At 30.3% G+C, this 81,130-nt stretch carries 59 protein-coding genes and 5 pseudogenes; 19 read left to right on the top strand and 45 right to left on the bottom strand.

The annotated features are described in order from the left end of the window. Positions 1-688, top strand: a pseudogene (locus tag RH98_RS15370) (IS1595 family transposase); the annotation flags it as partial. Between the two features lie 343 nt (positions 689-1,031). On the opposite strand, the gene RH98_RS01185 reads toward RH98_RS15370, so the two are convergent. Continuing rightward, positions 1,032-2,135, bottom strand: a complete 1,104-nt coding sequence (locus RH98_RS01185) for a hypothetical protein (RefSeq protein ID WP_010249592.1) — start codon at positions 2,133-2,135, stop codon at positions 1,032-1,034. A gap of 286 nt (positions 2,136-2,421) precedes the next feature. Here RH98_RS01185 and RH98_RS15965 point away from each other — a divergent pair, with 286 nt between their 5' ends. The 7 genes and pseudogenes from RH98_RS15965 to RH98_RS01155 all read left to right on the top strand — a co-directional run. Next, positions 2,422-3,000 (top strand): LuxR C-terminal-related transcriptional regulator, encoded by a 579-nt coding sequence (locus RH98_RS15965; protein ID WP_237717492.1) that lies wholly within the window; start codon positions 2,422-2,424, stop codon positions 2,998-3,000. A 48-nt stretch (positions 3,001-3,048) separates the two neighbouring features. Next, positions 3,049-3,975, top strand: coding sequence for a Mu transposase domain-containing protein (locus RH98_RS15960; RefSeq protein ID WP_237717491.1), 927 nt, complete (start codon positions 3,049-3,051; stop codon positions 3,973-3,975). A gap of 18 nt (positions 3,976-3,993) precedes the next feature. After that, the gene (locus RH98_RS01175; protein WP_010249591.1) at positions 3,994-4,305 is read left to right on the top strand and encodes an ATP-binding protein; all 312 of its coding nucleotides are present in this window, start codon (positions 3,994-3,996) and stop codon (positions 4,303-4,305) included. A 25-nt stretch (positions 4,306-4,330) separates the two neighbouring features. After that, positions 4,331-4,615: an IS66 family insertion sequence element accessory protein TnpA gene (gene tnpA / locus RH98_RS01170; RefSeq protein ID WP_026038660.1), complete on the top strand. Its 285-nt coding sequence runs from the start codon at positions 4,331-4,333 to the stop codon at positions 4,613-4,615. Continuing rightward, on the top strand, positions 4,615-4,878 hold the full coding sequence (gene tnpB, locus RH98_RS01165; RefSeq protein WP_081498605.1) for an IS66 family insertion sequence element accessory protein TnpB: 264 nt from the start codon (positions 4,615-4,617) through the stop codon (positions 4,876-4,878). Before tnpA ends, tnpB begins: the two co-directional genes overlap by 1 nt. Positions 4,879-5,002: 124 nt before the next feature. After that, positions 5,003-6,578: pseudogene (tnpC, locus tag RH98_RS01160) on the top strand (IS66 family transposase). A 39-nt stretch (positions 6,579-6,617) separates the two neighbouring features. Further along, a pseudogene (locus RH98_RS01155) lies at positions 6,618-7,088 on the top strand (ATP-binding protein); the annotation flags it as partial. A gap of 363 nt (positions 7,089-7,451) precedes the next feature. Here RH98_RS01155 and nagB read toward each other — a convergent pair. The 18 genes and pseudogenes from nagB to RH98_RS01065 all read right to left on the bottom strand — a co-directional run bounded on the left by nagB (position 7,452) and on the right by RH98_RS01065 (position 25,770). Beyond that, positions 7,452-8,252, bottom strand: coding sequence for a glucosamine-6-phosphate deaminase (gene nagB / locus RH98_RS01150; RefSeq protein ID WP_010249585.1), 801 nt, complete (start codon positions 8,250-8,252; stop codon positions 7,452-7,454). 364 nt (positions 8,253-8,616) lie between these two features. Continuing rightward, positions 8,617-9,756, bottom strand: a complete 1,140-nt coding sequence (locus tag RH98_RS01145; RefSeq protein ID WP_010249583.1) for a DegT/DnrJ/EryC1/StrS family aminotransferase — start codon at positions 9,754-9,756, stop codon at positions 8,617-8,619. A 144-nt stretch (positions 9,757-9,900) separates the two neighbouring features. Then, a pseudogene (locus RH98_RS16230) lies at positions 9,901-10,504 on the bottom strand (acetyltransferase). A gap of 17 nt (positions 10,505-10,521) precedes the next feature. Then, a complete protein-coding gene (locus RH98_RS01135; protein ID WP_010249577.1) occupies positions 10,522-11,166 on the bottom strand; it encodes an acetyltransferase in 645 nt (214 codons plus the stop codon). 21 nt (positions 11,167-11,187) lie between these two features. Beyond that, positions 11,188-11,794: pseudogene (locus RH98_RS01130) on the bottom strand (sugar transferase). Continuing rightward, the gene (locus RH98_RS01125; protein ID WP_010249573.1) at positions 11,794-12,978 is read right to left on the bottom strand and encodes a glycosyltransferase family 4 protein; all 1,185 of its coding nucleotides are present in this window, start codon (positions 12,976-12,978) and stop codon (positions 11,794-11,796) included. Before RH98_RS01125 ends, RH98_RS01130 begins: the two are co-directional and overlap by 1 nt. 12 nt (positions 12,979-12,990) lie before the next feature. After that, positions 12,991-13,827 carry a hypothetical protein gene (locus tag RH98_RS01120; RefSeq protein ID WP_010249571.1) on the bottom strand — a complete coding sequence of 279 codons (837 nt, stop codon included), beginning with the start codon at positions 13,825-13,827 and terminating at the stop codon, positions 12,991-12,993. After that, entirely contained in the window at positions 13,814-15,262 is a 1,449-nt protein-coding gene (locus RH98_RS01115) for an oligosaccharide flippase family protein (protein WP_010249570.1), read from the bottom strand. Before RH98_RS01115 ends, RH98_RS01120 begins: the two co-directional genes overlap by 14 nt. Beyond that, complete coding sequence (locus tag RH98_RS01110) at positions 15,246-16,274, bottom strand: glycosyltransferase family 4 protein (RefSeq protein ID WP_010249569.1); 1,029 nt, start codon at positions 16,272-16,274, stop codon at positions 15,246-15,248. The genes RH98_RS01115 and RH98_RS01110 overlap by 17 nt, the downstream gene beginning before the upstream one ends. Positions 16,275-16,278: 4 nt before the next feature. Continuing rightward, entirely contained in the window at positions 16,279-17,427 is a 1,149-nt protein-coding gene (locus RH98_RS01105) for an O-antigen ligase family protein (protein WP_010249568.1), read from the bottom strand. Continuing rightward, positions 17,408-18,316 carry a glycosyltransferase family 2 protein gene (locus tag RH98_RS15160; protein WP_010249567.1) on the bottom strand — a complete coding sequence of 303 codons (909 nt, stop codon included), beginning with the start codon at positions 18,314-18,316 and terminating at the stop codon, positions 17,408-17,410. The genes RH98_RS01105 and RH98_RS15160 overlap by 20 nt, the downstream gene beginning before the upstream one ends. After that, the gene (locus RH98_RS01095) at positions 18,316-19,122 is read right to left on the bottom strand and encodes a hypothetical protein (RefSeq protein ID WP_010249566.1); all 807 of its coding nucleotides are present in this window, start codon (positions 19,120-19,122) and stop codon (positions 18,316-18,318) included. The genes RH98_RS15160 and RH98_RS01095 overlap by 1 nt, the downstream gene beginning before the upstream one ends. 4 nt (positions 19,123-19,126) lie before the next feature. Then, complete coding sequence (locus RH98_RS01090) at positions 19,127-20,167, bottom strand: ATP-grasp domain-containing protein (RefSeq protein ID WP_010249564.1); 1,041 nt, start codon at positions 20,165-20,167, stop codon at positions 19,127-19,129. Positions 20,168-20,169: 2 nt separating this feature from the next. Then, positions 20,170-21,465, bottom strand: a complete 1,296-nt coding sequence (locus RH98_RS01085) for a nucleotide sugar dehydrogenase (RefSeq protein ID WP_010249562.1) — start codon at positions 21,463-21,465, stop codon at positions 20,170-20,172. A 32-nt stretch (positions 21,466-21,497) separates the two neighbouring features. Then, a complete protein-coding gene (locus tag RH98_RS01080; protein WP_010249560.1) occupies positions 21,498-22,466 on the bottom strand; it encodes an SDR family oxidoreductase in 969 nt (322 codons plus the stop codon). 15 nt (positions 22,467-22,481) lie between these two features. Next, entirely contained in the window at positions 22,482-23,882 is a 1,401-nt protein-coding gene (locus tag RH98_RS01075) for a UDP-glucose 6-dehydrogenase (RefSeq protein WP_010249558.1), read from the bottom strand. A gap of 516 nt (positions 23,883-24,398) precedes the next feature. After that, on the bottom strand, positions 24,399-25,193 hold the full coding sequence (locus RH98_RS15720; RefSeq protein ID WP_158427100.1) for a response regulator transcription factor: 795 nt from the start codon (positions 25,191-25,193) through the stop codon (positions 24,399-24,401). Positions 25,194-25,518: 325 nt separating this feature from the next. Beyond that, the gene (locus RH98_RS01065; RefSeq protein ID WP_010249555.1) at positions 25,519-25,770 is read right to left on the bottom strand and encodes a hypothetical protein; all 252 of its coding nucleotides are present in this window, start codon (positions 25,768-25,770) and stop codon (positions 25,519-25,521) included. 1,133 nt (positions 25,771-26,903) lie between these two features. On the opposite strand from RH98_RS01065, the gene mobC reads away from it, so the two are divergent. Next, positions 26,904-28,907, top strand: coding sequence for a conjugal transfer protein MobC (gene mobC, locus RH98_RS01060; protein WP_010249554.1), 2,004 nt, complete (start codon positions 26,904-26,906; stop codon positions 28,905-28,907). Positions 28,908-29,006: 99 nt separating this feature from the next. Further along, complete coding sequence (locus tag RH98_RS01055; protein WP_010249553.1) at positions 29,007-29,258, top strand: hypothetical protein; 252 nt, start codon at positions 29,007-29,009, stop codon at positions 29,256-29,258. A 112-nt stretch (positions 29,259-29,370) separates the two neighbouring features. On the opposite strand, the gene RH98_RS01050 is transcribed toward RH98_RS01055, so the two are convergent. The 6 genes from RH98_RS01050 to RH98_RS01025 form a co-directional block, all read right to left on the bottom strand. Beyond that, positions 29,371-31,296, bottom strand: coding sequence for a DNA topoisomerase (locus RH98_RS01050; RefSeq protein WP_010249552.1), 1,926 nt, complete (start codon positions 31,294-31,296; stop codon positions 29,371-29,373). Positions 31,297-31,304: 8 nt separating this feature from the next. Continuing rightward, positions 31,305-32,582, bottom strand: coding sequence for a DUF3945 domain-containing protein (locus RH98_RS01045; protein WP_010249551.1), 1,278 nt, complete (start codon positions 32,580-32,582; stop codon positions 31,305-31,307). A gap of 101 nt (positions 32,583-32,683) precedes the next feature. Continuing rightward, positions 32,684-32,974 carry a helix-turn-helix domain-containing protein gene (locus RH98_RS01040; RefSeq protein WP_010249550.1) on the bottom strand — a complete coding sequence of 97 codons (291 nt, stop codon included), beginning with the start codon at positions 32,972-32,974 and terminating at the stop codon, positions 32,684-32,686. A gap of 252 nt (positions 32,975-33,226) precedes the next feature. Beyond that, positions 33,227-33,457 carry a hypothetical protein gene (locus RH98_RS01035; protein WP_010249548.1) on the bottom strand — a complete coding sequence of 77 codons (231 nt, stop codon included), beginning with the start codon at positions 33,455-33,457 and terminating at the stop codon, positions 33,227-33,229. Between the two features lie 29 nt (positions 33,458-33,486). Then, entirely contained in the window at positions 33,487-34,752 is a 1,266-nt protein-coding gene (locus tag RH98_RS01030; protein ID WP_010249546.1) for a relaxase/mobilization nuclease domain-containing protein, read from the bottom strand. 12 nt (positions 34,753-34,764) lie between these two features. After that, entirely contained in the window at positions 34,765-35,148 is a 384-nt protein-coding gene (locus RH98_RS01025; RefSeq protein WP_010249545.1) for a plasmid mobilization protein, read from the bottom strand. 450 nt (positions 35,149-35,598) lie between these two features. Here RH98_RS01025 and RH98_RS01020 point away from each other — a divergent pair, with 450 nt between their 5' ends. Then, complete coding sequence (locus tag RH98_RS01020; RefSeq protein WP_010249544.1) at positions 35,599-35,922, top strand: winged helix-turn-helix transcriptional regulator; 324 nt, start codon at positions 35,599-35,601, stop codon at positions 35,920-35,922. Here RH98_RS01020 and RH98_RS01015 read toward each other — a convergent pair whose 3' ends face one another. From RH98_RS01015 to RH98_RS01005, 3 genes are all read right to left on the bottom strand, one after another. Continuing rightward, complete coding sequence (locus tag RH98_RS01015; protein WP_010249543.1) at positions 35,923-36,378, bottom strand: VOC family protein; 456 nt, start codon at positions 36,376-36,378, stop codon at positions 35,923-35,925. A 232-nt stretch (positions 36,379-36,610) separates the two neighbouring features. Next, positions 36,611-37,138 (bottom strand): hypothetical protein, encoded by a 528-nt coding sequence (locus RH98_RS01010; protein WP_010249541.1) that lies wholly within the window; start codon positions 37,136-37,138, stop codon positions 36,611-36,613. A gap of 12 nt (positions 37,139-37,150) precedes the next feature. After that, positions 37,151-37,624, bottom strand: a complete 474-nt coding sequence (locus RH98_RS01005) for a helix-turn-helix domain-containing protein (protein WP_010249539.1) — start codon at positions 37,622-37,624, stop codon at positions 37,151-37,153. A 1,799-nt stretch (positions 37,625-39,423) separates the two neighbouring features. Here RH98_RS01005 and RH98_RS01000 point away from each other — a divergent pair. The 3 genes from RH98_RS01000 (at position 39,424) to RH98_RS00990 (ending at position 46,410) form a co-directional block, all read left to right on the top strand. After that, positions 39,424-42,468: a SusC/RagA family TonB-linked outer membrane protein gene (locus tag RH98_RS01000; protein WP_010249536.1), complete on the top strand. Its 3,045-nt coding sequence runs from the start codon at positions 39,424-39,426 to the stop codon at positions 42,466-42,468. Between the two features lie 77 nt (positions 42,469-42,545). After that, positions 42,546-43,841 carry a RagB/SusD family nutrient uptake outer membrane protein gene (locus RH98_RS00995; RefSeq protein WP_010249525.1) on the top strand — a complete coding sequence of 432 codons (1,296 nt, stop codon included), beginning with the start codon at positions 42,546-42,548 and terminating at the stop codon, positions 43,839-43,841. Then, positions 43,831-46,410 (top strand): alpha/beta hydrolase family protein, encoded by a 2,580-nt coding sequence (locus RH98_RS00990; protein WP_010249523.1) that lies wholly within the window; start codon positions 43,831-43,833, stop codon positions 46,408-46,410. Before RH98_RS00995 ends, RH98_RS00990 begins: the two co-directional genes overlap by 11 nt. Positions 46,411-46,521: 111 nt before the next feature. Here RH98_RS00990 and RH98_RS00985 read toward each other — a convergent pair whose 3' ends face one another. The 8 genes from RH98_RS00985 to RH98_RS00950 form a co-directional block, all read right to left on the bottom strand. Beyond that, positions 46,522-47,847 (bottom strand): alkaline phosphatase family protein, encoded by a 1,326-nt coding sequence (locus RH98_RS00985; protein ID WP_036495345.1) that lies wholly within the window; start codon positions 47,845-47,847, stop codon positions 46,522-46,524. A 7-nt stretch (positions 47,848-47,854) separates the two neighbouring features. Further along, a complete protein-coding gene (locus tag RH98_RS00980; RefSeq protein ID WP_010249519.1) occupies positions 47,855-49,273 on the bottom strand; it encodes a hypothetical protein in 1,419 nt (472 codons plus the stop codon). An 11-nt stretch (positions 49,274-49,284) separates the two neighbouring features. After that, positions 49,285-52,437 carry a TonB-dependent receptor domain-containing protein gene (locus RH98_RS00975; RefSeq protein ID WP_010249517.1) on the bottom strand — a complete coding sequence of 1,051 codons (3,153 nt, stop codon included), beginning with the start codon at positions 52,435-52,437 and terminating at the stop codon, positions 49,285-49,287. 7 nt (positions 52,438-52,444) lie between these two features. Beyond that, positions 52,445-53,047, bottom strand: a complete 603-nt coding sequence (locus RH98_RS00970) for a sigma-70 family RNA polymerase sigma factor (RefSeq protein ID WP_010249515.1) — start codon at positions 53,045-53,047, stop codon at positions 52,445-52,447. Further along, positions 53,040-53,996 (bottom strand): FecR family protein, encoded by a 957-nt coding sequence (locus RH98_RS00965; RefSeq protein WP_026038657.1) that lies wholly within the window; start codon positions 53,994-53,996, stop codon positions 53,040-53,042. The genes RH98_RS00970 and RH98_RS00965 overlap by 8 nt, the downstream gene beginning before the upstream one ends. 275 nt (positions 53,997-54,271) lie before the next feature. After that, a complete protein-coding gene (locus RH98_RS00960; RefSeq protein ID WP_010249505.1) occupies positions 54,272-54,571 on the bottom strand; it encodes a DUF6520 family protein in 300 nt (99 codons plus the stop codon). Between the two features lie 51 nt (positions 54,572-54,622). Continuing rightward, positions 54,623-56,095: a MauE/DoxX family redox-associated membrane protein gene (locus RH98_RS00955; RefSeq protein WP_036495351.1), complete on the bottom strand. Its 1,473-nt coding sequence runs from the start codon at positions 56,093-56,095 to the stop codon at positions 54,623-54,625. A gap of 139 nt (positions 56,096-56,234) precedes the next feature. Beyond that, on the bottom strand, positions 56,235-56,882 hold the full coding sequence (locus tag RH98_RS00950) for a response regulator transcription factor (protein ID WP_010249501.1): 648 nt from the start codon (positions 56,880-56,882) through the stop codon (positions 56,235-56,237). Between the two features lie 534 nt (positions 56,883-57,416). Between RH98_RS00950 and RH98_RS00945 the strand changes: the two genes are divergently transcribed. Next, on the top strand, positions 57,417-58,259 hold the full coding sequence (locus RH98_RS00945; RefSeq protein WP_010249499.1) for an RteC domain-containing protein: 843 nt from the start codon (positions 57,417-57,419) through the stop codon (positions 58,257-58,259). 446 nt (positions 58,260-58,705) lie between these two features. On the opposite strand, the gene RH98_RS00940 is transcribed toward RH98_RS00945, so the two are convergent. The 3 genes from RH98_RS00940 to RH98_RS00930 all read right to left on the bottom strand — a co-directional run bounded on the left by RH98_RS00940 (position 58,706) and on the right by RH98_RS00930 (position 61,515). Further along, the gene (locus RH98_RS00940) at positions 58,706-59,716 is read right to left on the bottom strand and encodes an NAD-dependent epimerase/dehydratase family protein (protein WP_010249497.1); all 1,011 of its coding nucleotides are present in this window, start codon (positions 59,714-59,716) and stop codon (positions 58,706-58,708) included. Between the two features lie 64 nt (positions 59,717-59,780). Beyond that, on the bottom strand, positions 59,781-60,356 hold the full coding sequence (locus RH98_RS00935; RefSeq protein ID WP_010249495.1) for a Crp/Fnr family transcriptional regulator: 576 nt from the start codon (positions 60,354-60,356) through the stop codon (positions 59,781-59,783). 379 nt (positions 60,357-60,735) lie between these two features. Continuing rightward, a complete protein-coding gene (locus RH98_RS00930; protein ID WP_010249492.1) occupies positions 60,736-61,515 on the bottom strand; it encodes an AraC family transcriptional regulator in 780 nt (259 codons plus the stop codon). Positions 61,516-61,607: 92 nt separating this feature from the next. Between RH98_RS00930 and RH98_RS00925 the strand changes: the two genes are divergently transcribed. From RH98_RS00925 to RH98_RS00910, 4 genes are read left to right on the top strand one after another with little or no spacing between them, the layout of a single operon-like run. Continuing rightward, positions 61,608-61,826, top strand: coding sequence for a hypothetical protein (locus tag RH98_RS00925; protein WP_010249490.1), 219 nt, complete (start codon positions 61,608-61,610; stop codon positions 61,824-61,826). Between the two features lie 21 nt (positions 61,827-61,847). Continuing rightward, positions 61,848-63,182, top strand: coding sequence for a TolC family protein (locus RH98_RS00920; RefSeq protein ID WP_010249488.1), 1,335 nt, complete (start codon positions 61,848-61,850; stop codon positions 63,180-63,182). Positions 63,183-63,192: 10 nt separating this feature from the next. After that, positions 63,193-64,239 (top strand): HlyD family secretion protein, encoded by a 1,047-nt coding sequence (locus RH98_RS00915; protein ID WP_010249486.1) that lies wholly within the window; start codon positions 63,193-63,195, stop codon positions 64,237-64,239. Positions 64,240-64,241: 2 nt separating this feature from the next. Continuing rightward, positions 64,242-65,831 (top strand): MFS transporter, encoded by a 1,590-nt coding sequence (locus RH98_RS00910; protein WP_026038656.1) that lies wholly within the window; start codon positions 64,242-64,244, stop codon positions 65,829-65,831. Between the two features lie 580 nt (positions 65,832-66,411). On the opposite strand, the gene RH98_RS00905 is transcribed toward RH98_RS00910, so the two are convergent. The 6 genes from RH98_RS00905 to RH98_RS15715 all read right to left on the bottom strand — a co-directional run bounded on the left by RH98_RS00905 (position 66,412) and on the right by RH98_RS15715 (position 79,256). After that, positions 66,412-68,367, bottom strand: coding sequence for an OmpA family protein (locus RH98_RS00905; protein WP_010249482.1), 1,956 nt, complete (start codon positions 68,365-68,367; stop codon positions 66,412-66,414). Between the two features lie 18 nt (positions 68,368-68,385). Continuing rightward, positions 68,386-69,318: a PorP/SprF family type IX secretion system membrane protein gene (locus RH98_RS00900; protein WP_010249480.1), complete on the bottom strand. Its 933-nt coding sequence runs from the start codon at positions 69,316-69,318 to the stop codon at positions 68,386-68,388. Between the two features lie 15 nt (positions 69,319-69,333). After that, complete coding sequence (locus RH98_RS00895; protein ID WP_010249478.1) at positions 69,334-70,581, bottom strand: T9SS type B sorting domain-containing protein; 1,248 nt, start codon at positions 70,579-70,581, stop codon at positions 69,334-69,336. A gap of 13 nt (positions 70,582-70,594) precedes the next feature. Further along, a complete protein-coding gene (locus RH98_RS00890) occupies positions 70,595-71,215 on the bottom strand; it encodes a phage tail-like protein (RefSeq protein WP_010249477.1) in 621 nt (206 codons plus the stop codon). A gap of 88 nt (positions 71,216-71,303) precedes the next feature. Further along, positions 71,304-73,022, bottom strand: coding sequence for a phage tail-like protein (locus RH98_RS00885; RefSeq protein ID WP_010249475.1), 1,719 nt, complete (start codon positions 73,020-73,022; stop codon positions 71,304-71,306). Between the two features lie 33 nt (positions 73,023-73,055). After that, complete coding sequence (locus RH98_RS15715) at positions 73,056-79,256, bottom strand: DUF11 domain-containing protein (protein WP_010249473.1); 6,201 nt, start codon at positions 79,254-79,256, stop codon at positions 73,056-73,058. Positions 79,257-81,130 lie beyond the last annotated feature (1,874 nt).

Here is an 81,130-nt window from a genome sequence, read left to right as displayed (position 1 = left end):
TATTTCATAAAGTTAAGTTTGGTTTATATAAAGCGTTTATGATTGTGTTTGAAATGACAACTTCTACAAAAAGTATCTCTAGTATTCAAATGGGTAAACGTTATGGTATAAGCCAACCAACAGCATGGGGATTTATGCACAAAGTACGTATAGCTATGCAAAGTAGTGAACAATATCCTATGACCCAAACAGTTCATGTAGATGAGTTTGTTGTGGGAGGATATGAACAAGGTAAACCAGGGAGAAGTTATGATAGCAAAAAGACTAAAGCTGTGATAGCTGTGGAATTAAATACTCAAAGCAAAGTAAAAAGAGCCTACGTTAAGAGTATTGATGATTACTCAGCTAAGTCATTAACTACTATATTCGAACAACATATTTCACAAGATGCTAATGTAGCGACGGATAAATAGAGAGGGTACAATCCTTTGAAAAAGAAATATAATATTACTCAAAAAGAAAGTGATAAAGGAGCTAATTTTAAAGAATTACATGTAATAATTCACCAACTTAAATCCCGGATTAGGACAGTACCTTCACATATCCATAAGAAATACATCCAAGCTACTTTAATGAATTTGTATATAGGTTAAATAGATCCTTATTTAAGGAAACTATTTTTTATAACACAATTGTTAAGATGGTTAAGGCAAAAACAACTTCTTTAAATATGATTAACGGAAACTAAACAGATAACTCAATAACTTTTAAAGGATGATCAACAAATGTAAATCATCTTTTTGGCTCTTTTTTACAGAAGCGTTTTATACAATAACCAACCTAATATTAGGGAATCTAAACCTTAAAATGACTTTTTAAGGTTCGACTAGCTAACACCTCCCTTTGTAATGGTGTGTGGGGCACTTACCCCCTAGAGTATTTCCCATGCTAGTTACACAAACACAAGGGACTGTCTTAAAAAGACAGCCCCTTTTTACATAATCAACATAATTCACTTAAACTCATACTAACTTAAAGTGAATTTTAAAATAAATCTAACAATATTACAACTTTAATCTTAAATACTCTATTTAATCATCTGAGTCTTTTGGCAGGGATTCAAAAAAGTATAATATTCCATTATAATCTATATTAATACTATTTTGATCACTTTTATAATTAAATTTTAAATCACCAAGACCTTCTGCATTATCATTTCCTACCCCTAAACCATTATTGGGTACCTTAAACTCTGTGATTTGTAAATCGTAGGTACCAAAATTAGCACCAGTTTGACCATTTTTTGACTCTGCAATAAAATCAAATTTTGTCATAGCAAATACGTAAACTAACTCAACTTTTGTCTTTCTACTAGGCAGTATTCTAGATCCGTAATCTATTACCTCTGTTCCATTTGTAACTATAGAGGGATTCTCAATATAAAGAGTCAAAGACAACAAATTAAAATCATCTCCATCACGTGAAACAATATTATACACATATTGATTAGCCGCTGTACCATCTTCTAGAAAGTAAACCTGATCAACTAATCTATTATTACCGTTGTGATCTATCACATTAGCTATCTCTATATTTACAACCACAACATCAAGACCATACTGGTTATCATTGATAGTAAAAAGAGGTTTAACCTCTACTACTAATTCTTGACTATCGCTATATCCTTGTGCATTAGCAATAAAAACATAAGTTCCAAACTCCTTAATTAAATAATCAAAACCACTCAAAAGTTTATCTTCAGTCTTATCATATATCTGTGCATTTTCTACATCATTACCTTTATTATCTTTTACCACAAAGTTTACTGTATCTCCAATCTTTGGGTTTCTATTTGTAATAGACAGTACAAGGGTAGCCTCTCCTTGATCTTTAACAATTATTTCTATAGGTGGGCTATCTTTACATCCATTCTTTTTAGCTATTACCTGATAAACTCCTACTTCCTCAAACATATGAGGTGTATATATCCGTGTATCATTAATAAATAACTCTGCCTCTGGGTCTCGCTTATTATCCAACATAGTTGTAAACTTGACATACCCCCCAACTCCTACTTCATTTTTGTTAGCGATCAGGGTTAACTCTCCCTTCTTTACCTTGTTAGTTGAATTATCATCACTACTACAAGAGAGTACTAAAACAACAGTTAATAAAAACAACAATAATCTTTTCATATGTATTCATTTAAATATTTGATAAAACAACAAAAAAATAACACATAATAATTACACAATTCAAATAGTTACAATATTATTTATAAAAACAAATAAATAATTAAACAAAAAATTAACATAAATTAGATATTTCGGTTCGATTTGTGCCAGTGATTCCGTTTCGATTTGCGCCAGTTTTCGGTTTGATTTGTGCCACTTAAAATTACACTTGTAGTTATTTCGGTTCAAACCGTGCCACTTTGGAAAGTTAATTACATCTATCTTGTTCTTTTCAAAACGATAAGATATGGCTAATAAACTTGAACCAATGGACTTAAAACAAATTATTACCTTACATTTAGATGGCTGTAGCAATCGAAAAATAGCTACTACACTAAGTATTTCACGTAATACTGTCAATACCTATATGCAACTCTTTACTGCCAGTGAGTATTCACTTGAGCAGCTCTTATCGTTTGAGACACTTCAATTATCAGAGCTTTTTTCTAGTTTTACTACTGTTGATACTCAGCGTCATAATGCATTGATGTTGTACTTTGAAATAGTAAATAAAGTTCGTAATCATCCTGGTTTTACCTTTCTCTATCACTATAGTCAATATGCTGAAACTGCAGAAAATCCCTATAGTTATACTCAGTTTATGGAACACTATAATCGCAAGTATAAACAAGAAAAAGTTTCAATGAAGTTAGAGCATGAACCTGGCAAAGAAATGTACATAGACTTTGCAGGTAAAAAGCTTTCGTATGTAGATAAACATACAGGAGAAATAATACCTGTAGAAGTTTTTGTGGCTATCCTTCCCAACAGTCAATACACCTATGTTCAAGCATGTGCTAGTCAAAAGAAAGAAGATTTAATCTAGTGTTGTATCAATGCCTTACACTTTTATGGAGGTGTTCCTCTGGCTATTGTGTCTGATAATCTAAAATCAGCTGTATCTCGTTCTAGTAAATATGAAGCTCAGATCAATCGAAGCTTTAAAGACTTTGCCTCCCATTATAGTTGTGTTGTAAATCCAACAAGAGCCTATTCTCCCCAAGATAAAGCCCTTGTGGAGAACGCAGTTAACTTAGTGTATCAGAGAATCTATTATCCTATTAAAGAGATGACCTTCTTTTCCTTAGAGGAGCTAAACCAAGAAATAAAAACAAGATTAACTCATTACAATGGGCTGCTTTTTCAGCGTAAGGAAGCAAGTCGCGTAGAACTGTTCCAGTCTGTAGAAAGGCAATATTTAAAAACTCTGCCATCTTCTAACTATCAAATCAAAGATTATAAAAGAGCTAAAGTACAAAAGATAGGTTATGTATATTTCTCACCTGACAAAAGCTATTACAGTGTTCCTTACCGTTATATAGGATATCATACCACGATTCATTACACCAATACCACAGTTGAAGTTTATTACAATCATATACGCATAGCCCTGCATAAACGAAATCCTACCAATGGGTCGTATAACACAATAAAAAAACATCTATCAAGTACACATCAATACTACACTAGTTGGAGTCCAGAATTCTTAAAAAAGCAAGCGCAACTTCATGGCGAGAATGTAGTGAAATGTGTAGAGAGAATACTTGATAATGTTGAATATCCTGAAATAGGGTATAAACGAGTTATGGGAGTAATACAGCTACATAAAAGCTATGGTTCAGATAGATTAGAAAAGGCCTGTGAACTTGCTTTAAAAGAGAACATAGCAACTTATACCCACATTAAAAACATCCTTCATCACAAGATGGATCTCAATCAAGAAACAATACAACAACTCAACGCAGATACTCCTCATATCCCTTCACACACCAATATTAGAGGAGCTTCTTCTTATCAATAAATTTTAATCATTAATTATATGGATAACAATCAGACTATCGAAAAACTAAAAGCAATGCGATTAAGCGACATGGTTTCATTACACAACAGACACATGAAAGACAACACAATCACATCTTTTACCATTGATGAATACATTGCTTTACTAACAGACCATGAGTATGAAAACAGACAGAATAGAAAAATAGAAAGATTAATTAAACAAGCTAATTTTAGGCAAAATGCTAGTATTGCTGATATTAATTATACCCATAATAGAGATCTTGACAAAAATGCTTTTAATAGGTATCCACCTGAGCAACTGCATCTTTCACAAGCTAACGTAAGATAGTAAGTTTGTCTCAAATACTAAAAAGATGAACAAACAGCAAATCATGTATTCTCATGTAGAGGATTGGAAAGGAAGTGGGTTAACGCAGGCCGTTTACTGTGAAGAGCAAGGATTAAAGTTGCCAACCTTTAGTTATTGGGTTCGAAAATATCATAAAGATCACCAACAAGATAATTCGAGTAGTTTTATCGCCATTAGTAAAGATCATTTAATCAAAAAGGAATACGAGATTATTTATCCCAATGGAGTTAAGCTTCGCGTTCACACGGAAAACTTAAGTGAGTTATATTCTTTATTACAGCTTGGATAATGTTTAGTTTAAGTAGTTTCCATCAATTCTATTTGTATAAATCTGCCTGTGATATGCGCAAGAGTTTTGATAGTTTGTGTGGTATTGTTCAAAACGAACTCAATCAAGTTGCTCATAATGGGAGCGTCTATGTTTTTATCAATCGCCGCGGTAATCAAATGAAACTTCTCCATTGGGAAACGGGTGGATTTGTGTTATATCACAAACGATTAGAACAAGGAACTTTTGCTTTTCCTATCCATAATCGCACTCAAATCAGTTGAAGCGATTTGGTATTAATGATAGAGGGAATCCAAGTGATAAAAAGCAGTCAAAAAAGACGTTTTTTATTAAAGTAAATACACTAAAAACCTTGTATAATCAAGGCTTTTGACGTATATTTCCGTCATGGAAATAGACTTGGAAAACTTATCAAAACAAGAACTTTTGGCGCTTATAAAACAGCAGTCCAAAACTATTTCCAAACAAGAAAAGGCAAATATTAAAATTGAATCTGAACTCAAGAAAGAGAAGGGAAAATCAGCCGAACTTGAAGAAAAAACGATTGAACTTCAACGCTTAGTTGATCTTCTCCGTCGAATGCAATTTGGGCAAAAGCGAGAGCGTTTTGAAGATCCTAATCAAACAGCGTTACCTTTAGATGTTGAACCTGAAGTTGTGCAAGAACAAGAAGAAGTAATCAAACAAGAGATTACCTACTCTCGTGAAAAGAAAAAACACCCAGGAAGAGCGAAACTACCCAATCATTTACCTGTAGAAGAAATAGAAATCCATCCAGAGGGGGATTTATCTGATAAGGTCTGCATTGGAAAAGAAACGACAGATGTACTAGACTACGTTCCAGGTTACTTTAAAATTAAACGTTACATCCGATATAAATACGCAACCAAAGACAAAGACGATACGCAAATTAGTATTGGATTACTTCCAGAGCGAATTATCGAAAAAGGCATACCATCTAATAGGCTCTTAGCTATACTCCTTGTTTTTAAGTATATGGATCACCTGCCCTTATACCGTCAAAAACAGATTTTTTCAAGAGAAGGCATAGATATCGCTTCCTCTACTATAGAGGGGTGGGCCGCTCAAGAGATGGATGCTTTAAAACCACTATATGAAAGGTTGTTGATGGATATCAAAAACCAAGGGTACCTTCAAGTAGATGAAACCACTATCAAGGTTTTGGATGAGAAAAAGAAAGACAAATCTCATCTAGGGTATTACTGGGTCTATCACGCCCCTATATCCAAGCTAGTGATGTTTACTTACAGTCCTACGCGTAGCAGTAGTGCTGCACTCCCTGTATTAGAAAACTTTAAAGGATATCTGCAAACCGACGGTTATAGCGGATACAGAGCCTATGGACAAAAGTTAGAGGTAACACACCTTGGCTGTTGGGCACATGCTCGTCGTGAGTTTGAACGTGCTTTAGACAATGACAAAACAAAAGCACAGCATGTACTGGTACAAATACAAAAACTATATGCTGTAGAACGAAAAGCGAAAGAACAAAACTTAGCTCCAGAGCAAATTAAAGAACTTCGTCTGAAAGAGAGTTTACCCATCATCAACGAACTTGGTAAATATATGTTTGCTCAAATGAAACTTACTTTGCCTAAAAGTCAAATAGGAAAAGCCTTTACTTACTCCCAAACTAGATGGGATAACCTAAGTGCGTATTTATATGATGGAAATCTTCAAATAGACAACAACCTAGTTGAAAACGCAATCAGACCGGTAGCATTGGGCCGTAAAAACTATCTCTTTGCTGGCTGGATCTCACCATGCGGCACAAAGAGCAGCGATGATCTATACGTTTTTTGCTAACTGTAAAAAGCATGACGTTAACCCGTATCAGTGGTTAAAATATGTTCTTGAAAACATACAATCCATCAATCACAAGAATATCTCAGACTTATATCCGCATAATTGCAAGAAACTTATTGTTGATACTGTAGAATAATATTTATATCCTACAAGATGTACTTGCTTGGGGGCATACTTTAATAGGCTAACAACCTTAGATTTTATACTGAAAAAACAGAATATTATTTTAACTGGAGCCAGTGGAGTTGGTAAAAGTTATCTTGCTCAAGCCTTAGGAAATCAAGCTTGTCTTATGGAATATAAGGTACTTTATTTTAATACAGCCAATCTATTTAACCTGCTAAAATCAAGTAAAATAGATGGAACTTATCAAAGAGAAATCAAGAAAGTACTTAAATGTGACTTGCTTATTTTAGATGACTTTGGACTACAACCTTTTGATAATCTGATTAGAGAAGCGCTTTTTGATATCGTTGATCAAAGGTATAATCAAGCTTCTATTATTTTATCCTCACAAATACCTGTAGCTGCTTGGTATCCTTTAATTGGGGAAAATACTATTGCAGATGCGGTTCTTGATCGAATCGTCAACTCTTCTCATAGAATAGATCTCAATGGAGAATCAATGAGGAAGACAAACTTTTAGCGTTTGAAATAACTTTTTTTGTATTATTGTATAACTTTTTAAAGTGGCACCATTTGACCGAAATAGGTGGCACGGTCTGACCGAAATACCCATAAATAGCATTTATCATTCTTAATTATTACAAAATGAAATAAAATAACAGTTATAAACCAACAAATAAGTTTTGTAATGAAATTCAACAACTATAACTTGAAACTGATTTAAGGAAACTATAAAATAATAACAACAAAAAAGGGGCTGTATTTTTAAGACAGTCCCTTAATATATTTTCTTTCTTTTATAATCAAATAATACTTCGCAAAGCTTTTCCTATTATCAATTTCTCATTTCTTGTTTGCCTTTATTCAGCTCAAAAGGAAAAACTTACACTTTAATATTACTCAAAAGTGAAGCCGCTTCTGCATCCAATATATACTCCACGTTTTTATATTTCTGTAAAAAAGTAGCAGGAACATCAGGTGTTATATGTCCCTCTAGTGCCTTTTGTATAATCTCTGCTTTGCGTTTACTTAGCGCTAGTAAAATAATTTCTTTAGCACCAGTAATTGTTTGAATCCCCATAGTAATTGCCTGAGAAGGAACCTTCTCTTTACCACCGAAATCACCAGAGGCATCCTCCCTTGTAATATCATTTAGCGTGACCAAGCGAGTCTTCGTCACATCATCTGACCCAGGTTCATTAAAACCGATATGTCCCGTACGACCTATACCTAGTAATTGAATATCCAATCCACCATAATTCTGAATCTTTTGTTCATATAAGTCGCAGTAGGCTTGTATTGCCTCTATAGACAATGTGCCATCAGGAATATGAATCTGATGTGTAGGAACATCAATATGATTAAACAATTGTTGCTTCATAAAACTAACATAGCTTTGCTCCTCCACTGGCATCATAGGATAATACTCATCGAGATTAAACGAAATCATATTCTTAAAACTAAGTCCTTCATTTCGGTGCATACGCACTAGCTGTTGGTATACCCCTTTTGGCGTTGACCCAGTTGCTAGTCCGATTATAGCATGTTCCCCTTTTGTTTGTTTCTCTTTTATAATTGACGCTATACGATTAGCGGTATATAGCGAAGCCTCTTCTTGATTTTTATAGACCTTAACAGCCTTTTCTTTTTCTAATTTTAAATCTATTGTACTGCTTTCTTTCATCTGCAAAATTTTTAATCCAATAGGCTGTAACGTCACCTCTATAACGATCACTTCTTATTTTGCATTGCCTCATCAGGATCACCCCATTATTAATGTAACCTTTAAAAGCATTAAGTAGATTTCTATAAATAGCCCTACATTCTGCCTACTTGTCAAAAAAATGATTCCCAAAGTTACATTATTTAAATATATATTGAATAAGGAAATCCGTAAAACACTATCTATATTGAGTAAAACAAAGAAAAAAGCATTGCATAAAAAAACGCATAAATAACCATTATGCGTTTTTTATTATTTTTTATGGTTGATAACCACAATTCTTAACTATATATAAAGAATATTATATTTATCTTTTTTAAAAAAATTATTTCTCAAAAAATACTTTAATAGCTTTAGCAATACGCCCTCTATCCTCATCCGATAGATTAGATCCTGAAGGCAAACAAAGTCCAGTATTAAACAACTCCTCCGCTACAGAACCACCGTAATAAGGTGCATCAGCAAAAACAGGTTGTAAATGCATCGGCTTCCAAAGTGGACGCGTTTCAATATTATCTTCAAGCAAAGCCAAACGCAATTGCTCTCTATTTTTCCCTGCTACTTTTTCATCAATTGTAATACAACTCAGCCAATGATTAGAAAAGAAATCCTCAGATGGTTCCATAAAAACAGTCACTCCATCAATATCTTTAAATAATTCTTGATAGAACTTATTATTTGCACGGCGAGCTGCTATTCGTTCATTGATTACCTCCATCTGTCCACGTCCAATACCGGCACAAATGTTACTCATACGATAATTATATCCGATATGTGAATGCTGATAGTGAGGTGCATTGTCTCTTGCTTGTGTCGATAAGAAAACCGTATGTTCTTTTTGTTCTTTTGTATTACATACCAAAGCACCACCACCAGAAGTCGTGATAATTTTATTTCCATTAAAACTCAATGCCGCCATTGTACCAAACGTACCGCATGCACGTCCTTTAAATTTACTACCTAATCCTTCTGCTGCATCTTCTAAAACTGGTATATTATATTTATTAGCTACAGCCATAATCTCATCCATCTTAGCAGGCATTCCATATAAATGAACGGGAAGAATTGCCTTAGGCAATTTTCCTGTTGCAAGTGAACGACTCTTTATTGCCTCTTCTAAGGCTATAGGGCACATATTCCAAGTATCTTTTTCACTATCAACAAAAACAGGGTTTGCTCCTAAATAAGCAATTGGGTTCGCAGAAGCTGAAAAAGTCATCGTTTGACAAATCACTTCATCACCAGGTTCTATTCCTAAATTAATTAATCCTAAATGCAAAGCAGCTGTACCAGCACTCAAAGCTGCTACTTGTACATCTTCACCTAAAAATTGTTCTAAATCAGCTTCAAAACCGTTTACGTTAGGTCCAAGTGGAGCCACCCAGTTTTGATCAAATGCTTCATGAATGTAGTTAAGTTCTGTTCCTCCCATGTGTGGAGAGGATAACCATATTTTTGAATTCATTATATTGAAATGTTTTTGTTCTGTTATTTTGTATGTCAAATGTACGAATTATGCGATTCAATTAATACTTAATTTAGCAAAGTAGTCTATTTATTTAGTCACAAAAAAACCTACTATCAATTTGATAATAGGTTTTCTCTTTCGCTATATTTTTTCATTATATTTTATAACCTTACCAGGATTGCCTACTATAACTGCATAGTCAGGTACATCCCTAATAATAATTGCCCCTGCTCCTACAGTACACCATTTCCCTATTTTTACTCCTTGTATTACAGAGACACCAATACCAATATGAGTTCCTTCTCCAACTTCTACATTACCTGCCAAAGCGGCATTAGGAGAAATATGGACAAAATCAGCAATAATACAATCATGATCTATAGAAGCATTTGTATTAATAATACAATGCTTTCCTATCTTTACATCACTATTTATCGTTGCTCCCATCATGACTACAGAACCATCTTCAACAGTAGCACGTTTACTTACATTAGCTCTAAGAGAGAACATAGTTTTTTAAAAAAAAATTCTCAGATTGTAATACAATATTTTTTCTTATAAAATTATCACCAATACTAACAATTGCTTCACCAACTAAATTATCAATACTATTAGAAATAACTTTATAATCTAATATCTTAGTGATACTTAAGTCACAATCAATAAATCCTTTAATATAAATTTTATTTTCCTCTGCTATTTCCGCTACAACTTTTCCATGTCCACTAGCTCCTATTAAATACATTCCCTAAATTTATTCTCTTATTCATGAAATTTTATTGGTTTAGCCGGTATACCTACAGCAGTACATTTTTCTGGTAGTGTTTTAGCTACTACTGCTCCTGCACCTACTATTGTATACTCACCAATTTCTAGTAAATTAATAATTTTTGCACCTGTTCCTACATATACACCTTCCCCTATTACTACTTCTCCAGAAATATTAACCGAAGGCATAAATGAAGAATAACTATTAATTATAGTATCATGACCAACTGTACAAGATAAATTTAGAATAACAAAGTCCTTAATTTCGATATTACAAGTAATTATTGTCCCTGCGCAAATAACATTTCCTTGTCCTAATGAAACAAAATCTTTAGAGATTAATGCAAAAGGAGAAATTATATTAGGAAAACTAATTAAGGAATTATCTATCAAAGAAATGATTTTTGCTTTTATTTTAGGATCGCCAATAGAAACAACAAGTGCAATTTCCTCTTCTAACGCATTTAAATCTTTTATTCCTCCTAGTACTGGATAATTATTAATGATAGAACCTTTTTTCTTACCATCATCATAAAATCCAATAAAATCATAAATCGTTTCTACTTTATTTATACTATCTATAATAGTCTTTACTTCTCTACCAAAACCACCAGCTCCAAATATTGCTATTTTTTTCATACTAATACTATTCTATTTTTATTAATTCTTACCATTAAAAGCTTCTGCTGTTACTTGTCCTTCTTGAGATATTCCTTCCCTTATAAATACTTTTTTTATTGTTAAAAAAAAATATCTTTATATCTAAAAACAAACTAATATGATCAACATAATATACATCTAATTCAAATTTACGTTTCCATGAAATTGCATTACGACCATTTACTTGAGCCCAACCTGTAATTCCAGGTTTTACTTCATGTCTTCTAGCTTGTTCACTACTATATAAAGATAAATATTGTGGTAATAAAGGTCTTGGTCCTATTAAGCTCATATCTCCTTTTAACACATTAATTAACTGAGGTATTTCGTCAAGCGAAGTCTTACGCACAAAAGCACCAATTGGTGTTAAACGATCTGCGTCAGATAATAAATTACCCATATTATCTTTCTTGTCATTCATCGTTTTAAACTTTACAATCTTAAAGATAGATTCTCCTTTACCTGGCCGTTTCTGAAAGAAAAAAGGCTTTCCATGATTAGCAAAGTATAAACCTATAGCTACAACTATAAATATTGGACTTAATAAAGTCAACCCTATTAATGCTGCCAAAAAATCTAATATCCTTTTCAAAAAATATTTATACATTATAACGATTCTATAATTTGAACTATTTGTTTGGTTAAAATACTCTTATCAAACTTATTCTCAGCTAACCATCGTGATTTTTCACCCATTTCTCTAACACTATCAGGGTTAGCTTGCAATTCCAATATTCTATCAACTAATTCTTGTGGCACATTTGGATTCACATAAAAACCACATCTATATTCTTCTACTAAATCTTTTGTCCAACCAGCAGAATTCACAATAATTGGTTTTCCAGCCGACAATGAATCAAATAACTTGTTAGGAGAATTAGTATATAAAATAGGAAGATCCAAAAAACTCACAATAGATACATCAGAAAAATTAACAATTTCAGATGTCTTATTCATTGGAAATTTTCCTAGAAACTTAACATTTGTTAAATCAAACTCTATACATTTTTCCTTTAAATCCTGCTCCGTCGATCCACCTCCTATAAACAAAAAATGAATTGAAGTATTATCCTTCAGTAGTTTTGCTGCTTCAATTATACTATCTGCTCCATTTGCTTTTCCTAGTGCTCCAAAATGAATAACTTTAAATATCTCTTTCTTAATGCCTAAAGATTCCATAAGACTAAAATTATAAGGTCTTGGCCAGAATTCATCAATTTTTGACATATTAGGCACCATTGAAACCTTTGATTTATCAATATACTTTAATACTCCATCACACATACCTGGAGATAGAGCTATCACATGTCTTGCATTATTATAAATCGTTTTTTCCAAACGCAGTGCTAAACTACGTACTATAGGATTTCTTAAAGCTCCCATTTGAATTGGTACTTCTGGCCATAAATCTCGAACTTCAAAAACATAAGGTACTTTTTTAAACATCTTCATAATTAATGCAGGTACACCAATAGTTAAAGGAGTCGAAGTAGCAAATAGTAAATCTATATCTTTTTGTCTTAGCGCTATTTTTGAAGATTTATACATGAAAGATAAAAAAGCTTTAAAACGTTGTGCTATAGACATATTTTGACTATATTCCTCATTTATATAGATTACCTTAATCCCATCTACAAACATTTCTATAACCTTTTCCTTATATTTAGTAGAAGATGTAATCATAGTGACATTATGACCATGTTTAATCATTTCCTGTGCTATCCAATAGGATCTAGTACCTCCAGGTTCTTTTGGGGTTATAAAATACTGATGTATATATAATATATTCATTTTAAATATACTTTATTTGTAATTCTTTACAGATTCTCTAATTAAAAACAAATCATTAATTGTACTAGCATTAAATTTAAAATTTTGACGAAACCTAATATCTTCAACGAAACTACACCAACTATCAAAAGTTAAAAACTGAAAAGACTCTGCCGCAAAAAAATAATCCTTACATTTTAAAGCATTTAATCGTTCTTGATAAATGAAACGACGCTTTGGAAGGTTTGCTTGACTAGGATAAAACTTTGAAAAAGCAGACCACTTCTCTTTTACTACTTCCTTATTCATCCCTAAAATAAAATTAACGCAATTATAATTTAAAGGTACTGAAATTTGATAAAACACTATATTTTTTACTTTTAAATCTTCTTTAGAATAACTCTCATTTAATATATCATATAAAATATAATTCACTTCACGATGCTCAAAATGCCAATCAATCAAAGGTGTAATAAAGAAAAAATTAAATTTATTATTCATTAATACATGCTTTAACCCTACATACACATCTTCTTCAGTATTAATAATATTTTTTATTTGATATGTCTTACAAAAATTTTGAAACTCTAGTTCTCTATTTAATTTGTTATTTAGATTATTATTGCTTCCTGTTAAATTACAAAAAAACAACGTTATATCCGCTTTACTCTTATAATTCTTAATAAAATTAAAACATCCTATTAACTCATCATCGGCATGAGGAACAATAATTAAAACCTTTCCAGCAATAATTGTATTATTTGATAAAATTTTTTCATTTAACTCATATTTTTTTTTCACTTTAAAATATTGTTTTTTCCATTTGAGATTTCTAACAAAATCTATCAATAAAAACTTAATCTTTTTCATATACTGGTTTCTTTTTAAAAAACTTAGACAAGATAATATTTACAAATTTCCTTTCCCTATAAATCTGATAAGTTACAAAAACGCTAAATAAAATAATATCTAATAAAACATTTTCAACAGTAGTGCCTAAAAATATTTTCAATAAAAAAATGACAACTATTAAAACTATACTGCCAATATTTTGGATTACAAAATTCATATACTTTATCTGTAAAACTTTTTTTGTCTTCATTATTATAATTGGAAAATTCAAATACAAACATAAACTGCGGACGATAACATAAACAAACAAACCATAGTTTACAGAAAGAAATAATAAAGGAATAGTTATTCCTACCCCCACAACCGAATTCAATGCTAACAATCTAAACTTTCCTTCAGCTCTAAATCCTTCAACAATAGAAGTATTAAAATATTCCATCCCCATAATAAAAAAGATAACACTCAAAATTTTTGCAATACCCAACCATTGATCATTAAAAATAAAATCTTCCAAAAAATCCGAAAACAAAAAACCTCCTAAAGATAATACGGCTCCAAGAGAAAAAATCCCCCTTTGAGAAATTAACAAAAAATTTATAAACTTATGATAGTTCTCAAACCTTAATTTAGATAATGTACTAAACAAAACAGGTATTAATGCACCTAAAGACAAACTTGTACATGAACTAAACAAAACTCTTGCTGTATTATACATCCCATAATCCCCAGCAGATAATTTTGATGTTAACAAATAACTATCTAATAAAACAGGAATCATAATAAAAAGTTGTTCTACTGTATTCCATATACTATTTGAAAAAACTTTATTAAACAATTCAAAATCAAATAAATAAAACATTGGTCTCCAACTACTAACACTCCAAAGAGTAAGACAACTAATCGCAGAAGTAAGAACATTACTAATTACAAGTGCCCAATAACTTTGATAAACAACAGCTATCGGTATTGCAATTAAAAGAGGGATTAGAACAGTTATAATTCTTACGTAAAAAAGCTTTTTAAATTCTAATCTTTTTTTTAATAACGCTGTTTGGATAGAAGACAATGAGTAAAATAAAACCTGTAAAGACATAAATGATATTACTTCACCTGCATTCTCCTGTTTTAACAATATTCCTAAGTAATTCCCTCCAAAAAATAAAAAAAGAAATAACAAAAAACCTACTGCAGTATTTATACAAAAACCAACTGTCTGTATACGTAATTGTGTTTGTTCATCCCCATCATTCTGAATAATAACTTTACTAACCCCTAAATCTGATATGATATACATAAATCCTAAAATTGATGTAGCAATTGCAACTACACCAAAATCACTAGGAGATAGAAATCGTGTAAGAACTAAAAAGGATAAAGGAGAAATAAATTTAACACCTACTTCTGTAAGCATTGACCATTTTGAAGCTTCTAAAAAACTATTCTTTTCTGACATTAATCAAACTATTATAGATATCTATATATTTTATCACAGCTTCATCCCAAGAAAAATTCTCAATAAAAAATTTAGATTGACCTGCTATCTTATCTTTATAATACTCTTTCATAACCGCGTTCTTTATACTATTTATATTTGATGCTTTAAATGATGTGCAAAATTTGGAAATTCCAAAACTTTCAATCGGCAAAACATCCGTTACAGCGAGATTAATTCCTGCTGCGCCACCTTCAAAAAGAACGTTTCCAAAAATTTCCTTATGTGAAGGCAATACTAAAACTTGAGCATTTACATATAAACTTTCAAGTAACTCATCGCCATGTTTTAACCAATCAATAAATACAAAATTTTCATCAGCTAAATCTCTACACTCCTTATAATATGCCTTCTCATTAAAGTATTCCCCTCCCACAAATACAACAGGTATTCCTGTTCCCTTCAAAGCCTTTATAACATTTAATTGATTTTTATTTCTGTCAAATCTACCAACCTGTAGAACATATGGCTTTCTATACCCTAATATTTCAAATGCAAGCTGACTTTCTCTATACTTAAATACTAAATTAATCCCATTTGGGATTATATGAATCTTAGAACTATCAATTGAATAATTTTCTTCTATAAACTTCGCCTCTTTAATAGTTTGAGCAACAATTGCATCTGATTGTAGCAACATTTGCTGTGTAAACCAATAACCTGTTTTAACACGAAATATTTTACTGATTAATAGTCCTAATTTTATATTAATTTTTTTTTCAATTGCAATAACAGAAGATAAAACAATTTTTTTTCCTTTATTAGAAGAATAATTTACTAAATTATAGCTATCTAATGTTATCTTAAAAATATGTATTATATCAAAATCCTCTACTTTATCATTCCACTTATCAAATAATTTATATTCTTTGTTCCTCTTTGTTAAATATTCTAAATGTTTTTTAACACGCGTTTGCACCCCACCAGAAGTATTCTGGCACATTGTATTATAACTATCAATTAAAATCTTCATATTACTAAACCTTTTTATTGTAAGTACAACCTATTAAAACAAAACTCCATAATCCCCAACTAATACTATACGTAGAGCTAAACATCAAGATAGGAAACCATAAACACAAAAACCAAATAACTGTAATTTTTAAATCAATCTCTTTAATAGTGAAAATTTTAAAACTAGCATGCATAATTATTCCTAAAAACAATATTAAACCTAGCATACCAAATGAAATACTAATATCTAATATTAAATTATGTGGATATGTACCATATTCATTAATATAAAATGAACTTCCATTTCCAACAATTGGATTTTCTTCAAGCAGTATAATAGCTTTTTCCCATAAATCCTCCCTGCCACTTAACACAACTGAATCAACTTCTCGACTATCTAATTGATAAATAATTTTATATAAAGCATAACTAGTTAGCCCCACACTATCAAGAAAGTTATAAATTAATAGAAGAAAAGTTTTAACAAAACTAGAAAGAAATCCTATTAATAGGATGAGTATAAAAGCTCGTCCAAAGTACTTCTTTTTATTATAGGCAGTTACAAATTCAAATATTACAACGAATAATACAGCACAAAGACTAACACTTCTATTAGAAAATAGTATTACTGCAAATGAACTTGCTAAAAGTCCTAAGAACATCACTTTTTTATTGAAGTAACGATAACCTAAATATGTACCGATAAAGCATGGTAAACCCACTTTTAATCCATAATTCATATAGTCAGTAAAAGTCACATAATTGAAAAACGGATCAGAACCTAATAAACAAATAATAATTAATGAGATATTAGTATGATATAATAATAGTTTATTAAACGATTTTACCCGTGTCAACAAAACTAATGGTACAATGACACTATATAGAATATCATATAAGAATGTTCTTGAAAACAAATAATTTCTAAACAAATTATCTAAAACGATAAAAACAATAAAAAATATTATAAAAAAAACTTTCTCCTTTTGTACTCTTAGCTTTTTAGAAAAACTTAATATAAAACAAAATATAGTAATAAAAACTAAGATACCGGAACTAAAAGAAGGATACAAATGTAATAATGGCCTAGAATAGGTAAACGACCAAATATACAATACAAATGCTAACTCACTTAAAAAAAAAACTTTTTTATTACTGATTTCTAATTCCATTTAATTTCATTTTACAAAAAACAAATACTCTAGAAAAAGAATAATTTATAAATAACCTGGGAGAAATTTTACATCCTTCCATAATAGCCTTTAAAAGTAACTTCATATTTCTAGTTTTAACATGTGATACAAAGCGTAAACTAATATGTTTAACATAAATTTGCTTTTGGACTAAACTAGTTTGATTTAAAATATCTTCTTCAAATTTCATAAGAAACATTTTCTTATTTAGATCTAAATCATTATTTCTTAATATATTTTCACCCAAATTAGTCCCTAAAAAAACTAAAATTTCATTTACAAAACCAATTTTCCCTATTTTGAAATATCTCAACAAAAGTTCATAATCTTGATGTCTTTTAAAACTTGTATCAAAACCATTTAATCTAAACAATATTTCTTTCCTGAACATTAAAGTAGGGGTAAACATTGAAGTTTCCAACATAAGTAAGTCTTTAGTTAGATCACCTTCTTTACAATTTAAATGTATATTCCCTTTACCATCATCACTACCGCAGTAGCAAGCATCATACTCATTATTGTGTTGTAGAAAATAGACCTGCTTTAATAATTTCTCACTACCAAACCAATCATCATCATCCAAAAAACAAATGAAATCACCTTTGGATTCAAAAATACCAGTATTTCTAGCTGCAGCTCCATTCATGTTAACTTCATGCTGAATTAGTTTTACTTTCACATTATTCAAATCTTTAATTATATGATTTACCTTTTCACCAAACTCACTTCCAACTCCATTATCATCTACAACAATTATCTCAATATCTAAAATTCCCCCTAAATCTTGAGATAAACAAGAATTAATCGCCCTTTTTAATCCATCGCATCTTTTATAAGTAGGAATAATAACACTTACAATTACCTTCATTATCTCAAAGTCTTTAATTTCCTAATCCCCTTTAACATCAACCTGTATCTACCTACTAATGATCCATTTCCTTTAAACAATTTTCTTTTTATAATTAGAAAAAAAATGGAAATCAAATAAGATCTATATCCAAATAATCTATAAAAGACAGCTCCCTTTGTTTCAAAATACAGTTCATCAAACCCATTATACCATAAAGAATTTGAAAAAGATTTCTCTAAAATACTTTTAGGATAATAATATATGCTTAGTCCCTTATCTAAGCAATCAAAAAGAAATATATTTTCTTCTCCACATGTAAATATTCCACTACCTGAACCAAATCTCTCATCAAAATATATTCCCTTAACTGAAGTACGCTTAAAACTAACCAAAACAGAGGATACTTTCAAAGTATCTCTTTTGTTCAATTTTTTTACTCTAACACCAAAATTAGAAAATCCCCTAGATTCAGATAAACTTTCTCCTTTAAATATAATGATATCTGCCTCAGGTAGTTCTCTGTAAGCTTCTGTAACGATTAAAGGCATTTGTGAATTATATACAACATCATCATCGCATAATAAACAAATATCCTTTTTACTTAGTGAAATACTTAAGTTTCTACTTTTAGCTAATCCTTTATCTTTTATTGACCTAAAAACTAAGCCAACATTTTCAAAACTTTCAATAGGCTCAACACCTTCCTTGTAAATCTGATTTACAACAACTAAACCTTTTTCTTCATCTCTGCTGTAATTAATTCTATCTAATATATCTAAATTAGTTAGATTAGTTGTAGATAATAAAACTTGAATGGTATCCATAAACTTAATTAGCTATTTTTTCTAGAATTGCATTACAATACTCTGTTTCTAAATTAGATTTTCCCTCATTAAATACCCATTTTCCATTTTCATATGAATACCAGCCCTTAGAAGCTTGCAAAGCATAAGGTCCTAAAAATATACCAAATTGAAATTCAATTAATAATGCTTTTTTAGATTTACTATTAAATGCTATATCTAGCCCCATCAGGTTTTCTTGAAACTGCTCAGTGACACTCTTAGCACAATTCAAAACACTAAATAACTCCTCTCCTTCTGGTTGGTAAAAAATTCCTGATCCACTAGCTCTGAAATCATTTATTCTATTTTTCCTACCTAATATATAATATTTAGAACCATATCTTAAAACTTTACAATCACCTTCTAATTCATAAAAGGGTTGAATAATAAATTTTTTTCTATAATTTGTATACTCCCTTTTCAACTCTCCATTACTTCTAAGAAAGAGTTTTTTAATTCTAAGCAAAAATTCTTTTAATAAATATCTTACTGAATAATCTTTAACTTTAATACTCTTTTTAACTATATTTACTAACTCAGAAATATCATTCGCTTTCTGGACGCTTCGACTCCCAGCACCTTCAGCTAATTTAAAAATAACAGGAAATGAAAATGATTTACACATACTAAACTCTTCATATGTACCAAAAACTAAACTCCTATACTGCTCTTCCAGAACTAACTCATTTCTTAATAATTCCATAAAAACTTTATTATGGTGCGCTTGTAAACAATAATATTTTGGTAATAAAATCGCTCCTTTTCTATCAAGATACATACATATATCTTGAATATAACTTTTATAATAGAGTCCTTGATCTTCAGAAGAATGATATAAAACATACCATCCTTTAAAATCATCAAAATAATTAATCTCAGAAATTTTTTGAATCTTTACAACAAAGCCATTTGCTACAAATTTTTTTTTAATAGACTCAATATCCATAGATTGATAATTAATTAAATCATTTACTGAACATTGAAACTCACCACGATAATCAGTTAATATTAATATTTTCTTCATAACTATAGCCTTGAATCAACCTTAGAACCTAAAGCTCCTTTAACGTCATAAATAATAGATATCTCTTTCTTAAATTTATCTAGGTCAAGAGATAAAAGTTCTTTATGTGCTACTCCTAATATAATCGCATCAAACTTACTAGTAACTAACTCCTTAGAACTTAAAACACCATACTCATGCATTACTTCTGCAGGATTAGCCCAAGGATCATAAGTTGTTACATTTACTCCATAATCTTCTAATGCTTTAATCACATCTACAATTTTAGTATTACGTACATCAGGACAATTTTCTTTAAAAGTCACTCCAAGCATTAAAACTTCTGCTTTACTTACATTAATTCCTTTTTTAATCATGGTTTTCACTACTTGAGAAGCAACATATTCTCCCATAGAATCATTCAAACGACGGCCAGCTAAGATAATCTCAGGATGATATCCCTTTTCCATTGCTTTCTGCGCTAAATAATAAGGATCTACACCAATACAATGTCCTCCTACAAGTCCAGGTTTAAAAGGCAAGAAATTCCATTTCGTACCAGCAGCTTCTAATACAGCATGGGTATCAATTTCTAATAAGTTAAAGATCTTAGCTAATTCATTAACAAAAGCAATATTAATGTCGCGTTGAGAGTTTTCAATTACTTTAGCAGCCTCTGCTACCTTAATTGTTGGGGCTAAATGAGTACCTGCTGTAATCACAGCCTTATAGATATCATTAACTACTACTCCTATAGCAGGTGTACTCCCTGAAGTTACTTTTAAAATCTTCTCTACAGTATGTTCTTTATCACCAGGATTAATACGCTCTGGTGAATATCCGCAGAAGAAATCTTGGTTAAACTTTAATCCAGATACTTTTTCCAATACAGGAACACACTCCTCTTCAGTTACTCCGGGATATACTGTTGATTCATAAATCACAATATCTCCTTTTTTTAACACCATACCTACAGTTTCAGAAGACTTATATAAAGGTGTTAAGTCCGGACGATTGTGTTTATCTACCGGTGTTGGTACAGTCACTACATATACATTACAATTCGCGATATCTCCCATATCATAAGAACAAAATAGTCCTTTAGCATCGCCATGTAATACAGGATTAATATTTACTAAAGCTGATTGAAGAATTTCATCAGAAACCTCTAATGTACTGTCCTTTCCTTCTCTTAATTCAGCTATACGTTCTTTATTAATATCAAATCCTACTGTAGGGAATTTACTCCCAAATAATCTTGCTAAAGGTAAACCTACATATCCTAATCCTATAACTGCAATTTTATGCTGTGTGCTCATATATTTTTATAATTTTCTTTTTATTAATTAATTTACTTCAAATTCTTCCAATACCATTTTACAGCTTCTTTTAAACCTTCACCAATTGTATGCGTGGGTTCATATCCTAATAATTTTCTTGCTTTATCCACAGATGCTAAAGAGTGTGGGATATCCCCAACACGGTTTGGACCGTGTTTCACTTCTACATGAGCAATTTCAGCATCATAAGCCGATAAGGATTCTTTCAAGTACCTCACTAATTGATTCAAAGTAGTACGATCACCGACAGCTGTATTATAAACAGTATTAACAGCCTCTAAATTTTCTGTCAACATCGCTCTCTCATTCATTTGAATCACATTATCAATATAGGTAAAATCACGAGAGTAATCTCCTGTTCCATTAATCACAGGACTTTCATGTTTCATTAATTGTTTTACAAACAAAGGAATAACCGCAGCATAGGCTCCATTTGGATCTTGACGACGACCAAATACATTAAAATAACGAAGTCCTATAGTTTGAATACCATAAGTTTTACTAAAAACATCTGCATACAATTCATTAACATACTTTGTTACGGCATAAGGAGATAGAGGTTTTCCTATAATATCTTCTATTTTTGGTAAAATTTCAGAGTCTCCATATGTGGAAGAACTTGCCGCATATACAAATCGTTTAACGCCTTCATCTCGCGAAGCAACAAGCATATTTAAAAATCCGGACACATTAACATCATTACTTGTTATTGGATCTTTTACAGAACGAGGAACAGAACCTAATGCAGCTTGATGCAACACATAATCTACACCATTTACTGCTTTCTCACACATTTCTAAGTTACAGATATCTCCTTCTAATAATTCATAATTTTCATTGGTTAAAAAAGGGGCTATATTGTAGCGATGACCTGTTGCAAAATTATCTAAACAACGCACAGAATATCCTTTACTTAAAAAATACTCTGTCAAATTAGAACCAATAAAACCAGCTCCACCAGTAATTAAAATCTTTTTCATTACAAATTAAATATATTAGTTTCCCCTACCAATTGTATAAACTTCAAAACCTATTTTCTCTAATTCTTGGCGTTCTAAGATACTACGACCATCAAACACAAAAGCAGGCTTTTGCATACTATCATATATCTTTTGCCAATCATAGGTTTTAAACTCATCCCATTCTGTCAACACTGCTACGCCATGCGCACCTTTTAAAGCATCGTAAGCATCCTGGTGTACTGTTAGGTGTTTTTGATTCGCTTCTGCACTTCGTGTATTCAAATAATCTAAATCTGCTAACATTTGTTGCTTGGTTACTTTAGGATCATATACATGAATATTTGCTTCTTCTTCCATTAAATCATTAGCAACATATATGGCTGCTGATTCTCTTGTATCATTCGTATCTTTTTTAAATGCCCAACCTAAGAAAGCTATTTTCTTTCCATTTACTGTATTGAAAAGTGTAGTCACTATTTTTTCAGCAAAACGTCTTTTTTGGTGGTCATTCATAATTATTACTTGTTCCCAATAATCTGCAACTTCATGCAAACCATACGTTTTAGCAATATATACTAAGTTTAAAATATCTTTTTGAAAACATGAACCTCCAAAACCTACTGAAGCTTTCAAGAATTTATTACCAATACGACTATCTGTTCCAATGGCTCTACCCACTTCGTTAACATCCGCTCCTGAAACTTCACATAATTCTGAAATTGCATTAATAGAAGAAACACGTTGTGCTAAAAATGCATTTGCTGTTAATTTAGATAGTTCTGAAGACCAAACATTGGTTGTTAATATTTTTTCTTGTGGCACCCATGCTGCATAAATATCTACCAAGGCTTGTATTGCTTCTCTTCCTTCTGAAGTTTCAGCCCCTCCAATCAGTACTCGGTCTGGATTCAATAAATCCGTTACCGCTGTTCCTTCAGCTAAAAACTCTGGATTAGATAAAATTTGAAATTCTACTCCATTTCCAGTTTGATCTAATATTCGTTTTATCGCTTGTGCAGTACGAACAGGTAAAGTTGACTTCTCTACAACAATTTTATCCGTTTTAGCAACTCTTGCAATTTGACGAGCACACAGTTCAATATATTTTAAATCTGCAGCCATTCCTTTTCCTTTTCCATACGTTTTCGTAGGCGTATTCACAGAAATAAAAATCATATCTGCTTCATCAATAGCTTTATCCACATTCGTATCAAAAAATAAATTACGTCCCCTTGCTTCACCTACAATAACATCTAAACCGGGCTCATAGATAGGCAATTTACTTAAATCATCACCATTCCAAGCCGCTATACGCGCTTCATTAAGATCAACTACAGTAATTTGAATATCAGGGTTCTTTTGAGCGATTACTGACATGGTAGGCCCTCCAACATATCCTGCTCCAACGCAACAAATTTTTTGAATTTTTTTCATTTTATTATTCAATATATTATTCTTCTCAATAAATGAGCTTAATTCTAATTATAATTTCTATACAACAATACTGCTTTGATATTAAAATTACAATGCACAAAGTTACTAAATGTTGTATATTCATATTACGGAAAACCGCCTTTCTATATATTCACTTAGCTAACTTTCTTCACACTTAAAATCTTTTCATCAAATTAATACTCTTTTTGATTCACTAAATTTTATAAATATTATCACACTTTTTTACGATTTACAAAAGTACATTATTACCTGTTTATAACTCTAACTTTTTAAAAAAATTACGTCAATACTTACTTTTCTTTAGTGCCTAAACAACTCACCTTTTTACTTTACTTTCTTAAAATATATAAATAATCACAATCAATTTCACCCTTTCACCTACCCAACACAATCAAATAAATTGTTTTAACACAATTAACTAAATAAACTTAATTTCACATTCTTATTTATCAAGCTTTAATTTACCTACAAAACATTACTCTTACTTAATTAGTTTTACGAAGATAAATCGGTTAATAATTTATATTTTACATCAGAAAGCTCTGTTCTGGATTTAACCTTTAGTTTATTATAAATATTACTTATATGAAATCTTAACGTATTATATGAAAAACCTAAACTATCACATATTGATTTTGTGTCTTGTTGTTTCCACAAAAGAAAAAGTACTTCAATCTCGCGCGAGGTAAGCTGATACTTATTCTTAAGCATGTAACTAAGTTTATCATCATAGACAAGGGTGGATTTTAGTTTTTCAGCATTCTTTTTCTCTTGCTTTAGTAAACGGTGATACTCTTTTAATAGCAAAATATACTGAGCTATATCAACTTCATACTTTCGGTTAAGCTCCATAATTTTTACTATTCTTTGAATAAAAACATAGCCTATGGATAAGACAAATAATACAATTAAAAATAAAAGAGTTTTAAAATTTTGCTCCAACATACTTTTATTAAACCCAAAAACTTGGCAAAGGCATATACTAAGTGAAGTATTAAACAAAATAGTTAATAATATAAATCGTAAGTGATTTTTATTACTATAAAACAAATAGCATAAAAAAATACTACATATAGCTGATATTATATGAAGTGAATTCCAATACACTAAACTAGTATAAGACTGGAAAACACTACTGTAGATAATAATAATTATAGAAATAGTAATTATAGCTGTAATAGTTACTTTTAAAGTTATTTTTTTAATTTTTTTTGGTAAATATTCCCAAATAACACTTAAAAAAAGTCCAAGAGTATTTAAGATTACAAAAAAAACAAGAAATTTTTCCACATAATAAATTATAATTCCAAGTGTAAGATAACGTACTTAAAACTCGCCTAACATCAACGATTATCCATTAAATAAGTACTTAATTTATATTCACTTTTCAAAGATTTCATCAAAAAGATAGCAAAAATAATATGTATCTTATTTTGCTTTGTTAACAAGACATTAATAAAACAATATATAAGCCAGTTATTCTAACTTATATATTCTCTGGCTAATTACACTAAAATATGAGCTGCAAAAAAACAAAGAAAGTTTGCTTATCAATCAAACGACAATTATCTTATTGTTCCTTAAGTTTTATAAATGCAGCTCATTTTTTTAGTGACTATAAACTATCTTTAGATATTATGTAGTATTTTTTCTTTTTCCTATTAAACCATAAAAATCCGGTTTGCTTTATGATTTTTTTTATTGTGTAATTCTCATCAATTAGTTTTTTATGCAAATCATATGGAAGCTGCTCCAATAAAATTTGTTTTTTATTTTCTTGGCAAGCTAAGAGGTACTGTGTTTGAACCTTTTTAAACTCTAGTTCTAGATCATAGTTTTTGTAGGTTAAGGGATTGGCTGTTTTCATTATTAATTTTGTTTTGTTAGTAAGGGGTATATCTTCAGGTTGAATGGTAAATTAAATATCAACTCTTTATAGGTAAAAAACACCAAATTTTCTTTTTTGTTTTTGGGCAAATTAAGTTTAATTCAATGTAATTCCACAAAATCTAGGGGTGGACAAAAGCTGGTCAAAGGGTGGACATCTTTAATATTTATTGGTATTATATCATTTTTTATATGTTTTTAAAAAAGGCACCCTTTTTTAAGGGTACCTTTTAGATAACAACTTTTAAAGCTGGCTACTTTACTCCTTGATATTAAATGAAAATATTCAAACAAATTACAGCGATTAGTAAGGTGGTAGATATGAATATTTAAATCAATATTTAGGATCAAATCTCTGTTGTAAAAATGTTCTTTTTCACAAATAACAACTAAAAACAAAAAGAGCATTTCTTTACAAACTAAGATAAAAGTAAGCCACTTTTTACAAGTAAATTGTGACTTACTCTCTTTGTTGTTTCTGGCAATACAATAAAAAAACGACCTTTTTTAAAAACACTTTTAAAAGTTTTATTAAACAATATATCTAGGAGCTTATAAGTGTTTTTAAAGTTACCTCTTGTCAAAGTCCCCACTAAAAGCAAGAGGTAAAAAATAAAGGCATATCTTTTAAAGTCCCAAAGCAAATATAAATTCTTGTTTTCATTATTATTTCTAGCAAACCATACAGCATATTGTTAAACTACTTTTTTATATGGTTACAAAAAACACTAAATACTAAAAATCAACACATTACAAAACAAAAATAATAGATATATAATCATAAAATGAATTAACTTTAACATTATACTAGTAATAAACTACATATTTTAAGAGCTTATTTTATTAATTTTTCTCCTTATTACTTCCCTTTAAACGCAATCTTTTTATTTTTTTTAAGTTAAAACTTATAAAACATAAATAAGTAACTCTTAAAGATTAATAACTAAACAGTATTTTTTTTAAACACAATTTTTACAAAACTATACCATAGATTAGGCTTACTTAACAAGTAAAATGCCATTAAAGGCCAAAAATCGCCTTGAGTTTCTAGATTCTGATTTGCATCCTTAGAGTTGATATTTTTACTTTTTAACCTCTTTAAACTTTCCTGTTATGCAAAATGAAGACGATTTAAAAGCGCTTTCAAAAATACTTTCCTTTATAAGAGCAGTTAGTGTGATAATACTACTTACCCATATGTATTTTTTCTGTTATAGCCTTTTTCTAAAAATGGGACTCACACATTTTATCATAGATAAAATAATCATGAATCTTTATAAACAGACTTCTTTTTTTAATCACCCTCTTTACTCTAAAGCTTTTGTGTGTATACTTCTTGGTCTTAGTCTTTGGGGAAACAAAGGAGTAAAAAACACAAAAATTACGCTAAAGAAAATTATAATTGTTTTCTCTCTAGGCTTTATTTTTTTCTTCTTCAACTCTTTTATTTTAAATCACCAAAAATTACTCTTTCAGATTATTTACATTATAGTTTGTTTTACAGGCTATATACTTATTCTAATATCGGGAGCTTGGGTGTCAAGGTTACTTTCTGATAATCTACTCGATGATGTATTTAACCTAGAAAACGAGAGTTTTATGCAAGAAACCAGGCTTGTTGAAAATCAATATTCTGTTAACCTGCCTAGCTTATTTTATTATAAAAAAAAGTGGCACAAAGGGTGGATTAACATCATTAACCCATTTAGAGCCACAATAGTCTTAGGCACACCAGGTTCGGGTAAGAGTTATGCGGTTATTAATAGCTTTATTAAGCAACAAATTCAAAAGGGATTCGCAATGTATATATATGATTACAAATTCAATGATCTATCCACCCTTGCCTATAATCATTTACTTGCCCATAGCGATAAATATAAAATTCAACCTAAATTCTATGTAATAAACTTTGATAATCCTATGTTTAGTCATCGCTCCAATCCCTTAGATCCAAAATTTCTTACTGATATATCCGACGCCTACGAGGCCGCTTATACTATAATGCTTAATTTAAACCGTACTTGGATTCAAAAGCAAGGAGACTTTTTTGTTGAATCTCCAATTATTCTGCTTGCCTCTATTATATGGTTTTTAAAGATTTATAAAAACGGTAAATATTGTAGTTTCCCCCACGCGGTAGAACTACTTAACAAACCCTATAAAGAAATCTTTACTATTTTAACCTCTTATGATTCCCTAGAGAATTATCTCTCGGCTTTTATGGATGCATGGAAAGGTGGAGCTCAAGATCAATTACAAGGACAAATCGCCTCGGCTAAAATTCCCTTATCGCGAATGATCTCCCCTTCACTATACTGGGTGATGACTGGTAATGATTTTTCTTTAGATATAAATAACCCAAATGAGCCAAAAATCCTATGTATGGGAAATAATCCCGAGCGTCAAAACATCTACTCAGCGGCCCTTGGGCTTTATAATTCACGTATCGTAAAACTAATAAATAAAAAAGGACAGCTTAAAAGCAGTATTATAATTGATGAGTTACCTACAATTTACTTTAGAGGTTTGGATAATTTAATTGCAACGGCTAGAAGTAACAAAGTAGCAGTATGTTTAGGTTTTCAAGATTTTTCTCAACTAAGTAGAGATTACGGAGACAAAGAAAGTAAAGTAATTCAAAATACAGTAGGTAATATTTTCTCAGGTCAGGTAGTGGGTGATACGGCCAAGATACTCTCTGAGCGGTTTGGAAAAATACTTCAAAAAAGACAGAGTATTTCCATAAATAGTAGAGAGACCTCTAGTTCGTTTTCCACTCAGCTCGATATGCTTATCCCTAGCTCAAAGATAACCACACTTAGCCAAGGAATGTTTGTGGGAGCGGTATCGGATAATTTCCAACAAAAAATACCTCAAAAAATATTTCACAGTCAAATTCTAGTAGACACAAAAAAAGAAACCCTAGAAAAAGACAATTACAAAAGCATTCCAATTCTTACCTCTTTTACAAATTACAAAGGAGAGAGTTTATTAGATAAAGCAATTTTAGATAACTATTCTAAAATTAAAAAAGACATTAATTCGCTGGTTAAAAACGAGCTTAAACGCATTGAGAACACACCTGATTTAGCCCATTTATTAAACCATAATAAATAAATTTCAATCAAATAAAAACTTAGAATTTACATTAACTTTTTGTACCTTATACAAGGTAAATTTACTTGTTTGTATTTGTAATGATAAAAACTATAAAATATGGCAAATTATTTCTGTGAATATTGCGGTAGCAAATTCGCAAATATCCAAAGCCTTACTGCTTGTAGTTGTAGGCTACATCCTTTAGGTCAACACAAAGGCAAACATAAACTATATGAAGGAGGTCAAAAAGCCCAGTATTTTTGTAAATATTGTGGAGCAAAGTTCTCAGCTTTAACAACCCTAACTAATTTATCTTGCCAAAGACATCCACAAGGCCAGCATAAAGGAAAGCACTCACCTGCTTTGTAAACTTAAAAATACAATCTTTAGTATTTGCAAAAGGGAAAGTCAAGTCTTATTTAAGATTCACTCTCCCTTTTATAATTATAATCCAGTACAATAAAATACAATATCATTTACTTTACATTTTAGCAAAATCAATCATAAGCCTTTTATCTTTATCAAGACTAGCAACAAGTTTTAACTTACCGGTTTTGTGATAATTTACAATCACCGGTTTTATAAGGCTTCCCTTTGTTAGTAGATCGCTTATTTGATTTATAGAAAAACACTGCCCGAAAATATTTCTTTTTATACTCCAAGAACATTTATTAAAACTACAAAACACATGTTTTAAATCAATAATTACTTTGTTTTTTAAACACAAAGGACATAATAAATCACTATTGTTTTGCGCTTTACAATACTTTAATACCTGTTTAAATTCCTCTAAGAGTTTAGTAGTTTTATTTGTAAAATCTTTTAAAGACAAAACTTCTTTTTGTAATTTATAGCCATAAAGCTCAAGTTGATAAAGCATTGTAAATTTAATACTGTTTTGTTTGTTAAACCTATTACCTTCTATAGCTGAAAGACTAAGAGAGTCTTTCTTATATACTACTTGTTTACTTTTAATTAAATACTCTAGAGAAAGTAAAAGCTTTTCAAAAAAATCAATAAAGAAACACAACTCGTCTTTTTTAATTTTTTCAACTTCTAAACACTTTAAAAAATCTCTCTTTACTTTATTTATCAGTCTTTTTAAAGTTACTTCTTTCTCTATATAGGGCAGTTCTATTATCTGACAACTCACCAGTTTTGCTTTAAAACTTACATCTACTTGAGTATTATAAGAGTTTACAGATTTAGAATTTTTAAATTTTAATAGCTCTGTTTGTCCGTTAATATTGCTTTTTAAAGTATAGCTTTGTTTGCTTTGACTAAGGCTACAACCTTTAACAAATCCCTTTACAATTAAATCATAAATTGCTTTTTTATCACTTGATAAAACACTAGGTAATTTATAGGTGGTTAATATTGGATAGCTCTTATATTTTAAAGACGGGGATTTAAAAAGATAGGATGACTTTTTAAACTCTAATATTTGCTGTCTTAAATTGGGATAATCTAGTAAAACGTGCAACCGTTTAGCTATTGTATCTTTTATATCACAGCTTAAAGATCTATTTAAAGTTAAGGGGTAACTAACAAACCCTTGATAGTAAAGCTCTAAGGCTAACTCAAATGTCTTTGAAAAATCAATTCCATAATACCTATAGGCTTTAAGGGCTAAAGTAATCATATCTAAGGCTTTTTTAGGCTTTAAACTACTTGGTAGAAAAGAAAAAGAAAGCCTAGATTGACAAGAAAAGTACTCTTTATAAAGCAAAGCGTTTTGTTTATTGTCGAATGTTTTATCTAAGTACAAACACCTTGTTTTATTATTTTCCTTTACCTCTAACTTTAACTGATACGTTTTTAAAGGTTGTTTTTTATATCTTTTCACGCATTTAACTATGCAATGAATAATTGCCTTATTAAAAACAGCTAAAAAGTCATTTCTATTTTCTTTAACGATGCTCTTTTCAGGTGTAATTAGACTTGATAATTCTTTGTAAATAGATTCTTTAGCCATAAAACCATTATACAAATTATCTTTTTTCTCTTGTACATCTTGGTGTATTTTAGCCAGATGCTCCAAAAGCGTTGGTCTGTAAAAACTATTGATCCACATGGTTTTAAAAGGGAGAGATAGATTTAAGTACTCATATAAATACCTTAACTGCACTTCTTTACTAGGGTGAGGTTCACTTATAAATAATAATTGTTTTGATTTTCTAGTTAAAGACTTTATTAATTTTATTTTTTTTAAAACAAGAGTATCACTTTTTAAAATAGAAATACTACCATTACTTCTTGGCGTGTTATTTCTATAAAAATAAATCTCTTGAATTGAACACACCATATACTCCTTCCCCATGTAATGCCCCCAATGCTTTTGATTAGCATTAACAAGCGCAGCTAGATAGCTTGCCACGCTTGTTTTCTGAGTTATAATTAGTATCATAAATAAATTTATTTAATCCCCATTGAAGTTTTTTTGTTTTTCTCAGGAACTATATCAGCTACGATACTTTGATTGCTTTTTTGTTTTGGATCTGTAAATGAAAAATTAGTTTTATTATTTACCCCATCATAACTAAGATATCCTTTATAGGCTTTGCCCATTTTATCAATTAGCCCATCAACCAAAATAGTCTCTCCACTTCTAAGGGCTTGTTGCTCTTTAGGGGTTAAGTCTTTTCCTCTAAAGGTTTTTAAATCTTTCTCAGGATTTTGGTATTTACTTTTCTTAACATTATCAAACAAAAACTCTATATGACCCTTGGATGCGTTGTACTGAATCTCAGCATCAAAAGGATTCCCTTTTGCCGAGGTCATTCCCTTAACAAGTACAGCCTTGCCTTGTCTGAGCTCTTGTAATTGCTCTTGTGATAAATCAACTCCTTTTATATGAGTGGGAAGCTGCATTTTCTCAACACTTACAACAGCTAAATTATTAGTTATCCTATCCACACTCACAACAGAGGCAATGCGCTCTTTACTCTCAGGGTCTAAAAGCTCCACTACCCTTCCCATATTTCCGGTTTTTAAAAGATTGTGTTTATCTACCTTAGAGAATTCATGACCACAAAAAGGTATATTTAAATTAGGAAACTTTTTTACTCCTTCAAGATTTACAACCACCTTACCGTGCTGCTCTTTCAAGCTCAGGCGAGCATCAAGGCTAAATAAAGCAGACCCTAAATCTAGATTAATCATAACAAGATCCTTTGTTTTATACCCCTTTAAAAGAGGTTCTAATAAATCCATTTCTTCAAGTTTCTCTTTAGAGAGTCCTATTTTATCAAGTGAATCCCAATCCAGATCATTTATGTTGTATTTATAAGGATTGTACTCCTTTTGTTCAACTACCGGGTTTTGCTTGATACTTTCAATACTCTGTATAACCTTTTGTGGATCGACTTGATGCTTTAAATAAAGTTCATGGTTAATTGAGTTTTTCTGATCTAAGTCTTTTTGCATGTCACGAGCCAGACTAAGGGCTAGAGATTCGGGAACTCTAAAAAAACTAAACTGTGTTGGGTTTTTTAGCTGAGAGAAAAAATTAGTAAAGAAATTAGAGAAAAAATCCCCATTTCTATCCACTTTTAAAAAAGTGTTCATATTCTCTTTAGTAACTGCATTGGTTTGCAGTACTCCATTTTTACTTAATCCCTTAACGCCTTTAATCTTATTGTCACTAGCATCACTCACTAATAATAGGTCTTGGGGTGTTTTTTCATTTTGCATAATACATTGATTTTAATTGGTTAATTCTTAAATTTAAAAGTTATACGCCCCTTTAAAATTTTTCATCTTAAAAAGGCAACTACTTGTCTTACAATTGCCTATTATCTAACAGGGGAGCTAAAGGTTTCACGCAAAAGCTGCTGAACATCGGAGAGTTTATAATACACCTTACCTCTTAATTTATAATAAGGAAGTCTTCTCTCGGAGCGATATCTTTGAAGCGAGCGATAAGAAATCTTTAGAATCTTCATTATATCTTGATTGTCTAATAACTCCTCCCCGTCTATATTTAAGGTTTGTAGTTCAAGATTGACAACGTGCTCTTTTAAACTATCTATTCTAATAACAAGTCTTTCCATCCATGAGATAAACTCAGCTTTTTTTAAAGTCATAATTCATATTTTTTTGGTTTTTAATCTACAGAGTTAGCTAACACTACAAAGCTGGTTAGATTAAAAAAAATAATTTGCCAATGGGTAAGAACCATAGCCTGTAAAAAACAGATAATACCAACCAAAACATTAATAATCAATATATTAAAAAAATAAAAAAATCTTTAAAAGCAACTTTTATTACTTTTAAAGGTTTATAAAAAATCACTAAATCAATCTTTTTGCCAATGGGTAAAAAAGTGTATAATTAGCCTATTTATTTAATTTTCTAGCTAACGCTTTAGCCGCCTTATCATCCTTTAATTTGATTAACTCATCTATTTTTTCTTTATCAATTGTTATATTTTTAAGTTTAGTTTTACTTTGACCAATAATCTTATTGTCGTGTAATTCATGACTCTTTTTAAAACAAAAGGCAATAAGTCTTCTTACCACAAAATAAAAAAGGCAAAAAACTAGTATTATAAGTATTATCTGATTCATTTACTCACGCTTTATAATTTTACAATTAACTATAGCCTTAGTTTTCTTTTCTTTCTTTTTTTATTGAGCTTAATATCTTGCTGTTCGACAGGGTTATTAAAAAACAAATTAAAAAAACTAACAAATTCACTTTGGTAAACTAAAGGGAGATTGTCTTGCAAGAAATCAAAATAAGGATGAGACTTAAAACTATTATACTGATCTTGCAACTTACCACTGCGCTTTAAAGCAAGTTTATTTAACGAGTCTTTCTTATTTATATCACTCTTTAAAGAAGTAGAATTTATTTTATGACTTAGCTCGTTACTTAGCTCTGGAAAACAAAAAACTCTTTTATAGTTATGACTAATAAAATAAAAAGTATCTTGTTTATCATCTTTAGTCTTTACCAGATTTATTCCTTGATTGTTTAAGAGTTTTTTAAAGTGATTAGCATCTTTACTTTGTTTTAAGTAATCTAGTATGATTTTTTTTATGTTTTTATTATCCTCTTTATAACTAGCACAATATTCTCTAGAGGCTCTAAAATAGTCTTGTAAAGATTCTAAGTTGTGATTGTAACTTAGCCTATAGCAGTCTATCGCCTTACTTTTCACTACTTTATTTTTATCTAATGCAAAATAATAGAGTCCTTTCATATCGTGCTTTTTATTATATAAAACAGCCTTTACATTAAAAAGATGCAAAAGAGCGTTATAGCTTTGAAAATCTTGGCATTTATAATATAAGGGTAAATTTAAAACCACCCCCTTTAATTGCTCAATTAAGTTAGATTTGGTTATATCAACAATATCAATATTGGGTTTATTTTTATGATTAAATCTTTTATTGTAAGGTGTTAAACCAAACTTATCACATAACTGCAAACTAATTTTATTGCTAAGTCTATAATCTAAATACTGATCAATTGTATTGCCTTTTATATCAACCCCAACACTGACTATATGAAGGTGTATTCTTTGAAGATCAAAGTGTTTATACACAATATAAGGCTGATTGTTATAGCCCATTTTTTGCATGTACTCCCTAGAGATTAAAACTAGCGTTTTATCACTTATTTTATCTAAAGGATGAGGATTAATAGATATATGACGTCCTGGATATCTTATGTATTGATTAAGGCGTAAATATCCCTTAAAGTAGCTGTGAAAAAAACCATATAAAGACTCCCTTTTTAAAATGCTTCTCCCTACTTTATTTAAATATAAAATACTAGCCTGTAGACTATCAACCTTTTTTTGATTGTATTTTAAAGCTGCTAATACACCTTTGTGTTTTCCTATTTTTATAATCATCAGCCCTGTTTTTTACCTGTCAAATAATTTTCTTTCAAACTCTATGGTAAGGGTAATTATCTGCCTACATAGTTTAGAAAACTCTAAAGTCAATTTTGATATCTCTAAAAGCAAGTCTTTATTTAAAGGAGTCTGTTTATTATTTACAACTAGCCTATTGTAATTTACTCCAAAGGCTTTAAAATGTAGAACAAGACTTGTTAGTTTTGCATGATATTGCAAAGCAATTGGATCAATTAAAACAGTTTCAATTTTCCTATTTAAAATATAAGAGGCTAAAAACTTACTTTTATTTTTAACCTTATATTTCAAAAGCAATTCTTGAAATCTCTCTTGCTGGTTTTTATTTAGATAAAAATGATGTTTAAATTTTTTTTCTTTATTTGAATTTTTCATAGCTGTAAGATTAGATTGGTAAAATCTATAACTTTTTTAACTGTGAAAATAAAATAGTCCTACCAAGGCTTTATTTGTTATGATAAGGCTGAAAAAACAACCTTTTATTGTAAAATAGATAATTGCTAGGTGGTGCAGTTGCTCATTTATAATTATTACTTTTTATTTTTTTAAATAATATACAAAGCCTCTATAGTAAGAATAGCTATAAACTAATTCTATTAATAGGTAGTTTTTAATCTATCATTTACTTTGTCTTTGACAGAACTATTACTTTGAAGAATGTGGTTTGAGTTACTTATCTAAACTCTGAAGATATTGGCACAAATCAAAACGAAATACTCAATTATTATTAATTAAGCTCAAATTTGTAATTTCGTATTAAATCCATCAAACATTTTTTTGTATTCAATAAGCAACAAAATTGTAACCCTGTAAAAGACAATATCTATGCGTAAAGAAAACTCCACTAATATTATAAATGAAAAAGCATTACAAGAATTTTGCAATGCTTTTAAAACCTTATCATTAATTAGTGGACGCTGGAAACTTTCAATTTTATTCAAATTGCTTAAAACTGAAACTAGCTATTCGGAGTTTAAGCTTCTTTTACCTGAGATAAGTGATCGGACACTTTCTAAACAACTCGGTGAATTAATAAAAGATGGGGTAATTTTAAAAAATAAAAACAAAGTCTCTTCTATTTATACATTAACCAGTAAGGGTAAAAAGTTAGAGAAGGTCTTAGCCGCGCTTTGCGAATTTCAAGAATAATTAAAAATCAACTTTCTCTAAGAATTCAATCACTTCTCCATTTGGGCTATATACAAGAGTGTTTCGCACTTTAACTGTTTTGGTTTCATTGGTCAAATCTATCTCAAATAGTTGCCCGCTCAAGTCTTTTGCACCACATGCAAGTGCTTGTTTTCTTGCAAGATCTGCATCTTTTACTATAAAACATATATGAAGTAGTGCATTTTCAATGTATTGATCATCTGGTTTTCTTTTCCTTCCCTGTGTTGGCATATTGGCATCCTTATCACATACTTCCAGGTAATAATTAATTGCTTTATTATAAAGCATCACACACTTTTGTAAATTGAAAGCTGGCAAAGACCAACTGTGTAGAATTTCAAAACCAAGATTTTTGTAAAATTTGATAGTTTTATCAAAGTCTATTGCTTTAATAGATACATGATGAAAACCAATAATGTTATTTTGTAAATCCATATTCCTTTATTTTTATATCTTCAAAGATATTTATCAAAGAATAAGAAAGAAAGGACTTACAAAATTGTTAGTAGCTTAGTTGATTCACTTACATTACAGGATTAAGTTAAATCAATAAAATCATCTATCTACTTTTATAAAACTCATTTTCCAATAGACCATAGAATTTCGAACATCCCTATAATTTTTATTATACAATAAGAGAATAGTTAGACTTATGACTATAAGTATTTTAAAGCTTAAAACCTTTAGGTAAAGAGGAGATGTCTAAGTGTTTTGGGTCTGCTCCATTTAATAATGCTTGTATAACCTCTTGCTTTTTTAATTTTTCAAACTCATCAAAACTTAAATCAAACATTATTTGAAGATTAACCTGAGTAATCGCTTCATTTTGATCAATAAAGTGATCTGAATACATTCTTAAGAATTGTTGCTGCAGAATTTCCTGCACCTCAAACTCTTTATATTTAAAGAAGTCACCTTGTTTAATATCAAAAATTCTTTTCAATGCTAAAAAATCATTTAATTCCTCACTTGTAATACAGTCATCTTTTAAGGTATCATTTACATATAAAAGTAAGTATTGTAAAGCATCTATTTTTATTAATTCCAACACGTTTGGATGATCTAATAAATAGTCTTTTAATTTTGCAATACTAGCATCTTGCGCTATTATAATAGATATAATTTCACCAACTTGTTTATTGTCAGAAAAATGACTCTTTACAAAATCTTTAAAATTGTTTGATAACTTATACATATGTTATAATTTTTAATTACTTATATTATAAGATTTATAATGAACATTATTTCCTATTTTTTTCTTAGTAAGTGTTTTTTCTTTAACTAAATTATTTAAAACATTAGATATAGCGCTTCCTTTTACGGACTTATTAATTAATTTATCAGATAGTAGTTGATCTCTTATATCATTTAATGATTTATAGTTGTCAAAAATACTTCTATCTATTAACTCTCTAATATTTTTTGTAAGATTAGTTTTAATTCTTATCTCAACATTACTTAATTCTATGGATGTTATATCAACATCCATCAACTCCCTCAATTTATAATCTACAGCTTTAGCATATTTCACATAAAAATCTATGTCTTTAGCTGTTCCATTTTCAATATTATCTACAGTTGATGAAGACGCACCAATTATCTTTTTTATAGTAGATTTGTTATAACCTAAACTTTCTCTCTTTGCTTTAAGTTTTTCACCAATATTTTTCTTATAAGACATAATACTTATTTTAAACAGTAAACACAAAACATCTTTTAAAAAATATATTTTGTGTTAATGAATATTTTTACTATATTTGTTTTATTATTATTGACTATTAAGCTTTTTTAGCTTAAAAACGATGTTATCTCATGCCATAAAGTCCTAAATAAAGCAGATGAGAATAACCGTGTAGTCCCTCCATGCAAAAAAGTTTTACTTTTGTATTTGCATGTGAGCGGCACTCACGTATATTTTCAACTGCACTGAGCTTTTAGCTCTCGGAGGGTTTAGGACCCCTTTGGCTTGAAAGTATATAGCCGCTCCTTGCTTTTTACAAGGATTCAATTATACTCATTAGAAACATCGTTCATATAATCAATATGAGCGATTTTTTATTTCATACCATCGCTAATACGATTCTTTTAAAGAAAAAGTAATTGTAGTGAGGTTAAAATTAAATATAGCTCATACAAATAAAGTGATGAGAAAGGAGCTACGCCCTAACTCATTACCGGGTTATCTTAACTTAAAAACACAAGTGTTTTTCATTAAGATGGATTTTTCTTTAAAGATTCGCACTCTAAAAGTAAATCCTTTCTTATTGTTTTGCAAGGACAAAACCATAAAGTGAAGAATATTTTAGGTAAAAGATGACAAAATGAGATAGTCTAGTAATTTTTTACTAGACTATCCAAGAAAACAAAAGCATTAGAACTTAACATTCTATGCTTAACACATATTTTCAATCTCTTATTCTAGCCGTCTCCCAATTAGGCTTTAAGAGATTATAAAAAGGTCTTTTGTATTAAAACACAAAGCCTTTTCCTTAAAGGACTTATCGAATGATTCATTCGAAATTTTTCAATTATTATTTATTAAACCAAAAACAATTATTAACCAAACTAAACCAACTAAACTTATATGAAACAATAAACTTGATAGAGTAATTATGGCAAATTTAAGTAAGTTAAGCATCCTGAATTTTTCCCTTTTCTTTCCTAATTACAAAAAAGTAGCGATCCTTCATCCATTTATAATATTTGATGAAATTGATTAGTTAGCGCTACTAACCAAGTTTTAGACTATTTATCTTTTTGACGTATAACTTAATGGGATATTAAGATACGCGGTAACCTTATATACCATTACCTATTACAGGTAAAACACTATAATAGGTAATGGTCTTAAACTAAACAAACACAAAACTAAAAATATCATTATCATGCATAGAAAACCTAAACCATTAGTTTTATCAGGCTAGTAAAATAGTTTTCCAAACTCTTTAAAAAAGAGATTCAACAAAAAATTTATTAATCAAAATTAATGCACTTTAAAAAACACACTTTTAAAGATGCCTAAGATAACTATTGCCTTGTTTTTCGATAAGCAACAAAACAACAACCACCACAAATACAAGGCATTAAATAAAAAAACCTATAAAAAAGGATTCACTGTACTGTTTATTAACCTTAACTAAAAACTATTTAATTATGAGAAAAAAGTCTTTTTACAACACCAAAAGTAGATTTAGGGTTCTACTTGAATAAGGTTGGTTAAATCGTGATGAAATGTTAGTAAAAAGACAAAGCACAACACACAAGCATATTTCAAAGGGATTTTGGGAATGCTATAGCGTCCTTTAGGCTATCTCCATGCTCTGTTAGCATTTTGGGAGACATGCTTAAGAGCTTTGGAGGTAGCTACATTAACCTCTTTAATAAATTAACTAACCCAATAATACAGTAGGCTTTATAGTACTACGGCAATAACAATCTTAATGATTTAATCCTATTGTATTAAAATCAACTATTATAATTATGAAAACTAAAAAATCAATTTTTATTGGTTATAGGATAGTACTGTGTTTAAGCTTTTTAAACATCTATCCTACCTATGCCGTATTAAACAATACAGAACCTCAACTCTTACAACAGCAATCTAAACTAAGTGGAGTAACCAAAGACAGTCAAGGTCCACTTGCAGGAGTAATAGTTAAGATAAAAGACACTAACAGTGGAACAATAACAGATATGCAAGGAAGATATTCCTTAAGTGTAAATATAGGAGATACCATTGTATTTTCAATGATCGGCTACAAAGAAAAAACAGTGCAATACCAAGGTGAACCTATTATAAATATAACAATGTTAGAGGATAGCTCTTCCTTAGATGAAATTGTGGTCAATGCAGGGTATTATACAGTAAAGGATCGAGAGCGAACAGGAAGCATCGCAAGAGTGACAGCTAAAGATATCGAATTACAACCAGTTATTAATCCTTTGCAAGCCATACAAGGAAGAATGACTGGGGTTAATATAACTCAAAACACAGGCGTGCCTGGTGGTGGCTTTGACATACAAATTAGAGGTAGAAATAGTTTAAGGTTTTATGGTGGCATTGGTAGCATGAATGCTAATGCTCCCTTATACATAATTGATGGAGTAATTATACCTAACAGCAATTTAGTTAATTCAACATTAGCTGCCAGTATACTCCCGTTTAACGAAACAAATCTTTTAAATGCAATAAATCCTTCAGATATAGAAAGTATAGAAATCTTAAAAGATGCTGATGCAACTGCTATATATGGATCACGTGGGGCAAATGGTGTTGTACTTATAACAACCAAAAAAAATAAATCTGATAAGCTTTCTTTTACTTTATCTTCTTCCACTTCTTTTAGTAAAGTAGCAAGAAAAATGAAACTTTTAAATACAGAGCAATTTAACAAAATGAGAGATGAAGCATTTTTAAATGATGGTATCACTACTTATCCTGAACATGCATTAGATTTAAATGGGAAGTGGGAAAGGAACAGATATACTGACTGGCAAAAAGAGTTAATTGGCGGTACAGCTCAAAATCAAAATATACAATTATCTGTTAGCGGAGGTAGCGAAACGACTCATTTTCTAATTTCGGCTGCTCAAGGCACTCAAACAACAGTGTTTCCAACAGATAAAGGTTATAAAAGAAATAATTTTCTTTTAAATGTTAATCATAGCAGTAAAGATGGAAAATTTCAATTAACATCTTCTACTAATTACTCTTTGCAAAACAACAATCTTATTGCGACTGATTTAACTAAAAATGCGCTTACTCTAGCACCAAATGCTCCAAGTTTATACAATGATGACGGAAGCTTAAATTGGAATTTCCCAGGAGATATAAACCCCGTAGCTAGTATGCATGAAACTTATCAAAATGATAACAACAATCTTGTGTTAAATGCCAATTTAAATTACGAATTAACTAAAAATTTATATTTAAAACTTAACGCAGGTTTCAACAGAAATAATGTTGAAGAGAAAAAATTAACTCCATATACTATTTACAATCCGGAAAAGAATTATACATCTGAGCAATCCAAAGCTGAAAATACTTTCCGAGATAATAAGTCTTACATACTTGAGCCACAAATAAACTATGTAACAAAAATAGGTCAGCTATCAATAAATACATTACTAGGTATGACATACCAAGAGAATAAAACAAGTGCATTGCATATTTCTGGTACTGGTTTTCAAAGTGAAGAATTTATTTCAAATATAGCTGCAGCTAAACTAAGAGGAATTAGCCAATCAGCAAATCTTCAGTATAAATATGCTGCACTTTTTACAAGAATAAACTTAAATTTAAATAGTAAATATATTATAAATTTAACAGCAAGAAGAGATGGTTCATCTCGTTTTGGTGATAATCATAAATTTGGAAATTTTGCTGCAGTTGGAGGAGCTTGGATTTTCTCAGAAGAAAATTTTTTTAAAGATTCTTCTTGGTTAAACTTTGGAAAATTAAGAGCTAGTTATGGAACTTCGGGGAATGACAATATAGGAGACTATCAATATTTAGATACTTATACATTAAATCCTAATAAATACGATGATATATCTGGCCTATCACCATCAAGATTGCATAATCCAAACTTTAGTTGGGAGAAAACTAAAAAACTTGAAGTAGCCTTAGAACTCTCAATAATAAAAGACCGAATAAATTTTGACATTGCCTATTATAGAAATACTTCTTCAAATCAACTTGTAGGAGTACCTCTTCCTGGAACAACAGGTTTTTCATCAATACAAGATAACCTTCCAGCTACAGTAGAGAACAAAGGTTGGGAGTTTACTCTAAACTTAGAGAACATAAAAACAAAAGATTTTTTTTGGTTAACAAACTTTAATATTTCTTTCCCTAAAAACACCTTACTTTCTTTTCCAAATTTAGAAGGCTCTACCTATGCTAATACATTTATTGTAGGCAAGAGCACTAGGGTTAACAAACTTTATAATTTTGAAGGTATTGATCCTGAAACAGGACATTACAAATTTACTGATTACAATAATGATGGTAAAATAACCTCTGCAGATAAGCAAATTATTAAAGAAATAAAAACAGAGTATCATGGAGGTATACAAAACACATTAACATACAAAAATTTAAGTCTAGATTTTTTATTTCAGTTTGTAAAACAAACTAACTTTAATCATAATTATAACCTAAACACACCTGGTTCTATTAACAACCAGCCTATAGAAGTTCTAAATAGTTGGTCCACAACTAATCCCAATAGTGCCTATGGCTATGTTTCAGCGGGGTATAATACACAAATGAATAATAATTTAAATTTTTTCAGATCTAGTAATGCCACTATTGGAGACGCTTCTTATATCAGACTCAAAAATATTTCTTTATCCTACTTACTCAAAATCCCTAAAGTAAAAATAGAATCACTTCGTCTATATTTTCAAGGTCAAAATCTTTGGACAATTACTAACTACTATGGTTTAGACCCTGAAAACAATTTATCTACTTATTTACCACCTCTGAAAACTTACGCCTTTGGTGTGCAACTAACTTTTTAAATCAAACTGTCATGAAAAATTCATATAATATATTTTTACTTTTTTTACTTATAATACTACTATCGTCGTGCGAAAAAATGATTGAAATAGATTTACCTTCAGATCAAATAAATACTGAAAATGCTTTTAAAGATAAACGTACTGCCCTATCTGCACTTTCTAATCTATATATAAATTTAAGAGAATCTTCTTTATTTTCTGGAAATCAACAGGGAATTGGAGCTGTTCTAGGGTTATATACCGATGAATTAAAAAGTCTTGTAAGTACTTCTACTTCTGAAAATTTTCTTATTTATCACAATATGCTTGACCCTACAAGATATACAATTTCAAATCTATGGAACACCTCTTATTCACATATATATGCAATTAATTCTTTTATAAAAGGTGTTCAAGAATCTCAAGGAATTGACGAAAAAGATAAAAAACAATTAATTAGCGAGGTTTATATACTAAGGGCTTTGTATTATCAAGCTTTAGCTCAAATATTTGGAGATATCCCCTATACTGAATCAACTAATTATAAAGAAAATACTTTTATAAAAAAAACACCTGTTTTACAAGTTTATCAAAATATTGAAAAAGATTTACTTAGTGCAGAAAATATACTCTCTACTACATATCGTTCACCGGATAAATACTATCCAAACAAAGCAGTAGCACAATTGTTACTAGCAAAAAACTATCTACTAACAAAACAATATGATAAAGCAGAGTTCTATGCTAATGAACTTTTAAATAATCCCTTCTATGCTCTAGAGAGTAATGTTTTAAAAGTTTTTAAAAAAACTGCGACTAGCACGATTTGGCAATTAAGCAATAGTTCTAATACTGCACCAACATATGAAGCGGGAACCTATATAATTTTTGTAACCCAACCATCTACAGCACTAAGTCCTACCTTATTTAACACTTACGACTCAATTGACCAAAGAAAAATTAATTGGATTGCAACTCACGATCCAACAGGAAATCTTTTTGCTTATAAATATAAAAACAGACTTGATAATCCAGATGAGTGTTCTGTAATATTTAGAATAGAAGAAGCTTTTTTTATTTTAGCAGAAGCACTTATTTATCAAAATAAAGAAAAACAAGCCATTGGATATATAAACACTATTAGACAAAGGGCAGGTTTAGCAAAATTACCTGATACTCTAACAAAAGAGCAAACTATTCTTGCGATGCTTTCAGAGGGGCAAAAAGAATTCTTTCTTGAACACGGTAGACGTTTTTTTGATCTAAAAAGAAATAACAAACTCTCACTTTTAAAAACATCAAAACCTAATTGGCAAGACAAACATGCTCTATTTCCTTATCCTGAAAAAGAATTGCTTATTAATCCAAATCTTAATCCTCAAAATGAATATTAAAATAAGATTAGTCCTATTTTTCATTTTAATTATTTGCCCTTGTGCTCAACTCAAAGGGCAAATAATTAAAGACAGTATTTACTATACAGAACTAAATAATGCCTTTCTTACAAAAGGCAATAAAATAATAATAACCAAACACTATAAATTTAACTCTAATAATGATAGTCTTTTTATTTATAATACAGATGGCAAAATTCTTCTAAAAGAAAAATATGGTAGTATGTATAAAGACTACAATGAAAATTTAGTTAAATATAATTCTGATAATAAAACAATAGAAATACTAAATATTGATTCTTTTAAAAAACAAATTATAAAAAATGTTATAGATGTCCAATTTATAGAAGATAATAATCTTCTTCTCTATGTTGATAACACTACTGACTCTTATCATTTGATTAAGGTCTTAAAAAACTCATTTAAAATAATTTGGACTTACAAAAAAAGTGATATAAATACTATTAAAATAAATGATAATAAACAAGTTATATTATTTCAATACAAAAAATTAGATAAAGGAATTGGGATAATTAATTTAAAAAATCTTAAAATAGATTATAACACTCAAGTAAAAGACTCTATTAAACATATTATTTGGGATAAAAAATTTCACATTGCTTTTCTAACACCTAATCTTTTAAGTCAAAACAACTATCCTTTTATTTATTTTTTTAATTACTTTGATAACATTATTCATAAACAAACATTAAATAGTGAAAGTAGTTATAGAGATTTTGAAGCTCTTAATAAAGAAAGCTTTAAAGTAATCTCACAATCAATACCTTTTAGTAAACCATATAATGTAAATGAACTTGAGCTTTGGAGCACTAAAGACCTAAAACTAAATCACACTATATCCTCTTCAAGCATTCAAGAACAAAGCATTCAAGGACATATCATATTTAATTATCAAAATAAAAAAGTATATCAACCTCAAAGTTTAAGTCATCATGAATCTGTAAGAATTAATGAAAATACATTTTTAATCTTTGACTCAAATCAGTATTTAAATTATTCTTATCTAAACTCCGCTAGACCAAGAGACATTAAATTATTTAATATTACTGAAAATAAGGAAACATTAATAGTTAAGGCCCAAACAAACACAGTTAACACTACTAGCTTATCACCTAATGGCAGCTTTTTTGTTTTTATAAAGAATAATATTCTTTATATCTATGACACAAAAAACAAGAAACTAGATAATAAAATTGAAATAATAGACGATGATTTAAAGCTTAGAAGTTTTATTGAAAAAATAAGAATTTGGTCTAAAGATGAGAAACACTTTTACTTCGTATCCAACTCTAGTCTAATGCGATACAACACTAAAACAAAGAAAACAGACACTTTAATTAGTGGAGAAAATTTCATAAAACGTTATAAAATATTAAATAAGCTAGAAGAATCTAAATTTAATTCAAATAATGAAATACATTCTAAAAGTATAATTGATAACAAGCTTCTAATTAATACTTACGATATAAATAACACATATTTTTCTTTGCTTGTATTAGAAAATAATAAGCAAATAGAAATTATAAAAAACACAAAAGACCATATTAGTAACGTAAAATATAGTAAGGACTTTAAAACAATTACATATACACTTGAAAATTATAATAAACCTAAAGCTATTTACTTATTTGATAATGGTAAAACAAAAAGTTTACTAAAAAGCGATATGCCAAAAAATCTATATGAATGGAAAAAACAAAAAATAGTCTCTTATAAAGATAAATATGGTAATAACTTAAAAGGTATATTGTATTACCCTAAAAATTTTGATACTAACAAAAAATATTCAATGATTACCTATATCTATGAAATGCAAAATCAAGACGCAAATAAATTTACTTATCCTAGTTATCTAAATGGTAATGGTTTCAATTTAGATATTTATCTAGAAAATGATTACTTCGTATTCTATCCTGATATTTTAACTACAAAACAAGGTCCAGGACTATCTGCATTAAACTGTATACAAGAAGCTTTAAAGATTGTATTAAAAAAGGAGAATTCCATTAATCCTGAAAAATTAGGTCTAATGGGGTATTCTTTCGGGGGATATGAAACAAATTTTATTATAACACAAACTAACCTTTTTAAAACTGCAGTAAGTGGTTCAGGTCCTACAGATTTAATTAGCTTCTACTTTTCTTATCTGTATGGTTATAATACTCCAAATATTGCCTTGTTTGAAAACGGTCAGTTTGCTATTCCTTTTGATTTTTCAAAAAACAAAAAACTTTACTTAGATAATTCGCCAATTCTATTTGCTGATAAAGTAACTACTCCTTTACTTACTTTCACAGGTGATAAAGATAAAATTGTAGATAAGAAACAACATCAAGAACTTTTTATTGCAATGCTACGTTATCATAAACCTCATATTGCCTTATTTTATAAAAATGAAGGACATGTCTTTCAAAAAAAAGAGAATCAAATAGATATAACTAAAAGAGTAATGAACTGGTTTGATTACTATTTAAAAGATTTGGATAATAAAGAAACTTTTTGGATAAAATACAACACCACCTTTGAAAAAGACAGAATATTAGAATAGTCCATTAGATAGAATTTTACCTAACAAAATTCCATTAAACCCCATAAATGGAAAATACCCCATATAAGTGTTTAACTTTTTTTGGGGTATTTTTTTATAACAATTTAATCACTATTTATTTAACTCAAAAATAGGTATAGAAGTTCCTTCAGCCTCAAGCATTTTAAACCCTAGAACATTACTAATAATAACAGGTATATCTTCTAGGTTAATACTATCAATTACCATCCCTTGCTTTAAACCACTACCATAGGCAACAAAGCCAGTATATATCTGTTGAAAATTAGGATAATAACCATGTTTTCCACCTTTACCTGCTGATACAATCTCTCCTTGTTGATTATTAGAAAACGAATATCCTAATTTCCCTGATAATGCTAATTCTACATCACTCTGCCCTCCTCTATCTTGAATCATTTCTTTAGTAATAATCTCAAACATTTCCTTATAACGTATTGGTAATTGATCAAGTACATTTTTAACCTGATTTACTATTTTTGTGTCTTTTTTATCTTTAATCTGTAATACGCAGCTTCCACCGGTTGAAAAGAAAAAGGCCCTATCTAATAAACCAGCGTCTTTTAACCAAACATTTGGGGCTAATGTGAAGTCTGTTGAAACAAATCCATGATCACCTGTTACAATAAGTAAAGTTTTCTCTTGTAAACCAGATTCAAAAATTGCATCCCAAATATTACCAATAGCTTTATCTGCACCTGCTATAGCTCTTTCAACCTCATGACCTTCTCTTCCTTGACTATGTTGAGCTCCATCAGTATTTGGAAGATGTATTGTCATTAAATTTGGCTTATAAGTTTTTATAATATAAGCTGCACTTCTTGCTAAATTTTCATCCATAGCAAGAGAGCTTAGATTAAACTGATTATAAGAGATATTTCCTAAAGCTTTATCTAATATTTCATCAAATAGTCCCTTAGGGCTTGCATGCAATTTAGTGGGAGTAATTCTATCCATTGGATTATTAAAATCCCAAATTTCTGGTAAATTATAATCAATAAAAGTATTGTTCAATGTAATAGGCCAAGATACTGACGAAGTTGTTAAACCTTGCTCTTTAGCACTTTGCCATATAGTAGGTACCTTAATATCTTTACTATCGTATATCCACTGTCCTGGTTGTCCATTATCTGCCACAGTTGTATTATAATAAATACCGTGTTTATGAGGTAAGGTTCCGGTAGATAAAGTAGTGTGAGACGGATATGTGACTGAAGGAAAAATGGTTCGCACCGCATTAGCTGATACACCTTGCTGAGCCATTTTTTTTAAATTAGGAGTTGCCCACTTTTGTTCTTGATAAAATTCAGGACGAAATCCATCAATACTTACAAGCACAACATGTTGTATTTGTTGACACCAACTCTTTACTATTAGCAAACAAATAAAGCTTAATGAGAATATTATTTTTTTTATCATTTTAATTCTATTTAAATAAAGGCATAATAAAAGCACTATTCTTATGGGAGACTAATACTTTGTTCATATCATATTTCATTGTTACAGTACCTGTTATAGGATCGGTACTAAAATCATCCATATCAGCTTTTTCAGGAATAAAATCTGGAATTAAAGCCTTTGTGTATTCTGAAGTAACATTAGGATTATTTCCTTGTTCAATTTGAGAAATTGGATATTTAATTCCTAAATCACTTACTCTCCTTCCTTCACTAATAAAAATTTCTTGACGAAGTAAATATATAGTATACAATAACTCATCGGTTGAATTAATTGATTCAACTGTATTTCTATCCACTTTAGTTCCAGAGACTTTATGCACTAATATCTTTCCTTTTTGACGATCTAAAACATAACCATGTTTTTCAGAAGAATTTGCATCAAACTTTACTGCGACTTCCTTTAATGGATAATCAGCTCGAATCCCACCATTTCTATTTTCTTTCTTATCATCAACTAACTCTGTTTCTCTAGCGTGAACAATATCTAAGAGTTGGTATAAATATTCTTTGCTTAATAGTATATCATTATTAGCTAAAGCCACTTCACTAAGAATCAAGTAAGCTTCTTCACTTTTAGCTAAAGCCAAAGATTTTTGATCATTTTGAGGCGTGCCCACAGAGAAAAATTTTGGATCTAAATAATCTAACCTTGGTAAAGGCGCTAAACGATTTGGTAAAGCATCAAAAGTTGCATTTTGCATTTCATTAACTAAGCTATTTTTTCCATCAAACTCTACTGTATACAATAAATTAGGAGTTGTAATAGCAATTTGTGCATAATGTTTTGCCTGTTCTTTATTTCCTAAACGATAATACGCTCTAGCTATAAATAACGCATAAGTATTTTTAAGTTCACTATTTAAGGTTAATTCATAAGCATTAGTAAAACTTTCAATGGCTAATTCTAGCATTTCTTGAGAACCAATTACAGCTCCTAATTTACTTTCTGGAAGACCAATAAACAATTCTCCTCCCAATACATTTGCATATCCCTTACAAAAGTGCATAAAAGCAATATTTTCTTTATCTAAAGTCGGATCCTTACTCAAGACAACATCAAGACCATAAGTTGCCATTTCTCGTAAAGTTTGAATACTAGCTTGTAAATTATTAACATCGGGATCGAAATAATCAATTTGAACTTGATCGAAAACCTTAGAATATTGTGTATAGTTATTAAAATAATTATCTGAGGTAATCTCAGTATTAATTACAATTACATTGGTTGTTAAAGCTAATTGCTTTTGTAAACCTATTATCCAACTATGTCCCGCATTTGGTTTATTTAAATAATCATCTTCTGTTACATAAGGATTATCAACACAACTAACTAGTGTTAGTGCTAAGATTAAAAAAACACTAAAAGCAAAATTTATTTTTCTCATAATTATTTGACTTAGAAATTAATTTTTACAGATCCTAAAAACTGTCTGGGAGCAGAATAAGTAGCATAGGCAATTCCTCCTGTAGAAGCACCGCCTTGTCCTTGAGCTGCTCCACTAATAGTTGCCTCTGGATCAAAAGATGAAGAAGTAAAATTAAAAGGATTTGAAACTGTAAATCCGAATGTTATAGATTGATAAAACTTTGAAGTAACTGGTCTAAAGTAATATGATAACCCAATTGTTCTTATTTTAAGATAATCAGTCTTTTCTACAAAATGATTAGTTAAATTCAACCAATTACTTCGACCATTTTTTTCTATTTCTTCTTTTGGTACAAAAGCATCTGAAGCACCGTAGTTATATCTAAATTGAGCATCCCAGTTTGCAGCATAACCACCAGTTTGATAATTAGCATTGGCAAATAAACTCCAATTCTTATATCTTAAACTTAATCCTATATTACCAAAAACCTCTGGAATAGTAGTCCCTAAATAAGCCTGGGGAATTGTTCTTTCCAAAGTTCCATCCTCTCCAATTATTCCGTAATTACCCCTTATAAATCCAACAGGTCTACCTTGCTCCACAACAGTTTGTAGAGTTCTAGAACTAAACCCATTAATATTAAAGGCAGGTGCTCCTCCAGTACTTAACACCTTATTTTTAAGGGTATTTACAGAACCTGTCAAATTAAAATTCCAATCCTCCAAAGCAATTACATCTAGAGAAAAATTCATTTCAAACCCTTTGTTTTCTATTTCTCCAATATTATATAATTGACTTTTTGTATAACCGCTAGAGGGAGCAGGTGGAACATAAAACAAAGCATCTTTAGTTTTAGAATAGTAATAACCTATAGACAAAGTCAAACGATTATCCCAAAAAGATGCATCAACTCCTGTTTCCCAAGTATGAGTTTTCTCAGGACGTAAATCATCATTTCCTGGTTGATCAAAGCGTGTTGCCTGTTCACCTAAATATCCATCAAAGGTTACTGTTTTTTCATTTGCATATGCAGGCGGAAGATTTCCGGCTACTCCATAGCTTCCTCGAACACGTAAGGAATTTACAAGATTACTAACAAACCATGGCTCTTGTGAAATCATATAAGACATCCCTATTTTAGGATAATATTGAACTCCAATGTTTTTTCCAAATGATGGGTTGTGATCTCCCCTTATCCCTAAATCTAAAAACAATTTATCTTTATAACCAATATTTTCAGAAAGGTAAAATCCATAATTTAAAACCTCGCTTAGAAATTCATCACTTGTGCGAATAGCAGCCTCAGAAATCGAATGCGCTCCATCTCTAATATTACGTCCTTCAATAAGAGTTTGTTTATCAGAGTTTCTAAAGAGTTGACCACCTAAAGTGGTTATAAATGAAAAATCTCTAACTTGAAAATTGTGTTGTCCATTAAATTCTACTGTTAATCCTAAGTATTTACGTTGAATCTTTTGAATACTTCCTTGGTCTTTTATTAATTGTCCTTTAGTGGCTGAAAGATATTCATTTGTTTCTATACTTTCCTGATCTTGAATACGATAATCTAAACCTCCTACTAATTTAAAAGACAAATTCTCTAAAGGTTTATATTTGAATTGTTGAGAAGTAGTAAATCGATTAACCTGAATACTATTGTCTTGTAAACGTTCAGCATTATTAACAAACTCTTTCATTTTACTAAATTCCTCATCACTGAGTTCATCTAAACGATTATTAAATCCTGGTCCAGTAATTTTAGATGCTCCATCTTCTGCGAACCACAATCCAGTATAACCTCCTTGATTTCCATTTCTATTGCGCTTATATGTATTATGTACATATAAAAATGAACTTTCATAACTAACATCTTCCGATAGCTTTGCATGGAAACCAGAGCTTAAATCAAATTTTTGATTTTCATTTTGTTTATGAATTTGTACTCCCGAAGAATTTTGATAGCTAGTTGCAAAATTATATCCAAACCCACTATCAGATTCCCCATTAATATTCATACGATACTTTTGATAAAACCCATTTTCAAATAATAAATCTTTAGTTCGCTTAAAATATAGAAAGTCTGTAGTTGGTGTCTCCACCCCCATTTCTGTATAAATATTAACATAAGTTCCTGGCATTCCTCTTTTTTTAGTAAAAATTTGAATTACACCATTTGCTGCATCAGAACCATACAATGTGGTGGCTGCTCCTCCATTAATAAACTCTATTTTATCAATATTATCCATTGGAATATCAGCAATTGAACTCATTGATGCGCCTTGAGAACTACCTCCTAAGGCAGAACGTGTATTATTATTATCTAATCGCACTCCATCAATATAAATAATAGGAGTACTACTTAAAAAAGCTGAGTTAACTCCCCTTGAACGAATTAAAGAAGTAGCACCAGCTTGCCCGCCTGTTAAATTAATTTGAGCATTAGGTAGTTTAGTGGCAAGTAATTGATCAATTCGTTGAGCAGGAATTTTCTCTAACTCACTTGCTTTAATTACAGTTACATTATTAGCTAAACGCTTTTTCTGCACATCCGCTCCTTGACCCGTAACAACAATTTCATTTAACATTTGATTGTCTTGCTCTAAAGTCACTAAAATGTTTTGATTACTTTTCGAGAAACTTAAATCCTTAGTTTTATATCCCATAAATGAAAAGGAAAGAGTAATCGGTGATTTACTAACATTTAATAAAAATTGACCATTTATATCAGTTGTAGTTATAAATTCATCACCACCATCACGTATATCCGCCCCAATAATAGCAAGTCCTTGTTGATCAACAATCCTACCTTTTAACTCCAGAAGTTTATCTATTTGTTCTTTTGGGGATTGAACTAATATTTGGTCTTCCTGAATTAGAAAAGTTAAATGAGTCACTAATTTGATTCTATCGAGCAATTGTTCTAATGAATTATATTGATTAGAGAACTCATAGGTACTGTTCAAAGGAACTTGATCAGTGATATAAACAAAACGTTGGTGAATTTGCGATTCAACTTGATCAAATACTTCTTTTAAAGTAGCCTTATTTTGAGCTAACTTTAATTTTATAGGAACTTTGACCTGCCTATTTACTAAAGTATTAGAAACGGCATACACTTTTGGGGTTTGTGTTGCAATACTAGCTAGAGTTAACGTTGCTAATAAAATGCTTTTTTTAATCATAATATTATTATTTAAGTGTGTTTGATTGTTTTCTACCTAGTGCTAAGGCAATTGTCTTAAGAGCTATACTCATATGATTCTCTATAGTATTTACTGACACATTTAAGATCTGTGCTATTTGTTGATATTTTAGCCCATCGATACGACTCATTTCAAAAATGCGTTTTGATTTAGGTGGTATTTTATCTATAATTTTTAAAAGAACTAATTGCAAATCTGCCTCATGTTCAGATTCGATAATATCATCTTCAATGGGAGATACAAGAACCTTATGCTCAACTAAGCTATATTCACAGTTAATTTTAGTTTTACTAAATATTTTCTTTTGTTGGAAAATCATATTTTTAGTCATCGTAAAGACATATACTTTAGGATTTTTAATTTCTCCTAAAGCTTCTTTATTCTGCCATATATAATAAAACACATCGGATACCTTCTCTTCTACCAAATAGATATCGTTTTCATAACTGCTGCCAAAACGACACAAGTATTTATAGTATTTTAGATAAAATTTTTCAAAAGCAACGCTATTTCCCTTTGCTATTTCTTGAAATAAGGTTAAATCATCTTGTGGCTTTAGCTCGTTTTTTTTATATAGAATATTAGGCATAAGGTTCAATTAAATAACTGTTATTTCTTAAAGTGATAGTACAATTTGCTATATAACAAAGTGCTTTTTTAAACTCCTCTAATGTTTGATTTTTAAAAACTCCAGTAATTCTATGTTGGGCAAATACATTATCATTTATTAAAAATGTTACACCATAGAATTGATTAATCTCAACCAAGGCTTCAGATAAAGGTGTGTTAGTGAAAATTAAAATTTCATTTCTCCAACCAAGAAGTTCTTCTACATTAGATTTACTTCTTTTAATTTCTCCCTTTACATTATTCCAGATTAATTGTTCATTAGGTTTTAAGTAAAGTTGTTCACCTCTTCCAAATCTAGCTAGTACTTTTCCAGAGAGTAATGCAACTTTCTTTTCTGGTGTAATAGTATTGACGCTAAACTGGGTACCAATTACTTCTACTTGTAAATCTTGATGTTTAACAATGAATTTTTTCTGAGGATTTTTCACAACATCAAAAAAAGCTTCTCCCTCTAAGTAGGCTATTCGAAGAGTGTCGTTTTGAATAAACTCTAAACTCCCTTTTCCATTAAACTCTACGATACTACCATCTTCAAGAGTTATTTTTTTTCTTACTCCTTCTAAATTAGAATAAATACTCTCAAAAAATCTATCTTTTTCATCTTTAGTTGCTTTATAATCAAATAATAAATAAGTCATAAAAAAACTACCAATAACAGCCAAAATCATACAAGCAACTCTCCAATATGTTAAATCAGTTTTAAAAGTTGTTGATTTTCGTTTTCTTACTTTATTTAAGAGTTGATTATTGTTAGGATAAGCTTGCCAGAGTAAAGAATATTCCTGATAAGTCTTTTTTAAATTTTCATCAAAAAGTAATTCTATCTCAAAAGTAATTCTTTGCTCTTCACTACATTCATTAGCTAAATACTCGATGCAGCGTCTGTTATTTATTTCTTGCTCACTCAAAATCAATTAGAAGTTTGGTTTAGTAAAGGAGTGAAATAATTGATTTTACCACTAGAATTTAAGGTTATTGAATGATTAAGAAATCGTTAAGACTTTTTCTATCACAAATATTTCCAAGAATTTGTCATTATCCAAAACAAATTAAGCACTGATAAACATTGTAGTTTAATGTGCTTATTACATATAAATAAAACTGTAAGTTATATTTATCCTATATAAGGGTATATACTTTTTTTGATACAAAAAGCGTCCTTATTAAAAGGACGCTATTAGAATTAATTTTCATTTATCTTGTACAGTGGAAGTGTACATACGGTTTGATTTAATATAGGATTAAATTCTTTATCATACAATGGATGATCAATATTAGATGCATCAGTCCAAGTACATAACTCTTCACTAAATTCTGTACTACACATCTCTTTTTGTTCACACTCAAGACCCTGTGAATCAATCTTCTGATAACCAGGAACGAGTGTTTGAACATTCTTCATTGCATTTGTTGCAAATGCACCACCGATAGCAAGACCAAATACTAAGATTGGCATACTTGCTGATTTTAAAAACTTTTTCATTTTAATAAAATTTAATTGGTTAGTAGCTTATTTTAAAGATTAAGCAAAACTTTAATTAAACTTGTCTGTTAATGATCTGGCCAGTTTGTAACGCACAAGTTTTTGATCAAACAGTCCATAGATATGATGGTCTGTAACAATTAAATCAATAAGCTTACTATCCCCTAGGTCATTGATATAAAAGCTAGCGATATAATTGTCTTTTTTAAAGTCGTAGATATCAACAATACTAGCTTGTCTATAGATTGCCTTGGACTCGTTTTGTCCAAGAGAATTTGATACAATAAACAAAAGATTGTTTTTAACTACTACTCTTTGATTTATAGCCCTTACAGGGGTTGTCATTTTATTCTCGCCTGATGATAATCTAGTAGCTGTAATATCTAAGGATTTTGTGGTATCAATAGTGTTTTGAGCAGAGAGCAGCTCAAGGCTAGGGCTTATTAAAATATACCTGTTCTTATAATAATAAGTATAGATTAAAGTCTTTTCTAATTTGCTAAAGCTAAAACTACCATCTGTATCAAATACACCATCAGTATCACTTTTCAATATATTAGAGTTTAAATGAGTTCTTGGATTACTTTGTGAATCAATAAGTCCTAATACATTTTTATAATTTTCACTACTTTGACTTTTAATTGCAATTGCTGTGGAATCAATTGGAATATAATCCGAAAAATAAGCTTCCTTAAAGCTAAACACCTGTGTTTGTTTTGCTTTTTCACTAGAGTTTAATCGTCCTTTATAAACAATAGGAATAGAACCATCACCAAGAAAAAAGTAAGGATAAAATGTTTTTAATCTCAAGTAGGTGTATTTAAACTGAGTTGAATCTATTTTTATAGTATAGTCCTCTCTTTGCATTAACGAATCAACACTAATAAATATAAGTGGAGATTTACTATTACCCAGATATACTTTGTCTTTATAGTAGCCTGAGAAGTAAAACGTATTTACCTTTAAATCTAAAGTGTCCTGTTCTACTACGCCATAAGGCAGGTATCTTCTTATAAAAGGATTTTCTTTTTTTATGATATACTCAGAAGATAGAAAAATAATTATTACTATCCCAATGCTTATTAGTGTAGTTGTAATGGATAATATAAAAAAGCGCTTTGATTTATTTTCGGTATAAAAGATAGCTAACAAAATTAAAACACTTACAATTATATTAAACCATAAATGTTCACTCCAGCCTAGTTTTTCAAGTACACCCCCACACGAGCATGGAATAAAGTCACTGTAGTTTAATATCAAGTAGATATAAATGGTAAAGGCTACCATTAGACTATAACTTAAATACAATCCTAATAGCCTTGTTGGTCTTAGTATTAGTAAAAAAGCAATAATAAGCTCGGATATTACAACTAAATAAGCTATAACCCTTGAGTAAATACTTAAAACAGGAGACTGAGTAAGTTGTACTTTAAACTCTTCAAATGTAATTAGTTTACTTATTGCTGCATAAACCAAAAGAAGTACAATAAAATAGCGTATAACAAAGATATATTTAGTTTTCATGGCGGTATGGATTTGATTCACACCAAACATACAAACCATTAATTTTCAAATCAATACGTGTTTTCACCTAATTTTATGTCCTAAAAGAGCACATTTTTAGTTTTTGTAAAGAAAGGGGCTATATTTTTAAAGTAATAGTTTAGATATCAAAATCTTGTTGACTAATATAATAATGGCGTAAAGCAAACAAAATAACACCTATAAAGTTCTTCGAATCTGTTTTTTGCAACAGTATCTCTTTGTGCTTCTCCACTGTTCTAAAGCTAATATTTAGCTTATCGGCGATTTCTCTACCACTATACTGTTTGGCAAAGAGTTTTATAATTTCAAGTTCTCTCTCGGAAATATTTACCACAAAGGGAGCCTTATCTTGTTGCAAATAGCTAAGCTCTTGTTTAATCCTCTGATCTAAATATATCCCAGATTCTTTAACCGTTAGTATTATCCGTTCAAGCTCTACAGGGTCAAACTCTTTACTTAAATATCCTGAGATATTGTATCGAAATAGTTGAGACAAGGTAAACAAATCTATTTGCATGGTAAGAATAACAATTTTTATCTCAGGATAATACCAAGATAACTCCTCTGTGGTTTGAAAACCATCTTTAACTGGCATTTGAATATCTAGAAAAACAACATCTACTGTTTGCATATCTAAAGCATCAATAAATTCTTGTCCATTAGAGCATTTTAATACAACCTCAACCTTGGGTATCGTTTTTAATAAAAGCTCTAAATGATCTAAAAATTGCGTGTGATTATCCACAATAGCTACTTTAACACTCATATTAAAATATGTATTACTAGTTAATCTATCCTTGGTTAATTACTTATCCATCAACTCCATTTGATTATTTTACAGTTAAATCACAATTTAAAATTTAAAAAAAATCTACATCGCTAATTAACAACTACTTACAAAATAGTATTTTTATCATAAATTATCATAACATAAACCCGACTTTAACATTTATATATTTTAAAATCAGCACTTTAACTAGTATAAATTAACTTCAAAGTAATTTATTTGTAAAACCTTTTATAAGCTCACTCTACCTAATAAACAAATCATTATATACCAAAGCTAACTTATAAACAAGTAACTATAATTGAGTTATCAACTAAGTGTTACATCTGGTTTACCTACAAGAAAAAAACAGCTATTAACAATTCACTTTTCTTGTTTTAAAGCATTAGAATCAATACGTGTTTTCACGTATTGACTCTAATGTTTTTATTAGCTTATTTTATCAAGCAACTAAAAGTTCTAAGAGTTTTTTCATGTTCCATAGCAAATAAAACCCCTAAATAAATAAAAGTAATGGCACAATTAAACAACTACAAAAAAGCACTGGAAACAATTATTGAACAAGAAGAAAAAATCATCTGTAAAAAAGATATCTGCCTTGAAGATTTATCTAAAATGATTTGTTTTCTACAAGTGGTGCTTTTAGAATTAAAAAATAAAATCTTAGAGAAAGGATTTGACTCGGTAAGGCAAGAAATTTTATTTTTCAAAACCATAAAACCTAAAATATTAGGTAAACTCATCTACTATAACAAGATATATAAATATGAAATAAATGCCCCGAAGCATTGTGAATTAAAACGAAAATTCTTCAGTAAAATACTCAAAGAATTACATTTAGATTATAAAAAACACCATTATAAAAATGATTTCTACATCTACTACAAAACAAATAGAGAAGATAGAGACCAAGAGTTTTTCACCCTTGGTAAAATCAATATTTTAAGTGGTATAAATAGTTATGGCTTTGAAATAGACAGTGAATTCTCAACCTATTACGACTATAAAATTGCACGTATTATCTCCCATGAACTCTTACTTGAGTATATAAGTAAAAAGGTCTGTTCAACCCATAATTTAAACAATAATCAGCCTTATAAAACTACCTCTTATAACTGGTCAGAATCACAAAATGCACTTATTGAACTCATCTACGCGTTATCGGTATCAGGTTCGATAAACAACGGAGAATTAGAGATTAGAAAAATAGCGCTTGTCTTTGAGCAGATTTTCGATATTTCAATTATTGATATTCATCATGCCTTTCATAGAATGAAAACAAGAAGTAAATCAAGAACGATTTATCTTGATAAATTAAAAGAATCCTTAGAGCGTTATATGGATAGGTATATTTAAAACATGTTTTTTTAGCCTTATAAAAATAATTAATTCAAAAAAGACTTATAAGATAAACTCTGGACTGACCCCAAAAAGTTAGACACTTTTTGGGGCATGTCTAAAAGTAGAGGCTTTTTAATATGCATCTCAATAGACTCTGCATAATAGGGTTAATTAAATTAATAGATTATTTTTGTTATTTTGGATACAGTAATTAGAGCTAATACACTGCAGATATACCATGATCGAAGGATGTAATACTTGTAACTAGCAATTTGCTTTTTTTTGGAAAACTCTAAAAAAAATCAAAAAGAATAATTACTTACTTTAATAGTAGTTTATAAATGTATGGTATTTGTAGTATAAAAAAGAAACTGAATATCTACAACTTAAAAAATATTGAATAAAAGAAGGTTAAAAATAGGTATCCATTTAATTGTAATTTAAAAGGACACCTAATAGAGTTAGAGTAAATGCTTATTCTGCATCAAGTATTCCAGTGCTTTTTTCACTATCTTTTCAGGCTTTTGTGGATTAAAGCCTAAATCGTTTCTTGATTTAGAAATATCAAAATCTTGCTGCAATCCAGAGAACATCGCAATTTGTTTTGTGGTTAATACAGGAGGTTTTCCACTTAACTTTGCCGAAAACTCCATAAACCCTGCAATGGCATATAATACAACTTTAGGGACAGATTCTGGTACTTTAAGCTTAAGCTCTGGATACAATTCTTGAGCTAATTTAGTGGTATCGGTAATGGTCATACACTTTTGGTTAGCAAGAATATAGCGTTCTCCAGCCCGACCTTTATCTGCAGCTAGGTAGCAACCTTCTGCAACATCGTTTACATCCACCCAATTTAGTGTAATTTTTGTATCCATAGGAATTCTTTTATTTAAAATTAATTTCAGCACTCCATAAGATACATTTAATGGTAAAAATGCTTCACCACCTATCATCGCACCTGGCATAACTGATACCAACTCAATTCCAAGTTTTTTAGCTAGATTAAATGCCAATTTTTCACCGTCATTTTTAGAATTGTAATACATATCTCTTCGATCTGGATTATAACCATTACTTTCTTTAGTAGGAAGATGAGTATAATCTAATGCTGCGATGGAACTCACATAAACAATTCTTTTCACACCTGCTTGTGCTGCAGCCTCTATAGTATTACGTGTCCCTTGAATATTTACATCATAAATCTCTTTCTTAGGATCTTTAGCCCATAATTTGAAAGCTGCACCTACAGCATAAAATGTTTCCACACCTTGCAAGGCTCTAACAAATGAATCCTTATCTGTAATATCTGCCTGTACAAGCTGACAATCTAAATCTTTGAAACACTCCTTATTATTGAGATTTCGAACAGAAGCGCGAACTTGAAATCCTTTTTTTATCAGTAATCTAACTAGATTATTGCCCAAATGTCCATTTGCACCTGATACCAATACTAAATTTTTATTTGTCATATAGAATGATTTTAAATGATAGGACAAAGTTCTGTCTTACTTGTTGAAAATCACTTCACAAATGTTACCTAATGATCTGCTTGCGAATACGACTTAAGCTTTTAGGATTCATCCCCAAAAAGGAGGCGATATATTGCATTGGAACCTTGTGCAATACTTCAGGATGCTCTTGCATCAATTTTAAATAACGCTCTTGGGCAGTTAGGCTTGCTAATTCTTTAGAGCGTTTTTCATTATAAGATAACGATTGCTCAAATACAAGGATACTAAAGTCTTTAAATGCTGGACTTTTCTGAAGAAGTAAATCAAGATTAGTTTTTGTAATACGTAAAAGCTCACATTCGGTTATTGTTTGCAAATTTTCATCTGATTTGCTCTGATTTGCAAAACTTGTGTAAGATGTAATAAATCCTGTAGGACAATTAATCTGTGTGGTAAGTTCATCACACTTATCATTGTAATGAAACAAACGAATAAAACCTGATATAACAAAATACATATACCTTGGAACTTCCCCTTGCTTTTGAAGAATTCTACTTTTGGGATACAATACAGGTTCAAAATATTCAATACACAGATCTCTTTCTTTTTCTGAAAGAGTAACATTTGCTGTAATAAGTTGAATTAACCGATTATACATGCTACAAATTTACACAAATAAACCTCAACAAAAACGCTCTTTAAAACAATGCTTCTAGTAAGACTTATTATTTATAATTACCAAATATCTGTTAGTTTGATTTTAAGATAATTACAAGCGGCTAATTATTTAAATACTCTATTGGCTAAGAATGGATAAAAACACAATTACTCTTTTATTTATCTTGCTAGTGTATTTGTATTTTCATTTCTAAGTTAAAATATACGTTTTCTATTACAAATTTGTTGTGATAATAACAATAATATCAGTTAAATATTGGCAAACTATAAAAATATGTGCTAGCCAATTAAAGGACAAAACTTCATAGCTATTAACAAAGCCGTGAATTTAAGTTCACATAGTTATAAATTACTATTCCTTATTTTGTTTTAAATTCAGTGGGTCTCATATTGGTGAGTTGCTGAAAATTATTACTAAAGGCAGATATATTTGAATATCCAACTTCATAGGCTATTTGTGTCATATTCAAATCTGTATCTTTTATCAACTCCATCGCCTTGATAATACGTAGCATTTTTAAGTATTGAACAAAAGTGATATGTAACTTGGTTTGAAATAATCTGGTAAAACTCCTTACACTCATACCTGATTGGGAAGCAATGCTATTTAAACTTAGATGTTCATTTAATCGATTTCTAAAACTTTCGATTATAATATTGAGCCTTTGATCATCTGTTGTAGGGAGTTGAATTGAAAATTTTTTAAGATTCTCCTTTGATAATAATTCTTTAAGCATTGACAAAAAACCAAATTCCCATGAATAATTAAAGTACTCCCCTTGCCATTTTTCACTAAATGAGAGCATCTCTGCCAAAAGCTTACTTACAGGATAAATACCCAATTCATTATAAAAATTATCTGCTTTTTCATCTGGAAAATAAATATTGACAAGATATAAATCCTGTGTGTTAAACATCAAGTTATGAGAGAAGTTTTTAGGTATCCATATATAATGATTAGCTGGAATATAGAAATCCTTTGTATCAGTTTGCAAATAAGCAATTCCTCCATACACTAATAACAACTGAGCCTTATTATGCTGATGAGCTGGCAAACGCTGCTCGGTTTGCTGTCGCATCACAAGAATTGAATCAGGATTTTGATCCACAGTATTTATTAATTGATTAAGAATTTCCATATGGCCAAATATAATAAATAATAGGCTAATTATATAAAAAAACAACCCAGAGTGTTCAATAATTTTGTTGTGTTAACAATAGTAGAAACATTATGAAACATGAAATCATAAAACCTGATAAAGATTTTGCACTTGAAATACAAGCTCAAAAATCTAAACATAAATTAATTCATGAAGAAATTGATAAATCCAACATTTACTGGTTGGCTTATGCCTATTCAAGTCCTTTTATGCCAACTATCGATTTAAGCTTTGCTCTTGATGAGTTGAAAAAGCTTATAAAACAATGGTTAAAAAGAAAAAGAAACTAATTATTTATAAAAACAAAACTAATGAAACTATCTAAAACAGTTCTAATTTTGGGCGTACTGATGCTGTTATTTACAACCCACATTTACGCTCAACATACAGAAAAAATCCAACCTTTAAGTTTGGAAGAAATATGGAAAGTTGCTGAAATGAATAATCGACAACTGAAACTATCTGACCTATACCATCAGCAAAGTAAAATAGAAATATTAGAAGCTAAAGACCTTTTGTTACCAGAGATTTCGTTAGGTGCAGACGTAAAACTAAATTCTAAATTTCTTATCTACGACAATGGATTATTCTCCTCTGCACAAGATGTCCCTGTAAAAGGTTATGGGTATGCAGTGGGCTACAACTTAAACTTTAATCTTTACAATGGTGGTAAAGACAAAAGGAATATTGCCATGAAAAAGCAAGCAGAGACACGAAAACAATATGAAGTAGATCTACAAAACCAAAGTGTAAAATATAACGTCGCAGGTGCTTTTTTTGATTTATATAAGTTTTTGCATTTCTATGATTTTTTGTATGCAGAGATTGAATCAGAAAAAAAACAATTGAGATTAATAGAGAGTCTGCATAAAAACGGCACCGTATTAAAGAGTGATGTACTGAGAAGCTCCGTGAAATTGTCTCAACTGGAACTTAGTCTTTCGGATATTACAAAAAAGATTGAAATCGCCAAACAACGGATTAATATTCTAATGAGACGTGAAAATGATATGGAGCTAGCAATCAAATACGAAGATGACATGCAATTAAACGCTAATACATTCAGTGACTACAATGATTATCTAGACATTGCTTTCACCAAATCTCCCGCATACAAAATTGCTGGTAGTGACATTAAATGGAGCGAACTGAATGTAAAACAAGTAAAAGCTAGCTTATTACCTAAAGTTTCTTTGTATAGTAATTATAATTACACTTATCCACAGATTTCCTTTTATCCGTATTCAAATGACTTGTGGGGATTTGGTCAAACAGGAATTAAAGTACAATATTCTATTGATAATTTGTACAAAAGTAAACATACAATTACTCTTGCTCAAATTGTTAGCAATCAAGCTAAGGAAAAAGCAGAAATAAAAAAGGAAGAAATCTCTCTTCAGGTAAAAGAAGCTTATCTACAGCAAAAGCAGGCTTTGCAGAGCGTTGAAACGGCAGAAAAAAATATAATTAAAACCACTGAAACTCTTCGTGTTATCAGAAGTAGCTACCTAAATCAAGAATCACTACTAACTGATCTTTTGGAAGCAGAAAATGCTTTGTTGGAAGCTAAATTCAATTTGACAATAGCACAAACAAATGTAAAAGTAACCCATATCAGGCTATTGGCAATTATCGGAATTCTTTAATACAAATATTATGAACAAAAATAAAACAGATAAAATTATTGTAAGCCTAACCAAATGGTTTGGTATCGCACTATTCATAGGAATAATTATTTGGGGATCTACCTATTTCTTAAAGGGATATTGCTATGAACAGACTAATGATGCACAGGTAGATGCTTATCTCTCACCGATAAACGCAAAAGTGGGTGGTTATATCAACAAAATATATTACAAAGACAATCAGCTTGTTAAAAAAGGTGATACACTTGCCATTATTGAGTTGGACGAGTATAGACTGAAAAAAGATGTCGCTTTAGCAGAGCTCATAAGTTCACGCGCTAAATTACCGATTTTAACTGCAAGCAAAGAAACACATCTTAAAAGTATAGAGGTTATAAAAGCACAATTAATAGGGGCTAAAGCAAGATTGAACCAACAGCAAAAAGAATTTGACCGTTATAAAAATCTACTAGCGGATAAATCGACCACACAACAAAAATTTGATAACATCAATACTTCTTTATCCATTGCACAGTCAGATTATGATCAGGCTAAAGCTTCTTTACAAGTAGCAGAATCTAAATTGAATGATTTTAGAGCTCAACATAGTGCGATACAAGCAGAGATAAAAATTAAGGAAACACTTGTTCAAAGACAGGAATTGGACGTTCGACATACGGTAATCACAGCCCCCTTTGATGGACAGATTGGTAAAAAGACCATTCAAGAAGGACAACTAATACAAGCTGGACAAACATTAGCTTTTTTGCTCAACAAAGCCGAAGAAAAATGGGTTATTGCAAATTTTAAGGAAACACAAATTGGCAACTTCAAAATCGGACAGGTGGTATCCATTGAGGTTGATGCCTTTCCAAATGAAAAATTCAACGGTACTATCGAATCACTTTCCCCAACCACAGGTTCACGGTATTCATTACTTCCACCAGATAATGCTACAGGTAATTTTGTTAAAATCATCCAACGTATTCCTGTAAGAATTAAACTGACTGATACCCCTGAAAAATTAGGGAAACTCTCTGCCGGAATGAATGCCAATGTTTATGTTTTAAAAAATTAATGATGCAAGCACATAAAATACCGATTTTCAAATCCTGGGTATCTGAATGGGTGGCGCGATCCGTTATATTCGCTATTCTAATGACCTGTCTATTTAGCTTCGCTTTTTATAGCAATCCGATTGCAACAATGGGATTCTACGGTATACAGTCTACCGATGTACAATATGCTATGGTTGTTATTTACGGCTCTACTGTAGCTTTCCTTGCACTTGATTTTCGGATCGTAAAATATTTTGCTCCTAGGAAATATTTATTGTTTGCCCTTGCCATAAATGCAATATGTTCTTTGATCTGTTTTCATTTCAAAGATTGGACATTGTTTATTATTTGCCAGTTTTTTCAAGGGATTACCTGTGCGTTGATGTCTGGAATTGTTTTACAACTTATTTTCCCTAGATTACAATCTGTACGTGCCCGTGTGATTGCTTTTAGCCTACTGTATGGTAGTATACAGATTGCCGTACCTTTTTATTCAATTTTTACCAGCTTAGTTACTCATTTTTTTGATTTTAACTGGCTATTCTACGGATTTACTGTCATACTCATAATTCTAACAATTACCGTATTGCTGACAATGAACAGTAAGGCACGTTTTACAAAAAAAATCCCACTTTATCAAGTGGACTGGATCGGCTATTTATTTTATGTATCTTTTATCTTGATCTTGGGATACATCCTTGTATATGGGAGACAATTGGGTTGGTGTGATAGTTCATTAATCACTAAACTTTGTGTAATTAATCTAATTATTCTTTTGATTTTCATAATAAGAGAATTAAAACTTAAACGACCATTAATTAACTTGCAGATTTTCAAGATAAAGAATTTTCTCATTGGTCTATTACTTCTTTTTACATTTTATATTTTTAAAGGAAGTACAGGACTTGCCTACGGTTATCTTGAAGTAATTTTAGGAACCGACCCACTGAGTACCATTCCGATATGGATATCTGTAATTTTTGGAACGATACTAAGTATGTTTGTTAGTTCTAGATTTATCTTGATGGGTTACAACCTTGTAAGAATAATTATTGTTGGCTTTGGAATAATGGCGATTTATTATACTTATATGATATTATTTGTTTCTGTACAAGGCCAAACAATTGATTTCATTCTACCTATGTTTATTTATGGTGTAGCAACGGGAGTCTTATTTGTTCCCATTGTTTCATTCACCACTTCATCGGCACCACCAGCAATCGCTATCAATGCATCACTCATTGGAATACTCTCTAGGTTTACTGGGTTTACAGCTAGTCTGACACTGAATAACGAACTTCAATTGTTTGCAAAATCAGGAGTTCGCGAAAGGATTCGGGAAGCACTCACGGAAACCAATCCTCAATTACCAGTTACCTTACTTGATATTCAAAATCAATATATAAATGCCGGAAGCGATATCTATAGTTCAAAGGCAGCATCCACAGGCTATTTTAATCAAATGGTAGCTCATCAAATATTAGCTAGTGCCACTAGAAATTATTACGACTGGATGCTAACAGGTGTGATTTTGGTAATTGTTATTTTACTGCTATTACCTCAAATACAAAACGTTGTTTTAAAATTAAGAAAAGGCAATATACCTTACTAATAATCATGGCTTTGAAAACATAAAAAGCTTTTTCATGAATAAACTTTATATTAAAACAGCAACAGTTCAAGTAAAGATAAGGGTTAATTATACCCTGTATAAAATACAAGCAATAATTTCTCTTGGATAAAAAAAATTCAAAACAAGAAGTTTAACAATACTAAAATAGTGCCTTTCTTTTTTTAAAAAGAATTATAAAAGTGATAAATAATTCTGACTATACTCAAATTTGATAAAGAATTTAAATTCTTTATCAAATTTGAACTTATACTCTTCAATAGACTTGTTTGCTAATACTTTATAAAGATGATAAGATTGTAATGCTTTCTGCTTTTAACAGCTAATACATGTAGATAGTAAGTATCATTAATAAATTCATCTAATACGTTTACTTTATAAAATAATTAAAACACGATATATATAAATTCTTGCGCTGTTTTACCATAACTTAATATATTGTCCTGTCTTAAGATAACAACACACAAAAAACCATATTTAGAAAAAAAAACAGTAGTAAACTAAAGCTTACTACTGTTAAATATTTGTATTGTTAAATTATTAATCCTGTATCGATTCTTTATTAAATATCTAGAATTATAAATTCACTTCTACGATTGGCTTGATGCATTTCTTTACTACAAGGTACATTATTTGCGCATTGATTCACTAACTGAGTCTCGCCGTATCCCTTACCTGTTATTCGTTCAGCTTGAATTCCTTGATTTATTATCCAATTGATAGTTGATTTTGCTCTTTTATCAGATAGTCTTAAATTATAATTATCATTTCCTCTACTATCTGTATGTGATCTTACATCAATTTTTAATTGGGGATACATCTTTAAAACTTCCACTATTTTAGCTAACTCTACCGCAGCATCCTTTCTTATATTAAATTTATCAAAATCAAAATAAATAGGATCAAGTTTAAGCTTTTTAAATAAATCATCTTCTTTTTCTATTCTCTGCTCAATTGGTTCAAGTGCAATGTCTAGATATTTATAGGAATCAAATTCTTTACCCAAAACAACGCTCACCTCATTGGTGTGATACTCTTGTTTGCTGGCTTTAATTCTAAATTTGTAATTACACAATAATTCTTTGGTTAAGAATTCTCCTAAACTATCTGATTTTAACTCTTCAATAATATTGTAATTTGCATCATATAAGACCAAATTTGCATCTGTTATTGCCTCTAGAGTATTTTGATCAAATACTTTACCTTTTATCTTTTGCGTGCAATCTACCACTTGAAAAAAATAAATATCATCACTACCTTTTGCTTCTTCTCGATTTGAAGACACCAATCCTTTTCTATTTTTCTCGTTAATGTAGAAAGAAAAATCATCTCCAGGGCTATTAATTGGAGCGCCAACATTGGTCACTGTACCAAAACTTCCATCAAAGTTAATCTTTACCTTATAGACATCTAATCCACCAAGACCAGGTCTTCCATCAGAAGAGAAATACAAAATATTATCATGAGAAATAAAAGGAAATGTCTCACGAGCTTCAGTATTTATTTTGCTTCCCAAGTTCACAGCTGCACTATAGCTACCATCGGGATAAATGCTAACTTTATATAAATCTGACTCCCCAATACTGCCTTGTCTATCAGAGACAAAGTATAATTCTTTTTCATCTACACTTAAAGCAGGATGAGCAGTATTAAAATCATCAGAATTAAATGGGAGTTCAATTGCTTGTGACCAATTGCCATCACTTTGTAACTCCGATTTATAAATCTTTAATAAAATAGAATACTCTTGATTGTGAACCTTTTTACCTTTTTTAAAATTATTTCTAGTAAAATACATTGTTTTACCATCTTTAGTAAATACTGCAGAGGACTCATTTACTTTACTTTTTAAACTTTTATCAAATAATTCAGGCTCACTAAAACTGCCATCACTTGAGATTTTAGAACTATACAAGCTTGTAAATGCTTCATTTGTCCATTTATGAACCTTTTCTTTATTTTGAGTCGCTCTTGCTGATGTAAATATTAGTTTATCACCTAAAAAAGCAGACCCATAATCAGAGTATTCACTATTGATCTCTAAGGATTTTAACTCATATCTTTTTATAGTAGAATTTATCTCAGAAAGGTAAGTATCTTTCTTATCAAGAAACAGCCTGGCTCTACTATCATTGTTTTCCAACTTTACAAACTCCTGCATAATAGCATCTGCTTTATTATAATCCTCTACGGACTTTAATGTTTGCGAATATCTATAATAGTATTCAGAGGGTAAACTGTGCTTTTCTTGTTTTGCAAAATCAAATAATTCTTGATACCATTTATTTGCTTGTTTTAACTCTGCCTTAAAGTAATATGCATCGGCTAGTTTTGATAGTGTGTTAATACTCTTATAACCTTTGTCAAAGATTCTTTTATAGACCTCTATGGCATCGACATATTCAAATTGGTCAAATTTATGATCGGCCTTTTTCTCTTTAAGGTTTTGTCCCACACTTACCGCGGGTAAACAAGTTAAGAAAATCACAGACAATAGCTTTATTAAATTCTTTTTCATATTAAACTCAATTTATTATTAAAAGAATCTTGGAGCATTGATTCTTGTTCTGTAATTAAATATTTCAAAACGCAAGAAAATCTCATGTGATCCTGAATTATAATTAGACAATTTACTTGTTTCGGCATCATAAGAATAACCTATAAATAAATTATCATTGACTTGAAATCCCACTAAACCACTTACTGCGGCATCCCATCGATAAGCTGCTCCAAGAGTAAATTTATCTATTATTAAAACATTAGCGGTTAAATCCATTTGCAAGGGAGCTCCTTGTATTGCTTTAGCTAAAAAAGCAGGTTTAAGTTTTAAACTAGGATTTAAATCAAAGACATATCCTCCCATTAAATAAAAATGTGCTTTTTGTCGTAATGTAGTATACTGATTATCATCATAGCGATCCGTTGTTAAAAAATTAGGTATAGATACTCCCAAATAGCTTCTATCAGAGTATAAATACAATCCTGCTCCAATATTTGGTGTGAATTTATTATTCACATTCTCTTGGCTTACTGGGTCGGTTGAATCAAATATTTTTAATTTACTGTAATCTACACTTAATAAATTAGCCGTTGTTTTTAAACCAAATGCCAATTTATACTCATGATTTAAATCTATAGCATAAGATAAATCAATAGAGATGTTATTCTCATCCATCGCTCCTAAACGATCGTTTGTAAAAGAAGCTCCTAACCCCAGGCCTGATTCCCCTAAAGGTGTACTTACCGATATATTTGCTGTCTTAGGAGCACCATCTAATCCCACCCATTGCGTTCTGTATTGACCAAATACACTTAATACATCTCGACTACCCACATAGGCTGGGTTTATAACAGAGGTATTATACATATATTGAGTATACTGTGGGTCTTGTTGGGCCTTTGCCGTGATAGCTGAACCAAGTAATAAAACACTTAGTGCTACTGTTTTTATTATTGTGGTATAATTCATTTTAATAAAATACTATTAATTGGTTTCTAGATGAAGGTAACCAGACTTTTTAATCATACGTGATCCCTTGTCATCTTTGTATTGGTAGGTTATCACATAATAATAAGTACCTGTGGGTAATAATTCACCTTTACTTACTGTAACTCTCCCTTGAGATTCTCCTTTAAAAACATTACCTGTAGTATCGTAATTACTAGTCTCGTAAACCCGAGTACCCCAACGATTAAATATCTCTACTTTATTATTGGGAAAACGATTAATATTTTCAATTAAAAAGTAGTCATTTTGACCATCTCCATTAGGGGTAACTAAATTATATATGACAATATCGCCATCTAAAATCCAATCTGTTTTAATAGTACCTAATGTAAAATATCCGTAGTTTTTAACCCAAGTAGGTGTACTAATTGTTTTATTATCAATATCCACCACTCCACCTTCATTTACCCAAATATTCATATTTTCATCCCAACGTAATATTCGAAGGCTTTTCTCAAGATTATTTAGTATTTCTTTTGGAGTAGTTTTTTCATCCCATGATAATGTTAAAATAATATCACTTTTGGTCTTACTATTTCTATCTATAATCCAATATTCTTTTGCATCGAGTTTATCTATAACTCCTGAGATATTTGATTTTGATTCAAAAAAAGATTTGTGATCATAGATATATTCACTTGAGAATAAATCTTTTTCATTTTCAGGAGCAGATATACCAGCTGGTCGATAAAAACCCTTATCCCCTACTGGAAATACAAATTCTTGCTTGCCTTCCTTCTCTACTGTTCCTTTTAAAAAGCTATTATCACTGGCAGAGTAAGCTTCTGCTTTGTTTAAAAAAGTGAAAGATCCTTTGTCTTTATCTATCTCACCAATACCCATATCAAAGTTTACCTTACCGGCCACAACGATATTATTTTCAATTACAAAGGCTTTATCTAGAGTTGAATTAGCTAATTGTAAATCATTAAATGTAGTGATTGATTCGCCCTTTAAAAGTTGAACTTTTGATGCCTTAAGTATGGTCTTGCCTTGAGGAATTGTACCTTTATAATCAAAAAAATCTCCGTTATTAATTAAATTATCCTCTAGTATCAATAATCCATTGTTCCTAAAATTTCCTTTCTCTAGATTCTCAAATGGATATTTTGACACAACTAGTGAATTGGGGGTTATATAAAAATCCCCCTTGTTAACAGTCTGTGCATTTACTCCTAAATAACAAAGGCAGAAGGTTAATAAAAGTGTTTTATAATTTTTCATATTTAACAAGCTTTTATTCTTTTACTACAAATACAATATTCATTATTGAATATGGACTACCGTTAGACTTTATATCATATTTCATTATCCCTTTCTCACTAATGCTTATATTTTCAAACACAGAAGTATCATAATCTGTTACATAATAAAATAAATCCTCAGGCTTGGTAAAATGTGGAATCCCTCCTTGATCTTTATCTGGAGCACCTGAGCTAATAACTACATTGCCTTGTAAGGCAAATTGTTTCTTATACTCAGCATATAAATCTTTTGTCAGATCACTGGCCAAAGTAGAAGTATCAAATACAATAGATGGCATATAGAAAAATTTCACAGCTTTGTTATCGCTTGTCACCATTTGCTGCCATTTAGTTCCATCGTTGTAATAAAATCCTGGTATAACATCATTTATTTTACTTGTATTATAAATTGTCATACCCTGAACATGGTTAGATAATGGAGAAGGATCCATAGTTGAGACCAAAGCGATACGAGGAAGTAACAGACCTTTATTATCAGATTCTATCTCTAATACTGCATTTGGATTAACCTCAGCCCCTTTTCCTATCTTAGTTTGAGCTATCCCTATAGAACTTATAAAACTTATTGCTAATATTATATATATTCTTTTCATGAGTTTGTGTTTTAGGTAAATTAATGGAGAGGTATAAAACTGGCTGTACCTCTCCATTTAAAAAAGTGTTGTTTGTTGTTTGAGCGTCTTACTTAAGGGTGTATTCTACTATTACCTCATAAGTATCTTGTGGAAGTACAGTGTAGATATCACCAAAACCAATATTAAAATCAATTTTAGTTCCACTAACAACTACATCTCTAACTGTACTTGTAATTAGATTATTATCTTTTAATAATTTAATAGAGATAATAGTGCCTATGGCTAATTTATCTGTCGCTTTTACTAACTCTACTCCTTGCGTTCTAGCAGAATTAGCAATGGTTTTTACACTACCTTTAGCTAGATAAACTTTTTTACCTCCTATTATATTACCTGTGAAAATTATATCTCCTTCATTTGTAATATTATCACCTAAGGCTAACTTTATCACATCTTTGTATTTGTTTATGATATCTGTTAAGAAAGAAGCAGGTAGATCAATTTTCTTTCTAGTCTCTATACCATTTTCAAGCTCAATTTTATAGAAAACTTCTTCAGTATCTGTATCTTTTAATTTACCAAAATATACATTCCCACCTTTATTAAGCACATTTGTAATTGCATTTTGTATATCTTCATTATTATTTATCGAGGATAGTATATCGCTTGTCATATTAATAAACTGCTCTTTTTTATCCTCATTATTGTACTTATAAAAAATTTCTCCTTTTTTAACATCTTTCACTATAGGAGCCACAACAGCATCATAGCTAGAAAGTACTCCTGTATCTGTTGCCTCTGCTCTTAATATATTGGTTTTAGTTTCCACCTCTGCCACTAAGTGATTAAGATCAACTTTTTTATAAGTATTGGTAGATTTATCAAAATACTGCAACTGCCAAACTGTTTTAGTAGGGTCACTTGGATCTTTAACTTCTGTATAGATTACATTACCCTGCACATTTTTAGAAATATTTTGAATTAACTCCTCTACTGTGTAATACTCGTTAGTAGTGCCTGGTTTAACTACAGTGGAAGATGAGTTAAATATCTCTTGTATATTGTTTACCACCGTCGCTTTCACATCGATTTTAACAGCTCCAGGAGTTGTTTCACTCAGACCATCTATTATATCTTGAATTTTACTTGGGTCTGTTTCATCTCCAATAGCCTTAACAATGGTAGATTCATTAAAATAAATATACCCTGTTACTTTACCATTACTATCTTTTACTTCTTTGAAAAAAGTATTTGTTTCAACTCCTTGAACCATTTTAAGAATATCTATCTCTTGTGTAGTGTATTTACCTGCCTTATAGGTTACATAATACATCTTACCATCAATTGGATTATAAACAATTGTACTGTGATCTTCCTTTACAATAGGATTTCCATCCTTATCTTTATTATCAGGATTTGAAGGAAGTATGTAATTAATCACTGCCTGAAGATTCTTAACATCTCCCTCTAATTTATTGGTAATATTTGTTATATCACCTCCTAAATCTTCTATTACAGTATTTAACTCTTCTTTACCTATTATTCTATTCCATTTATCATTAAACCAATAATAAAAACCTTTAGGCATCTCAGTTGCTGCTGTCTTATTAAATACAAGTAAACTCTCTTGTTTACTTCCTTTAATAGGCTCAAATTTCTTTTGCTCTGTTAATTCAACTCGGGGTATTAAAATACCTTTATCTCCAAGTTTTGATACTATTTCTAGTTCTGCCGACGTAGCAGGATCAGGTGTTCCTATCCCTACTTGTGCATTCGCAAAATATGATGTTGCTAATAAAGCTGCTAATAATGTGATTTTTTTCATTTGTTTTATGCGTTAAAATATTGTTGTTTCTAATTATTTAATTTTATGTGTAATATTTAAATTTGATTTTATAGAGCAGCTCTTCACATTTACCTTTACCGCTATACGTGGACCAATTGGACAACCGCTTCTTATGTTTTGTACCCACAAGGTATTTTCACCTAATGCAAGGCCTTTAACTATAAATTCAAAAGGAGTTACTTCATCTAATTTATCATCTCCCTTTTCAGAGGTATAAATTTCATAAGTCGTACATGCATCAATCATTGATAAGCTTAATAATCCCTCATTACAGATATCTATAACCTGGTCTTGTTTAACTCCTGTACCTATTGTTGGAACGATACTTACATCATATATTCTAGTAAAATCACCAAGTACCCCGACAACACTTCCGTACGAAATTTTCACTCTATCATAAGGTTTTTCATCATAAGGAGCCACGATAACCTTGTGTTTATTGCCATATCCCAAGCCCAATAACTTTAATCCTAACACATCGACTCCTCCTTCTAATTTTGGACCAACTTTCTGATCCCCAAGATATCTTTGAATAGAGTAACCTTTTATTAATTCCAAACTTAAAACTGGATTCCCTGGTATTTCAGTTGTAATATGAAGTTCATCCCCAGCCATGGCTTGTTGTTTAAACACAACTGTAATTGAAGCCTCATTTAATACAGCTACACCTCTAGAGATTAAAGCATAAGTATCTGTTTTTCCATCTACAGCATTCCACGGACTTGTAACAGATGCTGTAGCACTAGCCACACCAATACCTAAATCTTGAACACCATGTAGAACATCTAAGACATTAGAGTTAACATTATCCGCTACTGGATTACAGCTAATATGCCCTGGTCTAGAATAATAAACACCGTAAATTTTTGCTATTTGCGCAACACCTACAAGGGAGCCTTGTGAGATTCTAACTCCTTTAAAATCTTTAGGTTTACCAGAGGAAGTAGGTACAAAAGTATACTCAATAACATTATCTGCAGCTAATAAATCCAGTAATCCGCCTTGCACTGGCTTTAACACGCCAATTGTATTTCCATCTTTATCTAACCCTTGAACAGATAGTCCTCCTGCTAACATTAATCCACTATATTGCTTACCTAACTTAATGGTCACTGGTGTACCTGCAGGGACAATATGATCAAAATAGATATTTTGCCAAACCGTACCAATACCTAACAACCCTAAACCAGTTATTAACTCAGAGTAAGTTGTAGGATCACCGTCAATAGCATTATTTTTATGTGCTACTCCTCCGGTAATTATAACTCCCCAACTAGTACTATCTGTGGCATAAACTCTTTGTATTTCAGGTGGACAATCACTATTGTCTAAAACCGTAATAATAACATTATCACTAGTTAAACAGCCATCTAATTCAGCCATTACAGTATAGGTGTATACTCCTGGGCTTGTAAATGTAGGCTCTAGATCACTAATTAATTCACCTTTTTCATTATACCAACTCACCGAAGCATTTTCACTAGTAGCTTTTGGTAGTTTTATACTCTTCCCTACTTTTGTGATTAATCTCTGTTCTCCATCAATAGTTAGCTGTGCAGCTTGTTTTACCGTTACTGAGAAAGGATCAGACTCTTGTGAAAAGCAAGTTCCATTAGAAACTACAACAGTATATTCTCCTTGTGTGTTTACCTCTATTGAATTTCCAAGTTTAATAACATTTCCATCACTGTCTTTCGCTTCAATTAATATTCCATTTAAATACCACTGATAATCAGCTTGCCCACCAAGAGTTGTTAAAGTAGTTAATGTGCCTTCACAAATTTCTTCTATTCCTGTAATAATTGGTTTTACAGGTGCTGGTAAAACATCAACTTCAACTTCAAAAGCATCACCATTAAAACAATATCCTAAAGCCTCTAGGGTGACATAAAATACAGTTTTATCTTTAACTCTAGTAATTACCTCTTGACCTACTAAAGGAGAAGAATCCGATAAATCTTTATTTCTATACCATTTATAGACAGGATTTTTTAAGTCTTTAGGCGCTAGAGCGCTCAAGTCAGCTTTTATTATAAAATCTGTCAAAGGACATACAGGCTCAGGTTGATTAACTGTGATACTCTCTCGTGTTACCTCTTTGCAACTACTGGCTAATTCAAATAATACTTCCTTAGTTGTAGTTGTATTATCTGGCAATGTAAAAGTTACTTGAGCCTTATTAGAGATAAGATTGTTAACAGGTAAGCCTACCACTTTGGTTTTAATAACAAAAGACTCTTTCTGTTCAGGAGTTAATTGATCAATTACATAAGTTATTGTATTGTTCTGAATTACACCATTTTTTTCAACGCTAACAATGACTATTTCCTTATCGAGCTCATTTATTAAAATATCTCTTAATAAAACATTTCTAAGGGTTTTATTTCCTTTGTTTTCAATTGTAATTCTGTAGGTTAATTCATCATTTAAGTTCGCCTGATTTTTTAACTTTCCACTACTTTCTCCAACTTTAGTTAACCCTAGTTGATATACGGGATCTACAACCAGTACAGTACCTGGCTTTTCACTCTGATTGGCTTCTTTAGGATCATTATTATCAATTGGCGGATAGGTGTTTACTCCCTTATCTGTTATATCTGCTTTTACTACAGCAACATTTCTAATCTGAGAAATCCCCTCTAAATTCTTATCTACCCTAGCCTTAAAGCTGAATGTCGCTTGTTCATTAACAAGCAATCCATCACTTTTTTCAAAGCTTACAACACCATTATTATGCGCTGCTCCAGAGATCCATGTTAGTCCCTGTGGTAATTTATCCTCTACAAGTAAAGTTGGAAGGTCTGTATTGCCTATATTTTTAACATAAATAGTATACTCTACTTCTTCACCCCCTTTAACCTGTTGCACACTTGCATCCCCGTTTACTTTATAGGATTTCCAACTCACTAAATCTTGAGTAAGGGATTGACAAGTTCGCTCTACGCTATAAAGGCGAATTGGAGGAAAAACCGATGCGCTTAATACACTTTTAAGACCAATGGAAATACGATCATACTCAAGCCCTGGTGTATAAGGCAAGTTTACCATTTCTCCTTTATTAATTAAATCTAAAACATTTACACCATTAATTAATCCACTAGACAAATCAAGAGTATTAACCTCTTTATCACCTAGATAAGCTTTAATCTCTAACCTTCCCAAAATATTAAGATCAACTGCTCCACTTTCGGTTTTAAACTTAATATTAGTTACATCACTGCTCTGTGAGATAGAATTAAAAAATATCCATTGTTTTACACTTCCTGCAACATTTAATGTACCTAAACTAATGCGTGAGTAGTTTGATGAATTATTATCAATAGCCCTTTCAGGATACTCTACTCCTGCCCCAGATAAATCCTTAACAGTTAAATCCAATCCAGTAAAGTCAAATGAACTTGCAAAAGCCTGTTGGCAAGAATCTGTATCTTGCTCATAGCACATACCATAAACATTCATAAATGTAGCAGGGGCTAGAATACCTAAAGCACTATTGTTATGATCGCTAATTCTAACTGACTTATAATCCTTTGATGGGGTTATAGCCAAGTAAGTACGTCCAAGTTTATCACTTACTACTCTTATTTCTCCATTTTTAAATGTTGTGTCAACACCTCTACTATTACCTTGTAAAACAACACCATTGTCATCCTTTACCTGAATTTCAAAAAAGTGATCCCCTAAGGCAATATTATTTAATAAACCACCAACAATATTCCCTAGACTTCCTCCTAGGAGTCCCTTTAATATACCTTTATCATAATCAAAACGAACATAGGAAGTAGTTCCAGCCTTTACAATATGATTATAACCAAGTTCTACAAAACCAGCTCTTTTTTTACCTCCGAATAAAATACCTGCATCGGAGTTAATTGTTGCATAAGAATCAAAGTTGCCATTAAAAATATTTGAAATATCATCTGTATGCTCAGCCCCTAACAATTCTGTAGCGCATACAGAAGAAATAAAAGGACTCTCACTTATTGGATCTGTACAAATATCATTTATACGTTTAACATTATATAAACGAATAGCAGGTGAAGTACCAACATTAAGTAGGGTTACCGAGGATATCTCTACTCTATCGAAAGATTCCAAAGCTGTATCAAAAACCAAGGATTGTACACCGCCTGATTGTAATAAGCCTAATAAATCAAGGTTATTTAATAATCCTTGCTTGAGAGTAAATTCTTGCTTTTTAGTACTTCCTAAATAAGTAGTTACTCTATAGGCCCCTAAAAGATCTAATGAAAGAACACTATTAGAATTAAACTGTACTCTTACCTCTAATTTATCACCTTTTAAAGATGGTTTAGCAAAATACACCACTTGTTTCACACCAGTACCTACTGCTAGAGTACCTGAGCTGATTTCTGAAAAATTAGAAGAATTCCCACCAATGGCATGATAAGGATTTTTAACTCCTGCTTCATTTAAATTAGCGATACTTAAATTTAATCCCACTTGATTATAAGAAGTAAACTGAGCTGGAGAACACGAATCTGCACCAATCTCACGACACATATTATATACCTTTAACATACGCTGTTCACCTGTTGGTAATCCAAGTACTTTATTGGTAATACGTATACTATTATATTCAGATTTAGGTGTAACGGCCAAATAATAACGACCAATATTGTCTTGTACCAAAGAAGTTACTCCGTTAGTGGTTGCTTCAAATCCGTTAATACTAGAACTTTTCGATACAGATTCACCACTATTGAAAGCCTCCACTTCAAAATAATGATTTCCCAATAACAATCCACCAATACCATTTACAAGTTTACCTAAACTCCCGCCTAATAGCGCCTCTAATACTTCTTTGTCTGAATCAATACGTATATAAGAACTTGTATTAGCAGCTACTCTCTGATCATAGGACAACTCTATCATTCCCGAAGCTGGCAATGTAGATAGCAAGGAGCCATTATTGGCATACAATGTGGCATAGGTCTCATTATTACCATCTATTGCATTGATTGCAAAATCCACATTCTCAAAATCCTTAATGCTAGTTGCACAAGCTGCGATATCAAAAGGGGATGCTGTTGGATTAGGTATAGTTATATTTGGATTATCACAAGAATTGATATCAAAACGCTCCACATCATAAATACGTAAACCCTCGGTAAGTAATCCAACATTTAAAGTATTATTAGCTCTTAATTCTATTTTATCAAACTCTTTACCAGGGGCAAAAGTCAATGTTTTTTTCCCTTTTGTTTTTAATAAACCAGCTAGATTTACGCCATTAAGCAGACCTCCTTCTAGGGATTTTTTATAAACTAGTTGATTTGCTTTATAAGCTCTTATTTCAATTGCATTTAATAAATCTAAACTCAGGAGTCCTTTAGCTGGCTCAATTGTTAAATTTACTGTGGTGGTAGTATTTGATAGAGTCGGAAAATAAAAAAACTGTGAGATATATCCCCCGATTCCAACATTTACTGCCCCTTCTCTTTTTAATAAAGAATAAGTATCTTGTTTACCATCTATGGCCTGATAAAAATTATTTTTTACTAATCCCCCTAATAAGTCGATTTCAATTCCGGCTGAATCAAAAGATGTCCCTATTGGTCTATCGCAGCCCTGTTGATTATCTTCCACATAGTAAGTATCATAAACATCTAAGAGTTTATCACCTGTTAAGCCTAATAAAGCGGTACTGCTATTTTCTATCGAAATCTTATCAAAGTATTCTTCTATTTGAAAAGCAATCAAATAATTACCTTGGGCATCTTGAATTAATTTAGCATCTTTAGCCCCAAAACCATCTACAGATTTAACTTTTAGAACTTCTGTGTCACCATTTAAGGCTTTTACATCAAATCTATGACTTCCTAATAATAGCTCATTTAATAAACCTGAGAGTAATTTGCCTACCGAACCCCCTAATAACCCATTAAGTAATTCATTATCCTGCATGGCTATTTTTATGTAAGTCTGCTTGCCCTTGGGAACTTTATTTGGAAATTTATACTCTAATAAACCACTCTTCTTACCTATTAATAATGCACCCGGATGTGCATGTAATGTAGCTTTGCTACTTAAATTACCATCTAAAGCAAAATTAGGGTTATCAACATTCTTACTTTTAAGAAAATCAGTTGCAAACACTCTATCTTGAGCATAAGAATATTGCATAGATAAAAACAAGGCGAGCAAAAGAATTAACCTGTTCCAAAAAGGAAAAGTAATATTTTGTTTCATTTGTTGTTTGTTAATGTGTGATTAATAAAATCAAATTAGTATCTAATTTGTGAGTTTAATACTAATTGATATTGACTAAAACAATATTAACTAGGTGATAAACCTAGCTTGTTTCATCTTGTAACCGATAGCTATAAAACCTGGTTTCATTCTATCTAAGTGTTAGTAAATTATATTCTATACTCCCCTATTTTATTTGTTGAACAATAAATTAACTTTTGTATAATTTTTTATCTCCTATCGCTATTTATATTACTTAAAGAGACAGTTAGATAGTAATTAATTAAACAAATCAGTTTGTTAGTATAAGTGATTATTAAATGAATATTTTTTAAAATACTCTCCCCTTTTTTATGTTATAAAAAATATTGGGGAGAGATTTTACAATGCTACTAGTCCCCACTAAGTAGCATCATAGTGTAATAGATTATCTTATTATTATATTTCTCAAAATGTAATAATTCAGTTCAAAAGTAGAGTTTACAACATTAGATTTTCCCATACTAAGGAGTAGTATTATCCCTAAAATAATACCTAATACTAAAATTAACACACGTTAGAAAACTATAAAATAGGATTAGATAATTTCTAAAAATTAATATAACTAACTAATTATCAATAAATAAAAAAATTAAAAAAGAATTAGGTCTATCCTATACTGTCATTTTAAGACAGTACACTAAAAGGATACTATTTCTTAAATAAGAACTATTCTAAACAAATAATATAAAATCACAATTGAGAACAAATCAAAGGTGTAGTACTACTAAAATTCGAGGTTAATAACTACTTTGGAAAAACTAAATAAACATAATTAATATCCTTATAGAGCAGCGTGTAGTAATTCTAATTGCTTAAATCTTAAGGATAAGATAAATTATCTTATAATAAATTAACAAACAACAACACTTTAGAATAGGATGAAGTTACTTTTTTACAATTATATTGCGTAGACAAACAAAAACAACAATACATAACATGAAAACAACTCAAAACATTTTTAAACAGTACTTTAGCCTGTTTCATTTTACAAATCATTCGCAGATTAAATGCAATTTTTTCTTTAACAGTAGAATTTCACTTATTACTACACAAAAAGATATTTAACTTTTTTTAACAAAGTGAAAAATAAAGAATAAATTATAGTATAGAATTGATTACATATAACTTTACACTTGAGTTATTAGATTGAATTACTAGCTTATAGTATAAATACCCCATTTAATCTATAATATTAAAGCTTTCTTTCTTATTGTTTTATAATTACTAGGGCTAAAAGTAATTATAAGCAGCGTAATCATACCTACTATTTACTTATTGCATTTAATCAAAAATAAATGGATTCGAAAAAAAAATTACTACCTTTTAATCAAAGTAGAGTATTATTATTATCTATAATTGCCAGTTCATTTCCGATATGTACTCTAATATTAATCAATAAAATTTTATGTTTAAACATACTCTTCACAGAGTTTTTCCAAGTTCCTCTGCTTAATGATTACACTCTTAATATAACAAGGAGCTTTTTAAATTTTAACTCATCGAACATAAATATTTATGATCACCTATTAAATATTTTTATTTCTGGCTTATTCTACGGGATTACTCTCTTAGCAATATTATCAACTATATTTACCTACAGTACCTTTAGAATCAAAAAGCTAACTGTTTTTATATATTTAAGTACTTTTATATTACTCTCTTTTATATACTGTGATTTAGCTATATATACATCTTATACAATATCTATAGCGGGTTTTTTTATTAGGAGTTGTATTATAATTTCTTTACTATTTATAATACTTATCAAACTCTCTCAGTACTGTCCTTTTAGATATAAAAGAAAAATAAAGTTACATGAAACAACCCTATAT

The organism is Myroides injenensis M09-0166, from assembly GCF_000246945.1.
Lineage (GTDB): Bacteria > Bacteroidota > Bacteroidia > Flavobacteriales > Flavobacteriaceae > Flavobacterium > Flavobacterium injenense.
This window is presented reverse-complemented; position numbering and strand designations above follow the sequence as displayed.

What these genes read in the sequence shown, in the direction of transcription:
- RH98_RS01185 (WP_010249592.1), bottom strand. Translation starts at nt 2,135, where the DNA reads ATGAAAAGATTATTGTTGTTTTTATTAACTGTTGTTTTAGTACTCTCT.
- RH98_RS15965 (WP_237717492.1), top strand. Translation starts at nt 2,422, where the DNA reads ATGGCTAATAAACTTGAACCAATGGACTTAAAACAAATTATTACCTTA.
- RH98_RS01175 (WP_010249591.1), top strand. Translation starts at nt 3,994, where the DNA reads ATGGATAACAATCAGACTATCGAAAAACTAAAAGCAATGCGATTAAGC.
- tnpA (WP_026038660.1), top strand. Translation starts at nt 4,331, where the DNA reads ATGAACAAACAGCAAATCATGTATTCTCATGTAGAGGATTGGAAAGGA.
- tnpB (WP_081498605.1), top strand. Translation starts at nt 4,615, where the DNA reads ATGTTTAGTTTAAGTAGTTTCCATCAATTCTATTTGTATAAATCTGCC.
- nagB (WP_010249585.1), bottom strand. Translation starts at nt 8,252, where the DNA reads ATGAAAGAAAGCAGTACAATAGATTTAAAATTAGAAAAAGAAAAGGCT.
- RH98_RS01145 (WP_010249583.1), bottom strand. Translation starts at nt 9,756, where the DNA reads ATGAATTCAAAAATATGGTTATCCTCTCCACACATGGGAGGAACAGAA.
- RH98_RS01135 (WP_010249577.1), bottom strand. Translation starts at nt 11,166, where the DNA reads ATGAAAAAAATAGCAATATTTGGAGCTGGTGGTTTTGGTAGAGAAGTA.
- RH98_RS01125 (WP_010249573.1), bottom strand. Translation starts at nt 12,978, where the DNA reads ATGAATATATTATATATACATCAGTATTTTATAACCCCAAAAGAACCT.
- RH98_RS01120 (WP_010249571.1), bottom strand. Translation starts at nt 13,827, where the DNA reads ATGAAAAAGATTAAGTTTTTATTGATAGATTTTGTTAGAAATCTCAAA.
- RH98_RS01115 (WP_010249570.1), bottom strand. Translation starts at nt 15,262, where the DNA reads ATGTCAGAAAAGAATAGTTTTTTAGAAGCTTCAAAATGGTCAATGCTT.
- RH98_RS01110 (WP_010249569.1), bottom strand. Translation starts at nt 16,274, where the DNA reads ATGAAGATTTTAATTGATAGTTATAATACAATGTGCCAGAATACTTCT.
- RH98_RS01105 (WP_010249568.1), bottom strand. Translation starts at nt 17,427, where the DNA reads ATGGAATTAGAAATCAGTAATAAAAAAGTTTTTTTTTTAAGTGAGTTA.
- RH98_RS15160 (WP_010249567.1), bottom strand. Translation starts at nt 18,316, where the DNA reads ATGAAGGTAATTGTAAGTGTTATTATTCCTACTTATAAAAGATGCGAT.
- RH98_RS01095 (WP_010249566.1), bottom strand. Translation starts at nt 19,122, where the DNA reads ATGGATACCATTCAAGTTTTATTATCTACAACTAATCTAACTAATTTA.
- RH98_RS01090 (WP_010249564.1), bottom strand. Translation starts at nt 20,167, where the DNA reads ATGAAGAAAATATTAATATTAACTGATTATCGTGGTGAGTTTCAATGT.
- RH98_RS01085 (WP_010249562.1), bottom strand. Translation starts at nt 21,465, where the DNA reads ATGAGCACACAGCATAAAATTGCAGTTATAGGATTAGGATATGTAGGT.
- RH98_RS01080 (WP_010249560.1), bottom strand. Translation starts at nt 22,466, where the DNA reads ATGAAAAAGATTTTAATTACTGGTGGAGCTGGTTTTATTGGTTCTAAT.
- RH98_RS01075 (WP_010249558.1), bottom strand. Translation starts at nt 23,882, where the DNA reads ATGAAAAAAATTCAAAAAATTTGTTGCGTTGGAGCAGGATATGTTGGA.
- RH98_RS01065 (WP_010249555.1), bottom strand. Translation starts at nt 25,770, where the DNA reads ATGAAAACAGCCAATCCCTTAACCTACAAAAACTATGATCTAGAACTA.
- mobC (WP_010249554.1), top strand. Translation starts at nt 26,904, where the DNA reads ATGCAAAATGAAGACGATTTAAAAGCGCTTTCAAAAATACTTTCCTTT.
- RH98_RS01055 (WP_010249553.1), top strand. Translation starts at nt 29,007, where the DNA reads ATGGCAAATTATTTCTGTGAATATTGCGGTAGCAAATTCGCAAATATC.
- RH98_RS01050 (WP_010249552.1), bottom strand. Translation starts at nt 31,296, where the DNA reads ATGATACTAATTATAACTCAGAAAACAAGCGTGGCAAGCTATCTAGCT.
- RH98_RS01045 (WP_010249551.1), bottom strand. Translation starts at nt 32,582, where the DNA reads ATGCAAAATGAAAAAACACCCCAAGACCTATTATTAGTGAGTGATGCT.
- RH98_RS01040 (WP_010249550.1), bottom strand. Translation starts at nt 32,974, where the DNA reads ATGACTTTAAAAAAAGCTGAGTTTATCTCATGGATGGAAAGACTTGTT.
- RH98_RS01035 (WP_010249548.1), bottom strand. Translation starts at nt 33,457, where the DNA reads ATGAATCAGATAATACTTATAATACTAGTTTTTTGCCTTTTTTATTTT.
- RH98_RS01030 (WP_010249546.1), bottom strand. Translation starts at nt 34,752, where the DNA reads ATGATTATAAAAATAGGAAAACACAAAGGTGTATTAGCAGCTTTAAAA.
- RH98_RS01025 (WP_010249545.1), bottom strand. Translation starts at nt 35,148, where the DNA reads ATGAAAAATTCAAATAAAGAAAAAAAATTTAAACATCATTTTTATCTA.
- RH98_RS01020 (WP_010249544.1), top strand. Translation starts at nt 35,599, where the DNA reads ATGCGTAAAGAAAACTCCACTAATATTATAAATGAAAAAGCATTACAA.
- RH98_RS01015 (WP_010249543.1), bottom strand. Translation starts at nt 36,378, where the DNA reads ATGGATTTACAAAATAACATTATTGGTTTTCATCATGTATCTATTAAA.
- RH98_RS01010 (WP_010249541.1), bottom strand. Translation starts at nt 37,138, where the DNA reads ATGTATAAGTTATCAAACAATTTTAAAGATTTTGTAAAGAGTCATTTT.
- RH98_RS01005 (WP_010249539.1), bottom strand. Translation starts at nt 37,624, where the DNA reads ATGTCTTATAAGAAAAATATTGGTGAAAAACTTAAAGCAAAGAGAGAA.
- RH98_RS01000 (WP_010249536.1), top strand. Translation starts at nt 39,424, where the DNA reads ATGAAAACTAAAAAATCAATTTTTATTGGTTATAGGATAGTACTGTGT.
- RH98_RS00995 (WP_010249525.1), top strand. Translation starts at nt 42,546, where the DNA reads ATGATTGAAATAGATTTACCTTCAGATCAAATAAATACTGAAAATGCT.
- RH98_RS00990 (WP_010249523.1), top strand. Translation starts at nt 43,831, where the DNA reads ATGAATATTAAAATAAGATTAGTCCTATTTTTCATTTTAATTATTTGC.
- RH98_RS00985 (WP_036495345.1), bottom strand. Translation starts at nt 47,847, where the DNA reads ATGATAAAAAAAATAATATTCTCATTAAGCTTTATTTGTTTGCTAATA.
- RH98_RS00980 (WP_010249519.1), bottom strand. Translation starts at nt 49,273, where the DNA reads ATGAGAAAAATAAATTTTGCTTTTAGTGTTTTTTTAATCTTAGCACTA.
- RH98_RS00975 (WP_010249517.1), bottom strand. Translation starts at nt 52,437, where the DNA reads ATGATTAAAAAAAGCATTTTATTAGCAACGTTAACTCTAGCTAGTATT.
- RH98_RS00970 (WP_010249515.1), bottom strand. Translation starts at nt 53,047, where the DNA reads ATGCCTAATATTCTATATAAAAAAAACGAGCTAAAGCCACAAGATGAT.
- RH98_RS00960 (WP_010249505.1), bottom strand. Translation starts at nt 54,571, where the DNA reads ATGAAAAAGTTTTTAAAATCAGCAAGTATGCCAATCTTAGTATTTGGT.
- RH98_RS00955 (WP_036495351.1), bottom strand. Translation starts at nt 56,095, where the DNA reads ATGAAAACTAAATATATCTTTGTTATACGCTATTTTATTGTACTTCTT.
- RH98_RS00950 (WP_010249501.1), bottom strand. Translation starts at nt 56,882, where the DNA reads ATGAGTGTTAAAGTAGCTATTGTGGATAATCACACGCAATTTTTAGAT.
- RH98_RS00945 (WP_010249499.1), top strand. Translation starts at nt 57,417, where the DNA reads ATGGCACAATTAAACAACTACAAAAAAGCACTGGAAACAATTATTGAA.
- RH98_RS00940 (WP_010249497.1), bottom strand. Translation starts at nt 59,716, where the DNA reads ATGACAAATAAAAATTTAGTATTGGTATCAGGTGCAAATGGACATTTG.
- RH98_RS00935 (WP_010249495.1), bottom strand. Translation starts at nt 60,356, where the DNA reads ATGTATAATCGGTTAATTCAACTTATTACAGCAAATGTTACTCTTTCA.
- RH98_RS00930 (WP_010249492.1), bottom strand. Translation starts at nt 61,515, where the DNA reads ATGGAAATTCTTAATCAATTAATAAATACTGTGGATCAAAATCCTGAT.
- RH98_RS00925 (WP_010249490.1), top strand. Translation starts at nt 61,608, where the DNA reads ATGAAACATGAAATCATAAAACCTGATAAAGATTTTGCACTTGAAATA.
- RH98_RS00920 (WP_010249488.1), top strand. Translation starts at nt 61,848, where the DNA reads ATGAAACTATCTAAAACAGTTCTAATTTTGGGCGTACTGATGCTGTTA.
- RH98_RS00915 (WP_010249486.1), top strand. Translation starts at nt 63,193, where the DNA reads ATGAACAAAAATAAAACAGATAAAATTATTGTAAGCCTAACCAAATGG.
- RH98_RS00910 (WP_026038656.1), top strand. Translation starts at nt 64,242, where the DNA reads ATGCAAGCACATAAAATACCGATTTTCAAATCCTGGGTATCTGAATGG.
- RH98_RS00905 (WP_010249482.1), bottom strand. Translation starts at nt 68,367, where the DNA reads ATGAAAAAGAATTTAATAAAGCTATTGTCTGTGATTTTCTTAACTTGT.
- RH98_RS00900 (WP_010249480.1), bottom strand. Translation starts at nt 69,318, where the DNA reads ATGAATTATACCACAATAATAAAAACAGTAGCACTAAGTGTTTTATTA.
- RH98_RS00895 (WP_010249478.1), bottom strand. Translation starts at nt 70,581, where the DNA reads ATGAAAAATTATAAAACACTTTTATTAACCTTCTGCCTTTGTTATTTA.
- RH98_RS00890 (WP_010249477.1), bottom strand. Translation starts at nt 71,215, where the DNA reads ATGAAAAGAATATATATAATATTAGCAATAAGTTTTATAAGTTCTATA.
- RH98_RS00885 (WP_010249475.1), bottom strand. Translation starts at nt 73,022, where the DNA reads ATGAAAAAAATCACATTATTAGCAGCTTTATTAGCAACATCATATTTT.
- RH98_RS15715 (WP_010249473.1), bottom strand. Translation starts at nt 79,256, where the DNA reads ATGAAACAAAATATTACTTTTCCTTTTTGGAACAGGTTAATTCTTTTG.